112 protein-coding genes, 3 pseudogenes and 1 riboswitch (2 of these 116 running past the window's edge) are annotated in these 115,343 nt (G+C 33.8%); of the genes and pseudogenes, 28 read left to right on the top strand and 87 right to left on the bottom strand.

Translation table 11 applies throughout. From position 1 onward, the window contains the following. On the bottom strand, nt 1–1,857 hold the 5' portion of the coding sequence (gene pcrA, locus BHY08_RS04690) for a DNA helicase PcrA (RefSeq protein WP_071456773.1). 387 nt of this gene lie to the left of the window's left edge; 1,857 of the gene's 2,244 nt are visible here — the first part of the coding sequence; the start codon lies at nt 1,855–1,857; the stop codon falls past the left edge of the window. Between the two features lie 134 nt (nt 1,858–1,991). Here pcrA and BHY08_RS04685 point away from each other — a divergent pair, with 134 nt between their 5' ends. Continuing rightward, on the top strand, nt 1,992–2,318 hold the full coding sequence (locus tag BHY08_RS04685) for an inorganic diphosphatase (protein ID WP_071456772.1): 327 nt from the start codon (nt 1,992–1,994) through the stop codon (nt 2,316–2,318). Between the two features lie 45 nt (nt 2,319–2,363). Here the strand turns inward: BHY08_RS04685 and BHY08_RS04680 are convergent, their stop codons facing one another. The 3 genes from BHY08_RS04680 to BHY08_RS04670 form a co-directional block, all read right to left on the bottom strand. After that, on the bottom strand, nt 2,364–3,683 hold the full coding sequence (locus tag BHY08_RS04680; protein ID WP_071456771.1) for a DUF3329 domain-containing protein: 1,320 nt from the start codon (nt 3,681–3,683) through the stop codon (nt 2,364–2,366). After that, nucleotides 3,673–4,656, bottom strand: coding sequence for a glycosyltransferase family 2 protein (locus BHY08_RS04675; RefSeq protein ID WP_071456770.1), 984 nt, complete (start codon nt 4,654–4,656; stop codon nt 3,673–3,675). The genes BHY08_RS04680 and BHY08_RS04675 overlap by 11 nt, the downstream gene beginning before the upstream one ends. Nucleotides 4,657–4,875: 219 nt before the next feature. After that, nucleotides 4,876–7,206, bottom strand: a complete 2,331-nt coding sequence (locus BHY08_RS04670) for a DNA translocase FtsK (protein WP_071456769.1) — start codon at nt 7,204–7,206, stop codon at nt 4,876–4,878. A gap of 366 nt (nt 7,207–7,572) precedes the next feature. Between BHY08_RS04670 and sstT the strand changes: the two genes are divergently transcribed. After that, entirely contained in the window at nt 7,573–8,817 is a 1,245-nt protein-coding gene (sstT, locus tag BHY08_RS04665; RefSeq protein ID WP_071456768.1) for a serine/threonine transporter SstT, read from the top strand. A 404-nt stretch (nt 8,818–9,221) separates the two neighbouring features. Here sstT and BHY08_RS04660 read toward each other — a convergent pair whose 3' ends face one another. From BHY08_RS04660 to BHY08_RS04650, 3 genes are all read right to left on the bottom strand, one after another. Further along, complete coding sequence (locus BHY08_RS04660) at nt 9,222–9,671, bottom strand: GatB/YqeY domain-containing protein (protein WP_071457832.1); 450 nt, start codon at nt 9,669–9,671, stop codon at nt 9,222–9,224. A 23-nt stretch (nt 9,672–9,694) separates the two neighbouring features. Then, nucleotides 9,695–9,871 carry a 30S ribosomal protein S21 gene (rpsU, locus tag BHY08_RS04655; RefSeq protein ID WP_071456767.1) on the bottom strand — a complete coding sequence of 59 codons (177 nt, stop codon included), beginning with the start codon at nt 9,869–9,871 and terminating at the stop codon, nt 9,695–9,697. Nucleotides 9,872–9,986: 115 nt separating this feature from the next. Further along, on the bottom strand, nt 9,987–10,379 hold the full coding sequence (locus BHY08_RS04650; protein WP_118250190.1) for a Fur family transcriptional regulator: 393 nt from the start codon (nt 10,377–10,379) through the stop codon (nt 9,987–9,989). A gap of 126 nt (nt 10,380–10,505) precedes the next feature. Here BHY08_RS04650 and BHY08_RS04645 point away from each other — a divergent pair, with 126 nt between their 5' ends. Beyond that, nucleotides 10,506–11,339: a pyruvate, water dikinase regulatory protein gene (locus BHY08_RS04645; protein WP_071456765.1), complete on the top strand. Its 834-nt coding sequence runs from the start codon at nt 10,506–10,508 to the stop codon at nt 11,337–11,339. Between the two features lie 29 nt (nt 11,340–11,368). Here BHY08_RS04645 and BHY08_RS04640 read toward each other — a convergent pair whose 3' ends face one another. The 16 genes from BHY08_RS04640 to BHY08_RS04565 all read right to left on the bottom strand — a co-directional run bounded on the left by BHY08_RS04640 (nt 11,369) and on the right by BHY08_RS04565 (nt 26,946). Further along, nucleotides 11,369–12,241 carry an aldose 1-epimerase family protein gene (locus BHY08_RS04640; RefSeq protein ID WP_071456764.1) on the bottom strand — a complete coding sequence of 291 codons (873 nt, stop codon included), beginning with the start codon at nt 12,239–12,241 and terminating at the stop codon, nt 11,369–11,371. A 10-nt stretch (nt 12,242–12,251) separates the two neighbouring features. Continuing rightward, nucleotides 12,252–13,046: a GTP-sensing pleiotropic transcriptional regulator CodY gene (codY, locus tag BHY08_RS04635; RefSeq protein ID WP_071456763.1), complete on the bottom strand. Its 795-nt coding sequence runs from the start codon at nt 13,044–13,046 to the stop codon at nt 12,252–12,254. A 21-nt stretch (nt 13,047–13,067) separates the two neighbouring features. After that, entirely contained in the window at nt 13,068–14,465 is a 1,398-nt protein-coding gene (gene hslU / locus BHY08_RS04630) for an ATP-dependent protease ATPase subunit HslU (protein WP_071456762.1), read from the bottom strand. 12 nt (nt 14,466–14,477) lie between these two features. After that, a complete protein-coding gene (hslV, locus tag BHY08_RS04625; protein WP_071456761.1) occupies nt 14,478–15,026 on the bottom strand; it encodes an ATP-dependent protease subunit HslV in 549 nt (182 codons plus the stop codon). Nucleotides 15,027–15,047: 21 nt separating this feature from the next. Then, the gene (xerC, locus tag BHY08_RS04620) at nt 15,048–15,926 is read right to left on the bottom strand and encodes a tyrosine recombinase XerC (protein ID WP_245729996.1); all 879 of its coding nucleotides are present in this window, start codon (nt 15,924–15,926) and stop codon (nt 15,048–15,050) included. Nucleotides 15,927–16,077: 151 nt separating this feature from the next. Next, a complete protein-coding gene (trmFO, locus tag BHY08_RS04615) occupies nt 16,078–17,394 on the bottom strand; it encodes a methylenetetrahydrofolate--tRNA-(uracil(54)-C(5))-methyltransferase (FADH(2)-oxidizing) TrmFO (RefSeq protein WP_071456759.1) in 1,317 nt (438 codons plus the stop codon). A gap of 95 nt (nt 17,395–17,489) precedes the next feature. Beyond that, complete coding sequence (gene topA / locus BHY08_RS04610) at nt 17,490–19,571, bottom strand: type I DNA topoisomerase (RefSeq protein ID WP_071456758.1); 2,082 nt, start codon at nt 19,569–19,571, stop codon at nt 17,490–17,492. A gap of 100 nt (nt 19,572–19,671) precedes the next feature. Beyond that, the gene (gene dprA / locus BHY08_RS04605) at nt 19,672–20,529 is read right to left on the bottom strand and encodes a DNA-processing protein DprA (RefSeq protein WP_071456757.1); all 858 of its coding nucleotides are present in this window, start codon (nt 20,527–20,529) and stop codon (nt 19,672–19,674) included. A 53-nt stretch (nt 20,530–20,582) separates the two neighbouring features. Continuing rightward, nucleotides 20,583–21,350 (bottom strand): ribonuclease HII, encoded by a 768-nt coding sequence (locus BHY08_RS04600; protein ID WP_071456756.1) that lies wholly within the window; start codon nt 21,348–21,350, stop codon nt 20,583–20,585. After that, nucleotides 21,343–22,194: a ribosome biogenesis GTPase YlqF gene (gene ylqF / locus BHY08_RS04595; RefSeq protein ID WP_071456755.1), complete on the bottom strand. Its 852-nt coding sequence runs from the start codon at nt 22,192–22,194 to the stop codon at nt 21,343–21,345. Before ylqF ends, BHY08_RS04600 begins: the two co-directional genes overlap by 8 nt. A 12-nt stretch (nt 22,195–22,206) precedes the next feature. Further along, a complete protein-coding gene (lepB, locus tag BHY08_RS04590; protein WP_233541898.1) occupies nt 22,207–22,752 on the bottom strand; it encodes a signal peptidase I in 546 nt (181 codons plus the stop codon). Between the two features lie 92 nt (nt 22,753–22,844). Then, nucleotides 22,845–24,293 carry a S41 family peptidase gene (locus BHY08_RS04585; protein ID WP_071456754.1) on the bottom strand — a complete coding sequence of 483 codons (1,449 nt, stop codon included), beginning with the start codon at nt 24,291–24,293 and terminating at the stop codon, nt 22,845–22,847. A 12-nt stretch (nt 24,294–24,305) separates the two neighbouring features. Next, nucleotides 24,306–24,521, bottom strand: a complete 216-nt coding sequence (locus BHY08_RS04580; protein ID WP_071456753.1) for a YozE family protein — start codon at nt 24,519–24,521, stop codon at nt 24,306–24,308. Between the two features lie 11 nt (nt 24,522–24,532). After that, complete coding sequence (locus BHY08_RS04575; protein WP_169817663.1) at nt 24,533–25,168, bottom strand: YpmS family protein; 636 nt, start codon at nt 25,166–25,168, stop codon at nt 24,533–24,535. 14 nt (nt 25,169–25,182) lie between these two features. Further along, nucleotides 25,183–26,052 carry an SGNH/GDSL hydrolase family protein gene (locus tag BHY08_RS04570; RefSeq protein WP_071456751.1) on the bottom strand — a complete coding sequence of 290 codons (870 nt, stop codon included), beginning with the start codon at nt 26,050–26,052 and terminating at the stop codon, nt 25,183–25,185. 51 nt (nt 26,053–26,103) lie between these two features. Beyond that, nucleotides 26,104–26,946, bottom strand: coding sequence for a DegV family protein (locus BHY08_RS04565; RefSeq protein ID WP_071456750.1), 843 nt, complete (start codon nt 26,944–26,946; stop codon nt 26,104–26,106). Between the two features lie 118 nt (nt 26,947–27,064). Here BHY08_RS04565 and trhA point away from each other — a divergent pair, with 118 nt between their 5' ends. Beyond that, the gene (trhA, locus tag BHY08_RS04560; protein WP_071456749.1) at nt 27,065–27,709 is read left to right on the top strand and encodes a PAQR family membrane homeostasis protein TrhA; all 645 of its coding nucleotides are present in this window, start codon (nt 27,065–27,067) and stop codon (nt 27,707–27,709) included. A gap of 136 nt (nt 27,710–27,845) precedes the next feature. On the opposite strand, the gene ccpA is transcribed toward trhA, so the two are convergent. Both ccpA and trxB read right to left on the bottom strand, forming a co-directional pair. Further along, nucleotides 27,846–28,847, bottom strand: coding sequence for a catabolite control protein A (gene ccpA / locus BHY08_RS04555; RefSeq protein WP_071456748.1), 1,002 nt, complete (start codon nt 28,845–28,847; stop codon nt 27,846–27,848). A 199-nt stretch (nt 28,848–29,046) separates the two neighbouring features. Beyond that, nucleotides 29,047–29,964: a thioredoxin-disulfide reductase gene (trxB, locus tag BHY08_RS04550; RefSeq protein ID WP_071456747.1), complete on the bottom strand. Its 918-nt coding sequence runs from the start codon at nt 29,962–29,964 to the stop codon at nt 29,047–29,049. Nucleotides 29,965–30,211: 247 nt separating this feature from the next. On the opposite strand from trxB, the gene BHY08_RS04545 reads away from it, so the two are divergent. Continuing rightward, a complete protein-coding gene (locus tag BHY08_RS04545) occupies nt 30,212–31,363 on the top strand; it encodes an FtsW/RodA/SpoVE family cell cycle protein (protein ID WP_071456746.1) in 1,152 nt (383 codons plus the stop codon). A gap of 37 nt (nt 31,364–31,400) precedes the next feature. Here the strand turns inward: BHY08_RS04545 and BHY08_RS04540 are convergent, their stop codons facing one another. The 3 genes from BHY08_RS04540 to BHY08_RS11380 form a co-directional block, all read right to left on the bottom strand. Next, complete coding sequence (locus BHY08_RS04540) at nt 31,401–31,763, bottom strand: TIGR02328 family protein (protein WP_071456745.1); 363 nt, start codon at nt 31,761–31,763, stop codon at nt 31,401–31,403. Nucleotides 31,764–31,841: 78 nt separating this feature from the next. Next, nucleotides 31,842–32,900 carry a WxLIP family cell surface protein gene (locus tag BHY08_RS04535; RefSeq protein ID WP_071456744.1) on the bottom strand — a complete coding sequence of 353 codons (1,059 nt, stop codon included), beginning with the start codon at nt 32,898–32,900 and terminating at the stop codon, nt 31,842–31,844. A 72-nt stretch (nt 32,901–32,972) separates the two neighbouring features. After that, the gene (locus tag BHY08_RS11380; protein ID WP_071456743.1) at nt 32,973–35,297 is read right to left on the bottom strand and encodes a WxL domain-containing protein; all 2,325 of its coding nucleotides are present in this window, start codon (nt 35,295–35,297) and stop codon (nt 32,973–32,975) included. Nucleotides 35,298–35,617: 320 nt separating this feature from the next. Here BHY08_RS11380 and BHY08_RS04525 point away from each other — a divergent pair, with 320 nt between their 5' ends. Further along, nucleotides 35,618–36,169, top strand: a complete 552-nt coding sequence (locus BHY08_RS04525; protein ID WP_071456742.1) for a GNAT family N-acetyltransferase — start codon at nt 35,618–35,620, stop codon at nt 36,167–36,169. Between the two features lie 147 nt (nt 36,170–36,316). On the opposite strand, the gene BHY08_RS04520 is transcribed toward BHY08_RS04525, so the two are convergent. Then, nucleotides 36,317–37,258, bottom strand: a complete 942-nt coding sequence (locus tag BHY08_RS04520) for a 2-dehydropantoate 2-reductase (RefSeq protein WP_071456741.1) — start codon at nt 37,256–37,258, stop codon at nt 36,317–36,319. A 153-nt stretch (nt 37,259–37,411) separates the two neighbouring features. Here BHY08_RS04520 and BHY08_RS04515 point away from each other — a divergent pair, with 153 nt between their 5' ends. Further along, nucleotides 37,412–38,302: a LysR family transcriptional regulator gene (locus tag BHY08_RS04515; protein WP_071456740.1), complete on the top strand. Its 891-nt coding sequence runs from the start codon at nt 37,412–37,414 to the stop codon at nt 38,300–38,302. Here BHY08_RS04515 and BHY08_RS04510 read toward each other — a convergent pair. The 13 genes and pseudogenes from BHY08_RS04510 to BHY08_RS04455 all read right to left on the bottom strand — a co-directional run bounded on the left by BHY08_RS04510 (nt 38,299) and on the right by BHY08_RS04455 (nt 52,608). Further along, entirely contained in the window at nt 38,299–39,348 is a 1,050-nt protein-coding gene (locus tag BHY08_RS04510; protein WP_071456739.1) for a PTS sugar transporter subunit IIC, read from the bottom strand. The two genes, BHY08_RS04515 and BHY08_RS04510, sit on opposite strands and share 4 nt — an antisense overlap. A gap of 137 nt (nt 39,349–39,485) precedes the next feature. After that, a pseudogene (locus tag BHY08_RS04505) lies at nt 39,486–40,418 on the bottom strand (dihydrolipoamide acetyltransferase family protein); the annotation flags it as partial. Between the two features lie 180 nt (nt 40,419–40,598). Beyond that, nucleotides 40,599–40,748 (bottom strand): annotated as a pseudogene (locus BHY08_RS11440) (biotin/lipoyl-containing protein); the annotation flags it as partial. 42 nt (nt 40,749–40,790) lie between these two features. Continuing rightward, nucleotides 40,791–41,777: an alpha-ketoacid dehydrogenase subunit beta gene (locus BHY08_RS04500; RefSeq protein WP_071457830.1), complete on the bottom strand. Its 987-nt coding sequence runs from the start codon at nt 41,775–41,777 to the stop codon at nt 40,791–40,793. Nucleotides 41,778–41,806: 29 nt separating this feature from the next. Next, a complete protein-coding gene (locus BHY08_RS04495; RefSeq protein WP_071456737.1) occupies nt 41,807–42,793 on the bottom strand; it encodes a thiamine pyrophosphate-dependent dehydrogenase E1 component subunit alpha in 987 nt (328 codons plus the stop codon). Between the two features lie 18 nt (nt 42,794–42,811). Next, nucleotides 42,812–44,224 carry a dihydrolipoyl dehydrogenase gene (lpdA, locus tag BHY08_RS04490; RefSeq protein WP_071456736.1) on the bottom strand — a complete coding sequence of 471 codons (1,413 nt, stop codon included), beginning with the start codon at nt 44,222–44,224 and terminating at the stop codon, nt 42,812–42,814. A 21-nt stretch (nt 44,225–44,245) separates the two neighbouring features. Beyond that, entirely contained in the window at nt 44,246–45,316 is a 1,071-nt protein-coding gene (buk, locus tag BHY08_RS04485; protein ID WP_071456735.1) for a butyrate kinase, read from the bottom strand. Between the two features lie 15 nt (nt 45,317–45,331). Further along, nucleotides 45,332–46,156, bottom strand: a complete 825-nt coding sequence (locus BHY08_RS04480; RefSeq protein ID WP_071456734.1) for a phosphate acyltransferase — start codon at nt 46,154–46,156, stop codon at nt 45,332–45,334. A gap of 284 nt (nt 46,157–46,440) precedes the next feature. Next, nucleotides 46,441–47,982: an ABC-F family ATP-binding cassette domain-containing protein gene (locus BHY08_RS04475; protein WP_071456733.1), complete on the bottom strand. Its 1,542-nt coding sequence runs from the start codon at nt 47,980–47,982 to the stop codon at nt 46,441–46,443. Between the two features lie 140 nt (nt 47,983–48,122). After that, nucleotides 48,123–48,767: a trimeric intracellular cation channel family protein gene (locus BHY08_RS04470; RefSeq protein ID WP_071456732.1), complete on the bottom strand. Its 645-nt coding sequence runs from the start codon at nt 48,765–48,767 to the stop codon at nt 48,123–48,125. Nucleotides 48,768–48,888: 121 nt separating this feature from the next. After that, entirely contained in the window at nt 48,889–49,179 is a 291-nt protein-coding gene (locus BHY08_RS04465) for a SemiSWEET family transporter (RefSeq protein ID WP_071456731.1), read from the bottom strand. A 118-nt stretch (nt 49,180–49,297) separates the two neighbouring features. Further along, a complete protein-coding gene (gene bglA, locus BHY08_RS04460; RefSeq protein WP_071456730.1) occupies nt 49,298–50,728 on the bottom strand; it encodes a 6-phospho-beta-glucosidase BglA in 1,431 nt (476 codons plus the stop codon). An 11-nt stretch (nt 50,729–50,739) separates the two neighbouring features. Beyond that, the gene (locus BHY08_RS04455) at nt 50,740–52,608 is read right to left on the bottom strand and encodes a beta-glucoside-specific PTS transporter subunit IIABC (protein ID WP_071456729.1); all 1,869 of its coding nucleotides are present in this window, start codon (nt 52,606–52,608) and stop codon (nt 50,740–50,742) included. A gap of 143 nt (nt 52,609–52,751) precedes the next feature. Here BHY08_RS04455 and BHY08_RS04450 point away from each other — a divergent pair, with 143 nt between their 5' ends. Continuing rightward, a complete protein-coding gene (locus tag BHY08_RS04450; protein WP_245729995.1) occupies nt 52,752–53,465 on the top strand; it encodes a GntR family transcriptional regulator in 714 nt (237 codons plus the stop codon). Between the two features lie 22 nt (nt 53,466–53,487). Here the strand turns inward: BHY08_RS04450 and BHY08_RS04445 are convergent, their stop codons facing one another. From BHY08_RS04445 to BHY08_RS04435, 3 genes are all read right to left on the bottom strand, one after another. Next, a complete protein-coding gene (locus tag BHY08_RS04445) occupies nt 53,488–53,943 on the bottom strand; it encodes a YaiI/YqxD family protein (protein ID WP_071456728.1) in 456 nt (151 codons plus the stop codon). A 22-nt stretch (nt 53,944–53,965) separates the two neighbouring features. Then, on the bottom strand, nt 53,966–54,430 hold the full coding sequence (locus tag BHY08_RS04440; RefSeq protein ID WP_071456727.1) for a YehS family protein: 465 nt from the start codon (nt 54,428–54,430) through the stop codon (nt 53,966–53,968). A 78-nt stretch (nt 54,431–54,508) separates the two neighbouring features. Further along, nucleotides 54,509–55,222: a putative ABC transporter permease gene (locus tag BHY08_RS04435; RefSeq protein ID WP_071457828.1), complete on the bottom strand. Its 714-nt coding sequence runs from the start codon at nt 55,220–55,222 to the stop codon at nt 54,509–54,511. Between the two features lie 113 nt (nt 55,223–55,335). Between BHY08_RS04435 and BHY08_RS04430 the strand changes: the two genes are divergently transcribed. The 3 genes from BHY08_RS04430 (at nt 55,336) to BHY08_RS04420 (ending at nt 58,021) form a co-directional block, all read left to right on the top strand. Further along, the gene (locus tag BHY08_RS04430; protein ID WP_071457827.1) at nt 55,336–55,704 is read left to right on the top strand and encodes a YccF domain-containing protein; all 369 of its coding nucleotides are present in this window, start codon (nt 55,336–55,338) and stop codon (nt 55,702–55,704) included. 133 nt (nt 55,705–55,837) lie between these two features. After that, nucleotides 55,838–57,283, top strand: a complete 1,446-nt coding sequence (locus BHY08_RS04425; protein ID WP_071456726.1) for an amino acid ABC transporter substrate-binding protein/permease — start codon at nt 55,838–55,840, stop codon at nt 57,281–57,283. Continuing rightward, nucleotides 57,284–58,021, top strand: coding sequence for an amino acid ABC transporter ATP-binding protein (locus BHY08_RS04420; protein WP_071456725.1), 738 nt, complete (start codon nt 57,284–57,286; stop codon nt 58,019–58,021). It abuts the gene before it with no gap. A 50-nt stretch (nt 58,022–58,071) separates the two neighbouring features. On the opposite strand, the gene BHY08_RS04415 is transcribed toward BHY08_RS04420, so the two are convergent. From BHY08_RS04415 to BHY08_RS04350, 14 genes are all read right to left on the bottom strand, one after another. Further along, complete coding sequence (locus tag BHY08_RS04415; RefSeq protein ID WP_071456724.1) at nt 58,072–60,147, bottom strand: DNA topoisomerase 3; 2,076 nt, start codon at nt 60,145–60,147, stop codon at nt 58,072–58,074. Continuing rightward, nucleotides 60,068–60,454 carry a DUF1033 family protein gene (locus BHY08_RS04410; RefSeq protein WP_071456723.1) on the bottom strand — a complete coding sequence of 129 codons (387 nt, stop codon included), beginning with the start codon at nt 60,452–60,454 and terminating at the stop codon, nt 60,068–60,070. The genes BHY08_RS04415 and BHY08_RS04410 overlap by 80 nt, the downstream gene beginning before the upstream one ends. Nucleotides 60,455–60,591: 137 nt before the next feature. Then, on the bottom strand, nt 60,592–63,234 hold the full coding sequence (mgtA, locus tag BHY08_RS04405) for a magnesium-translocating P-type ATPase (RefSeq protein WP_071457826.1): 2,643 nt from the start codon (nt 63,232–63,234) through the stop codon (nt 60,592–60,594). Between the two features lie 383 nt (nt 63,235–63,617). Next, nucleotides 63,618–63,790: riboswitch (M-box (ykoK) riboswitch) on the bottom strand. A 55-nt stretch (nt 63,791–63,845) separates the two neighbouring features. Next, entirely contained in the window at nt 63,846–64,973 is a 1,128-nt protein-coding gene (gene mnmA / locus BHY08_RS04400) for a tRNA 2-thiouridine(34) synthase MnmA (RefSeq protein WP_071457825.1), read from the bottom strand. Between the two features lie 156 nt (nt 64,974–65,129). Then, nucleotides 65,130–65,471, bottom strand: a complete 342-nt coding sequence (locus tag BHY08_RS04395) for a cysteine desulfurase (protein ID WP_071456722.1) — start codon at nt 65,469–65,471, stop codon at nt 65,130–65,132. 58 nt (nt 65,472–65,529) lie between these two features. After that, complete coding sequence (locus tag BHY08_RS04390) at nt 65,530–66,678, bottom strand: cysteine desulfurase family protein (protein WP_071456721.1); 1,149 nt, start codon at nt 66,676–66,678, stop codon at nt 65,530–65,532. A 36-nt stretch (nt 66,679–66,714) separates the two neighbouring features. Continuing rightward, the gene (cls, locus tag BHY08_RS04385; protein WP_071456720.1) at nt 66,715–68,247 is read right to left on the bottom strand and encodes a cardiolipin synthase; all 1,533 of its coding nucleotides are present in this window, start codon (nt 68,245–68,247) and stop codon (nt 66,715–66,717) included. 65 nt (nt 68,248–68,312) lie between these two features. Next, the gene (locus tag BHY08_RS04380) at nt 68,313–69,161 is read right to left on the bottom strand and encodes an aldo/keto reductase (RefSeq protein ID WP_071456719.1); all 849 of its coding nucleotides are present in this window, start codon (nt 69,159–69,161) and stop codon (nt 68,313–68,315) included. A gap of 31 nt (nt 69,162–69,192) precedes the next feature. After that, nucleotides 69,193–70,593, bottom strand: a complete 1,401-nt coding sequence (locus tag BHY08_RS04375; protein ID WP_071456718.1) for a DUF1958 domain-containing protein — start codon at nt 70,591–70,593, stop codon at nt 69,193–69,195. Between the two features lie 119 nt (nt 70,594–70,712). Next, complete coding sequence (pheT, locus tag BHY08_RS04370; protein ID WP_071456717.1) at nt 70,713–73,139, bottom strand: phenylalanine--tRNA ligase subunit beta; 2,427 nt, start codon at nt 73,137–73,139, stop codon at nt 70,713–70,715. 6 nt (nt 73,140–73,145) lie between these two features. Further along, on the bottom strand, nt 73,146–74,192 hold the full coding sequence (pheS, locus tag BHY08_RS04365; RefSeq protein WP_071456716.1) for a phenylalanine--tRNA ligase subunit alpha: 1,047 nt from the start codon (nt 74,190–74,192) through the stop codon (nt 73,146–73,148). Nucleotides 74,193–74,493: 301 nt separating this feature from the next. Further along, nucleotides 74,494–74,820, bottom strand: coding sequence for a winged helix-turn-helix transcriptional regulator (locus tag BHY08_RS04360; protein WP_071456715.1), 327 nt, complete (start codon nt 74,818–74,820; stop codon nt 74,494–74,496). Between the two features lie 76 nt (nt 74,821–74,896). Continuing rightward, nucleotides 74,897–75,397 carry an HD domain-containing protein gene (locus BHY08_RS04355; RefSeq protein WP_071456714.1) on the bottom strand — a complete coding sequence of 167 codons (501 nt, stop codon included), beginning with the start codon at nt 75,395–75,397 and terminating at the stop codon, nt 74,897–74,899. Between the two features lie 113 nt (nt 75,398–75,510). After that, complete coding sequence (locus BHY08_RS04350; RefSeq protein ID WP_245729994.1) at nt 75,511–76,272, bottom strand: TrmH family RNA methyltransferase; 762 nt, start codon at nt 76,270–76,272, stop codon at nt 75,511–75,513. A gap of 115 nt (nt 76,273–76,387) precedes the next feature. Between BHY08_RS04350 and BHY08_RS04345 the strand changes: the two genes are divergently transcribed. The 5 genes from BHY08_RS04345 to BHY08_RS11375 all read left to right on the top strand — a co-directional run bounded on the left by BHY08_RS04345 (nt 76,388) and on the right by BHY08_RS11375 (nt 78,729). Continuing rightward, entirely contained in the window at nt 76,388–76,663 is a 276-nt protein-coding gene (locus BHY08_RS04345; RefSeq protein WP_071456713.1) for an acylphosphatase, read from the top strand. A 92-nt stretch (nt 76,664–76,755) separates the two neighbouring features. Continuing rightward, complete coding sequence (locus tag BHY08_RS04340) at nt 76,756–77,259, top strand: YidC/Oxa1 family membrane protein insertase (protein WP_071456712.1); 504 nt, start codon at nt 76,756–76,758, stop codon at nt 77,257–77,259. Nucleotide 77,260: 1 nt separating this feature from the next. Then, nucleotides 77,261–77,827 carry a membrane protein insertase YidC gene (gene yidC / locus BHY08_RS04335; RefSeq protein ID WP_071456711.1) on the top strand — a complete coding sequence of 189 codons (567 nt, stop codon included), beginning with the start codon at nt 77,261–77,263 and terminating at the stop codon, nt 77,825–77,827. 161 nt (nt 77,828–77,988) lie between these two features. After that, on the top strand, nt 77,989–78,138 hold the full coding sequence (locus tag BHY08_RS11110; protein ID WP_169817662.1) for a hypothetical protein: 150 nt from the start codon (nt 77,989–77,991) through the stop codon (nt 78,136–78,138). Between the two features lie 315 nt (nt 78,139–78,453). Further along, the gene (locus tag BHY08_RS11375) at nt 78,454–78,729 is read left to right on the top strand and encodes a transposase (RefSeq protein ID WP_211267926.1); all 276 of its coding nucleotides are present in this window, start codon (nt 78,454–78,456) and stop codon (nt 78,727–78,729) included. Between the two features lie 83 nt (nt 78,730–78,812). On the opposite strand, the gene BHY08_RS04330 is transcribed toward BHY08_RS11375, so the two are convergent. The 5 genes from BHY08_RS04330 to BHY08_RS04310 form a co-directional block, all read right to left on the bottom strand. Then, on the bottom strand, nt 78,813–79,880 hold the full coding sequence (locus tag BHY08_RS04330; protein ID WP_084657171.1) for a YdcF family protein: 1,068 nt from the start codon (nt 79,878–79,880) through the stop codon (nt 78,813–78,815). Nucleotides 79,881–79,914: 34 nt separating this feature from the next. Beyond that, nucleotides 79,915–81,315, bottom strand: coding sequence for an ABC transporter ATP-binding protein (locus BHY08_RS04325; RefSeq protein WP_071456709.1), 1,401 nt, complete (start codon nt 81,313–81,315; stop codon nt 79,915–79,917). Further along, nucleotides 81,312–82,013: an energy-coupling factor transporter transmembrane component T gene (locus BHY08_RS04320; RefSeq protein ID WP_071456708.1), complete on the bottom strand. Its 702-nt coding sequence runs from the start codon at nt 82,011–82,013 to the stop codon at nt 81,312–81,314. Before BHY08_RS04320 ends, BHY08_RS04325 begins: the two co-directional genes overlap by 4 nt. A 27-nt stretch (nt 82,014–82,040) precedes the next feature. Beyond that, nucleotides 82,041–82,619, bottom strand: coding sequence for an MptD family putative ECF transporter S component (locus BHY08_RS04315; RefSeq protein ID WP_071456707.1), 579 nt, complete (start codon nt 82,617–82,619; stop codon nt 82,041–82,043). A gap of 160 nt (nt 82,620–82,779) precedes the next feature. After that, on the bottom strand, nt 82,780–83,997 hold the full coding sequence (locus BHY08_RS04310) for a pyridoxal-phosphate-dependent aminotransferase family protein (RefSeq protein WP_071456706.1): 1,218 nt from the start codon (nt 83,995–83,997) through the stop codon (nt 82,780–82,782). Nucleotides 83,998–84,156: 159 nt separating this feature from the next. Between BHY08_RS04310 and BHY08_RS04305 the strand changes: the two genes are divergently transcribed. Both BHY08_RS04305 and BHY08_RS04300 read left to right on the top strand, forming a co-directional pair. Next, nucleotides 84,157–85,785, top strand: coding sequence for a PucR family transcriptional regulator (locus tag BHY08_RS04305; RefSeq protein ID WP_071456705.1), 1,629 nt, complete (start codon nt 84,157–84,159; stop codon nt 85,783–85,785). 90 nt (nt 85,786–85,875) lie between these two features. Then, nucleotides 85,876–86,721, top strand: coding sequence for an alpha/beta hydrolase (locus tag BHY08_RS04300; RefSeq protein ID WP_071456704.1), 846 nt, complete (start codon nt 85,876–85,878; stop codon nt 86,719–86,721). Between the two features lie 235 nt (nt 86,722–86,956). Here BHY08_RS04300 and BHY08_RS04295 read toward each other — a convergent pair whose 3' ends face one another. Next, nucleotides 86,957–87,511 carry an IS30 family transposase gene (locus BHY08_RS04295; protein WP_455344715.1) on the bottom strand — a complete coding sequence of 185 codons (555 nt, stop codon included), beginning with the start codon at nt 87,509–87,511 and terminating at the stop codon, nt 86,957–86,959. Between the two features lie 165 nt (nt 87,512–87,676). Here BHY08_RS04295 and BHY08_RS04290 point away from each other — a divergent pair, with 165 nt between their 5' ends. The 3 genes and pseudogenes from BHY08_RS04290 to BHY08_RS10695 all read left to right on the top strand — a co-directional run. After that, nucleotides 87,677–87,937: a hypothetical protein gene (locus BHY08_RS04290; protein WP_071456702.1), complete on the top strand. Its 261-nt coding sequence runs from the start codon at nt 87,677–87,679 to the stop codon at nt 87,935–87,937. A 3-nt stretch (nt 87,938–87,940) separates the two neighbouring features. Then, entirely contained in the window at nt 87,941–88,111 is a 171-nt protein-coding gene (locus BHY08_RS11435) for a transposase (RefSeq protein ID WP_084657168.1), read from the top strand. Nucleotides 88,112–88,182: 71 nt separating this feature from the next. After that, nucleotides 88,183–88,338, top strand: a pseudogene (locus BHY08_RS10695) (IS30 family transposase); the annotation flags it as partial. A 359-nt stretch (nt 88,339–88,697) separates the two neighbouring features. Here the strand turns inward: BHY08_RS10695 and BHY08_RS04280 are convergent. From BHY08_RS04280 to BHY08_RS04220, 13 genes are all read right to left on the bottom strand, one after another. Beyond that, the gene (locus tag BHY08_RS04280) at nt 88,698–89,117 is read right to left on the bottom strand and encodes a F0F1 ATP synthase subunit epsilon (protein ID WP_071456700.1); all 420 of its coding nucleotides are present in this window, start codon (nt 89,115–89,117) and stop codon (nt 88,698–88,700) included. A gap of 18 nt (nt 89,118–89,135) precedes the next feature. Further along, nucleotides 89,136–90,539, bottom strand: coding sequence for a F0F1 ATP synthase subunit beta (atpD, locus tag BHY08_RS04275; RefSeq protein WP_071456699.1), 1,404 nt, complete (start codon nt 90,537–90,539; stop codon nt 89,136–89,138). Between the two features lie 21 nt (nt 90,540–90,560). Next, nucleotides 90,561–91,475, bottom strand: a complete 915-nt coding sequence (locus tag BHY08_RS04270) for a F0F1 ATP synthase subunit gamma (protein WP_071456698.1) — start codon at nt 91,473–91,475, stop codon at nt 90,561–90,563. A 16-nt stretch (nt 91,476–91,491) separates the two neighbouring features. Next, nucleotides 91,492–93,030, bottom strand: a complete 1,539-nt coding sequence (gene atpA / locus BHY08_RS04265) for a F0F1 ATP synthase subunit alpha (protein WP_071456697.1) — start codon at nt 93,028–93,030, stop codon at nt 91,492–91,494. A gap of 36 nt (nt 93,031–93,066) precedes the next feature. After that, on the bottom strand, nt 93,067–93,606 hold the full coding sequence (atpH, locus tag BHY08_RS04260; RefSeq protein WP_169817661.1) for an ATP synthase F1 subunit delta: 540 nt from the start codon (nt 93,604–93,606) through the stop codon (nt 93,067–93,069). Continuing rightward, entirely contained in the window at nt 93,599–94,120 is a 522-nt protein-coding gene (gene atpF, locus BHY08_RS04255) for a F0F1 ATP synthase subunit B (RefSeq protein ID WP_071456695.1), read from the bottom strand. The genes atpH and atpF overlap by 8 nt, the downstream gene beginning before the upstream one ends. A 59-nt stretch (nt 94,121–94,179) precedes the next feature. Further along, on the bottom strand, nt 94,180–94,392 hold the full coding sequence (atpE, locus tag BHY08_RS04250; RefSeq protein WP_071456694.1) for an ATP synthase F0 subunit C: 213 nt from the start codon (nt 94,390–94,392) through the stop codon (nt 94,180–94,182). Between the two features lie 37 nt (nt 94,393–94,429). After that, nucleotides 94,430–95,152: a F0F1 ATP synthase subunit A gene (gene atpB, locus BHY08_RS04245; RefSeq protein ID WP_071457823.1), complete on the bottom strand. Its 723-nt coding sequence runs from the start codon at nt 95,150–95,152 to the stop codon at nt 94,430–94,432. Between the two features lie 459 nt (nt 95,153–95,611). Continuing rightward, complete coding sequence (gene smpB / locus BHY08_RS04240; RefSeq protein WP_071456693.1) at nt 95,612–96,076, bottom strand: SsrA-binding protein SmpB; 465 nt, start codon at nt 96,074–96,076, stop codon at nt 95,612–95,614. A 10-nt stretch (nt 96,077–96,086) separates the two neighbouring features. Continuing rightward, on the bottom strand, nt 96,087–98,435 hold the full coding sequence (rnr, locus tag BHY08_RS04235) for a ribonuclease R (RefSeq protein WP_071456692.1): 2,349 nt from the start codon (nt 98,433–98,435) through the stop codon (nt 96,087–96,089). An 8-nt stretch (nt 98,436–98,443) separates the two neighbouring features. Continuing rightward, nucleotides 98,444–99,187 (bottom strand): alpha/beta hydrolase, encoded by a 744-nt coding sequence (locus BHY08_RS04230; RefSeq protein ID WP_071456691.1) that lies wholly within the window; start codon nt 99,185–99,187, stop codon nt 98,444–98,446. Nucleotides 99,188–99,268: 81 nt separating this feature from the next. Next, nucleotides 99,269–99,505: a preprotein translocase subunit SecG gene (gene secG, locus BHY08_RS04225; RefSeq protein WP_071456690.1), complete on the bottom strand. Its 237-nt coding sequence runs from the start codon at nt 99,503–99,505 to the stop codon at nt 99,269–99,271. A 93-nt stretch (nt 99,506–99,598) separates the two neighbouring features. Beyond that, nucleotides 99,599–99,775: a 2-hydroxymuconate tautomerase gene (locus tag BHY08_RS04220; RefSeq protein WP_071456689.1), complete on the bottom strand. Its 177-nt coding sequence runs from the start codon at nt 99,773–99,775 to the stop codon at nt 99,599–99,601. Nucleotides 99,776–99,977: 202 nt separating this feature from the next. Here BHY08_RS04220 and BHY08_RS04215 point away from each other — a divergent pair, with 202 nt between their 5' ends. Continuing rightward, nucleotides 99,978–100,802 carry a transporter substrate-binding domain-containing protein gene (locus BHY08_RS04215; protein ID WP_071456688.1) on the top strand — a complete coding sequence of 275 codons (825 nt, stop codon included), beginning with the start codon at nt 99,978–99,980 and terminating at the stop codon, nt 100,800–100,802. Nucleotides 100,803–100,804: 2 nt separating this feature from the next. Then, the gene (locus tag BHY08_RS04210) at nt 100,805–101,452 is read left to right on the top strand and encodes an amino acid ABC transporter permease (protein ID WP_071456687.1); all 648 of its coding nucleotides are present in this window, start codon (nt 100,805–100,807) and stop codon (nt 101,450–101,452) included. A gap of 51 nt (nt 101,453–101,503) precedes the next feature. On the opposite strand, the gene BHY08_RS04205 is transcribed toward BHY08_RS04210, so the two are convergent. After that, on the bottom strand, nt 101,504–103,471 hold the full coding sequence (locus BHY08_RS04205; protein WP_071456686.1) for a sucrose-specific PTS transporter subunit IIBC: 1,968 nt from the start codon (nt 103,469–103,471) through the stop codon (nt 101,504–101,506). A 215-nt stretch (nt 103,472–103,686) separates the two neighbouring features. Here BHY08_RS04205 and BHY08_RS04200 point away from each other — a divergent pair, with 215 nt between their 5' ends. Together BHY08_RS04200 and BHY08_RS04195 are read left to right on the top strand one after the other, a co-directional pair. Then, complete coding sequence (locus BHY08_RS04200) at nt 103,687–105,165, top strand: sucrose-6-phosphate hydrolase (protein ID WP_071456685.1); 1,479 nt, start codon at nt 103,687–103,689, stop codon at nt 105,163–105,165. Between the two features lie 16 nt (nt 105,166–105,181). Then, nucleotides 105,182–106,165 (top strand): LacI family DNA-binding transcriptional regulator, encoded by a 984-nt coding sequence (locus BHY08_RS04195; protein WP_071456684.1) that lies wholly within the window; start codon nt 105,182–105,184, stop codon nt 106,163–106,165. Nucleotides 106,166–106,204: 39 nt separating this feature from the next. Here BHY08_RS04195 and BHY08_RS04190 read toward each other — a convergent pair whose 3' ends face one another. The 3 genes from BHY08_RS04190 to BHY08_RS04180 are packed head-to-tail and all read right to left on the bottom strand — an operon-like array spanning nt 106,205 to nt 109,138. Next, nucleotides 106,205–106,915 carry a LutC/YkgG family protein gene (locus BHY08_RS04190; protein ID WP_071456683.1) on the bottom strand — a complete coding sequence of 237 codons (711 nt, stop codon included), beginning with the start codon at nt 106,913–106,915 and terminating at the stop codon, nt 106,205–106,207. Continuing rightward, the gene (locus BHY08_RS04185) at nt 106,908–108,380 is read right to left on the bottom strand and encodes a LutB/LldF family L-lactate oxidation iron-sulfur protein (RefSeq protein WP_071456682.1); all 1,473 of its coding nucleotides are present in this window, start codon (nt 108,378–108,380) and stop codon (nt 106,908–106,910) included. The genes BHY08_RS04190 and BHY08_RS04185 overlap by 8 nt, the downstream gene beginning before the upstream one ends. Beyond that, on the bottom strand, nt 108,380–109,138 hold the full coding sequence (locus BHY08_RS04180; protein WP_071456681.1) for a (Fe-S)-binding protein: 759 nt from the start codon (nt 109,136–109,138) through the stop codon (nt 108,380–108,382). The genes BHY08_RS04185 and BHY08_RS04180 overlap by 1 nt, the downstream gene beginning before the upstream one ends. A 439-nt stretch (nt 109,139–109,577) precedes the next feature. On the opposite strand from BHY08_RS04180, the gene BHY08_RS04175 reads away from it, so the two are divergent. Next, nucleotides 109,578–110,762 (top strand): iron-containing alcohol dehydrogenase, encoded by a 1,185-nt coding sequence (locus tag BHY08_RS04175; RefSeq protein WP_071456680.1) that lies wholly within the window; start codon nt 109,578–109,580, stop codon nt 110,760–110,762. Between the two features lie 23 nt (nt 110,763–110,785). Here the strand turns inward: BHY08_RS04175 and BHY08_RS04170 are convergent, their stop codons facing one another. The 4 genes from BHY08_RS04170 to BHY08_RS04155 all read right to left on the bottom strand — a co-directional run bounded on the left by BHY08_RS04170 (nt 110,786) and on the right by BHY08_RS04155 (nt 113,432). Then, a complete protein-coding gene (locus tag BHY08_RS04170; protein WP_071456679.1) occupies nt 110,786–111,511 on the bottom strand; it encodes an epoxyqueuosine reductase QueH in 726 nt (241 codons plus the stop codon). Nucleotides 111,512–111,907: 396 nt separating this feature from the next. Then, complete coding sequence (locus BHY08_RS04165; protein WP_071456678.1) at nt 111,908–112,438, bottom strand: GrpB family protein; 531 nt, start codon at nt 112,436–112,438, stop codon at nt 111,908–111,910. A 296-nt stretch (nt 112,439–112,734) separates the two neighbouring features. Continuing rightward, complete coding sequence (locus BHY08_RS04160) at nt 112,735–113,082, bottom strand: GNAT family N-acetyltransferase (RefSeq protein ID WP_211267917.1); 348 nt, start codon at nt 113,080–113,082, stop codon at nt 112,735–112,737. Between the two features lie 146 nt (nt 113,083–113,228). Then, entirely contained in the window at nt 113,229–113,432 is a 204-nt protein-coding gene (locus BHY08_RS04155; protein ID WP_071456676.1) for a hypothetical protein, read from the bottom strand. A gap of 588 nt (nt 113,433–114,020) precedes the next feature. On the opposite strand from BHY08_RS04155, the gene BHY08_RS04150 reads away from it, so the two are divergent. Then, complete coding sequence (locus tag BHY08_RS04150) at nt 114,021–114,452, top strand: LytTR family DNA-binding domain-containing protein (RefSeq protein WP_071456675.1); 432 nt, start codon at nt 114,021–114,023, stop codon at nt 114,450–114,452. Then, the gene (locus tag BHY08_RS04145) at nt 114,449–114,898 is read left to right on the top strand and encodes a DUF3021 domain-containing protein (protein WP_071456674.1); all 450 of its coding nucleotides are present in this window, start codon (nt 114,449–114,451) and stop codon (nt 114,896–114,898) included. Before BHY08_RS04150 ends, BHY08_RS04145 begins: the two co-directional genes overlap by 4 nt. Before the next feature lie 59 nt (nt 114,899–114,957). Here BHY08_RS04145 and rbsU read toward each other — a convergent pair whose 3' ends face one another. After that, nucleotides 114,958–115,343: the 3' portion of a ribose/proton symporter RbsU gene (rbsU, locus tag BHY08_RS04140; RefSeq protein WP_157093628.1), read on the bottom strand. The gene runs 499 nt beyond the window's last position; the window shows 386 of its 885 coding nt (coding positions 500–885); the start codon falls outside the window, past its right edge — the gene reads right to left on this strand; its stop codon occupies nt 114,958–114,960.

The following is a 115,343-nucleotide window of genomic DNA, read 5'->3' as shown; positions in this document are numbered from 1 at the left end:
TTGTTTTTCAGCCCGGGTAATCCCCACATAAGCTAAACGACGTTCTTCCTCTAGTTCATCACTTTCTAAAACCGCACGAGATAGTGGGAATATACTTTCTTCCATCCCAACTAAAAAGACATAAGGAAACTCAAGTCCTTTCGCCGCATGAAGTGTCATAAAGGTAACTTGACCTTGGTCTTCTTCTAATGAATCAATATCAGAAACAAGTGCTAAATCATTTAAGAATAACGCAAGTTTATCCTCATCGTTTTCACTTTCGTCTTCATAATCTCCCGCTTCATAACGCTTGTCAAATTCTTTGGTTACAGTTAAAAACTCTTCCAAGTTTTCTAAACGTGAATGAGATTCAAGCGAGTTTTGTTTCACCAAATCTTCTTGGTAACCACTTTTATCTAAAACTTGTTCAACTAATTCCGTAATTGTTAAAAATGGAATCATCTTTCTTAATTGCATAATCATTTGCCCAAAATTACCAAGCTCTTTTTTAGCTTTTCCGGTAATTGGTGTCAAATCAATGTCAACTGTTGCTTGAAGTAATGACCAACCATGCATATCAGCAAACTCTCTAATTTTTTCAATGGTTCCAGGTCCAATACCACGTTTTGGACTATTCACCACACGCTCAAAACTTAATGAATCCATTTCATTTGAAATCACTTTTAAGTAGCCTAAAATGTCTTTGATTTCTTTACGGTCGTAGAACTTATGTCCACCTACCATTTTATAAGGAATATTTGCTTTTAAGAACGTATCCTCAATCACACGGGACATGGCATTCGTACGATATAACACACAAAAATCGCCATATGAGCGTTGTTCTTGTTGTTTTAATTGTTGAATGGTGGTCACAATGTATTGCACTTCTTCTCGTTCAGAGTTAGCACGATAATACACAATTTTTTCACCTGATTGATTATCTGTCCATAATTCTTTTTTCTTACGGTTTTGGTTATGGTTAATCACACTATTTGCCGCTTGCAAAATATGTTTAGTTGAACGATAATTTTGTTCTAGTAAAATTGTTTTAGCATCAGGATAATCTGATTCAAAATCTAAAATGTTTTGCATATCAGCTCCACGCCAACCATAAATACTTTGGTCAGCATCCCCCACAACGCATAAATTATTAAAACGTTTCGCTAGTAAATTAACCAGCGTATATTGAGCATGGTTTGTATCTTGATACTCATCAACGTGAATGTATTGGAATTTATTTTGATAATAAGACAACGTTTCAGGACTTTCCTTAAACAAACGAATCGTTAACATAATCAAATCATCAAAATCCATTGATTGATTGTTGCGAAGTTCTTTTTGGTATCGCTTATAGCACGTTGCCACAATCTGCTCGAAATAACCAGTGTAGCGTTCTTCATATAATTCAGGCGTTAATAACTCATTTTTCGCCTGACTAATTTGCGATAAAATACTGCGTGGATCATGTTTTTTTGGATCAATATTTTCTTCTTTTAAAATCCGTTTAATCAATGTCTGTTGGTCACTAGCATCAAGTATGGTAAATTGACGATTGTAACCAATCAAATCGGCATCACGTCGTAACATTCTGACGCACATTGAGTGAAACGTGGATACCCACACATCTTCACCGACCGAACCAAGAATCGAAACCACACGTTCCTTCATCTCTTTCGCCGCTTTATTTGTAAAAGTGATAGCTAAAATATTCCAAGGATTAACCCCTTTTTCATCTATTAAATAAGCCACACGATGTGTTAGTACTCTTGTTTTTCCACTACCTGCACCAGCCATGATTAATAACGGGCCCTGTGTCGTTTGAACGGCAGCTTGTTGTTTGTCATTTAGACCTGCCAATAAATTATGTTTTTGCGTCATTTGGTACGAACACCCTTTCTGATCAAATCCTTTTCTATTATAGCAAATTCTTAAGATAATTTCTTTCTATTTTTCTTTTTGAATTGCTTAATTCGTTAATATAGATTACAATTTATGAAAAAAGGAGAGTAATAATGAGTCGTTTAATAAACGTAACCATAGATAGACCCATTGGCTACAAGAATGAGCAAGGGACTGTTTATCCGATAAATTATGGCCATGTCAAAAATATTATTGCCGGAGATGGTGAAGAACAAGATGCTTATGTCATCTCAAACACAGTCAATGGACCGATTGAATCATTTGAAGGTGTCTTGATTGCAATCGTCAAACGACATGACGACAATGAAACCAAATGGATTATCTCCGCTCCTGGTGAAACATATACAACAGAAGAACTAAGTGACAAAGTCCATTTTATCGAACAATACTTTGATACATCCATCTATTTGGTGGATTAAATACAAAAACTCCCTTACTCGTTTAACCGAATAAGGGAGTTTTTGTTAGTTGATTTTGTTAATTTTATCTACGTCATAGTATTTCGACTTCGTCACGTTTTGCCAATGATTTGGATTTGGACTTAAATCAGGTGTCAAATAATATGGACTATGATCATTTGTACTATTAATCGCTTTTAAGTTCAATTCTTTTTCACCTTTTGACTTTAATTCTTCAATGTATGCTTCACGTTTTGTATATTCATTATGAGTTCGTCTAACATCAACATACGTTGCACGATAATTAATTAAAAACAGTGGTACAAGAATAATGACATAGGCTAAATTCATTTTTTGGAATGTAGATAGTTGATCTTCAAAAATATTTTTAATTAATATTCCCATAGCAATGACTATCAACGTTTCGATACCAAAGTATGTTCTTTCATTAATATTTTGAATCCCTGCCATAATTAATGTACAAGCAGCAAGAACAGCTGTCATAAAAAATAAAACAGCCAAGTAATTTAATTCTCTATTTCGGTTTAAAAATATTGAAATACTTATTAATAATATAAAGACAAATATTTCAATATAGTATCTAGTTCCCATCGTAACAATGAAATGATACATATTTTTTAAAATAGGAATTTCTCCTCCACTTACTCGGTCTAATCTTTGCATTTGACCTGGAGCGAAAGTCATCAAACAATATCCAGCAAAAGAAGTCAACATGGTAATAATATATGGAATGACATGTGGACGCTTTTTATACATCCAGTATAGAATAAACCAAAATTGGAAGAATACGATTCCTGCCGATGTCGTTTCACTACACCATCCGGCGATTAATCCAACAATGGGGAAAATAAATTGATTGACTTTATAATCAAACAACTTAGGGTTACGATACGGTAAAAAAACTAATAAACAAATGACAGTCGTCCAAAGATAATTAAATGAACCATCCATCCATAAAACAGTTGAACCAAAAGCCGGTAAATAAAACCACATTACTACAAACATTGTCATAAACGTTAACGGATTAACTTTCCAACTTTTCTTAATCATGTATAACACTAATAAGATAAAAAATATGTAAACTATTGTATTTACGACGTTAAAAACTGGTTTTCCATATATTGTGAAAAACTGCATTAAAAAATGAGCTGGTATGCGTCCATTCATAACTTTGTAGTGAGCTGCTTGAGATTTTACAACCTCCATAAAACTACTAATTCTTGTTCCATCTGCAAAGGAATAATGGTAATTAAAATCATCTGACCTAAATGTCGTAAGAACATTCAGTTTATACATTAAAAATACTGCTGCTGCAATCACCAATATGCTGATAATTGGACTAATTTTTTTATAGTTAATCTTCAATATTCGTTTCCTCATTTCTTGCTATATGTTTATGTGTTTCTTCTTTTGAAATAAATTCTTGAACTAAATATGGTGGACGTCTTTTTACTTCAATAAATATTTTCCCAATGTATTCTCCAATGATTCCAATAAAAAATAATTGAGTCCCACTTAAAAATAAAAGCAATATAGTTAGTGTAGGGAATCCCGGTGTAGTACTACCATATAATATCGTAGTAATTAACGTATATATCAAATATAAGAACGAAAACAATGCAATAATAATTCCTGAATATAAAGAAAGCTTTAATGGTACAACTGAATCCGATATAATACCATCGATAGCTAATTTAACTAGCGATTTGAATTGCCATTTTGTTTCGCCTGCAAATCGTTCATTAGCTTCAAATGTTACTTCTTTCTTTTTAAATCCAATCCACATATAAATACCTTTAGTATATCGTTGTGTTTCTCTTATTCTTTTGATACTATCAATACATTTCCTATCTAATAACCTAAAATCCCCAACTGCTGGAATCACTGGAACAGAAGAAAAATGTGTCAGTATTTTATAATAAAGCTTTGAAAATTCTTTTTTGAAAAAAGATTCGCCATGTCTTGTTACTCTCTTACCGTACACATCTTGATAACCTTTTTCCCATTCAGTGATCATTTTAGGTATAGTGCTTGGCGGATGTTGCAAATCTGCGTCCATAATGATAATTGCATCACCAGTTGCATGATCAAACCCTGCTAACATAGCTATTTCTTTTCCAAAGTTTCTTGATAAGTCAACACATTTAACTCGACTATCGCTATTAGAAAGAGTCTTTATAATTTCAATGGACTGATCAACACTCCCATCGTTAACGAATAAAAACTCAAATTCATAATTCCTTGTATATTGATTTGATAATGCATTTAATTGAGTATACAACTCATTTAAATTTGCTGCCTCATTATACATAGGAATGCATATCGTAATTCTCTTCACATGAACAACCTCTTCTATTAGTATTATACCTTTGATATCATATCTCAAACGATTTATAAAGTCTATTTCAACCAAATAACTATCAAGCTAAATTTATTTTAAAAAGACACCCAAAGTTCATGATACAATAAAACAACCTATTTTAACATAAATTATTTTCTTTTTTCATAGTCAATATAAAATCCCCTTACTCGTTTAGCCGAATAAAGGAGTTTTGTTTTATTCTTCTATTACCTCATCATCACTATATGTCATTAAGACTTTTCTTGGTTTACTACCTTCTGAAGCGCCGACAACACCATGTTCTTCTAGTTCGTCAATTAATCGTGCTGCTCGGTTATACCCAATTCTAAATCGTCTTTGAAGTAGCGAGATACTAGCTGTTTGCATTTCAATGATTAGTGCTTTTGCTTCATCAAAGTATTCGTCCAATTCTTCAGTTGATGCACTGCTTGTTGGACTTTCAGACGGCATCATGTGTTCTTGATAGTCTGCTCCTTGTTGATTTGTCACAAACTCCACAATATGTTCGACTTCATCATCTGAAATAAATGCACCTTGCACACGAATTGGTTTATTTTCTCCCATTGGAACAAACAACATGTCTCCACGTCCAAGCAATTTTTCCGCTCCGTTGCTATCAATAATCGTACGTGAATCAATCCCACTTGATACAGCAAATGCAATACGTGACGGAACATTCGCTTTAATAATCCCTGTAATAACGTCCACACTAGGTCGTTGAGTAGCAAGTATCATATGAATTCCTGCTGCCCTTGCCATTTGCGCTAGACGAATAATCGCATCTTCGACTTCATTACTTGCGACCATCATCAAGTCAGCTAACTCGTCAACGATTACCACAATATAAGGTAAACTAGATTTATTTTCTCCGGTTGTTTGATTATGCTTTTTGACCATATCATTGTAGCCATTCATGTTTCGTACACCAAAACCAGCAAACAGTTCATAACGTCTTTCCATCTCTTCCACAACTTTTTGCAAAGCTTGCGCGGCTTTTCTAGGATTTGTCACAACAGGTGTCAACAAATGAGGCACACCATTATAGACATTTAATTCCACCATCTTTGGATCAATCATCATCATTTTAACTTGATGTGGTTTAGCTTTCATTAAAATACTGGAAATAATCGTGTTAATACACACCGATTTTCCACTACCTGTTGAACCAGCTATCAATAGATGGGGCATCTTCGTTAAATCTGCCGTCATCACTTCACCGGAAATACTTCGACCAAGTGGCACTTCAAGTAATAAATCATCATGATTGTTTTCAGATTCGACCACGTCACGAAATGATACCATACTAGTTGTTTGGTTTGGCACTTCAATCCCAATCAATGATTTTCCGGGAATTGGTGCTTCCATTCGGATATCTTTAGCAGCAAGTGCCAATGCTAAGTCATCTGTTAACCCCACAATTTTACTTACTTTAACCCCCACAGCCGGTTGGATTTCGAACTTCGTCACAGATGGTCCAAGACTTGCACGAACCACTTTTGCATCCACGCCAAAACTATCGAAAGTTTGTTCTAACACTTTGACGTTTTTTTCAACTAATTTGTATTCAGCACTCTGATCAGTTAATGGAATATCATTTAATAACTCAACTGGTGGTAATTCATAATCCTCATTTTCTTCCCCTTCAGGCAAGTCAAAAAACAAGGGTTGATCTTTTTCCACGTCATCAGTTTTTTGTTTTGGTTCTTTCTTAGGTCTTTCAACAGTTTGTTGATCGCGTTTTTTATAATGATCTTGATAACTATCAATCTCAAGTGTTAACTGTTCTTTCTCCACTTCGTCGTCTTCATTGACAACGAGTTCTTGTTCTTTTTTCTCATGCTCTGTTGATTCTCGGACACGATTTTCAGAAACTTTTGATCGATTTTTCTCATTCAGTTTTTTTTTTTCATCTCGCTCTACCTTTTTTTCTTTAAGCGAATGAAAAAAGTTTGTACCAAACTCAACCACCTTATCAGCAACTTGAGAAATACCAATATTTGATACCAACAATCCTCCAACAATCATTGCTAAAACAACGACGACGTATGAACCTGCTTTTGAAACTAAAAAATAAGTCACTGTGTAAAGTAAGGCGCCAATCATCCCTCCACCAACTGATTGCGTCACACTACTTGCTTTTATGTCTGAAGATATTTTTTGCCACGTCATCCCTAAAATATTCGTGTCACGACTGATTTGTTTGAACAAACCAATCTCTAAGAATAAGAGTAACCCTAAGAAAAATACCAGTAATCCCACTACTAGACTTTTTCGTTTAAACTTTGGGTCTTTACCCATCAACATCAATAGGGCACCATATACTATTAAATAAAGAGCCATTACTAAGTGCATGTTCCCAACAAAAAAACGAAACACATTAGTCATCAGCATCCCTAAAAATCCTAATCTTAATCCTCCTAAAATACCAAATACGATAAATGACAGACCGATTAAGAAATAGGTTGTTCGCTCTTGTTGTGCTTGCTGCTTTTTAGTAGGAGCTCTTTTTGTTTTCTTTTTTGCCATAATCTCTCTCCTTTAATTCATCATTCACATTATACTATATTTGTCTCAGTTTTTCTTGTCCTTTTAAAATTTCAAACAAACATACGTTCATCTCTTCCCTTTTGGTTCTTTTTGACCAAATCACAATCTTTTTTCTGAAAATCGAAAAAATTTTTTTAAAATTAAATCACTAATCTAATTGAACAAAGTCCTCTCTTTACTCTGATAAACTTTAATAAATCAAGCTGATTAAGATAGATTGGTACTGATAACATGACACATCAAAAAATCACCTTTAAAAAAATTTAAATTATTTTAAAAAGGGGTATTTCTTTTTGTGAATTTTTAAAGTATATTATATTAATATTACAAAAAGGAGAGAACGCTATGAAAAAGATTAGAGAATTATCATTAATCCAGAAAATCTGTATCGGTATTGTCGTCGGAGCAATTTTAGGGATGTTGGTACCTTCCTGGACTTGGATTAAAATATTAGGTGATCTCTTTATCGGAGCATTGAAAGCAATTGCGCCATTATTGGTATTTTTCCTAATCATCGAATCATTATCTAAGCATCAAAAAGGCATCAAAACGCATATGAAAACCGTCATTATTTTATATTTAAGTGCCACTTTTATTGCGGCTTTAATCGCTGTATTTGCTTCTGAGTTATTCCCAGTTAAACTAGTATTACCTGATGTGGTCGTTGATCAACAAGCGCCTGATGATTTATGGAAGATTTTGTCTGACATTATTATTGGGGCAGTAATGAATCCTGTTCAAGCAATTATTGAAGGAAATTATTTATCATTACTATTCTGGGGAGCGGTCATTGGAGCATGTATGAGAAGTGCTTCTGAAACAACTAAAAATGTGATCGCGGATATTTCTGGAACGATTTCTAAAGTGATTCAAATCATTATTCAATTTGCTCCACTTGGGATTGTTGGGTTGGTATTTAACTCTATTTCAGAAATCGGAATCAAAGGTTTAGCTGAGTACGGTAAGTTAATTTTATTATTAGTTGGAACGATGTTGTTTGTGTCATTCATCGTGTACCCACTGATGGTATTCTTACTATTAAAACAAAATCCGTATCCTTTAACGATGTTCTGTATGAAGGAAAGTGGTATCCCTGCCTTCTTCACGCGTAGTTCAGTGGTAAATATTCCAATCAATATGGAATTGTGTGAGAAATTAGGATTAGATAAAGAGTCATACTCTATCTCTATTCCTCTTGGAGCAACTGCTAACAGTGGGGGTGCTGCCATTACCATTTCAATTATGACACTAGCCACTGCTTATACAATGGGGATGGATGTTCCGTTTCCTCTTGCTTTTCTACTTTGTTTATTAGCAGCCATTTCATCAACTGGTGTATCTGGTATTGCAGGCGGAAGTTTATTACTTATCCCTCTAGCATGTAGTTTGTTTAATATCTCAAATGATATTGCCATGCAAGTTGTTGGGATTGGGTTCATCATTGGTGTGGTGCAAGATTCTGTTGAAACAGCTCTTAACTCTGCAGCCGATCTTTTATTTGCAGCCACAGCTGAATTTTATGATAAGAAAAAAGCTGGCGAAACCATTGATTTAAATGAACGCGTAAGAGAAGCTCAAAAATTAGTTTAACAAATAGACTCTATCATTTTTAAACACTGATTCCAAAAACCGTACAATAAGAAAATTCCATGACATTAGTTTATTAAAAACTGACTTCATGGGATTTCTATATTGCTAGTTTAGTGATTTTCATTTAATAATTACTTTTAAGTTAGCCTCTTTTTTAGGATACTATCTGTTTAATGAAATATTTCTTCTAATCTTTGATACAAACTTTAAAACCATCAATTCTTACAAACAGTAGTTGTCAAAGAGCCAAAAAAATCGAAAAAAGATGATAAATTTGAATTTACGTTCAAATTTATCATCTTTTAGTCTTGACTCATCCATCTAATTTTCTAGATTCCGAATTTTAACATTTTAATTTTTCAAAAATAAGTAACGAAAAATTAAAATGACCAATAAAGACATGTTTACAGACTAGCTAAACTTTCTTTTACTAAAGAATTAACTTTTTGTCCATCAGCTTTCCCCTTAGTTTTTGGCATGACAATCCCCATAACCTTACCAAAGTCCTTCATTGATGACGCGTCCGTTTCATCTATTGCAGACTCAATAATTGAACGCAATTCATCTTCTGAAAATTGTTCAGGCATATATCTATCTACAATTTTAATTTCGGCAGAAACTTTTTCAACCAAATCATCACGCTTGGCATCTTTAAATTCCTGAAGAGAATCTTTACGTTGTTTCATCTCTCTAGATAATACAGTTAATTCTTCATCTGATGATAAAGACTCACCTTTTTTAATCTCCTCATTTTGAATAGAAGATTTCATCATTCTTAAAACGGATAAGGTTTCTTTATCTTTTGCTTTCATCGCTACTTTGATATCATTATTTAACCTATCGAGTAGAGTCATAATATCAGATCCATTCATTAAAACTAGTATTTTTTACGTTTTCTTGCAGCTTCAGACTTTTTCTTACGTTTAACACTTGGTTTTTCGTAATATTCACGCTTGCGGTACTCTTGTAAAGTACCAGTTTTTGAAACGGAACGTTTGAAGCGACGAAGAGCGTCATCTAATGATTCGTTTTTACGAACAACAGTTTTTGACATATAAATCCCTCCCTCCAAACTTTTGGTAACCGTTTTTTATATAAAGTAATATTAAACAAAAAACTGTTCACAATATATTATATCTAATTGAGTTTTTCTCGTCAACTACCTAATGTTAATTTTTCAAACAATTCTCGCATTTACCTAGTATTTCAAACCGATGCCCTTCAATTGAGCATCCTGGTAATTGCTCTTTAAACATATCCATCGGGCACATATGAATTTCACGCGTCGCTCCACACGAGGTGCAAATAAAATGATGATGGTGTTCGCCGTGAACATCACAATGGAATCGGTATCTCTTCTCACCTTGTAAATCTGTTTCTTCTAAAATATTCAAATCTGCAAAGTCTCTTAAATTTCTGTAAATAGTATCATAGCTGACTCCTTTGTATTTATCGTTCATAAAATTAAACACATCAAGAGCTGCTACATAACGATTTTCATTAATAAGAAAAGAAAGTATATCCGAACGTTTTTTTGTATATTTCAGTCCATTGTCTTTCATTATTGCGATTGCGTGATCTAATTCTTTTGTCAAAATCTTTTCCCTCTCTTCATAATAATCATCGTTTGAGTTATATTATATGCTATAATTTAAGTAAAGTAAAAAAATTAAGGATGTGAATCATTTATGACAGATCAACGTATTAGTATATTTATTATTTCTGATTCTGCCGGTGAAACTGCGTCAAAGTTAGCACAAGCATCAATGGCGCAATATGAGGATGCTCAAATAAAAATCCAAATTGTCAAAAGAGCTTTCATCTATCATGAAGATGAACTAATACAAGCACTCGAAGAAGCAAAAGCAGTGAATGCTATTGTCTTACATACACTTGTTTCAAAAGATTTAGTTAACATAGCCAACAACTACGGAAAAGAGCATAATTTATTTACCATTGATGTATTATCTGGACTAGTTGATGAGTTATCAAATAGAACGGGATTAGAACCAAGTCGTTTGCCTGGTGCAATGCATTTTTTAAGTAAAAATTACTTCGAACGAATTAGTGCGATGGAATTTGCCGTTAAATATGACGATGGTAAAAATCCTAAAGGTTTTTTAGAAGCAGATATTCTTCTTTTAGGGGTGTCACGTACGTCAAAAACACCACTAAGTTTATTTTTAGCAAATAAAAACTTGAAAGTGGCTAATTTGCCACTCATTCCAGAAGCTCACATTCCACCACAACTTTGGGAAGTTGACCCAAAAAAAATTGTTGGTCTAACAAATAATCCAAAAGTCTTAAATCGTATTCGACGTGAACGAATGAAATCATATGGATTAAATCCCGACACGGCCTATTCTGATATTGATAAAATTAAACGTGAGTTAGAATTTGCTAATGATTTATATAAAAAACTCGGATGCGTCGTTATCAATGTGGCACAATTGTCTATTGAAGAAACAGCATCTATTATACTAAGCGAATTAAATATTGAAGACACCAGTTATTTTGGGTAAAAAAACAAGACGGCTTCTCGTCTTGTTTTTTATATAATTTCAATTGTATAACTTCGATTAAATATGTCACCTTTTGATAATTTATTTATCCCTATTTTTTCTTCAATGGCACCTGAAGCTGAAACATCATCTGCAATACCACACCAAGGTTCTATACAAATAAATGGTGCGTCAACTGTATTCGGGCTCCAAAAGCCAACAAATGGAAATTTTTCGTAACTAACTCTTACCCCATGAGGATGCTTCTCTGATAAAATTGAAAAAGTGTTTTTTCCTTTTGTTTCTAAAATCTGTGCATCTTCTTTAAACAATCCGTGATTTAGCTGGATCGATGTGTTTGTCTGTGCTAACGTTTTACTCTCACTATTAATATAAGCACCTTTTAGCGGAATTTTAATTCTTGATTTCAACGGATAAAAATGCAAATAATAATCTTCAATGGTTGTTCCTTCAATTAACGGAACATTAAATGCTGGATGGGCCCCAATTGAAAAATACATCTCATCAGAAAGTGTAGATACTTCATAACTTGTTGCCAGCTCATTATCTATAAGTTTATAACCAATCAACAACCGAAACTCAAATGGGTATTTTTCAAGTGTTTCTTGATTACTTGTTAATTCAAAAACAACAGAACACGCATCTTGTTCAATGACATCAAACATCATATCTCGAGCAAATCCATGTTGATTCATACGATATGGTTGATCTTTATATGTGTACGTATTTTTTTTCAATCTGCCAACAATCGGAAACAATACTGGTGCATGACGTCCCCAATAATTTGGATTAGCTTGCCAAATATACTCAACACCTGTTTCTTTTAAAATAAAACTTGATAATTCGGCTCCAAATTCATTTATACTGACTTTAGCCGTATCTGATTCTAAATATATCGTCATGAAAAACCTCCTAAATGACCGTTTCTTTATCAAGTAGGTCAATTAACTGTTGATTTGTTATTTTGATAAACGTACCCTTCATTCCAAGAGAACGTGTCTCAATAACCCCACCAGATTCAAGTTTTCTTAGTGCATTTACAATCACAGAACGTGTAATACCGATTCTATCAGCAACACTTGATGTCGTTAAAATGCCTTCATCACCATCTAGTTCTTCAAAAATAGCTTTAATGGCTTTTAGTTCACTGAATGACAATGATTTAAGCGCCATTTGAACCATACTTGTTTCACGCACTTGTTTTTCGATATCACCAGATTTTTGATAAAGCATCTGCATTCCAACTACTGTTGCACTATACTCACAAAGAATAAAATCTTCAGTATTAAATTTTTTATTAATACGCCCTAAAAGAATTGTGCCAAGCCTAGCACCTGCCCCAAAAATTGGAACAAGTGTTGTATAGGCATTGGTCAACTCCGCTTTTAATTCAAACGGAAACGTGGTTAACTCTTCTTCAATCGGAATATTTTCCACCGTTTGCTGAATATCTTTTAACAATGTCGTATAAGAATGTGGAAATTGATGATTTGAAATCATCTTATTTATGCGTTCATTATTAAAATCATGTACCACAGAATATCCTAATAATTCACCATCTTTTGACAAAATATAGGTATTACATTCCATAATGTCCGATAATACTTGTGCCATTTGTAAATAAGGTAGTTCTTTTTCTTCTTGAATGGTATTTTCTTTTTGTAGCAATTCATTTATCATACGTGTTTTTTGCAATAAATCATTCATACCATCACTCCTAAACGATTCTTATAAAATATAACGACTTAAATCCTCATCTTCAGATATTTCTTCAAGTTTTTCATTTACATATTGTTCAGTAATTGTAATTTCACCCATCGACATATCAGGAGATTCAAATAATAAATCTTCTAACAGTTTTTCTAAAATAGTGTGTAAACGTCGTGCTCCAATATTATCTGTCTCACTATTCACATTATACGCTATATTAGATAAGCGTTCGATTGCTTCTTTGGTGAATGTTACATCAATATTTTCTGTTTTAAGTAACGCAATATATTGTTTGATTAACGCGTTATTTGGTTCAGTTAAAATGCGAACAAAATCTTCCGCTGTTAAATCATCTAATTCAACACGAATTGGGAAACGTCCTTGTAATTCAGGAATTAAATCACTTGGTTTACTTAAATGGAATGCTCCTGAAGCGATAAATAGAATATGATCTGTTGCAATTGTACCATATTTAGTATTCACAATTGAGCCTTCAACGATTGGTAAAATATCACGTTGGACACCTTCTCGAGAAACTTGACCATTACTTTCAGATTTAGATGTAATTTTATCAAACTCATCAATAAAAATAATCCCATGATTTTGAGCAAGTTTAATTGCTTCACTATGAATGTCAGCACTATTGACTAATTTTTCAGATTCTTCATTAATTAAGATTTCACGTGCTTCCTTCACAGTCACTGTGCGTTTAATTTTTTTCTTAGGTGTTAATGAATTTAGGGCGTCTCCTAAATCAATTCCCATTTGTTCTAATCCATTATTCATGGTTGGTGTTTGTTTTTTCTCTTCGACTTCAATCGTAATTTCTCTATCTTCAAGTTGACCTTTTTCAAGTTGAGATTGAACTGTTTCACGGCTTACTCTGATAGAATCAGTCACTTCTTCTTTTTCTTCGTCATTGTTTTGTTGGAAACCATTCATCATTTGCATCATCATATCAAATTGGTTCGTTGATTGACGTTTTTCTTTTTTGATACCAGGTACTAATAATTTAACCAATCTATCTTCCGCAGCTTTTTTAGCTTGTGAATATACTTGGCTGTATTGGTCTTTTTTCACAATGGTAATACTTGCTTCAACTAAATCACGAACCATTGACTCAACATCACGACCAACGTACCCAACTTCTGTAAATTTCGTTGCCTCAACTTTTACAAATGGTGCATTAACAATTTTAGCAAGTCGTCTTGCGATTTCTGTTTTACCTACACCAGTTGGTCCAATCATTAGCAAGTTTTTAGGCGTGATATCTTGTTGCATAACTTCGTCTAATTGCATACGGCGATAACGATTACGTAATGCCACCGCTACAGATTTTTTTGCTTTATTTTGTCCAATAATATATTGGTCTAATTCTTCTACAATTTGTCTTGGTGTTTTTGTTACTGTACTCATTAAAGTCATCTCCTATATTTCTTCTACAATAATGTTGTGGTTTGTGTAAACACAAATATCTCCTGCGACATTTAGCGCAGCTTTTGCGATGTCACCAGCCGTTAAATCTTCACGGCCATCTCGTTTAAGTGCTCTTGCAGCAGCTAATGCATAGTTACCACCAGAACCTATCGCTAAAATACCGTCATCTGGTGCGATTACTTCACCTGTACCTGACACTACTAGCATCTCTTTATCATTCATTACGATTAGCATCGCTTCTAATTTTTGCATCGCACGATCACTTCTCCATTGCATCGCAAGTTCCACAGCCGCACGCATTAAATTCCCTTTATATTGATTTAATTTTTCTTCAAATTTTCCTTCAAGGTTAAACGCATCTGCCACACTACCGGCAAATCCTACGACCACTTCATCGTTATAGATACGTCTAACTTTTCTGGCAGTCCCTTTCATCACGACTGATTCGCCCATTGTTACTTGGCCATCACCAGCCATTGCGAATTTTCCGTCTTTTTCTACTGCACAAATTGTTGTTGAATGAAATGTTGTATATTCCATAATTTTTTCTCCTATTCTAAATTAAGCTCTCGGATGAAAATTCCGATAATTCTTTTGTAACGCACTGGTTGTCACATGCGTATATATCTGTGTGGAGGATAAACTTGAATGGCCCAATAACTCTTGGACCGTTCTCATATCAGCTCCATTATCTAATAAATGCGTGGCAAATGTATGCCTAAAAATATGCGGATGAATATTCGTTGTTAAGCTACTTTTTTTAATTAAATTATCTAAAATATATTGAACGCCTTTTGCTGTTAGTGGCTGTCCTCGATGATTAATAAATAAAATATCATGTTCTTCGTGATATTTTTCCATCAAGTCTTTACGTGTAGTTGATAGGTAATCAGAAATAGCATCGTGACAAAACGAACCAAACGGCACATAACGTTGCTTGCCACCTTTACCATTTATTAACACAATTGAATTTTCCATATCTATATCACGTAATTCAATCGACACACACTCGGACACCCTAATTCCTGTAGCATAAAGTAACTCTAAAATCGCTCGATTACGTTTATCTAATGGTGATTCACCAGAAACCGATTCAAATAAGATAGCCAATTCTTTTTCATATAAAAAGCTTGGTAACTTACTTTGCTTTTTTTTCATCTGTATGTAGCTAAAAGGATTGTCTGTCATCCACTCATTTTTTATTAAGAAATGATAATATGACCGAAGACTCGAAATTTTCCGACTAATTGTATTACGACTATATTCTTTATCATGAAGATAAGCTAGATACACTCGAGCATCTTGAAACGTGATGTTTAAATAGTCAGAATTTCCTGTTTCTTCCAAAAACTCAAAAAAATGTGTGACATCATCCTCATAGGCGTGTTCTGTTTGTAATGAATAATGTCGCTCATCTACTAAATATCTTAAAAATAACACTAAGTGATCAATCGAAATCAACCCCTTTCATTACAAATTATAAAATTAATGTAACATACAAATTTTTTTTTTACCAATATATTTATATGTTTTAAGTAATTTATACAAATTTTTAAACAAACCATAAAAAAATAGCATGTCAAATGACATACTATTTCTCAAATAATGTTAACGACTCTTTCGTCGCTTCAAGTGCTCTATTAGCAATTTGTGTGTAACGTTCTTTTTTATCACGAATTCTCTCTGGTAACTCTGGGAATAAACCAAAGTTTACATTCATCGGTTGGAAATGTTTACCAGATGTATGTGTGATATAGTGTGCCATACCACCAATCGCTGTTTCTTGTGGTAGTACAATTGGTTCTTTACCTTGGGCAAGTCTTGCAGCATTTCGTCCTGCTAAGATACCACTTGCTGCACTTTCAACATAACCTTCTACACCAGTCATTTGACCAGCAAAGAATAACGTTGGTTTCTTACGTGATTGGTAAGTTGGATCAAGTAATTCAGGTGAATTCATAAATGTATTTCGATGCATCACACCATATCTTACGATTTCTGCATTTTCTAATCCTGGAATCATTTGAATAATACGTTTTTGTTCGCCCCATTTTAAATGCGTTTGGAATCCAACAATATTATACAGTGATGCTGCTGCGTTATCTTGACGAAGTTGAACAACTGCATACGGACGTTTACCTGTTTTTGGATCTTCTAATCCAACTGGTTTCAACGGACCAAATGTCATTGTTTTTTCACCACGATTTGCCATAACCTCAATTGGCATACATCCTTCAAAGAATTTTTCTTTTTCGAATGATTTTAAAGGCGCTACTTCTGCATTAACCAACGCTTCTCTAAACGCATAGAACTCATCCTTTGTCATAGGACAATTAAGGTAAGCTGCTTCACCTTTATCATAACGAGATTTTAAATACACTTTATCCATATTTATAGACGATTTTTCTATGATTGGTGCTGCTGCATCATAAAAATATAATCCTTCTGACTCAGTAAATTCTTTGATACTTTCCGCTAAAGGCTCACTTGTTAAAGGACCAGTCGCAATCACTGTAATGCCTTCAGTTGGAATTTCAGTAATTTCTTCATGATGAACAGTAATATTTGGATGATTTGATACTTGTTTTGTTACTTCTTCAGAAAAACTTTCTCTGTCAACAGCTAAGGCACCACCAGCAGGAACTTGAGTTTTATCCGCAGCAGCGATAATAACTGAACCAAATTGTCTCATCTCTTCTTTTAATAAACCAGCAGCATTTGTAATACCATTTGCTCTTAATGAATTCGTACAAACTAATTCAGCAAATTGATCTGTGTGGTGTGCTGGTGTTTTTTTTATTTTTCTCATTTCATATAAATCAACTTGGGCTCCTGACTCTGCTGCTTGCCATGCCGCTTCACTTCCAGCTAGTCCTGCCCCAATAACCGTTACTCTATTCTCTGTCATTTAGTTACCTCTTTCTCAGTAATTAAGTAGAGGACAAGAGTGAGTTCTCTTGTCCTCCTAAGCATTATACACAATTTATAAAAAGAAACCTATCTTTATTTTTGCACGTCTTCTTGATAGTCGCAGTTACTACAAATAATTTGCATACCACCACGAACTTTTTTCTGTACAAGATAGTGATTACACTTAGGACAGTCGCGTCCGATTGGTTTATCCCATGATGTAAATTCACAATCAGGGTATCGGTCACATCCATAAAAAATACGATTCTTTTTCGTTTTCTTCTCGATGACATCACCTTTTTTACAAGTTGGACATGTCACGCCGATTTTTTTAACAATGGCTTTTGTGTTTCGACAATCAGGGAAATTACTACATGCATAAAACTTCCCATATTTACCTAATTTTATAACCATTGGTGAGCCACATTCTTCACAGTCAAAACCGGCCGGCTCATCTTTAATTTGGATTTTCTCCATTTTTTCTTCTGCTGTAGCCAATTCTTTTTCAAATGGATGATAGAAACGACTGATAACATCGACCCATTTTTCTTTATGTTCAGCTATCGCATCGAGTTCTTTTTCCATCTCAGCGGTGAAGGTTGTATCAACAATTTGTGGGAAGTACTCACACATAATCGTATTCACAATTTCACCAAGTTCAGTCGGCTCAAAACGTCTAGCATTTAATTTTACATAGTAACGACGTTGAATCGTTTCAAGCGTTGGTGCGTATGTTGATGGACGTCCCACACCTTGCTCTTCCAATGTTTTAACCAGTGTTGCTTCACTGTATCGTGCTGGCGGTTGAGTAAAATGTTGTTTTGGTTCGATATCAACAGATTTAACAACATCACCGACTTCTAACTCAGGAAGAATATTATCTTTTTCTTCTTTGCCCTCATCTTTTCCCTCAACATAAACTTTCATAAATCCAGGGAATTTAACTTTCGATCCATTTGCAACAAACATCACACCATTTTGTGTTAAATCAACGCGCATTGTATCCATAACTGCTGGTGACATTAAACTTGCTACCATACGTGACCAGATTAATGAATACAATTTAAACTGGTCTTTATCCAAGTATTCTTTAATTGATTCAGGTGTACGCATCACACTTGATGGACGAATTGCCTCATGTGCGTCTTGCGCGCCTTCTGCTTTTTTAGCAGGTTTTTTCTTTGAATCAAAGAACTCTTGACCATATTTTTCTACGATAAAATCATATGCTTCACTTTTTGCTGTGTCTGATAGTCGAGTTGAGTCCGTTCTCATATAAGTAATCAAACCGACTGTTCCTTGCCCTTTACCTAGTTTAATTCCTTCGTAAAGTTGTTGTGCTACCATCATTGTTTTTCTAGTTCTAAAATTTAATTTACGAGCAGCTTCTTGTTGCAAACTACTTGTTGTAAAGGGATTCGCCGGATTTCTTTTACGTTCCTTTTTGGTTACTTTCACGACGTCATAATCTCTTCCAGTTAGCTTTGAAGTGACTTCTTTAACATCTTTTTCAGTAGACAGTTTTACTTTTTTACCGTCTACACCATAAAAGTTAGCAGAGAATTTTGCCTTATTCTTTAAAAATGTTCCTGGAATACTCCAGTACTCTTCAGGTTTAAAGTTTCTAATTTCTTCTTCACGGTCAATTATCATTTTTAGCGCAACAGATTGCACACGACCTGCACTCAATCCTTTTTTAACTTTCTTCCATAGTAAAGGACTAATTGAGTAACCAACTAAACGGTCTAATATACGTCTAGCTTGTTGTGCATCGACCAAATCAATATTTATTTTTCGTGGTTCTTTAAACGCTTGTTTTACCGCTTCTTTGGTAATCTCGTTAAACACCACTCGATTATTATCTTCTAAATCTAACTCTAATATATGAGCCAAATGCCATGCAATCGCTTCCCCCTCGCGGTCCGGATCGGCTGCGAGATAAACTTTTTGAGCTTTTTTTGCATATTTTTTTAAATCCTTAATAACAGGACCTTTTCCTCGAATGTTTATGTAGTGAGGTTCAAAATTATTTTCTATATCAATACCCATTTTACTTTTAGGCAAATCTCTAATATGCCCAACGCTTGCTACGACTTTATAGTTTTTACCGAGATATTTCTCGATCGTTTTAGCTTTAGCAGGGGATTCCACAATCACTAAATATTTGTAACTCATGCCCCTCTTCCTCTCTTTTTTTACAATTTATACTTCTATATATACCATTTCGGCAATCGTTTATCATATTATCTATTGATATAGTATTTGTCAAGGATTTCTACATTTCTTCTAAAATATCTTTCACATGACTAATGCATTTTGCCCCATCTTGAATCAACGACAAGCACCCTTCAGATTCTTTTACTAATGGACTATTTGGAATAGCAAAAACATTTCGCCCTTCCTCTAGTGCAAGGTGTGCAGTAATAAAAGTTCCACTCTTTTTCTTCGACTCAACAACAAGTGTCGCAGAAGACAGTCCTGCGATAATTCGATTCCTTTCAGGAAAATGATAAGCTAGTGGTGCATCATGAGGTAAATATTCCGTCACGACAAGTTGATGGTCATACATGTATTCTTGTAAGCGAAAGTTTTCTTTAGGGTAAACTCTATCAAGACCAAATCCTAAAACTCCAATGGTATTTCCTTGTCTTCTAATAGCCAATTTTTGTGCACAAGTGTCATTGCCTTTTGCCAAACCGCTCACTATAGTAATCCCTTCATCGACAATAGGTGGAACCATGGTTTCAATGATACTTTTTCCAAAATCTGTTTGTTCTCTTGACCCAATAATTGAAATCATTTTAGTTTTTAATAATTCTTTTCTTCCTTTATAAAATAGCGCAATTGGCGGATTGTATATTTCTGATAATAGCTTTGGATAATCCTCATCTAAATAAGTTAACAATCCATATTGTTCCAAAAAATAGTCTAAATCTTGAGATGATATCTTTTGACTTTCTTTAAAACTTTCAATAAAAATTGACTGATGTGTTGGTTTTACTTTAGCTAAATGAATCATAGTATGAAAACAAACATCTTCGCTATTTTCTAGTAAATAATTTAACAACCTTAATCTTCCAATATTGCCAATCCCTTTGACGTGTTTTAAACGAAATATAATTAATTGATGCATAAAAAACTCCTTTGCTATATGTTTTTAATTAACATACGCAAAAGAGCTTTTATTTATTTTATCATGCTTTTAATTGGTTCAAATGATTTTCGATGAATTCGCGTGATTCCATTGGTTTTCAATTGGTCTAAATGCTCTTTCGTTCCATATCCAGCATTATTAGCAAAGCCATAACCAGGAAATTCTTTATCGTATTCTACCATCATTCTATCACGTGTCACTTTCGCGATAATACTCGCACTAGCAATTGAGATGCTATTAGCATCTCCTTTTATGATGCTTTCTTGTGCAATATCAACTGGTAAAGTCATCGCATCAATTAATAAATAATCAGGTGACACATCCAATTGATTGATTGCAGCAACCATAGCTAGTTTTGTGGCTTCATAGATATTAACGCGGTCTATCGTTTCCTCATCTATAATACCAATTCCGACAGACAAAGCATCTGCCATAATTTTATCAAAAAATTCTTCACGTTTTTTCAGGGACAATTGTTTTGAATCATTGATTCCAACACCATCAAAATCAGTTGGTAAGACTACTGCTGCTGCGACTACAGGTCCTGCTAAAGGCCCTCGACCAACTTCATCAATTCCAACAATTGTTTGATACCCGTTATTTCGAGCTCGTTTTTCATAAGACGTCATCTCTTCAAATTTTATTCTAAAAGACTCTTCTTTTTCTAATCGTTTTTTTGTTTGTTCAATAATCTTTTGTACACCTTTTCGTTCGTCTGACGAATACTCTTCGAATAAGTTATCTGAAAAATTAATAACATGAGAAAATTTTTCTTTAATAGATTGAATCGTTTCACTCATGAGTCATGTCCTCAACTCTGTCTAGTGTGTATTTGCCAAGTCTACCATCACGTACTTCTTGAACTATCATCACGCTTCCACGTTCATAATCTTCTTGGAAACCTCGTTTTTTTGTGATTAACATCAACATATCTACGTTATTTAATGTCATGTCTTCATCTGTTAGTTTATAACGCTCGGCTAATTGCTCTGGGTAATACTCTTTAAAAAACTCGATACCATATAAAGCCAAGTCGTCCATGTGTAGCAATGCATCTTTTATAGCTCCTGTTAAAGCTAATTTTTTACCAATTTCTTTGTCTTCAAATTTTGGCCATAAAATTCCTGGCGTATCTAAGAGTTCTAAATCTTTTCCAGTTTTAAGCCATTGTTGCCCTTTTGTCACACCAGGTGTATTACCAGTTTTTGCCATATTTTTGTTAGCCAAGCGATTTAATAACGTTGATTTACCAACATTGGGAATCCCAATACACATTGCACGAACTGGCCTATGTTTCATTCCACGAGCAGCTTGTCTTTCGATTTTTTCAGCTAGTATTTCTTTCACTTTTGGTGTGATTTTATTAATCCCTTTTCCTTGATTCGCATTAATTGCTAAACAATGAATTCCTTGAGAGGCAAAATAGTCATGCCATCTTTGTGTTTCTTTGACGTCTGCTAAATCAGACTTATTTAATAGCATCAAGCGTGGTTTTTGCTGAATTAACGAATCCAACATAGGATTTCTACTTGAAATAGGAAGTCTCGCGTCAACAATCTCCAATACTATATCAACTAATTTTAACTTTTCCGCCACTTCACGTCTGGCTTTGGCCATATGACCTGGAAACCATTGAATTGTCATACTATTACTCCTTTAATGTTTAATAATTTTCATATCCTGAATTGGATAATAGACTAATCTCGCTTTACCAATGATAGAGTAAGATGATATGGTGCCAAATGAGCGACTATCTTTACTCACCCGTCTATTATCTCCCATCACAAAGTACTGATCTTTTGGAATCGTCTTAACACCTAATAACTCGCTTGTGTCAAAATCAGCAGTTAAAACATATTCATTTTTCTTTTTTTTAATGTCTTTTAGAAAGGGCTCATCTATCAATTGGTTGTTTATATAAAGACTATCTTTTTTATAAGAAATACGATCTCCTGGAAGTCCGATGACTCTCTTAACATATGTATTCCCATCAGGTGCGTGAAACACAATAATATCAAATCGCTTGACTCTTGAAATATTTTCAACGACCACAAAATCATGCTCTTTTAAAGTAGGGGACATCGAGTTTCCTGTTACTTCTAGCGGCACAAAAATAAATGCTTGCATAATAAATATCACAACAGTACATAAAACAAACATCTTTAGCCAATGCCAAATGGTCTCAACTATCTTTTTCTCCAAAGTCCCACCTACCTTTCCAAAGTCTATGATATAAAAATTTTACCTAAAATACCATAACAATTTATGATTTTTCTCGTTTGCCTGAAAAAAGACTAGTTTTCACTAGTCCTTTCTTTTACTAACGTTTCAACAGCTTTTTCATATTGATTATCATGTAGTTTCCAATATTCTACAATTTGTTTTTCTAATACATTAATTGTTTTTTCATCAGCTTTTCCTGTTACTTCTAGCTTATTCTTTTGTTGGAAAGCTTTAATTGCTGCTTCTGTTTTCTCACTGTAAGTGTCCGTCACATCAACATCGTAACCTAAAACTTTTAAGTACTCATTAATGACTTTGACATTTTCGTTCACTGCACCAAGTTTATAATCTAATGTGGCATCAATCAATTTGTGTTGAATGTAGTCTGGTTTGTCTACCTTAATAGTTGGGTCGACCCCTTTTTTATGGATCCACTTACCTTTTGGTGTTAGCCATTTTTTAATGGTTAATTTAATTTCTCCACCGTCGTTCATCGGAATGACAGTTTGAACCGTTCCTTTACCAAATGTTTTAGTCCCTATTACCTCAATATTAGCTGAATCAATAAATGCTCCAGCCATAATTTCAGAAGCACTAGCACTATTTTCATCCACTAGTAACACAGTTGGTTCAGTGATTTTTTCGCCACTATCTAATTTTTTACTGGCTACGTGTTCTTCATCATCTTCAAGTTTGCTCTCAAATTTAACAATTGGTTTACCATCTTTTAAGAATCGACTTGTTATTTTTTCTACCTGATCTAACATCCCACCAGGATTGCCTCTAACATCAATGACAAACGATTTTGCACCATCTTTTCTTAATTTTGTTACCATCTTGTCAAATTCTTCAGACGTTGTTGAATTAAAACTGCTGATATTTATATACCCAATATCTTTGTTCTTCTCATCAATATTACCTGTTACAGAATCAACTGGAATAACATCACGAGTAATCGTTACAGGAAATGTTTCAGATCCACGTTTAATATCTAACTTAACGCTGCTTCCTTTTTCACCTCTTACTTTTTTAACAACGTCACTTAAACTTTGTCCTTCAATACTTTTTCCATCAACTTTTAAAATAACATCACCAACTTGAAGCTTTGCCTTTTCAGCTGGAGAATCTTTAATGGGTGGTTCTGCTACAGTTGGTAAGTCATTCGTCATGGTCATGACAGCACCAATTCCTTCAAAATTACCATTGATATCTTCTTCAAATCCTTTTGCCTCTTCGGCAGTAAAATAAGTTGAATAAGGGTCATCAATAGCTGCGACCATTCCCTTCATTGCACCTTCATATAATTTTTTCGAATCGGTATCTTTGATATAACCTTGCTCAATTAGTGTTGCCAAATCAGCTAAGTTATCTAACTGATCTTGCTGTGATGAAGAAGAGATACCATTTTTTGATTCATATATAAATACCGTTCCACCAACTGCTAAAAGAGCGACAATAATGTTTGTCACGATATATTTTGTGATAGATATTGTTCCTTTTTTTTGTTTATTTCCTGTCATTTACACACATCCTTATCTAGTTGCTTCCACATACATTTCCCAGAGTTCATCAAACACATCCATATTTGTAACATAATAAGCATTTGTTTCTAGGTAATCAGATAATTTATGATACGTGGTTTCTTGCTTTGGAAACTGTAAATCTTCAAATATATTTTCCGCCAGCATTGAAATATCTGATGGTTCTAATTTACCTCGATGAATTTGGACATAATGATAAAAATTCATAAAAGGCTCCTTTATTTCTTATTATTCTCAGATAGATAGAGATTAAAGCGAATTTGATCATTTATTAGATTAATTTGTTCAGCTTTTACACGCATTCCATTTGCTAATTTTAGTTGCTGTAAATGTAACACTACATTCTTTTCATCAGCATTTATTTCTATCCATTTAGGAAAATCAACTGAATGAGAGATATAGCTTATCATAGCAGATATTGGGACATTTAAAGTGCCAACAGTTAAATCTTTTGCTTTAAGTTGAATATCGCCATTTGCTAGAACAAATGGCTCAAAATATAAATAAAAGTGAGTATCATGTCCAAGCAATGAAAAAGTTCCATCAATCAAGGCATCTTTATCAAGGTGAAAAACGTAATCAACACCTGAATCATCAAATAAATCTTTGATATAAAAATTGATAGCTCGACTCACTTGATCCTTAGTCATAGATACTTCCAAAATCGGATCCTTAAAATTAGTTTTTATTTCAGTTTTAGAATCATAGGTCATTCTAGGTGTACTAACACGGTACCCAATAACTAACACAAAAGCCAACACGATGGATAAAAGAACTAAAAAAGCTATCTTCCAAGGATTATGAAAAAAATTATTTATTTTTACCTTTTTTTTATCTGTTTGTTTATTTATCACTGAACACACATCTCCTACTTTAACCATTTATTCTTCGTTGCTGACATTTTTAATTCGAATGCATTGGCAATAATTTGATAACCTAAATTATTTGGATGAAATGTATCTTCGGAGGAGATCAAATCATTAAGAGATGAACTATCACTTGACTTTAATTCTTTCTTTTTATCATCACTTTTTTCAATTTCTGGAATTCCCTGATAAATATCATCATTTATAGGCACAAAATAAGCATTTTCTTGCTCGTTTACAAAATTTTGTGAGCTTTTATTCCAAAAATCAACCATTTCCTGAAGTTCTGTAATATCTGAAAAATTTAAGTAAAATGGATTGTAAATACCTAATTGATAAATCGGAGCATCAGGATTAAGTTTCCTAAGTTCAGCATACAATTTTTCTAGTCTACCATAATATGTTTCTTTTTCACTTTCCAAACGTTTCGTTGTCATTTTACTAAATATTTTAGGTTGTATAGCTTGCAGTAAATCATTACCTCCAACAGTCAAGAGAATAGCATTAGCTTGTTGAACAGACTGTTGCATTTCTTCATTCTTTTTTAGACGCTTCAGTATTTGGTCACTTCGATCACCAGATTTTCCGAAGTTTTCAATTTGAAACACATCAACGGGATACATATCTGCTAAATTTTTTTGAAGTAAAGGTAGGTATCCTCCTGACTTTGTTGTATCGCCAATCCCTTCTGTTAAAGAATCCCCTACTGCACTTAAGCGAATCATTTCAATACGCTTTTCCGTTTCTTTCGTTTCATTATTTAGATGGATATTATCGGCTCTTGGAACTAAGACTAATCCAAGTATGCTAAAAATAATAACCATTACCACAAAAAACATTACATATTTCAATCGATGCGTAAAATGCTTCATCCTAATCCCTCATTCAAAAAAGCAGACCATTGTTGATCTGCTATCGTTATCTTAATCTGTGTAAAACATAACCGCAAATGCGCCTTTACCAGTATGTGTCGCAACAAGTGGTGTAGTATGTACAATTGGAAGGGTTAAATTTGGTAACGCTTGTTTAAAAATTGTTTTCATTTCCTCACATATTTCAACTCCTGATGCCTCTGACATACCTAAGTACTCAACAGACATGCTAGAAAGTTTCTTTTCTAGTTCTTTTGCCCACTTAATAAACGTCTTATTTCCTCGTCCTTTACTGACAACTTCTAACTCACCATTTTTTAATTGCATTAAAAGTTTCATATTAAGAAAACCTGATACTGCTCCAACTAGTTTTCCAATACGTCCACCTTTTACAAGGTTTTCAAGTGTGGCAACACCAATATACAACTGTGTATTATCCTTCACATGTTCAACAGCTTTTACAATCTCATCAACGTTGTATGTGCCTTCTTTTGCCATTTTAGCTGCTTGATAGACTTGGAAGCCCAGTCCTTGATCAATATAATCACTATCAATCACTGTAACATTTGATTTAGATAATTGAGCTGCTTGTCTTGCAGTATTGACTGTACCACTCAATTTCTCAGTCAAATGGATGGAAATAATATCACTGCCGTCTTCTCCTAATTTGTCGTATAATTCAACAAATTCACCAATAGGCGGTTGACTTGTTTTTGGCAATGTTTTCGAATTAGACATCATCGTCATAAACTCAAAAGGATCTAGTTCATTTTGATTTGCATAAATGACACCATCAATCATGATTGATAAACTAATGGTGTGGATATCAATTTGTTTTAGTCTCTCTTCTGGAATAATACAAGATGAGTCTGTCACTATTTTAATTTTTGTCATCATCAAACCTCTTTCAAAACCAACAATATTCATGTACAATTAATTTAATGTTTTATGTTTATTTAGTATAACAGAAAAAAAAATATTTTTCACTAAAAAACGAAAGGACGTATACAGTATGCACAATCCATCTTTTTCAAAAAAATATCTAATTGTAAACGAGGTATTCAATGCTATCACTCACGGTATTGGGACTGGCCTTAGTATTGCTGGCCTTGTTTTACTTATTATAAAGGGTGTTCAAATGAATTCACCAATTCGTATTGTTTCTTACTCTATCTTTGGTGCATCTATGATCCTTCTATTTTTATTTTCAACTTTATTTCATAGTTTAATTTTTACTAAAGCTAAAAAAGTTTTTCAAGTGTTTGATCACAGTTCAATTTATTTACTAATTGCAGGAAGTTATACTCCCTATAGTTTAGTTACGATTGGTGGAACGCTTGGCTGGACGATGTTTATCATTATATGGGTACTTGCCATATCAGGAATTGTTTATAAATCTATCTTCCTACAAAAGCGAGGAAAAGCAGATTATTTTCTTTATATATTGATGGGTTGGTTATGTGTCATTGCCATCAAACCACTATATGAAGGACTTGGATTTAACGGCCTCCTATTATTGGTACTAGGCGGGGTATCTTATACTGCTGGAACTTTTTTCTATAGCAAACAACATTTAAAATTTATGCACGTTATCTGGCACTTATTCGTGTTAGCAGGTGCTATATTCATTTTCTTTTCTGTCTATCTTTATACTTAGAAAACAGATGACCTAAAAGATACTCACTTAAAGGAAAATCACTGCTTTAATGAAACAGAAATCCCATGCAATCAATGTTTTAATAACCTTATTGCATGGGATTTTTCTATTTTAAGACATTTTAGTCAGTGCTTTTTTATTTAGTTGAACCTTTTTGAATTAATCCATAAGGTAAAACAATATTTTTTTCATCAATATCTTCTTTGTTCATTAATTTTGTTAATAGACGCATAGATACCGCACCAATATCATATAACGGTTGAGAAATACTTGTCACGCTTGGACGAGCGATATCTGTAAATAGTGAGTTATTACTTGTAATGATTTCAAATTCTTCAGGTACTTTTACACCATTATCAGTTAAACTATTTAATAAACCAACTGCTAATTCATCATCAGCTACAACAGCTGCAGTTGCTCCACTATTCACAACACGTTCATACAACGCAAGGCCTGCTTTATAGTTGTATTCAGCTTCAAATACTAACCCTTCATTAAAGTCTACGTTATTTTCTTTCAACGCCTCTTTATATCCTTTTAAGCGTTGGATACCATTAATTGGATCTAATAAAGAACCAGAAATAAAGGCTACTTTTTTATTTCCTGATTGAATGAGTTGAGTTGTGGCATCTTTTGTTGCTGCTTCATAATCAATGTTAACTGAGCCAACTTGATTATCCGGATCAATTGAGCCAGCTAACACAACTGGTGTTTTCGAGCGAGAAAATTCTCCTCTAATTTGTTCAGTTAAATGATGTCCCATGAAGATAATACCATCTACTTGTTTAGCTAGTAATGTATTCAATACGTTTACTTCTTTTACATCATTGCCATCAGAGTTAGCTAAGATAATATTGTATTTATACATTGTTGCCACGTCATCAATACCTCGAGCTAATGAGGCAAAATAAGCATTACTTACATCAGGGATAATAACACCTACTGTTGTTGTTTTCTTACTTGCTAATCCTCTTGCTACAGCGTTTGGTCTGTAGTCAAGTCTCTCAATTACTTCAAGAACTTTTTTTCTAGTTGCTGGTTTTACATTTGGGTTTCCATTAACGACACGAGATACCGTCGCCATAGAAACAGCTGCTTCTCTTGCCACATCATAAATTGTGATGGTTTGTTTTTCCATGTCTATGTTCTCCTTTAATAGAATACTGTCACTTTATAAGTCACACATAGATTATCAGAAAACTATTCACTTTGCAAGCGGTTTATAGTTGTTTTCATGAAAAGTTTTGAAAATTACAAAAAACTAGTGAAATATATACGATAAAAAATCCCTTTGATACTTTTACTTCTATCAAAGGGAATCTTATTTATTCTATTACTTAATCATCTAGACTACTTAAATAGTTATAAACTTCTTGACCAGCGATACTTCCATCACCAACAGCTGTAGCTATTTGTCTTAGAACTGTATCACGAACATCTCCAATAGCATAGATACCAGGGATATCTGTAGACATATGGGCATCTGTTTTAATCCATCCATGTTCAGTAGTAATACCTAAATCATTAACAAAGTCCGTTAATGGATCAAGACCAATATAGATAAACACACCATCTGCTAGCAAGTCTTCTACTTCACCTGTTTTAGTGTCTTCTAATTTGATTGATTGAACACTTGTATCATTTCCATTAATTTCAATCGGTACTTTATTCCACATAAACTCAATTTTTTCATTTTTAAATGCGCGGTCTTGTAATATTTTCTGTGCTCTTAATTTATCTCTTCTATGCACAATTGTTACTTTACTGGCAAATTGTGTTAAATACATTCCTTCTTCAATTGCAGAATCTCCTCCGCCAATTACCACTAAATGACGATTTCTAAAGAATGCCCCATCACAAACCGCACAATAAGAAACACCACGACCTGAATACTCTTCTTCTCCTGGAATATTGATTTTACGATGTTCACTACCTGAGGCGATAATCACTGTTTTACCTTCATAAGTTGCACCATCACACACAACTTTTTTTATATCACCATTGTTTTCAATATTTACCACATTACCATAAACATGTTCTGCACCAAAATTTGACGAGTTTTCAAACATTTTTAATGCTAAATCTGGGCCTGATATCAAGTTGAATCCCGGATAGTTTTCAACCTCATCAGTATTCATTAATTGTCCTCCAGGAGCTCCGCGTTCTATGACTAAAACAGACAATCCAGAACGTGACGCATACAAAGCAGAAGTCATCCCTCCTGGTCCAGCCCCAATAATAATTACATCATACATAATTAATACCCCCTATCGTTTTCTATTCATACTTTAACCTTTTCTTTTTTTGTTGTCTATTTATTCGTCTTAACTATTAAAATAACAAGAACTTTTATCAACAACTTCGACCAAATAACAATGAAAAAGTTAAAAATTCATTTAATTTCACTTTTACTATATACTAATCAAATCAAAAGTGGTAGCTTATTACAAGTATGAATCATTTCATAAATTAATATAACTTAATAAAGGACAAGATGATGGCATGAAGCGACGAGAATATCAACAAAAAAATAATTTTAATTACGCCTTATTACTGCCAATTTTTTTAATGCTTATTTTAAGTATTTGGGTTCAGTATTGGGTAGCCTACTATGATCAAAATAATCCGGTAAAACAAGCACTTAAACAGCTCACCTTTGTTGGATTAGGGACTGTTTTAATGTTTAGCGTTAAATACATTAAGAGAGACTTTATTTGGAAGGCCGTTCCTTGGTTTTATGTTTTTTCTCTTCTATTGATGGGGTCACTGTATTTTTTCTATGATCCACATATGTATGAGTTAACAAACACCAAACGTTGGTTGGATATTTTCGGATTTCAATTCCAACCATCAGAAATTGCTAAAACAGCCTATATCCTGTTTATGTCAAAAGAGTTGGTAAAATATAATAAAAATGTTCCTGTTAAAGACTTGCATAGCGATATTAATATGGTAAAAAAACTCTTTTTATATTCGTTACCTCTTTTCTTTTTAATGTTTGTCCAAAAAGATTTTGGTACAAGTCTTGTGTTTATTTGCGTTCTGGGTGCACTAATAATAGCATCTGGAATTAATTGGCGTATTGTCGCCGTATTAGGTGGGATTTCTGCTTTACTAGGTGGAACACTTATCTTTTTAGTATTCACTGAGTTCGGACAATCGATTCTATCTTCACTGCATTTCAAAGAATACCAATTAAACCGTATTAGAGCGTGGGTAGATCCTTTTGAGTATGCAACGTCTATTGCGTATCAACAAGTACAAGGATTACTTGCTATTGGCTCAGGTGGGATGTTTGGAACTGGAACGACAGGGGTACAAGTTTATGTTCCCGTTAGAGAATCTGATATGATCTTTACCTTTATCGGAGAGGCATACGGATTTGTCGGTGCAACCGCAGTAATACTATTGTACTTCTATCTATTTTTCCAAATTTTCTATACAGGTATTCGAAGTAACTCAACCTTTAATATTTACATATGCGTCGGCATAGTATTCATGTTAGTTTTCCAAACTGTTGAGAATATTGGAGCATCAATTGGATTACTTCCATTAACAGGTATTCCTCTACCGTTTTTAAGTCAAGGTGGAACTGCTCTTGTATCAACCATGTTAGCTTTAGGTCTGATATTTGGAATGGACTCAAAACAATAAAAAGAATCAACTAAGAAAAATCTTAGTCGATTCTTTTTTATAGATAAATATCTTTTTGTGCCAAATTATCAAGACATTCTTTCAAATAGTCTTCGTTGTGTTGCGGGTAAATAGGCGTTTCAAGCTCTACTTCTGGTAGAAAAGTATATGCTTCTATTGATTTACCGCGATAAAGTGGGCTTTCCCAACTTTCATCAGGTTTGTATCCTCGATGTTTCATTTCTTCCATGATTAACCAATGATATTGAAACAATTTATAAGGTGAATAATCAAAAACATAGTTAACAGTCGAATGAGGTTTTCCCCATCCTTTTCCTCTTAACGCACAACACTCTCTATGTTGCCCTAATAATTGTTGTCTTGGCAATTTGGGAATGATTCGTTCATGCCATAATCTCATTTCTTTTCTCCTCTTAAACTTTATATCATCTTTAACGTATCCTACCACATTAAAAGGAAAAATAAGAACGATTTTATGCTAATTTGACGATTTTTTCTTTTTAAAGAAAACATAACTAACAAAAGAAGTAATTAAAACGATATTTAGAACAATTGCTAACATTAACCATTTTGTTGATGTCCCTTTAGTTGTTTCAACTTGATAATCATGGTCGTTTAATTCTTTCGCTCGCTTTTTCTCAACATGAAACACGTCTTCTAATTCCCATGTCAATTTTTCTCTTTCTTCTTTGTTTAATTCTGCCGTCATACCTGAAATCACTGCTTTATACGTATACTCACCGCTTTCTAGTTTTTTACCATTCAAAAATGTTGGAAATTCAAAAACTGAGTTTGGTGAAAGTTGCATATTTTCTTTTTTATACTGATAAAAAGGTTTATCCTCACCTTTTTTTGTTAGAGTACTTTCAATTTTTACTTGATTCAAATATGCAGGAGCAACGTTTCTAATATAGGCTGAAATACTTGTTTTGGTATTTATATCCTTTGCCATCACTTTACCAAGATTAAGTTCAGGTTGAACATCCAAACTTGCTTCTTGTTGCATTAATAACGCTAAGACATACGAAAATTTATTATTCACCGTTGTTTGGTTTGTCAATGATTTTTGATTGGTTGAATTAATCTCTTCAAATGAAATCCCACTAGCAATCACGCCTGGAACAAATTCATTGGTCATTGAAACAAACACAGGTACTTGTTTTGTTTCATTAGCTGCTAATACAATCTCTTTATCAATTTTTATTAACTTTGATAAATCAACTGGTAAACTATTGTCCGTTTTGTTAGTAGTTGGTGTATAGTCAACCACTCCATTTACATTAGTAGTGGCACTTGCAACTGTTGTTTTTAAAGTAATTTCTTTGTCAGTGTAATTTTTTAATTCGATACTTAATTGCTGTTTATTCCCTGGTTTTAACTGAATATGAAAATACCCACTATCTTTATCTAATTGATTGGAAGGAAACTTTGGATCAACGGAGAACCCCACCTGATTTGCCTCTGTTGTGTCATAAAAAGACAACGTAATCATAAAAAATAATAGCAAGACAAAGATTTTTTTTAGTACGTGTTTCATTAAAACTCTCCTTACAATAAACTTAAATTCGATGGAATAAGAATAATCTTACTCCATCGAACTATAGTATCATTATGGTGTTGGCACCATTGATAATTTATAAGTAATACTTGATTCATACAACGCTTCTTTAGGATTAGCTGTACTTGGCACACTTAAGATAACAGATGATTTATGTGGTTTGTTATCGTTTAACAACCCAATATTTCCATCTTTCGACTGTCCGTAAGAAAGTACCCATGTTCCCATACCTTGACCTTTATCAGCTTTTAAGACGATATGACTTTGCCCTGGAATTAATTCAAGCCCACCTGTTAAGCTGGAGTCAGTTGCTTTTAGAGATGAGGCAGTATGTACTGGCATTGTTTTTACATCAAAACCTTCTTGTAACATGTTTGGAGATTGGATATTTCCATTACCAAGTACTAATTTTGCACCCGTTAATTCATCATTGTTAGATGATTTAAATTGATTATTCTGTACAATTTGTAACACCCATCCAGCTTGTGTACCACGTTTATCACTGACTTGTACGTAATTACCTCTTAATACATCACTATCTTTAAAGCGTTGTGCAAATGCACCGTAATTTTTTAATGTTGTTTCAATCATTGGCTGACCGAAAGAAAAATTAGATGCATAATCAATTGATAATAATCCACCTGTTCCTGGTTTAGTATCTGTTCCATCAGGATTGACTGGTGTTAAGGTGTCATTAGGATTTTCAGGGTCAACTGGTTTCACTACACCATCAGATTTATTGAACTTAATTTGTCCAATAATACTATAATCAAGTGATGGTTTATCTTCTGGTGTTGGTGGCGTGTCCGACTCTTTTTCTATTCTGATACTTTGAGTTAGAACATTGTTTTTACCAAGTTTTACTCGGAAATTATACTCTCCGTCAAATTCAACAAAATAAGAAACCTCAACACTTGCTGTTCCTTTAATATCAGCTTTCACTGAGAACTTATCAGAATAACCAATTTTTTCACTTAGTTGCCCATCAGCAATTTTTGTTTTGGCTACTTGACTTCCAAGTTCGAACCCATTCTGAGCTGTTGGTATATAGACACCAAACTGATAATCTTTCACTTCTGAATTAGGTGTTAGACCTTCCATTGTGATTGTTGCTTTATTTAATTGATTGGCTACAGGTTTATCAGTAAAGACAACGGTTGTTCTTGGTTGTGGTTGTGCTGGTGCTTTATTAGCCGAACCAAAACTTCCAGGTGCAAACGTCGAAGAATCAAACCATTTATATCCGGCTTGTGGAGCCGCCCATGGTTCATCTTGGGGTTCCGTCGTTTTTTCTGGTTGTTCATAGTCATGTATCTTAGTCATTTCTGATAAAACAATATCACTTTGAGTAAAGTTTTTATATGTTTCTTTTTCAGCTAACCAATCAACCAACTGCATTAAAATTTTGGCATCATCTGCTTCTTTAAACCCATCATATGTTTTTTTCGATTTACCGTTTTCTTCTCTTAAATATTTTGGAGAAGCATCTTCAACTAATGATGTATCGCCTAAAAAGGCCGCTTTACCATTATCACGTTTACTAATCGCAATATATGGACCTTCTTCAATACCACCACCATTATAAACACCATCGTCAACTGCGTGTCCCCATTTATGAGCACTTGTTAAGCCTTTTGGTGGGTAGACTAAACCTTTTGCTCTTGTATTATCTGTAATGGCTAGCGTACTTCCAGCATGTAAACCAACCTTTTTCACATCTTTTGTAATACCAAATGCCTCTTCAATGATCCACTCTTGTTTGTTGTTATCTATATTATCTAAAGCATTATATCTAAAACGAATACCAAACGTATCACTTAACCAATCACTACTTTTAACATCTTTCATTGCATCAGAATTTTTTTCTTCTGCACTCATGTCTTTTGTCATATCATAATATGCTCCTCGACGATAACCATTAAAAACCTCACTTGAATCAATACGATTTTTATTTCGATCGGCGTTATAGTGATCGGCTATATAAAATACTGCCCCGCCTTGGCTCACGTAATCTGCGATAGCTTGTTGTTCACCAACTTTATAAGGAATATTAGCTTCAGGTAAAACAAAGACATCATATTCTTTTAAGTCATCTAAAGTAATAGGGGTTGTTTTTCTTAATTCTTTCACAAAATAGCCTTTATTTTCTAAAGCGTTTGCAAAATCAGAAAAAGCACCATCAATTACCCAATCTGCCGCTCCTGCTGTTTGACCATGTGTGTTATCAAACAACACTTTCTTATGATTGATTGCCACACTTGAAGCGTTTATCTCCGGTGCTTTATCAAGTGATGTTTCAGCTCCAACTGAAACAGAAACAAACATTGCGCTTGCTAGAACTAGTAACAAACGCGAAGTGAACCTAGACTTTCTCATTTCTTTCTCTCCTTTTCTTTGTCAGTTATCTTACTGACTAATCAAAGTATAAATTTCATTTGTAAAGTTTATGTAAAATATATGTAAAGTTTAACGAAATGGATTTTTATACCTAAAAACGTTCGGTTATAAAACGAACTATCTGTTGATAAGCGTTTTACAAGGATAAACCATTCGTTAATTATGGTTTTTTTACTATTAATATATTAGTTTGTTAATAAAATAATAAAGAATTTACTCTCTATAAATCATCAGCTAGTTATTTATTTGTCAAATAAAACTTATGGTATAATGACAAAAAAGAAAAGGACGTGGTGCCTATGCTATATTTCAAGTTACCTGTTAACCATAAAGTTAGTTTAGTCAAACCAGAAATCAATATGTCTAACGAATTTTTCAATTTAGTTCAAAAAAATAGTGAACATTTAGCTGAATTTTTAGATTTTATTAGTCTTACTAAAGAAGTAAAAGATAGCGAGAATTTTATAAAACGATCTATTTCCCAGGAAGCACAAGGAAAAGAAAATGTCTTTTTTATAACTGATAATGATAAAATAATCGGTTGTATTGATTTACATAATATTGATATGACACATAAAAAAGCTGAAATTGGCTATTGGTTGGATAAAGATTACACGAGAAATAACATTACCAGTGACTGCGTAAATAAAATTTGCCAACTAGCATTCGATAAATTAAAACTTAACAAATTGATTATTCTTGCTGAGGAAACAAATATGGCAAGTAACTTAGTTGCAAAAAAGGTAGGATTTTACTTAGATGGTATTGAGCGAGAAGATCTATTTAGACAAAACAAATTTGTGACGATGAATAAATACAGTCTGTTAAAATCAGACTTTAAAACAAAATAGTATATTGTTAATAAAGCTAAAATAAACACGCATCAAGATATAATCTGAATTATTTATATGGCTCTATAAGATGATAAAGGACTGATGAATCAAAATCTGATTTATCAGTCCTTTATATTATACTAAAAGTTTAGGATGCATTATATTTTATTTTGCTTCTACGATTTCTTCTTTCGAGTGAATTAATTGCGTTAAAAACTCACAGTAAGGGGTTGGAACACCGTATTCTTTACCTTTACGTACAATCGCACCATTGATGTAATCAATTTCAGTTAAACGATTATTAATAATCAAATCTTGATACATTGATGGGTGATGCAATCCAATTGTTTCTCTGTTAAAACAACCATTGATTTGTTCGATCACTGCTTCTTCATCTAAAAAGACATTTTCTGCTCTTGCTACAGCTAAGAATTCAGATACAATTTTTTGTACAATTGGTTTAGCAACTGACGTATCACCAAAGTCTGCCATATTTGAGTCAAGGATTGTACATAAACCATTCATCGTACCATTCACACAAGCTTTACGATAAATTGACGTTAGAATATCTGAAGATACGCGTGCATTTAAATCAGCATTCGTTAACACATCAGCTACTTTTTGTGCCACATCTTCTTTGCCTTCACCTAAGTTTTGTAAGTCAACACTTCCATTACCAAAGAGAGTCACTTTACCAGGACCTTCCATTCCAGCTGTCCACATTGTATTACCTAGTAGAATATTGTCATAATCAACATATTTTTTAATCACATCTTCATGACCGATACCATTTAATAAGCATAGTACAATTGTATCTTTGCCTAACATGTTATCAAGTGATTGAAGCATGTTATCTAGTTGCATTGCTTTTGTAAATAAAATAACTAAATCTGCTGAGAAATCAACATCTGATAAATCATTTTGATTATATGCAGAAATGAATTCTGTTACATCTTGACCATTAAAATTAGCTTTTAATCCATTTTGGTTAATCTCGTCAATGTGTTGTTGCCAACCGTCAACTAAGATCACATTTTCTCCTGCCTGTTTTAACATAATACCAAAACGACTTCCCATTGCTCCAGCACCTGCAATAACTATATTCATCTATAATTCCTCCAATTATTCTTATTAATATTTTTCAATCTTTATGTTATTATAAGTATAAATCGTTTACAAATGTATTGTTTTGTATTATTTATTTAATATAATAAACGTATACTTAATAATATGAACACTATTTTGAAAAGAGGTCCAACTATGAATATTCAACAATTAAAGTATTTTATTGAGATTACACAAACCCGTAACTTATCAAGTGCGGCAAGAAACTTATTTGTCACACAACCAACTTTGTCACTTTCTATAAAAAAACTTGAAAGCGAATTAAATACATCATTATTTGTTCATACTGATGAACCCTTCCAATTAACAACTTCTGGGGCTTACTTATATGAAAAAGGGGTTGATATCGTTGAACAGTTCGACCAATTAATTGAAGACCTTCATCAAATGAATGATCGAACTGAAAAAAAACGAATCAAGATTGGTTTAACGACCCTATTCTCTGTACAGTTTATGAAAGAAATTTCAATATTTTTGCAAACGCATCCATACATAGATTTAAATATCATTCAAGATGGATCACCTGAATTACAAACTAAACTTAAAAATAAGGAAATTGATATTGGTTTAATCTCTTTTCCAAATAATCATCCAGAACAAATAAATATAGAGCCATTAGAAACAACAACAAAAGGTTATAACGTTTATGTCGTTGTTCCTGAAAATAATCCATTATCTAAAAAACATGAATTGACGTTCAATGACTTAAAAGGCCAACGTTTTTCATCTCTATCAACGAAGTATATGATTGGCCGTTTACTACTAGAAAGAAGTCGTTTCTTTGGATACGAACCTAACATTATTTTGCAAAATGATGATCTGCAAGTTTTAATCCATAGTTTGCAAAAAAACGACTCCATCTGCTTGTTACCGATTGAATATGAAATTGTTGGAAAAAGTGACAATGTTAAGTGGATTCCTCTTAAAGATAGATATGCTCATTTTCCAATTGGTATTGCTTTAAGAAAAGACTTTAATATCACTTCTGATATAGAAGACTTCATACAAGCAATTAAGCAAAACTAACCTTGGTAAGCAAAGACTACTTTGCTATCATAAAGTTTTAAAACTTTTTCAAAGATAAATTTAGATAACAATCCAGCAGCAATTGGAACTAAGAACCAGCAAATAATTAATAGGAATATATTTAATCCTGAATCAAGTGATGCTAGTGGTCCAACAAGACCAACTAAACCAAAACCAGCTGATTGTGGTGTACCAGATACATTTAATAATGCAACTGGGATTGCTGAAATCACCGCTGTAAATAACACTGGCACTAATATGATTGGGTATTTAAATAGGTTAGGCATCATCATTTTCATTCCACCTAATGCAATAGCTAATGTCACACCTGACTCATTAATCTTCCATGAGTTGATAACTAATACAATCGTTGTAGCTGCTATTCCCATAGCGGCTGCACCGGCTGATACACCGTTTAATCCAATGGCTAAACCAATTCCGACTGTTGTGATTGGTGAAATAATTAGTGCCGCAAAAGAACACGCAATTAAAATACTCATCACGATTGGTTGGAAATCAGTAAAGTTATTAATTAATTTTCCAATTGCTACAGTGATTTGTGTCACGAATGGATAAGTTAACATACCAATTAAACCAGCACCAATCCCTACAACAATAGGCATCGCAATAATTTCAACAGAACCAAATTTACTTCCAATATATAGCATCATTAAAACAGCAACAGAAGCTGTAATCATAATATTAATGATGTCACCTGTTCCAGCTCCAACATACGAACTCACTTCAGTATTAAATTTAATCACACCTGATCCAGCAAATGCTGCACCACCTGCTATCATCATTTTTGCCGGACTAAGACCAAATTGATGAGCAATTAACGCCCCAATAATTAGTGGTGTCGCTAATTGGAAAATAAGTCCTGCATGGATAATCATTTGTATAATGTCATATTGTGAGAAATATTTTAAAATTGCTCCTAATACCGCGTTTGGAATCAAGGCAATAATCGTACCTTGAGCTGTACCTGCTAAAACCTTATTAAGAAATAGGCGTGGGGTTAATTTTGTTTCTTCTGTTTTTGTCATATCAAAAACTCCTATTAGTATTATTTTTAAATTAGTTTGAGAAGGATTGCACTTACTTAAAGAAAGAAGGAGATTTCCCAAAGTAAATTGAGAAATCTAATTCTTTACATGACAGTTTAATAGATAATGATAGTTTTTTAGTAGATATCAGATGCAGATGAGAAGTTAGCTAGGTTTTCTTTCACATCTCTTAAGAATTGACCTGCTTGTTGTCCATCTAAAATTCTGTGGTCGATTGACAAACATAGGTTAACCATATCTGCTGTTTTGAATCCACCATCTTTAGTTGGAACAATACGTTTATTAATTGATTCAACTTGTAAGATAGCTGCTTGTGGGTGATTGATGATTCCCATTGATTGAACTGATCCTAAAGTACCAGTATTGTTCAATGTAAATGTGCCACCTTGCATATCTTTTCCTTGCAATTTGCCATCTCTTACATCAGTTGCTAGACGGTTAATTTCTTTGGCAATACCAGCTAGAGATAAATTATCAGCATTGTGAATTACTGGAACATATAAATGCTCGTCAGTTGTCACAGCAATTGATAAGTTAATGTCTTTATGGTAAACAATGTTTCCATTATCCCAAGATGTGTTGATTTTTGGATTTTTCTTCATTGCTTGTACAACAGCTTTAGCAAAGAATGGGAAGAAGCTTAAAGACATCCCTTCATTTTTCTTGAACTCATCTTTTGTTTTGTTACGTAAATTAACAATATTTGTTACATCAGCTTCGACCATGATCCAAGCATGAGGAATTTCATTAACACTTTGTACCATTTTCTTAGCGATTGCTTTTCTTACGCCATCAGCCGGTACAACGTCTTGAGAAGCAGTTGATGTTGCAACTGGTGCTGCTGTTTCTGCTGATTTTGGTGCTGTTGTTGTTTCTTCAACTTTAATAACTGTTTCTTCAACAACTGGCTCTGATTTAACTACTTTAGCTGGATCAAAGTTCATAATATCTTTACGAGTGATACGTCCATCTTTTCCAGTACCTTCAACGTCATTTAAATCAATGCCTTTTTCTTGCGCTAAACGAACCACTGCTGGAGAGAAACGTCCTACTGCTTTATTAACAGATTTTTTCGCTTTTGGAGCAGGTGAAGATGCGATTACTTCTTCTTTTACTTCCTCTTTCACTTCTTCAACTTCTTGTGTTGAATCATCTTCGCCTTCAACTTCAAGCGTCATTAAAGAGGTACCTATTGGAACATCTACATCTAGTTCAACTAATGTTTCTTTCACAACACCAGCAAAGTCTGAAGGAATTTCCGTCGTTACTTTGTCTGATACAACTTCCATTAATGGGTCATATCTTTTTACTGTGTCACCTGGATTAACAATCCATGAAACAACACTTGCTTCTGTAACACTTTCCCCTAAATTGGGCATTTTAATTTCTTTAATAGCCATAACTAACTTCCTCCTAAATTTTTAATACTCTGCCAATTCTATCATTGCTTCGATTACTTGGTCTTCATTTACCAAGAATTCACGTTCTAATGTTAAAGAGTATCCCATACTTGGTGCATCAGGACCAGCTAAACGTTTGATTGGTGCATCTAAATCAAATAACGCATCTTCAGAAATCATTGCTGCGATTTCACTCATGATACTTCCTTCTTTGTTGTCTTCTGTTACTAATAAAATTTTTCCAGTTTTCTTAGCTGCATTAACTAGTGTTTCTCTATCTAACGGATACAATGAGCGAACATCAACAACTTCTGCATCAATGCCTTCTTTGGCAAGTTTTTCAGCTGCAGAAATAGCGTATTGTAACATCATTCCATAACTAATTACTGTGATGTCGCTACCTTCACGAACAACGTTTGCTTTGTCAATTGGTACAATATAATCATCAGTTGGAACTTCCGCTTTTAACAAACGATATAGACGCTTGTGTTCGTAGAAGATAACTGGATCGTCTGAACGAATTGCAGCCTTAATCATTCCTTTTGCATCATATGGATTTGATGGTGTTACCACTCGTAATCCTGGTTGACCTGCAAAGATTTTTTCAGTTGACTGAGAGTGATATAATCCACCACGAACTCCCCCACCATAAGGCGTACGGTAAACAATTGGCGCTGTCCAATCACCTTTAGTACGGTAACGCATTGTTCTTGCTTCAGATAAAATTTGGTTTGTCGCTGGTAAAATGTAGTCAGCAAATTGGAATTCTCCAATTGCACGGTATCCCATAACACCTAAACCAACAGCTAATCCACCAATCAAGCCTTCAGTTAATGGTGTGTTAAAACAGCGGTTATCTCCATATTTGGCTGCTAAACCTTTTGTTACACCAAACACGCCACCTTTATCTCCACCTACGTCTTCACCAAAGATTACAACTTTTTCGTCACGAGCCATTTCTTCAGATATTCCTAAATTAATTGCCTCTAAATATGTCATTTCAGCCATTGTCATTCATTCCTCTCTTTTTCCTAAAATTATTTCGCGTATACTTCGTCTAATAATGATTCTGGAGCTGAATCTGGCATTGCTTCTGCTTCGTCAGTTGCTTTGTCGATTTCAGCGCGAATTTCTTCATCCATTTTGTCCATATCTGCTTGAGTTAAGTAACCTTCGTCGATTAACTGTTTTTCAAATACATCAATTGGGTCACTTTCTTTCATTTTTTCGATGTCTTCTTTAGAACGGTAAATCGTTTGATCATCATCTGCAGAGTGAGAAGTTAAACGGTATACTTTCAATTCGATTAATTTTGGACCTTTACCACTACGAGCATCTTTAACTGCTTTTTTAAATGTTAAGTAAACTTCTGTAAAGTCATTTCCATCAACAGTGATTCCTTCAAATCCATAGCCATGAGCACGATCAGACATGTTCTCGTTAGCATATTGTTCTTCAATCGGAACACTAATCGCATAGTTATTATTTTCTACCACGAAGATAACTGGTAATTTCTTAACTCCAGCAAAGTTCATTGCTTCTTGTACTTCACCTTGGTTAGCTGACCCTTCCCCTGTTGTTGTTAAAGCAATATAGTCTTTTCCTTCTAATTGTGCTGCATATGCTACACCAGTTGCTAAAGGCATTTGTGTACTTACAGTAGAAGCAAATGACACGATATTATGTTCTTTTGAACCATAGTGGTTAGGCATTTGACGACCATGTGAAGAAGGGTCTGCATCTTTACCAAATGAACCTAAGATAATGTCTTTAGAAGTCATCCCCCATACTAAACAAGCAGTCATATCACGGTAATATGGTAAGAAAATATCTTTATCATGTTCAAAAGCCATAGCCATTGCAACTTGAGCAACTTCTGCTCCTTGTCCTGAAATGTTAAATGACGTTTTACCAATACGAGTTAATTGCCATAAACGTTCATCTAAACGACGACCTCTTTTAACCTCGTAATAAGCTTGTATCATTTCTTCTTTACTTAAACCTGATTTTTTTAACGTTTTCATTTTTCATCAACCTTTCCTTTATTTATGAATTGCTTTTTTATATGTATCGAGTGCTGCTTCTTGAATTGCTTCTGACAATGTTGGATGTGGATGAATCGCCTCCCCTAATTCAATTGGTGTTGCATCTAAATAGATAGAAGTGCTTGCTTCAGAAATTAAATCTGTTGCATGTGGACCGATAATGGATACACCTAATAAATCATCCGTTTCTTCATCTCTTATAACTTCAACAAATCCACCTTCACCGCCATAAACAAGTGCTTTTCCGTTTCCAGCAAAACTAAATGTTCCAACTTTTGCTTTCACACCTTCTGGGACATTATCTTTTGAGTACCCAACACTTGCGATTTCTGGATTTGTATAAACACAACGTGGAACATTTGTGTAGTTGATTGTGTCAACGTCTTCTTCTAGTAGGTGACTAACTGCAATTTCTCCTTCTTTCATCGCAACGTGTGCTAATTGGAGCGTATCAATACAATCTCCTACTGCGTATATATGATCTTCAGTTGTTTGGTAGAACTCATTCACTTGAATGCCTTTATCATCAAACTTAACTGATGTGTTTTGTAACCCAATACCATTTACATTCGGCTTGCGTCCGATAGCAACCATAACTTTATCAACTGTTAAACTATCTTGGCCTTCTATATCGACCACGACTTCTTTACCTTTGATGTCTGCTTTAGATACTTTGCTACTTAGAAGTACTTTAATGCCACGTTTTTCTAGGCTTTTCTTCAATTCTTTTGAAATGGTTGGGCTCTCATTAATTAACAAGCGATCTAAGAATTCAATAATGGTTACTTCAACGCCTAAACTATTTAATAGAGACGCCCATTCAACACCAATTACTCCACCACCAACAATCACAATTGATTTAGGCAATGTTTCAATTTCTAACATTCCGTCTGATGAAAGAATGAATTCTTCATCTAATGGCAAATTAGGTAAAGTTTTCGGTGATGAACCTGTCGCGATAATCACATTTTTAGGAACGATGATTTCTTCTTCTTTTGATTTATCATTAAATGTCACAGCAACCGCTCCGGAAACTGGTGAGAAGATAGATGGCCCTAAAATTGCCCCTTCACCTTCAAGAACTCGGATTTTATTTTTTTTCATTAATCCTTCGACACCTTGATGAAGTTGATTAATGATTCCTTGTTTTCTTTCTTGTACTTTTTTAAAGTCGACAGAAAAGTCTTTTACATTCTCAATACCAAACTCCTGTGCATCTTTGATTATATCAAATACTTCTGCACTTCTTAATAATGCTTTTGTTGGGATACATCCTTTATGTAGACATGTTCCACCTAATTTACTTTTTTCAACAATCGTGACATCCAACCCTTTTTGCGCTGCTCTAATTGCTGCAACGTAACCACCAGTTCCGCCACCTAAAATTAGTAAGTCTGTTTGTTCTGCCATCTTTTTCACTCCTTCTATTTGTTACACTAAAGCGTAATCTTTTGCTTCTTCTTTTCCTTTTAGTACGCGCCATGCTCCTTCATATAGAGCTTGCATTTCCATCTCACCTGGGAAAGCTTTAACTCGTGCAATCCATTCAACACGAGAAGTAATTTGCTTACGAATTGATTCAGAATAAACGGCACCGCCTGTTAAGATGATGCTATCTACTTCACCTTTTAGTACAACAGACATTTCCGCAATACTTTTAGCTACTTGATAAGACATGGCTTCTTCGTAAAATGCTGCTTCAGTATCGCCAGCTTTAATACGTTTTTCGACTTCTCTTAAATCAGTTTCCCCAAGATATGATTTCAACCCACTGTTACCTGCTATCATTTTTTTCACATCAGCTAATGTTAGATTTTCTTCAATAATCAGATTGGCAAAATCAACTAGTGGTAATTCCCCACTTCTTTCTGGTGAAAAAGGACCTTCACCATCTAAGCCGTTTACAGCATCAATCATCTTCCCATTTTTATGAGCACCAACACTAATCCCACCGCCTAAATGAGCGACAATCATAGATGAAGTTTCATATTCTTTACCTAATTCTTCTGCTGTCACACGAGCAACAGCTTTTTGATTTAGGGCATGTGTAACACTTCTACGATTAATTCCTTTTAGCCCAGATACTTTTGCGATTGGTTCCATTTCGTCGACTACTACTGGGTCTACGATAAATGCTGGAATGTCGTATTCTTTTGCAAACTCATTGGCTAAGATAGCCCCTAAGTTAGACGCATGTGTGTTATATTTTTCAGCTATCAAGTCACTTAATAGAGCCTCGTTTACTTTATACGTGCCACCTGGTATTGGTTTTAATAACCCACCACGACCAACGACAGCTACTAAACTGTCTTCTACTTGTTGTTTTGTGATAAATTCTTTTATTAATTCTGCTCTAAAATCCGTTTGACTAATCACATTTTCAAACTGCGAAATTTCTTCTACTGTATGGCGAATCGTTTCTTCTGCAATTTGTTCATGATTTGAAAAAATAGCTAACTTAGTCGATGTCGAACCAGGATTAATAACTAATATATGTTCCATCAAAAAACCTCTTTTCTAAATTTGTTTCATGGCAAACTCTAAAGAATCAAGTTTACTTGCCGTTGTATCACTTCTTGAAGTCAATACCACTGGAACTTTTGTCCCGACGATTGTTCCACCGACTGTCGCGTCAGCAAATAGTGTGAGTGATTTATACAAACTATTTCCTGTATCTATTTGTGGCACAACCAATACATCTGCATCCCCCATAATTGGTCCAACGAATCGTTTGTGTTCAACTGCTTCTTTAGATATGGCTAAGTCAAATGAAATTGGTCCAAATATTGTGGCACTTTCTTCGTCTTTAAATGCTTCAGTTACTTCAGTCGCTAATACCGATGATGGCATTTTTGGATTGTAATTTTCCGCCGCACTTAGTAACGCGATTTTCGGATGATCTAATCCAATTTTGTGCGCAACAGATTTAACATTTTCAACAATTTCAATCATTGTTTGAGTGTCTGGCGTGATATTCATCGCACAATCAGTTAACAGAAATGTTTTATCTTTGGAAGGAACTGTTACCATGGCAACGTGTGATAAAACAGATTGCGTTTTTAAGCCATACTCTTTTTTTAGTAATTCTTTTAATAATGTATGTGTTTGAATAATACCTTTGAGGAGAATTTGAGCATGTCCATCAGCTACATATTGCACTGCCTTTTGAACTATTTCAGCCTCGTCTTTACAGTGGACATATTCCCACGTATCTGAATTTCCTATATCTTCTGTTTGGTCAAACACAACAAAATTCAGACTTTCTTTAAAACGATTTTTCGCTTCGTTTACCAACGTTAAAATCTCTGGTTGGGAACCACCGGCGATTGATACTGTTATCATTTTTATTCACCTCATTTATTTCTTTGTGACTACACTCATACTGTACCAACTAATGTAAACGCATACAATTTGTTGTTTTTTATCTTACTATTGGTTTTATTTATAGGTTCTATAAACTATGTTAATACAACGTTTGTAAACTCGTAATTCCGAACACTAATTGTATTTTAATGTATTGTTAATTAATTATTTCATTTGTATAACACAAAAATCGTATATATATTAGTGAAAAATACAATTTTGTGCATAAAAAAAAGACTTCGATTTCTCGAAGCCTAACTTTTTTATATCATTTTTCCTAACGCAACATCATAAACTTGATCTACTAAATCTTCTAAAAAGTCCATTTCGTGAGAAACAAGTAACACAGTTCCTTCAAATTGATTCAGTGTTTCTTTTAATGCATCTTTGCTTTGTTGATCCAAATGGTTTGTTGGTTCGTCAAGTACTAATAAGTTACTCTTATTTAAAGTCAAATGACACAATTTCACTTTACACTGCTCTCCTCCACTAAGTTGGGATAACGGTTTACTCATGTTATCATCATTAATCCCACTTTTAGAAAGAACTCTACGCACTTCTTTATTAGATAGTTTTGGATGAACAACTTGTAACCAATCAATTGCTGACTGATTTGGGTGTTCCCAATTTAAATCTTGTGAAAAGTAATTAATCTTCACATCATTACTTATTTCAATCGTTCCTGATAGCTTATCTATCTCACCGATTAACGTTTTTAATAAGGTTGATTTACCAATCCCATTAAATCCTTTAATCGCAATTTTCTCACCCTTATGGAGTCTGAAATTAATGTCTTCTAGTAAAGGAAACTCATAGCCTACTGATAAATCATTTGTTTCAAGAACTAAATGACTATGACTCATTTCATACGGAAATTCAAATTTACCTGGTTTACCACTTGGTGGCGCAGCCAGTCTATCAATTTTATTTAATTGTTTCTCACGACTTTTGGCCATATTCGAACGACTTCCGGCTTTGTACTTTCTTACATAAGCTTCCAATTTATCAATTTCTTTTTGTTGTTTTTCATAATCTCTTTGATGTTGTTCTGCTTTTGCTTGTTTTTGTTTCATTGCAGCTTCTAGATTACCATTGTATTTTGTCAACGTATGGTAATCAATATCACAAATACATGTCGTTACTTTATTTAAAAAGTCTCTATCATGAGAAATCACGATATAGGTACTATCTAATTGATTTAAATAATCTGATAGCCAGTCAATATGTGAAACATCTAGGTAGTTTGTCGGCTCATCTAGTAAAAAGACGTCTGCTTTTTCTAGTAATAATTTTGCCAAACTGACTTTCGAACGTTGCCCACCACTTAACTTAGCCACTTCTTTATCTAAACCAATTGCAGTCAATCCTAGTCCATTTGCAACTTGTTCGATTTGTGTTTCTATTGAATAAAAGTCACTGGCTTCAAGTTTTTCTTGTTTTTTCCCAATTATTTCAAGTAACTCATCATCATACGTTGTGGCATACTCTTCATACATCTGTTGGATTTCATCACTCATTTTATATAAATGACTAAATGCTTGCTTTAAATAATCAAACATTGTGTCACCTTCACTATAGGTTAATTGTTGCTCCAAATAGGAAATCGTCATATTATTTTGCCAAACAATTCGACCTTCATCAGGCATAATCTCACCTTGAATTATTTTTAATAAAGTTGATTTTCCTGCCCCATTTTTTCCTGTTAAACCAAGATGTTCACCCTTATTTAAACGAAGTGATCCATTTTCATAAAGCATCTTATCTGGTAATTCATACTTTAAGTCATCAATCTCTAAAATACTCACTTTTGACTCTCCTTTTTACTAAAATCATCATAAAAAAAGAAAACAATTGAAAAATCAATCAATTGTTTTCAACTTAACACTTTATGATTCTATATAACGTCTTTAGTCTATATTATCTGTAAAATATATCACGCAACGTTTTATAAGTCAATTTTTAGAGTTGGGTGGCTATTGTCATCATCATGTTTATTAAATTTAGACTTCGGTAAATTCCAATCATATGTTAACCCAACAACTCTTAGTAACACTGTTAACACAATGATAAAAAGATATACTAATGAGTGCGTTGGACGATAAACATAAAGAGCGATTGCTATTAAAATCGACCAGCTACCATATATTTCAGCACATAAGACACTTGGTTTTTTTCCCGCAAGAAGATCTCGTATTAATCCTCCTCCTGTACCTGTCAATAACGCCGCCATAATAACAGGACCTATATGACCATTAATTCCTAATCCATACAAAGCCCCTTGAGTACTAAATGCCGCTAGCCCGATTGCATCAGAAATAAGTTCTAACATTTTCATTGATGATAGCCTTTTCGGAAATAAATAAACAATGCCAATTGTTGCAAATGACACATAAAAAAGTGTTGTCTGACTCCAAAAAATATCCATTGATAATCCTAAAATCAAATTTCTTAAAGCACCGCCACCAAATGCCGTGACAAATCCTAATACTGCAATCCCTAATAAATCATATTTTTCTTCTATGGCAACAAGTGCTCCAGAAAACGAAAAAGCAATCGTCCCAATGATACTTGTAATCTCTAAAATATCCATTGATCCAACCCCCTGAAACAATATAATACTACTTAAGTCATAGACTCTTTCATATTATAACTATTTCAAGGCAAATTTACGTCAATTTTCAAATTTTTTGGTTTAATAATCGTTTTTTTTACTACAAAGCGGTTAAAAAAGTAATTATCCCAAAAATGACTCCCGGAAAATTTGCTAGTACAATCGGCCAATCTCGTGGCGTTTTTTTAAATCCGTAAATCGCCCAAAGTGAGCAGTTAATTGCTGCAACTAAGGGTTGAACAGGACTACCTTTATCTCCAGCTAAATTATTACTTATTTGTGGGATGTACGATACATACATTAGAATTGCTGTAATGGTTGCAATCCAACTGATATACTTAATAAATGTGGTTTCAGACTGATTTGTTTTGGCAGATTTATTGTCTCCCATGTTTTTTCCTCCTATACGAAGCTCTTCTTATATAGTAGGATAACACACTTTAAAAAATAGGTTAATTAATAGCTATTAAAAAAACTATTAGCCAGTACAGACTAATAGTTTTATATATTTAAAGCTCTTCTCCATTTGTTTCAATCACTTTTTTATACCAATCAAACGAATCTTTTTTATAACGATTCATCGAACCATTTCCTTCATTATCACGGTCAACATAAATCATTCCGTAGCGTTTTTTCATCTCACCAGTTGTGAAGGATACTAAATCAATAATCCCCCAAGGTGTATAACCCATGATTTCTACGCCATCATAATCAATCGCTGTTTTAATAGCTTCAATATGTTTCACTAAGTAATCAATTCTATTTTGATCGTGAACTTCATTTGTTTCAGTTAGTTCATCAATTGCGCCAAACCCATTCTCTACGATAAATAATGGGATTTGGTAGCGATCATACAAGCGATTCAAACCATAACGCAAGCCTTCAGGATCAATTGCCCATCCCCAATCACTTGTTTCGATATATGGATTTTCTACACTATTTGGTAATCCACCATTCACCACATTACCTAAATTATCGTTATTCACATCAGCTTTAACAACTGTTGACATATAATAACTTAAACCAACATAATCAACTGTTCCCTTAGCTAATATTTCTAAATCTTCTGGGCGAATATCCAGATTATATCCTTCACGTTCAAATTCTTTCATGGCATAACTTGGATAGTAGCCACGTACATGAACATCAGCAAAAAAGAATCGTTGACGCATCGCTTCTTCAGCTGCCATAATATCAGCTGGATTACATGAATAGGGATAGATTGGAACATGAGAGACCATGCAACCTATTTCAAAATTAGGATTTATTTTTTTACCAGCAATAACTGCTTTAGCACTAGCAACTAATTCGTTATGAGCAACTTGATACATGACTTCTTTTGCATTTTCACCCTCTGCCACACTTACACCAGAGTTAGTCCATAAAAAGATAGGATTATTAGTATCCATTTGGTTATTGATTTCATTAAAAGTCATCCAGTATTTTACTTTATTCTTATAACGCTCAAAACATGTAATCGCAAATTTTTCAAAAAAGTCGATCACTTTACGATTTCTAAATCCACCATATTCTTTAGCTAAATGCAATGGCATTTCAAAATGGGACAATGTAATAACTGGCTCGATACCATTTTTTAATAACTCGTCAAATAAATCATCATAAAATTGTAACCCAGCTTCATTTGGTGTGTCTTCATCTCCATTTGGAAAGATACGTGACCACGCAATGGATGTTCTTAAACACTTTAATCCCATTTCAGCAAACAATGCTACGTCTTCTTTATACCTATTGTAAAAATCAATTGCTTCATGGTTTGGATAGAATTTATCTACCTCAATTGTTTCTGTAATTTCTCTTGGTACACCATGTGCGCCTGCTGTCATAACATCAATAACACTTGGTCCTTTTCCATCTTGATTCCATCCGCCTTCGAATTGATGAGCAGCTAATGCGCCACCCCATAAAAAGTTTTTGTCCATTTTTATCACCTCTAATTAAATTTTAAAAGACTATCGTTTACATTGACTATATCATTTTCCTCTGTTTGAATGGATTTAAATTCAAAAGAATTCGTAATAATAACTGGCGTAATTAATGAATAACCCGCTTCTTCGATTTCTTCTGCATTAAATTCTAATAACAGGTCACCTTTTTTAACAGATTGACCTTGAACAACATGACATTTAAATGGTTTTCCTTCCAATTTAACTGTATCCAATCCAACATGAACCAATAATTCGATTCCAGTATCGCTCGTTAAACCAATGGCATGTTTTGAATCAATTACCATCGTTACAACACCATCAAATGGGGCATAAACTTTATTATCAGTTGGCTTAACGGCAACTCCAGATCCCATCGCACCACTTGCAAATACTTCGTCTGGTACATCAGTTAATGCTATGACTTCTCCAATAATTGGTGTTGGCATATCATAATTAACTAATGGCGCTTTTTTTACTTTTCCTTCAATGTCTTCACTTAACTCTTTATCTGTTTCATTTGTTTCACCAAATCCGAAAATCATTACTAAAGCTGCTGAACCAACAAGTGCAATCAGACATCCAATTACGATGCCAATGAATGAAGTTGGAAACTCACTATTAATTCCATTAACAACCGTTAATAAACTTGGTAACCCAGCGTAAGCAAAATAGTATGGATTGAAGAAACTAGCAACTATCGCACCGATTGCCCCGGATATACACCCAAAAATAAATGGTTTTTTAAATCGAAGTGTTACCCCGTAAATGGCTGGCTCTGTTATACCGAACAATCCTGTAATAAAGGCTGATAAAGAAACTCCTTTAAGTTCTTTGTTTCTAGTTTTCAAGAATACACCTAAAACTGCTCCTACTTGTGCTACGACTGCAATGGTTTGAAACGCTTGGAATGAATCTCTTCCATACATATCAAAGTTTGCCATAACAACTGGTGTAATACCCCAATGAACCCCAAAAATAACAACTACTTGCCAGAATCCACCAATTAATGCACCTGCTAGAGGTGGTGCAACTTGTACTAGACTGTTGTAACCATTTGCGATACCGTTTGCAAGGAAAGCTGATGCCGGACCAAATACTAAAATAGTCACAGGAACCATGATAACCATACAAATCAATGGAGTAAGTAATGGCTTAACCACTCCAGGCAATCTTTTTTCTACAAATTTTTCTAAATAAGACAACAACCAAACCATAATAAGTGGCGGTAAAACTGATGATGTATAGACTGTTTCACTTAATGGAATGTTAAAAAATGTTAAATGCTTTCCTGAAGCAATTTCTGATGCCATTGTTGTCCAATCAGGTGACACAAGTGCCATTGATATCGCGACAGCAATATATGTATTTACTTTAAAATGCTTGGATGCCGTAATTGCGATAAAAATTGGTAAGAATGTAAACGGTGCCCAAGAAATGAAACTAAAAATACGATAAGTATCAGTTGACGCAAAGGCAGGATAAGCTAAATTAATCAAGATAAGTACTCCTTGCAAAATACCTGCGGCTGCAAGAATATAAACAAATGGTGCAAATACAGCAGACATTGTAGCAATAATACGATTTAGAATACTTCCTTTTGGTTCTTCCTCAGTTATATCAACATTTACTAATTCAGTAAACGCATCATACACTTCCCCTACGTGTGGACCAATCACTATTTGAAATTGTCCATTATTTATGACGACCGATATAACACCAGGTAATGTTGAAATTTTTTCTTTTGCATCAGTTGGAATATCTTTTAACACCAATCTTAATCTTGTTGCACAACGTGTAGCATTTAAAATATTATCTTTACCAAGTATTTCAACAATATCTTGTGCCAACTTTGAATAGTCTCTCACTTTACTCATGATTCGCCTTCCTCTCTAAACTTTATATATAAATAATAATTGTGCATGCACAATTTGTCAATACCTATCTTTTTTATTTTTTTGTGATAAAATAAAGAAAACTATCGTAACAAAACTTAAGAGATATAAATGAGGGGATTATTATGATGTTAAAATACGAAAAAATTGCATTATTAATTGAGGAATCAATTGTTGAAAATAACTTAAACCATGGTAGTAGGTTACCAAACTTTAAAGAATTGATAGAGACTTATCACGTCAGTAAAAGTACTATTGTTAAAGCATTGGATTTATTAGAAAAACGAGGAATTATCTACCAAATACAAGGTAGTGGTGTATTTGTTAGGAGAAAAAAAAGAAAAGGTTATATTAATTTCAGTGAAAACCAAGGATTTACAGCTGATTTAGGTGAATTTGATATTACATCAAAAGTATTAGAACTTAGTGAAGTAATTCCGCCATTGGAAGTTAGAGAGCATTTAAGTTTAGATGATAAAGAGAGTGTTTATTATGTTAAAAGAATACGATATATTAATTCTCAAGTTCTCTGTATAGAAGAATCCTATTACAATAAAACAATCATCCCTTACTTAAATGTTGAAATAGCAGAGCATTCTATTTTTGATTACTGTAAAACAGCTTTGAAATTGAATATTAGCTTCTCTGATAAATATATCCATGTCATAAAATTAAATAAAGATGAAAGTGACTTATTAGAATTAAAGGAGGGGGATCCAGGATTATTAATTGATGAGTTATTTTACTTATCGTCAGGGGAAGCATTTGATTTTTCTAAAACAATCTATCATTATGTTAATTCTCAATTCTTTTTACAAAGTACAAAAATATATTCATAAAATAAAAAATAACCTTAACTTTTTAGCCAAGGTTATTTTTGCTCTTTATAATATCCAACATTTTCCCAATAAATATCTCTTTATCTTTTTGGGTAAATGCTTTAGGACCTTTTGTTTTCTTTCCTGCTTTACGCATTTGACTACCTATAAAACGTTGATTAAGTAACGTATCAATCGTGCGTGTTGTATACTCTTGTCCGCTATGATGAAATACTCGCACTGGTTTTGTTAGTAAAAGAGAAGCCAAACCATAATCTTGAGTAATAATAATATCATGATCCTCTACTTCTTTTACGATACGATAATCAGCACTGTCACTTCCTTTATCTACGTAAATAAACTCAATAAAGTCTGGATAAATTTTATTTGTGTAGTGATCAATACTTGTCACGATAACAACAGGAATTTGATACGTTTCTCCTAATTGGATCACTTCATTTTTTACCGGAGACCCATCCCCATCAATGACAAAACGCATAAGCCACCTCCTAAAATAATCATTATCTATAATCAGTCATTAAGCCTTTTAAAAAATGTCTCGTGTAGTTGTCTCCACATACTTTGTAATTTCGATGTCCTTCTTTTCTTAAAAAAGCACTTAATTCACTTTTAGAAACACTTACCCCTGCCTCATCTAAATAATGAAGCATATCATCAGTTGTAAGAGATAATGCAATTTTTATTTTCTTTAAAAAGACATTATTTGCGTTTCCTTCATGCAATTCATAGACTACCTTGTCATCATCTTTTTTCCCACGCTGTGAAATAATCATGCCATTTAAAAATCTCTCAAACATTTCATCTTCTAACATATTTTCATACAAGTCGTCATCTATTTTATTTAACATTGATAAATACTCTTCTTTTGTAACAGTCACGCCACCTAAAGAAAAAAGCTCGACCATATCATTATCTTTAATATCAAGTGCGTATCTTAAACGCGTTAACCGATCATTGTTATTCATACCATACCTCTTTTTATGTAATAGAACCATTATAACATAGCCACTTCATTTATGAGCAACAAAAAAATAGGCCTAACCCTATTTTTTTAATTTTAAATTTGGATAGTTTTTAAGCAAACGATTTAAATTGTGATGTTTTAATTTCAATGATTTGTTTTTCAAGTCTTGTAAAACTATCAATCTATTATGGTCTGATTCTTTGTTTTCAAATAAGTGTTTTAAACGATATTCTTTAATACCAGCATTTTCCTTATCACTCGTATCAATTGATGAAGCAACTTCTTTTTTGGTAGTCGCTGTAAAAATTAATGTTGAGATAACATCTACCGTAAATAAAACAAATAAAATAATGGGTCCAATATTGTTAGTTGCATTTATAAAGCTTGTAATGCCATATTGTATGACTGGATTAATCACTTTAATTAGGAACAAACAGCCCACTCCCCAGAACATTGAAACTGGGACAGCTACTCGTCCTTCAATATTAAAGGGAACATTTTTATAATCCCACAATGACATATTAAATAATTTTTCTAGTAACCAACTTGTTATAAATTCAATAATAGTCACAATCACAACAGAATTAAAATAAAGATTTAAAAGTGTACCTGATTTGTCTGGGACAAGTAATAAAACAGCTGTCACACCAAACCCATAAACAGGACAATATGGGCCTAATAAGAAGCCTCTATATACAAAATGTCGCGCTTTTAACGAACAATAAACACTTTCCCACAGCCATCCTATAATGGAATAGGTTATAAATGTCATAAAGATATTTTCCACTATCATTTCCCCTTTTGTATACATTATATGTCTATGTTATAATCAATTAACTACATTCTATCAGAATGATGAATGAAATGCTTTTATTAATCTATCATATTTTAGAAAGAAGAATGACAATGACTTTTTTAGGAAACATTATTTGGATAATTTTTGGAGGATTTGCTGGTGGAATTTCTTGGTTTATCGCTGGGTGCGCGTGGTGTATTACTATTATTGGGATTCCAATAGGACTTCAATGCTTTAAAATTGCTGGTCTTTCATTTTGGCCTTTTGGAAAAGACATTGTTTACAATAGAAGTGGTATCTCATTTGTTGTTGACATACTTTGGCTTATCATATCAGGACTTCCATTAGCCATTGTCCACGTTACTAGCGGTATACTTTTATGCATCACCATTATTGGGATTCCTTTTGGAAAACAATCTTTTAAATTGGCAAAATTAGCACTAATGCCATTTGGTGCAGAAGTTGTATATAGGTATTAGTGTAAAAATTAAACCGTTTTTTGGTATTTTTTTGTAAAAACACAAATTTCATGTAAGATAATCTGACATAAAATTTGTGTTTTTCTGTTTTTTTAAATTATAATGAAAAAAATAGAAAAAAAGGAGAAACTTTATGAAAAATAAATATTCTTTATTTTCATTCATAGCTTTACTTGCCTCTTTAGTTGTTTTAGTTTTTGGAGTCAATGTCAAAGCAGAAGAAAAAACATACACAATTGGGACTGATTTAACCTTCGCTCCTTTTGAATACCAAAATTCAAGCGGAACATATATTGGGATTGATGTTGATTTAATCAATGCTATCGCGAAAGATCAAGGATTCAAAGTGGATTTAAAACCTTTAGGATTTGATAGTGCGGTACAAGCTGTCCAATCAAATCAAGCGGATGGTATGGTTGCTGGTATGAGCATTACCGAGGAACGAAAAAAATCATTTGATTTTTCTGATCCTTATTTTGATAGCGGTATTTCAATGGCTGTTAAAGAAGGAAATAACTCAATCAAAAGTTATGACGATTTAAAAGGAAAAACAGTCGCTGCAAAAGTTGGAACTGAAAGTGCGACTTTCTTAGAAAAGAATCAAAAAAAATATGGTTATACAATCAAAAACTTTGATGACGCCACTGGACTGTATAAATCATTAGAAAATGGCGAAGCTGTTGCAATATTTGATGATTACCCTGTTTTAGGATATGCCATTACAAATGGGCAAGCTCTTCAATTAGTTGGTGAAAAAGAGACTGGTAGTGCCTATGGATTTGCCGTTAAAAAAGGGCAGAATCAAGAATTATTGGAAAAATTCAACGCTGGTCTTAAGAATTTAAAAGCGTCTGGCGAGTACGACAAAATTATCAATAAATATATTTCAACTGGTAAAGATACAAGTACAGAAGAAACCGTTGTTGACGAAACAAGTTTTGCTGGTTTCTTAAAAAACAACTGGAAAAGTTTACTCGATGGACTATGGATGACAATTAAGTTAACTCTAGTATCATTTGTTTTAGCACTTATTATCGGTATCTTAATTGGATTATTTAGTGTTTCACCATCAAAAGTGCTACGTCTTATCGCAACAATCTATGTGGATATTATTCGTGGTATTCCACTTATGGTGCTAGCTTTCTTCATTTACTTTGGTATGCCAGGGATTTTAGGTTTTAATATTCCTGTCTTCTTAGCTGGTATCATCACACTAACATTAAACTCAAGTGCCTATCTATCAGAAATCGTACGTGGTGGGATAAATGCTGTTCCTAAGGGTCAAATGGAAGCCTCTAGAAGTTTAGGTCTTTCGTATCATCGTGCAATGCAAAAGATTATCTTACCTCAAGCCATTAAAATCATGATTCCATCATTTGTTAATCAATTTGTTATATCTCTAAAAGATACAACCATTCTATCATCAATTGGTTTAATTGAATTACTTCAATCAGGTAAAATTATTGTGGCACGAAACTTACAAAGTACGATGGTTTACTTTACTATCGCATTGATTTATTTGATTTTGATTACAGCATTAACAAAATTAGCAAAAGTTTTAGAAAAGAAGGTGAACTAATTGGCTGAAAAAATATTAGTTGAGCACTTAGTAAAAAAATATGATGAACACACTGTATTAAACGATATTAATGTTTCTATCAAAAAAGGCGATGTGGTCTGTATCATTGGCCCATCAGGTTCTGGTAAAAGCACGTTTCTTCGTTGCTTAAATCAATTAGAAGAAATTACGAGTGGAAATATTATCGTGGATGGAACTAATTTGACTGACAAAAATACTAACATCAATAAAGTTCGTCAACATATTGGAATGGTCTTCCAACATTTCAATCTATTTCCTCATTTAACCATTTTAGAAAATGTGACCCTCGCTCCTGTTGACTTGGGTAAATTATCTAAAGCTGAAGCAAATGAAAAAGCAATTAGTTTACTTGAATCAGTTGGCTTAGCTGATAAAAAAGATAGCTACCCAGACTCTTTATCAGGAGGACAAAAACAGCGTGTTGCCATTGCCAGAGCATTAGCCATGAATCCTGATATTATGCTCTTTGATGAGCCAACCTCCGCACTTGACCCAGAAATGGTAGGAGACGTACTAAACGTTATGAAAGATTTAGCTGAGCAAGGAATGACAATGGTGATTGTCACTCATGAAATGGGATTTGCTAAAGAAGTGGCAAATCGTGTGATGTTTATTGATGGGGGTAATTTCTTAGAGGATGGTTCACCTGAACAAGTCTTTGAAAATCCTCAACATGACCGTACAAAAGACTTCTTAAATAAAGTATTAAACATATAATAAAAAGGAATGACAGTAAGGTGATAAACCTTGTGTCATTCCTTTTTTTACTAGTCTTCTTTCATTGCTGCTTTTAAAGCTGCCGCAAGTGGGCTTTCCATCTCTTCTGCTTGGTTGTATTTTTTAATCAATTTTCGCTCTTCATGTTTCGAGATTTTTTTCTTACCTTTTGAGCCACTTTGCATTTTTTCTGTGTATTGACAGCCACCGCACTTGAAATATGATCCATTTTTATTTTCTAATATCATCATTTTCTTTTTACATTGCGGGCAACGCTTATTGGATACTTTTGGATCTTTACGTCGTTTGTAATGACAAGTCTCACTGCTACATACATAGATTTTGCCATCTCTTGTATTTTTTTCTTTTAATTGGCTACCACAATCAGGACAGGTTTTATTGGTTAATGAATGATCGACATACTTTTCTTCACTCATTTTAATTTCTTTAACTAATCGAGTGGTTTCTTTTTCAATGTCTTTTATAAATACTTGATGTTTAAGATCACCATTCGCAATTTTTTCTAAAGAAAGCTCCCATTGTTGTGTCAGCTCTGGTGTGACAAGTGATGGATTCACTAATTGTAATAGTTGTTTTCCTTTTGCTGTAACCACTAAACAATTGGTTTGACGTTCAATTAAATCTGAACTGATTAATTTTTCAATAATTTCGGCACGTGTTGCGGGTGTTCCTAAATTATGTTTTTCCATTTTTCCAAGTAACGTTCCCTCTGATAATGGATTTGGTGGAGTTGTCAGTTGTTTATTAATCTTATAAACTACTTTGATTGCTGTTCCTTTTTTAAAGACAACAGATTGTTTAGCTGCTTCTTCAACTTGTTTCCATCCAGTTTCAAGGACACGTTGTTGCTTAAAAACAAAGGTTGATTGGTCTACTTTAGCTGTAATTGTTTCAATAGATACTTTATACGGCGGTAAAAATAAACCTAAGAAACGTTCTACAATCATGCGATAGATTTTCACCTCATCGTTGTCTAATTTTTCTAGGCGAGCCGATTGTTCTGTTGGAATCAATCCATGATGATCAGTTACCTTTGCATTTTGGAACACTTTTTGCTGTTTTACTACTGCACCATCTTTAACAAGTCGTTTCACTAATTCTGGTGACATTTGAGTAACAGCAGTCAAACGTTCTTTCATCGTTGATTTCATGTCGGTCGTCAAATGTTTCGAATCAGTTCGTGGATACGTGACAATTTTATGCGTTTCATATAAACGTTGAATAATTGACAGTGTTTTTTTAGCAGAATATTGATAACGTTGGTTTGCTTCACGCTGAATTTCTGTTAAATCATAAGGAAGTGGTGCGTACTCTGTTTTTTCCTTCACTTGAATCTCTTCAACTATTAACGATTTTCCATCAAATGATGCGACTAAATCTTCTAATGCTTGTCTCTCTTTATACTGTCTAGGATTTTTTAATTGCAAATGTCCTATGACACCATCATATTCAGCGTCTAGCGTAAAATAGGTTTCCGGTCTAAATTTCTCAATGACTTCTTCTTGTTGTCTAACCATCGCAAGAGTCGGTGTTTGAACACGTCCTGCTGATAAACTGTCTTTGTATTTTACAGTTAACGATCGTGTCACATTTAACCCAACCAACCAATCAGCCTCGGCACGAGCCACAGCTGAATAATATAAATTATCATACTCTTTACTTGGTCTTAATTGTTTAAATCCTTGTTTAATGGCTTTATCTGTTTGAGAAGAAATCCATAAACGTTTCACTGGCTTTTTGAACTTGACATATTGTAAAATCCAGCGTGCAACTAGCTCTCCTTCACGTCCTGCATCCGTTGCGATAATGGCTCCTGATACGTCTTTACGATTAGCTAATTGACTAATTGCTTTTAATTGCGGACGTGTTTTAGGTAGTGGTTTTATCCCTACTCGTTCAGGAATCATTGGTAAGGTATTCATGTTCCACTCTGCCCAATCTTTGTTATAATCTTCAGGCATCTTTAAGCCAAGCAAATGACCTAAAGCCCAAGTCACGATATATTTATCGCCCTCGATATAATTTTTAGTTTTCTTGGTTGCCCCTAGCACTTTGGCTAAATCTCTGGCAACACTTGGTTTTTCTGCTATTACCAGTTGCTTCATCTGAGTTATTATCTCCTAAATCTAATTTTTTGTACTCACTTACCAGCATTAATCCTCTGTATGCTTGTAAATCTTCATCACAGTCTTCACAATATACGTATTCTTCATCGTTCCAAAAAGCGACTAAATAAGGATCTTTGCATTTTACTTCTTCGTAGTCTTGTTTTAATTGATCATATTGTTTCATAAATGCTTTTTCTGCATCATGAAATTTATCAAAAACCTCTTCTGATTTTATATTTTTTTCCCATTCTTCAAAAAACCACCAAGGCTCATCTTCACTATAAGTCTGAATAACTTGATACATCTATTTGTCCGCCCTTCTTTTACAGTTTACTTATAGACTATGTGAAAATATCTAAATTGACAAATCTTACGACTTATCTATTTTATCTTGTTAAAAAAAAAGAAACAAGTTCTCACTCGTTTCTTTTTAAATTTCTATTATAATAACTCACCAAAACGGTTTACATAGATTTTTTTAACAACCATTACAAGCATTAGATATGCAACGATAGTCAGTGCTAAATAAATCCAGTATTGCCCTGGTAATGGCATCAATCCTAAATCTTGACCAAACGCTGTAAATGGTAAGAATGAACCAATTGCAATACCGATAGACGTAATCGTTGTTAAAATAAATGATGCTCTACTTTGAATAAATGGTAATTTTGGTGTTCTTAATGTATGAATAACTAATGTTTGAGACCATAATGACTCAACAAACCAACCAGCATGGAATACTGCGATAAACAATGCTTGTTGTTCAGCTCCTAATGTGTGATATGAGCCACCCACCACTGCTGGACAAATGACAAAATACATTAAAGCATACGTAGTAATATCAAACACTGAACTTGTAGGTCCAAGCCACTTCATAAATGACCCAATACGGCTTGCATCCCATTTTTTAGGTTCTTCTAAATAATCGGCATCCATATTATCCCATGGAATTGACATACAAGAAATATCGTAAATTAAATTCAAGAATAGCAGTTGAATTGGCAACATTGGTAAAAATGGTAAGAAAATACTTGCCACAACAACTGAGAACATATTACCGAAGTTTGAACTTGCTGTCATTTTGACATATTTCATAATGTTACCAAACGTTGTACGTCCTGCTAAAATACCTCGTTCTAACACCATTAAGTCTTTTTCTAATAGAATAACATCTGCACTTTCTTTAGCAATATCAACGGCTGTATCTACTGAAATACCCACGTCAGCTTCTTTCATAGCAGGTGCATCATTGATACCATCACCCATAAAGCCAACAGTGTGACCTGCATCACGTAATACTTTTACTAAACGTGTTTTTTGAGACGGTGTTAATTTAACAAAAATATTGTATTTTTCTGCAATGACTTTTAATTCCACATCATTCATGTGAGAAATCTCAGAGCCTGTAATTAACTCCTCATCTTCTAATCCGACTTGTTTACACACAGATTTAGTGACTAAAGCATTGTCCCCTGTTAATACTTTAACACCGACACCATGTTCTTTTAATGCTTTTAAAGCGTCTTTCGTTGTTTCTTTTGGTGGATCGAGGAATGCAAGGTACCCAATTAATACCATGTCGCTTTCGTCTTTGACAGAAAACTCACCAACTACACTTGGATTTGTTTTTTGAGCAACCGCAATCACACGTAATCCATCTTCATTTAACTCATCAACTGTTTTTAAAATAGTTGATTTGATTTCTTCTGTTAAAGGAACCACACTACCACGGTAGTCAACATAACTTGATACGTCAAGCATTTCTTCAACGGCACCTTTTGTAATCATTTGAGTTTTTCCAAACGCATCTTCAATCACCACACTCATACGACGACGTTGGAAATCAAATGGAATTTCATCAACTTTTTTATACGCATTGACATTCATATTTAACTCTTCTTCAGCTGATTCTATAATTGCTTTATCCATTAAGTTTTTTAAACCTGTTTGATAATAACTGTTAAAGAATGCATGTCTTAATACTCTGTCGTCTTCTTTTCCATCAACATCTAAATGATACTCTAAAATGATCTTGTCTTGTGTCAAGGTTCCTGTTTTATCCGTACACAATACATCAATTGCACCAAAGTTTTGAATAGAGTTTAAATTTTTAATGATAGTGCCTTTTTTCGCCATTGTTGACGCACCTTTTACAAGGTTCGTTGTCACAATCATCGGTAGCATTTCAGGTGTTAATCCTACTGCAACAGATAGACCAAAAAGAAATGCTTCTAACCAATCACCTTTTGTTAAACCATTAATCAGGAATACAGTTGGTGCCATGACCAACATGAAACGAATTAATAACCAAGATGTTTTTGAAATCCCCACATCAAAACTAGTAATCGTGTGTTTTTCGGACACATCTTTCGCGATTTGACCAAATAATGTGCCATTTCCAACAGCAATAACTAAACCTATTGCACTACCACTTACTACGTTACTTCCCATAAATGCAATATTTTCATAATCTGTTTCTGTGTCTTTGTTTCTCATAGTAAATGTGTCTTTTTTTTCAACAGGATAACTTTCACCAGTCATAGCAGCTTGTGAGACGAACAAGTCTTTTGTACGAATCAATCTAACGTCTGCTGGTAACATATCTCCTGCTGATAATTTAATAATGTCGCCACACACAATTTCTTCAATAGGTAACTCAACTTCCTCACCTTTTCTAAGAACCGTCGCTGTGACTTTTACCATATTACTTAATTTTTCAGCCGCATTATTTGACTTAACTGACTGAACAAGTGTCATTGTGCCACTTAACAACACCATTGCTACAATAATCAATACGCCAGTTAAATCTTTTTCATCAGCTGGAACAATCACATAATCTGTAATAAACGAAATAATAGCTAAAGCTAATAATACGGTAGTAAACGGTGTAAAATATGCTTTTAACACTTCAATAATAAAGGGTGTTTTCTTTTTATGTGAAATAACATTTTCACCGTACTCATCTCTTAATACTTCTGCCTCATTGTTATTTATACCACTAAGACTTGTTTTAAATGTTGAAAATAATTTATCAATACTAGTTTGTGCAAAAAATTTGTAGTTTGCTACTTCTTTTTTTTCCATTGTTGTAACCTTCTTTCCCACGTGTTGTGTCCATAAGAAACACCCGATCATAAAAAAGAGTATGCCACTCATATTTGTATGAATCATGTGTATTCCCCCTTTTTATTGGGTCCTATTGAGAAGTGGTTACAAGCTATCAACTTATCTCTCTGAGGTAGAAACAGATAGATAATAATAAACTTTTTTTATTTCCCACTCTTCATGACCCTTGTAACTTCGACCGTGACTACTATCTTCCATGTGTTTCCATCTCCTTTGTTTGTTATTTTTTATAAGAATAATAGTTTTAAAAAAACAGTTACCCCTCCTTTGATTGATTAGAAAACGCAAAAAACCTTCCGTCCAAAACTCGACGAAAGGCATAAAGACACATTTAATAAACTTGTGAGATCCAATCGTTGAGTTTTAGCACTATACAACGTAAAAGTTACAAAGAACTTTAGCTACGTTAAAGAAAACCTTATATCGATCATCTCTGTTATACCCATTGGCGTCTCTCGACATTTTTGGGCAGTAGCCTATGTTTGTATAGGAGCCTCACCTAACTAATCTATTTTTCTTACACACAGAACTATATCGTATTAAAAACGTTCTGTCAACACCTTTTTTAATTAAATGTACTGACGTTGTTTATCTTCATAAAACGCCACATCGATTAATCCGCCACCTAAACATTCCATCTCATCATAAAAAACAACGGCTTGTCCAGGTGTAATTGCTCTCACTGGTTCATCAAAATAAACGGTTGCTTGCGTTTGATCATCTGACAATACAACACGTACACCAATATCTTGTTGTCTGTATCTAAACTTAGCTGTACATCTAAATTCTTTTGGTTTTGGTGTATCAACAGTAAAATGTACTTCACTTGCTTCAAGGTGTGTTGAATACAAATTTTCATGATGAAATCCTTGTCCTACATATAAAGTATTTGTTGATAAATCTTTCCCCACAACAAACCACGGTTCACTCGATTCACCTTGACCTCCACCGATTCCTAATCCTTGTCTTTGACCAATGGTATAGTACATTAATCCAGCATGATCACCTTTAATATCACCATCTAACGTGATCATTTTTCCAGGTTGTGCTGGTAAATATTTCCCAAGAAATTCTTTGAAATTCTTTTCACCAATAAAACAAACACCTGTTGAATCCTTCTTTTTAGCAGTTGCAAGTCCAGCTTTTTCGGCAATCTCACGAACTTCTTTTTTCTCCATATGTCCAAGTGGAAACATTGTTTTAGATAATTGTTCTTGAGAAAGTTGACTTAAAAAGTACGTTTGATCTTTATTTTGGTCTACCCCACGTAACATGTGAGATGTTCCTGTATCATCACGAACCACTTGAGCATAGTGACCTGTCGCCACGTAATCAGCACCAAGTTGCATGGCATAATCTAGAAAGGCTTTAAATTTAATTTCTTTGTTACACATGACATCAGGATTTGGTGTTCTACCACGTTTATATTCAGCTAAAAAGTATTCAAATACACGGTCCCAATATTCTTTTTCAAAATTCACAGAATAATACGGGATACCTATTTGATTCGCTACTTTCGCCACGTCTTTGTAATCTTCAGTTGCCGTACAGACACCATTTTCATCCGTATCGTCCCAATTTTTCATAAAGACTCCAACTACATCATACCCTTGTTCTTTTAGTATTAGGGCAGTTACAGATGAATCCACGCCACCACTCATACCGACTACTACTTTAATTTGACTGTTATCTGTCAAACTCATCACCATCATTTCTTTTTATAGATTCTGAAAATCTACTACGATTTGAAGGTCGTATTTTTTTCAGTTATTACATTATAGCGTTTTTGCTTAATAAAATCATCTCTTTGACACAAAAAAAGAACTGCCATAAGACAATTCTTTTCTTTGGGTTTAAGCTTTTTCGATACAATCAAATGACATTAAATCATCCATGATATAATAAAATTGCTCTTGTTTATCTTTTTGATCATCTGATTTAAAAATATTAATCGATTTTAATCCATTTGGCGTTGTCAAAGACATTTTTAATGTTTTCAAGTCTTTTGCCACTGTTATTTTTAACTTTGGACTTTGTTTTGCTTGAGGTGTGATATCTAATGGTCTCACCAATTGTAAATTTCCTGAAGGTGTTGCTTGGAAACCATAATCTTTAAACGTATAGGCTCTTGCCTTTGGATTTATTTTGTACAACTGTGGGCATCCTTCCACTGTTGCTTTTTCTAAGAATGACATACTTATCCCCCTATAAACTTGATACCCTCATTATAATGAATCTGTTTACAAATACCAACTATTTTTTTAAAATTGATTGAACCGTTGATACTAAGGTTTGTGCAAATTCAATAATTTGCATTTCTGTCACCCCATAGCCAAAACTAATTCTGACTGATTCTTTAGTTGCTTTACTGTCGTTTGAATAAATGGCTTGAATAATGCGTGATGGTTTTACATCTCCTGCACTACAAGCAGATCCAATTGATATGGCAAAACCAGCTAAGTCTAAACGAGATAACAAAATGTTATTAGGAACATTTTTAAACCAAATATTTAAAATATGAGGTAATTTATTTTCTCTGTCTCCATTTATCTGATACTCTATCTGTTGCTCATCTAACGCTTCTAAAATAAGACGTTCGAATTGATTATATCGTTCTTTATTTTCAGCTTTTTTCTCAGCTGTAAGAAGTGATACAGCCCTTTTTAAACCGACTATTCCCGCTAAATTTTCAGTCCCAGCACGTCTTTTTTCTTCTTGATCGCCACCTTGTATCAATACAGGAGTTGGTTGACCTGAACGAATATAAGTAAATCCAACACCTTTAGGCCCATTAATTTTGTGAGCTGAAATAGTTAAGTAATCAACCTTTAAATCATCGACATTGATTATTTCTGTTCCAAATGCTTGAACCGCATCTGTATGAAATAAAATATCTTGATCAAAAAGTAATTGACCTATTTCTTTTATCGGATTAAGCGTTCCAATTTCATTATTACCATACATCACTGAAACGAGGATGGTTTCAGGTTTAATAGCTGATGCTAATTGTGTCACACTAATATGTCCTGTTGAATCAACTGGTAAATAAGTAATCTCAAATCCCATGTTTTCTAATGTTTCAAGTGGTTTGATTACTGCTGAATGTTCCACATTTGTTGTGATAATATGATTTCCCTTGTGTTTCATTTGTCTAGAAATATCCAACAACACTGTATTATCACCTTCAGAACCACCACCATTAAAAACGATTTCGCGTGATTGTGCACCAATCGAAGCGGCAACGACATCTCTTGCCATATCTAATTCAAACTCAGCTTGGCGACCAAATTGGTGCACACTTGAAGGATTACCATATATAGTTGACATCACTCGTGTCATCTCTTCTATGACTTCTGGAGCCATTGGTGTTGTTGCGGCATGATCTAAATAAACTGCTTGCATTTTTTTCACTCTTTCATTTTTTATCTCTCTAATTTCTTACAATAGTGGGGCAAAAACAGATAAACATGCTCGCACTACTTTTTTTGGAAACGACACATTTTTTGCTTGCTCCAATGAAATTTGTTGACTTAGTTTTTCAATCTCCATATGATCCTGTAACACAGCATCAACGCCATTTGTTTTATACATCCACACACCACATTCAAAATGCAAGAACAAACTACGGTAATCTAAATTCACCGTTCCAACTGTTGCATAAAGTCCATCTACAACACACGTTTTCGAATGAATAAAACCTGGTGTGTATTCATATATTTTGACACCTGCTTCGATTAATTGTGCATAGTTGGATTTCGTCACAGCATGAACATACCATTTATCCGGTATATGAGGGGTTATAATTCTAACATCAACGCCACCCTTAGCAGCATTACATAACGCTTCCATTAATAAATTATCAATCACCAAGTAAGGTGTTGTAAAATAAACATATTCAGTCGCACGATTAATCAAATTTAAATACACGTTCATCCCGACTGTTTCTCTATCAAAAGGTGAATCCACATATGGTTGATAATAACCATCATTCTCTGGTAATTCTCCAGGAGCATATTCTGGAATAAACTCTTCAATGTTGCTTTCGGTTGAATTCACAAAATCCCACATTGATAAGAATAAAAGAGAAAAGCCCCAAGCTGCTTCACCTTCAACTTTAATCGAATTATCTTTCCAATGACCAAATCTTTCTATCCTATTGATATATTCATCTGCTAAGTTAATGCCACCTGTATAAGCAACTTTTCCATCAATCACGGTAATTTTTCGGTGATTGCGATTGTTAAAAATTGGCGACAATACTGGAATAAATTGATTAAACACACAACATTTAATGCCTTGATCGCGTAACTTTTTATCATAACCATGAGGTAGAGTAAACAAGCAACCAAAATCATCATAAATGAAACGCACATCTACGCCTTCTTTTGCTTTTCTAACCATAATTTCAAGTATTGTATCCCACATCTCACCTTCATGAACAATAAAATACTCCATAAAAATATACTTCTCAGCCTTTTCAAGGTCTTCAATCATCGCTTTGAAAGCTTCCTCCCCCAACGGATAATACTCACTTGTCGTATGCTCAAATAAAGAAGCCTCACCATGTTTGCTAAGATAATTAGACTGAATAATAGCATTTGGGTTCCCATCATCTATCGTCGTTTTAGCAACAGTACTCTCGTTAGCCATTCGCTCTCGTTCTTGAACCATTGCCATCTTCATTTTTTCTTTATTACTGAAACGAACACGACCAAACACTAAATAAATGACTGTCCCAAAAATTGGTATTAACATGATAGGAATAATCCAAGCAATTTTATAGGCTGGATTACTTCGACTATTGATTATTTTTATGATAACCGCACTAGAAATAAGCAAATAGAATGTATAAAAATAGACAAAGTAATTCTGAAATCTAAACACAATAGCAAATAATACACCCAATTGTATCAAGATTAATAAGACTATTAGGACTGCCCTATTCGATATGATTTTTATTAATTTTTCCATCAATCTCTCCCAATCTTTTTGTTTTCTTACTAAATGAAGAAAAAGGCTCTTCACTAGAGAGCCTTTTAAAAGGTAACTTCATCCGGATTTCTTGCAGAACCAGCTTTTCCTTGTAGTGCATCAATTAATCCCATATCAAATTCTGATAACTCAAAGTCAAACAACTCAATATTCTCTTTAATGCGACTTGGTGTTACTGATTTTGGTAATGGTAAAAATCCCTTTTGTAACGACCAACGCAACACAACTTGAGCGACAGTCTTATTATGTGTGTCTGCAATTCTTTCTAACTCTTTTAATTTAAAAATATCTCCTGTACCAAGAGGGCTATAAGCTTCTAAAATAATCCCATTGTTTCTACAATAATCCACGATTTCATGTTGTTGATCACTTGGATTTAAATAGATTTGATTAATCACTGGTTGAATTACAGCCGTTTCTTCTAGTGCTTTCAAATGATGAATTAAAAAGTTAGATACGCCAATACTTTTAATCTTCCCTTCATCCACTGCCTCTTCCATGGCTTTCCATGAACCCGCATTTGCTTCTTTCCAGTTGTCACGATAATCAATTGGATTTGGCCAATGAATCAAATATAAATCTAAATAATCTAATCCTAATCTTTCAAGAGACTCATTAATCGCTTGTTTGGCTTTATCATATGAATGATCATGATTCCATAGTTTCGTGGTAACAAATAACTCGTCACGTGGGATGCCACTTTCTTTAATCGCTTCACCAACACTGGTTTCATTACCATATATCATGGCTGTATCAATATGGCGATACCCTGATTCTAGTGCCGACTTAACTGCTTGTTTAGCAATATCCCCATTTTCTGCTTGCCATGTTCCAAAACCTATTACTGGTATTTTATTACCGTCTTTTAGAGTATAGTAAGTCTGTTCTGTCATCATTACATCCTCCCTCATTTTTACCGACAACTTATCTTCTTCGGCGATATCTATTTCTCGCTTCTAATCTTTTTCGTCGGTTTCTTTTTCTAATATACCATATTATTAAAAATAGTAAAAAAATTAAACCACCAATTAAGCCTGCGATTAATTTCCAGTGTTTTAACATTTTTTTAACAAAACTTGATGAGGTAATTTCGTTTACTGATGAATTAGTTAACACTTTTTTCACGGGATTTTGTTCTTCTTTTTCTTTGTATGTCACTGCAATTTGTGGAATGGTATCTGAAACTCTTTCTAGGCCATTTTCTACCACAATTTTTCCATCATCATTAAGTTTAAGTGTGTAGGCTTCTTCTTTTTTGACTGTATCGAGTAACGGTGATTCTATTGTAATCGTTTTGTCATCAATTTCATGCTCGCCACTTGTTAATAATTCTTTGTATTCATAATGGTTGAAACCGTAATTTAGCATTGCATTAGCAAAGGGATGGCGTTTGTATTCTCCCGTTTGATCTGCCCAATCTCCCACACCTAAAACAATCGCGATAAGGCGTAAATCCCCTTTTTTGGCTGTCATATCTATATTAAATCCACCTGTCGGGCTTGACCCTGTTTTCAAACCATCCACCCCTTCATAGGAATACTCTAAACCAGGTAGGGAATAATTATAGGTATCAAATGTTTCTTCATAAGGTGTTTCACTCATCGTCGTTACTTTTGGCGTATTTGTTATCGTTAATATATCTGGGTATTTCCTCAATAAAAAGTAAGTAAATGTCGCAAGGTCTCTAGCAGTTGTCACATTAGACGCCGTTGTTTGAAGAGTTGATGTATCTACCCCTTCTGCTGCATACATCCCTTGAAATGCACTAATTTCCGCTCCAGTAATATTTACTATTTTAGTGTTTGTCATACCCAATTCTTTAGCAGTGTCATTCATTTTTTGTAACATTAATACGGCATTTGGTTCAACCAAGTCTGCTAACATCACCGTTGCAACATTAGAAGATGGTACTACTGCCATTTTTAATAATTCTTTAACAGGATATGATACACCTAACTGTATTTTATTGTTACTTAGTTGGTAAATTTGTGAAATCGCAACATAACGCTCAGTTGCTTCTACCTCTGTATCAAGTGAGAGTCTTCCTTCTTCTATCGCTTGATACACTAAATAGACAACCATTAGCTTCATGATACTGGCCGGATTGTGTGGTGCATCCGGGTTTTCTCCCCACAAAAATTGACCCGTATTCGCATCTATCAAAACGGCTCCTTTAGGTTTATCGAGTTCATTTACCGTAAAGCCTGACTCTTTGATTAAATCCATCATATTTGGCATCTCTTCAGCTGAAGATTTTGTTGCAAATACAAAACTAAAAAAGACTACTCCCACAAATAATCTTCTCAAATACTTTTTTAATCCCATCCTAATCTCCTTTAATATATTCTCCTGTCTATAATACCAAACTTTCATTCATTTTTCTTTCCTTTTAAATAAAAAAACAATTAGCACATGATTATTATCACATACTAATTGTTTTCATATTATCTTACTTCAATGTTTAACTCTTTAACTAACGCTTTTTCTATTTTGTTCATAACAGAAACTACTTCATCTTCAACTAAGGTTGAGTCATCATTTTGGAATACAAGAGAATACGCAAGAGATTTTTTCCCTTTACCCAATTTTTCTCCTTTGAATAAATCAAATAGATGAATAGATCTTAAGTTTTTACCACCATTTGCTTCAATAACATCAACAATTTGTTGATGTGACACTGTTTCATCAACTAACAATGCAATATCACGTTTGATTGATGGGTATTTACCAACTTCTTTGTATTCATTATCTTCTGGTACAAAATCAAATAGTTTATCTAAGTCAATTTCAACAACATATGTTTCTTTTAAATCCATATCTTTAGAAAGTTTAGGATGGATTTGTCCAACAAATCCAACGCGAGTTTCACCTACTAAAATATCTGCTGTGCGTCCTGGATGCATCTCTTTTAGTGTTTGATTTGGTTGATAAACCACTTCGTTTTCAAGTCCTAAGAAACTAATTAACGATTCGACAATACCTTTTATTGTATAAAAATCAACCACTTCTTGTGATTCTTTCCAGTCTTTCTTACGAGAAACACCTGTCATAGCCATACCCAAATGAGTTGTTTCTTTTGGTAAATCTGATTTGTCATACCAATTAAAGACATGACCAACTTCGTAAAATGCTACACCACTTGCTTTTCTCGCGACATTATAAGAGACATCTTTTAACAATCCATTAACTAAACTTTGACGTAAGACTGAATGCTCTTCACTCATCGGAAAATTAAGTTCAACAATGTCTTCTGAGTTATCTGTATCTAATTTGAATTGGGTAGCAGACTCTGGAGAAGTCAATGCATAACTAACCGCTTCAGTTAGTCCTTTTCCTTCAAGTAATGATCTGATATGACGAATCATTTGTTGTTTAAATGATAATTTACCTGGTAAAGAGGCACCACTTGGCAAAGTAGATGGTAAGTTGTCATAGCCGTAAATACGAGCAACTTCTTCAATCAAATCTGCTGGAATCTTAATGTCCCAACGTCTTAATGGGATTGTGACATCAAATATTTCACCACTTAATGACACATCAAATCCTAATTGTAAGAAGATTTTTTCTACATCCATTGCTGATAACTCAGTTCCTAGTGAATGGTTAATTTTGTCTAAGGTGATTGAAACAGTTGGTTCTGTTGGAACACTTGATTCGACAAGAGCTTCTCCTGTCACAATCGACCCGCCACCAAGTTCAGCCATTAAGCTGGCAGAAAATTCACTAGCTTGACGAATCACTGACCAGTTAATTCCACGCTCAAAACGACGGCTCGATTCACTTGATAAAGCTAGTCTTCTTGCTGTACGACGAACGCGAGTTGGATTAAAAACAGCTGTTTCTAACGCAATCGTTGTGGTATTATTTGTGATTTCGGTATTTTCTCCACCCATTACACCAGCTAAAGCGATGGCTTTTTTACCATTTGTAATCACTAAATCTTCAGTAGTTAATTCTCTTTCAACTCCGTCTAAGGTTGTCAACTCTTCCTTGTCTGTTGCACGGCGAACATAGATTTCTTTTGAATCAAGCTTATCGTAATCAAACGCATGTTGTGGTTGACCAAATAATAATAAAGTATAGTTTGTTACATCGACAATATTATTAATCGGACGAATCCCTTCATTCATCAAACGAGTTTGTAACCACATTGGGCTTTCTTTAATTGTGACATCTTTAATGATTTTCATACCATAAGATGGCACATCTTCTTCATCTTCCAATCTGATTGATACATAACTTTCAACTGGTTCATCTGGATTTTCATTGATTGTCACAGTTGGTAACGTGATATCTTTATCATAAATCGCGGCTACTTCATAAGCCACCCCTAGCATGCTTAAAGCATCGGCTCTGTTTGGTGTGACAGATAATTCAATAATCGCATCATCCATTTCCAAATATGGGAATACTGGTTGACCTGGTACTGCATCTTCTGGTAAGAAATAAATTCCTTCAGCATATTCTTTAGGAACCACACTGTCTGAGTAACCTAATTCTTGTAATGAACAAATCATACCTAAAGACACTTCACCACGCATTTTACCTTTTTTAATTTTGACATTTCCAGTAATACGTGAGTTTGGTAAAGCCACAATCACTTTTTTGCCTGCCGTTATATTTGGCGCACCACAAACAATTTGATACAACTCTTCTTCACCAACATCTACTTGGCAAATTGATAAGTGATCACTATCTGGATGAGGAACACATTCTTTAACGTCTCCAACAACAATTTTTTTCAGTCCTTCTTCAGGAATCACGACATCTTCTACTTCAATACCTGAACGAGACATTTTATCTGCTAATTGATTTACATCAATATCTTTTATATCAACTAATTCTTGTAACCATTTATATGATACTAACATTTATCTCTACCCCTTTACCTTAAATTGTTCTAAGAATCTGACATCATTTTGATAGAAATAACGGATATCATTGACACCATATTTCAACATTGCGACTCTATCAGGTCCTAATCCAAAAGCAAATCCACTGTACTCGTTTGAATCAACACCTGACATTTCAAGGACGCTTGGATGTACAACACCTGCACCTAAAATTTCAATCCAGCCAGTGTGTTTACATACGTTACAGCCTTTACCGCCACATTTGAAACAGCTAATATCCACCTCAACTGAAGGCTCCGTAAATGGGAAGTAACTTGGTCTTAGACGAATATTACGATCTTCCCCGAATAATTTTTTAAGCAACACTTCAAGCGTTCCTTTTAAGTCTGCCATTGTGATGTGTTTATCAACAACCAATCCCTCAATCTGATGGAATTGATGACTATGTGTCGCATCATCACTATCACGTCGGTAAACTTTCCCCGGACTAATCATACGAAGTGGTGCTTTTGAAAAATCATGTTTTTCCATCGTACGTGCTTGAATAGGTGAGGTATGCGTGCGTAATAACATATCATCTGTAATATAAAAAGAATCTTGCATATCACGAGCTGGGTGATCTTTAGGTAAGTTCATTCGCTCAAAGTTATAGTAATCTTTTTCAACTTCATATCCTTCAATAATTTCATAACCTAGACCTAAAAAGACATCTTCAATTTCTTGCATCACTTGCGTTAAAATATGCGGCGTACCAGTACTTGACACTTTACCTGGTAATGTGACATCAATTGTTTCATTTAATAATGCTTGATTAAGTGCTTCTTCTTCAAGTTCTTGTTTTTTCTCATCAATTTGTGTTGATAATACATCTCTAATTTCATTAGCCAAACTTCCCACAACTGGTCGCTCTTCATTTGATAAATCTTTCATTCCACGAAGTATTTCAGTCATACTTCCCTTTTTACCCATTACCTCAACCCGTATATTATTTAAATGGTCTAATGTTTCCACTTGCGCAATTTTTTCGATAAAATCTTTACGTAGTGATTCCAATCTTTCTTTGATTTCCATTTTTTTCATCCTTTCTTAATCCAACAAAAAAAGACACCATCCCTTATAAAAGGAACGATGTCTCGTGGTACCATCCAATTTTTATGCTTAAAGCATCTTTATTTGTTAACGATGATAATAATCACCGGTTTGATAACCAAACAACTAAGGAAGTGAACTTCGTCTAGCTTTTTCACAGTTTGCTTTCAGTCTTTGGCAAACCTCCCTGAGCGAGAAAAATACTAAATTACTCGTTTCCATAAACGTTTTTTACTATATAGCTAAAGTGTACAAGAAATAAAATGCCTCGTCAAGATGATTCTTACATCCACTTTTCTCCCCAATTTTGTACTTCCACCATCACTGGGCGAAGGGACTCACCTTTTTCTGTTAAAGAATAGTCAATGCGTTTTTTTTCAACAGGATGCTCTCGTCTCATCACGATACCTTTTTCTTCTAACTCTTTTAATCGTTCAACTAAAACACGATCACTGACTTCTGGTATTTTATTAGCGAGCTCAACAAAACGTTGCGTACCATCTTCCAATAACACGTCGATAATTAACCCATTCCACTTTTTCCCCAGCATATCAAATGTCTTCTCGAATTTTGGACATAACTCAAATTGTCTCTTTTTACAGGAATTCATACACTGCCCCCTTATAATAACATTTCGTCCATAATTATAGTATAAAACAATAAGCTGACAAATACTATCTGTCAGCTCAAAAATGTACTACTTTTGAATATTCAACTGCTTTTACTTTAACTTTTTTAAACAATGGTTTAATGACTTCTTCACACGCACAGTACTTATCTACTAATGTCACAATATAACTTTCTTTATACTTAGGTGGCGCAATCGTCGCTCCAAACATGTGTTTAACAATAATATCTTCTTCTAATGGAGAAATATCTGTTAATTTCTTGGCATTCTCTAAAGCAATTCTTGGATGAACGTAAGCATGCGAACCTTCCCCCATTTTTGTTTGACGCCAATCATAAAAAAATAAATCATGAAGTAACCCTGCCCTAGCAGTGGCTCTGACATTTCCACCCCATTTTTTGGCTAAACGATAGCTTTTATATGATACTTGAATCGAGTGTTCCAAACGATTTGAGTAATGGTGTTGTGTGTATTCTTTTAAACTTTGAACGTCATCTGTATAGATAAGATCTTTTACAAGCTCTAAATAATCATGATCTTCTTGCCAATTTAATGACATATTTCATCACTTTCTTTCTTAACATTAACTTTTTATGTATTAATGATAACAATATATCAGTAAATTTTCAAAAATTATATCAAAAATCGTCACTTTAATAAATTTATAACAATTTATATTTCAAACATCACAATTCCAGCAGCTACAGCCACATTTAAAGATTCGGCTTTTCCTTTCATAGGTATATAAACTTTTTTATCGACAAGTGTTAATATATTTTGTGACACGCCTTGTCCCTCATTCCCCATCACAATAGCAACGGAGGATTGCTCGCCAATTTCTGTATATGACATTGCCGTTTCATCTAGCGCAGTAGCGATTGTCACAATATTTTTCTCTTTGACTTCGTTTATCCACTGAATTAAGTTCACATTAGTCAAAATAGATACATGAAATTGGCTTCCTTGTAATGCTCGCTGAACTTTTGATTGATAAACATCGGCACACCCTTCTCCAAGTATCACTTGATCATATCCTGCGGCGTCAGCTGTTCTAATCATCGTTCCAACGTTACCTGGATCTTGAACAGTATCAAGTACTAACATTTTTCGTCCTAAACTTTGTGACTCTTCTTGTTTATTCATTACTGCTATAATTTTTTGTGGTGTTGGCAATTCTGAAAGTTGTTTTAAAATAGCATCTGGTACAATCACCAGATTATCTTCATTGATGTCATCCAATAGTGATTGATATGTTTCTATCCCCTCATCAGTCGTCACAATCACATCAATATCAGCATGACTTTCAATCGCTTCTTGGACAGAGTGTTCCCCTTCTATAATAAACTTATTGGTTAAATCTCGGTATTTTTTTTTATGTAATTTTTTCGTGTCTTTTACCCATTGATTAGTCAATGATTCAATTCGTTTCATCATGATTAGTTCATTCCTCTCAATACTTGCTTTATTATATCAGATTTTTTATTTCATTCACTCATTTCCATGTAAAAACTGTATAATAAAGTTAAGAAAACATTAAGGATGTGATGTTATGAAAATATCGATGACAGTTTATGGTCGAGTACAAGGAGTGGCTTTTCGGTATATGACTAAAATAGTCGCCGATGAACTAGGCGTACATGGTATTGTTAAAAACCTCGATGATGGTGGTGTGTATATTGAAGCAAATGGTGATAAACTAGCCGTTCAACAGTTTATTGAAGAAGTAAAAAAATCTCCTGCACCAATGGGAAACGTTACAAATTACTCAATCGACTTTAATCCAACGTTTACAGAGCATAAACGATTTAACGTGGTTTATTCTTAATTTCTTTCCATAAATTAATTGAATTATGTCCCAAAATTCGTTATAGTATTGCTTGTGTAGATAAACGTAGATCATAGTAAAGGAAGAAATAAATGAAAAATTTAAAACGTTGGATGATCGGTTCTGGTCTTTTCGGAATGCTAATTTTTTTATCCGGATGTGTCAAAACTGATTCTACCGGTACTCCCACTGGTGAAGGGATCATCTATAATTTATTAGTAAAACCAATGAGTCACTTAATTACTTTTTTTGCCGAAAACTGGGGATTAGGTTTTGGTTGGTCAATCATTTTACTAACCATGATTGTTCGATTGATTATTTTACCACTTGGTTTAAACCAAATGAAAAAATCTATGATTCAACAGGAAAAGATGGCAGCAATCAAACCTCATATGGATGTAATCAATGAGAAAATGAAAACTGCCACAACTCCTGAAGATAAAATGGCAGCTCAACAAGAACTTCAACAATTTTATAAAGATAAACACGATCCGACCACGCATTCGCACACACCCAGACCACCCGCGCGCGCCGCACGCCGGCCAGAACCCCGCGCGCGACAACTCGAAAAAACACGCAAGGCGCCGGGAGCGTAAAATGGCAGCTCAACAAGAACTTCAACAATTTTATAAAGATAATGATATTAACATTATGGGAGGAATTGGTTGTTTACCATTACTCATTCAGATGCCTATCTTTACGGCATTATTTTTCGCAGCCAAAGTAACTCCTGGAATCTCAGAATCGATTTTCTTTGGTATCAATCTTGGAAAACCAAATTTAATACTAGTCGCTTTAGCGGGTATTAGTTATTTCTTACAGAGTTATATCAGCATGATTGGGATGAGTGATGAACAGAGAAAACAAATGCGAATGATGACGTATCTGTCTCCTCTTATGATTATTTTCTTCTCATTCAAAGCTCCTGCTGGTGTGACATTGTATTGGGTTATTGGTGGTATTTTTAGTTGTATACAATCTCTTATTACCAATCTCTATCACAAGCCAAAAGTCAAACGTGAAATTGCCGAACATTTTGAACAAAATCCAGTAAAAATCGTTAAGCCGACTGTTAAGAACACAACAGTTAAACAAAATGCTCCTAAAAATAAGCTAAACAATCGTAATACTGGACGTAACCAAGGAAAACAAAATAAAAAATAATAGGAAGCACTGATGAGTCATTTCATTAGTGCTTCTATTATTTTACTAACCAAATGAGATTTCATTTGCATATATATTTTTTAAATGTTATAATTAACAATGGAATTTCGTTATGAACGTTTTAGTTGCCTTTCGTTACACAAAAGAAAGGAGAATGCTATATGACATTCAATAACACAACAATAGAGTACCGTGTAACACTAGATACTGACTTAAACTTATTTATCGTTTTTCTTAAAGATGATGAATCAAAAGTTGCAACAGGTACTACTATTCAAAATGCAGTACATGAATTACAAAAAATTGCATAAGGAGTAACGACCTAATGGATGAAGCCAGTTCGTACTGAAAGAGCATTTACCTTTTAACTTTAGATTAATGGTAGATGCTTATTTTTTTATGCATTTTCATCACGATTATCTTCTACTATATCTAGTTTTATATATAGAGGTTTCATCCTCCACATCAAGACCGTGTTTCGCGAGCGTTTCAATCAGTACTAAATGGGTTTCATCAAACTCATCTCGTATTAATACTGTGTGCTTTAAAATCAACTCTACCGTTCTTGCTACCTTTTTATGGTGGACAGTTGAGCTTTCAATCGTTGAACCTATAGAAACTAATATATTAGACAAATAAAATCATTCCCTTCTATACTAACTAGTATACCACACTTCATAAAACGATATTTTTTAATAAAAAATAGTATCATTATACCTATTTATGAAATAATACTTAGCACTTATTATAAATTAAAACCCAATATCAAAAAAAAACGTAGCAATAGAATAACTCCAGAAGAATCAATTAATAAAATCAAGCTAATTAAACGAATAGTGTATGGATACAGAAATTTCCAAAACTATAAATATAGAATACTACTCAGTTTCAAAAACAAATAAATAAGCAACAAAAGCTAATCGGCTTTCGTTGCTTAAGTACACTTAATTTTATTCATCCACATCATTTGACGTAGAGCCTTTAATTATCCAAAAATAACGTGAATAAATAATATAATCAATACACTTATAAAAAATAATCCAATAAAGAAAAAATGTTTTTTCTTTGTCATCACAAGATAACCTACGTATTCACGAATAAAGGCTGTCGGTAAATAATATAATTTCGTTTTAGAACCAACACCTCTCGCATGGATACCTAAATGTGACGCTATTTTACCAGCTCTTAAGAGATGATAATTATTGGTCGAAATCACAATATTTTTATCTTTAAAATCATTTATACCATCCACAGCACTCGCCAATTTTTCCGAAAATAGAATATTTTCTTTGGTATTTGTTGATTGTTCTTCAAGATATACTTTTTCAATAACGACAGGTAAAGAATCTAAATAATGACTCATCGCTTGTGCTTCCGATATTTTTTCGTCTTTTCCTTGACCACCTGATAAAATAATCGTAGGTTTATGGCCATAATTTCTTTTTTGCTGTAAATATAAGCTAACACCTCTGTCAATCCGACTCGCTAACAATGGTGTTACTCGTTCACCATCAATCAATCCAGCTCCTAAAATAATAATATAATCTACTTTTTTCCAAATAGGAAAATGATTATATAAAACAGTTGTTGTTGCATACATAATAAATAAAAAGATTAAATACGATAAAGTAACTGTAGTAAAACTTAATAAAGTTGTCAAAAATATATTTTGCGAATAAAATGTGACAATAATTATTAGAACTTGAATCCCTAATAAACATAACGCAACAATCAGCGGAACCAAATTACTTAATGATTTCCCTTCTCTTTTTAAAAGAATTTTTTCATTCCAAAATAATCCTACTATACTAGTACTCAAACCTAGTACACTTATAAATATTATAACCAAAATAGCTGGAATTAAAAAAACTAAAGCAAGGTTTTGACTTATATTTTCTATTAATAAAATAAATAGAAAATATAAGGTCGCCGTAGATACAAGAAAGAAAAAACCATTCCATAAACTTGTTGGGCGAAAATAATTTAAATAAAAAAAACATATCAAAGGGACGATCAAAAAAATGACATAGAAAAAAACTGTTATATTTAACAATGAGTACACTCCTTTCAAAAAAACGACTATTAAATCAGCTCATAACCCCACCGTTGTCCATTTTCAAAATACATGATGCTGTTTGTGAGAGAAATTCATTATCATGACTGATTACAAGGACAAATATACCAAGTGATTGAACCTTTTTTAGTAACTTACTAACTGCTAACATATTTTGATAATCCAAACCACTTGTTGGTTCATCTAAAATCAACCACTCTTTTCCAGATAGTATGGCACTAGCAATGGCTACTCGTTGTTTTTCTCCACCAGAAAGATTTTGTGGATGACTACTTAATAACCTTCTTAAATTAAGAGCATCCACTACATCATCAAATAATTCTGTTCTTTTCGATTGAACTAGTAATTCTTTTTCGACTGTTTCAAAAAATAATTGGAGATTAACATCTTGCATCACTATAAAACTCCGCTTAATACGCTCTTTAGCAGATAAGTTGGCTCCCATAATAGAAAAACTGTAACTTTTATCTATAAGCAAACCTGATAACAATTGTACAAAGGTTGTTTTTCCAGAACCATTTTGTCCAACTAATCCAACTATGCTATCTATACAAATATCAAGAGAAGGAATATTAAGAACTAATTTTCGGTTACTGTACTGGTAAGTTAAATCTTTAATTTGAAGTACTCGACTAGCGTCATCTTGCTCTATCTTTTTAATAAATGATTTAAATAATTTTGGTTCTTGTAAACTCCTTAATCCCATCTCTTCTTGAATTATCGGAAATTGCGCCTTAAATTGAGCAGCAGATAAATCATATGTTATTTTACCTTTTTTTAAAATAACATATCTATCTGCCAGTTCAGATAGGTAAAATAACCTGTGTTCAGATATAATCAACGTACAGCCACGCTGTTTTAATAACTTAATATAAGCTGATAATTGTTTGATTGTTACATAATCCAGATTACTTGATGGTTCATCCAATAAAAAAAAACGATGCGGTAACATACAGGCAGCTGCAAATGCAATACGTTGTTTTTGTCCACCAGATAACTCTGTTACTTTTTTACCAATTAAGTCTTCTAAATGGAACAATTCGATAACATCGTTCATTCTTGTATTTATATCTTCTGCAGAAAATCCGTAATTTTCCATGGAGAAAGCTAACTCACTTAATACTGACGTCGTAAAAAATTGCGTTTTAGGATTTTGAAATACGACACCTATGTCTTTAACGTACTTATTAAAGTCAATAGGCGGCAGTCGAGTATCCAACACTGTTAACTGACCAAATATCTCTCCATCATACAATTCAGGGATCAAGCCATTTAATACACTAATTAAAGAACTTTTCCCGCTGCCACTTTCACCTGTCAGTATAACTAACTCTCCAGATGTTACGGTTAAATGGATATTATCCAATACTTTTTTTTTATCTCTTATAAGAGTTACCTGATTGAGTTGAATCAAAAAACACCACCACCCTCACCTAATAACAATACCAACAAACTAGCAAGTAGTAAATAGTCTTGTATTTTTAATTTAATAGGAATTACACTTGTATGTTTCCCTTCAAAACCTAACCCCCTCACAAGTGCGGCTGCAGATAAGTCTTGAGCGGTATACTCAACTTGCTTTAAAATGGGGACTAAAAAATACTCCATCGCTTGAATAGGATGATGTATTACTTCTGGAAAAGATAAGTCAATCCCTCTAAACTTCATAGCTTGGCGAATCGACTTCACATCAGAACGAAGTATCGGAAAAAAACGACAAATAACAATAAATGGTATAACAATAAAGTTTGGAATGTGCCATTTTTTCATCGCCGAAACCCATTCGCCCACAGAAGTATGTTGTGTCGCAAATATCCCTGCTGCTATAGATGGGAGTAAACTTTTATATACCACTAAGACAAATGACACAATCGCTGTGATAATACCATTAATCTCATGAAACACTGTCATTGTTAAAAAGTTTAGGAACATATAACTAATTAATATTATAAAGCCTTTTTTAAATGAGCCACTAATACTTAACAAAAATGTAATAAATACTATAAAAACAAACTCCATGGATGGATTGGCACGAGAAATTAGTAACACACTAGCAAAAAGGACTGTAACTAGTTTACTCCTTGGATCAAACGTGACATATCTATTTTCCAAAGCCAACTCACCCCTCTCGTTTATTTTTTACTTAGCAAAGTGTTTCGTATAAATAATTTTCCCGATTTTCAAACCTATTATACTAGTAATAATAACTAAAAGCATTGAGACAAAGAAACTTGCAGTACTTACACCTTCAAATACACTATTCACATAACTCATGTCTTTTCCTTTATTTAATAAAGACTCGCTATAAGCATCTTTCATAAACCATAATGGCAAAATTGGACCTGTTAAGCCAAAACTAAAAATTATATAACTAATCATTAATTTTAAACTATCTAAAATCTTTGTTTTAGTTTGCACAAAATCAGCCAATAATGGAAAAATAAAGCTTGGTAAAAAAGCCAGCGGAAAATACCCAAAAGCAAAGAAAAAGACCGCCATGACCGATCCAACTAATGTAATAGCTCCAAATTTGGGAACTTTATTTACAACTATAATATATAGAGTACCAGATATCAATGCTGACATACTAGGAATTAATAGACTATGAAACACAGGCACAGTAAACCTCATTAACATAGTGGCAATAAAGACCGTAAAAAAATAAACTGTCGCATATATCCCTATTAATATTAAATCTTGTACTTTTAACTTTTTCATAATTAAAACTCCTTAAAATTTTTTTAACCTAGTCATTATAACATAGTTAAAAATCAACAGACATTGTTTTTACCTAAAATATTTACCAAAACATCATGTTAATCATACTTTCTATATAAAAAACTCTTTACCACATTTTTTGTGATAAAGAGTCACACTGTTAAATTCCTAATTCATGATAAATATTTAATGCTTTTTGAGCTGCTGCACCCTGATTAATTGATACATTATGATGAATTAATGCTGCTTCTAATGCTGTTAAAACTTGTAAGACATTTTCTTTACGGCTGCTAAATCCCATGTTTCCAATTCGCCATACTTTACCAGCTAATGGACCAAATGAAGAGGCAATTTCAACCCCAAAATCATCTAACATCATTTGTCTCACAGACTCACCATCTACTCCTTCTGGAATGATGACAGGTGTTACCGTTGGCATTTTAGTTGTTTCATCACCATATAACTCAAGCCCCATTGCTTTAATACCTTCAACGATTGCTCTATCATGAATTTCATGACGTCTAGCGCGTTCTCTTAATCCCTCATTACAATATAGACGTAATCCTTCATGCAATGCATAAATCATGCTAGTAGCTTCCGTATGATGATTGATGCGGTCCTTATTCCAATACCTTTGAAGCTGAGTTAAATCCAGATAGTTGCTTGAGATTGGATTATCATTTCTGTAATCATCTCCTAGCCCAAGCTCTTTTTGATAGCGTTTATTAATTTCCTTTTTCACTCGATCACTATAGGTGATAAGTGATAAACCAGATGGCACACTTAGACATTTTTGTGTCCCAGCAATAGCCATATCAATACCCCAGTCATCAACTTTTATCTCCACACCACTATAAGTCGCTACAACGTCTACTACAAAAAAGACATTATTGTTCTGACAGTACTCGCCAACTTTACTTAAAGGTTGCATTTGACCGTTAGCTGTTTCTCCATGAATCATAGCTAAAATTTTGGGTTGATGTTTTTTTACTGCTTCAATTATTTCTTCTTCTGAAAAAACGCCGTCCCATGATTTTTCCAGAATCACAACGTCTGCTTGTGCTCTTTCACAGATTTCGATTAATAAATAAGCAAAACGCCCATATGCTGGTACCAATACCTTATCACCTGGGCTAATTAGCGATATCAATGCTGCTTCTATGCCAGAGCGACTTGTCCCATCCACCACAAAGGCCTCTTCATTTGTGGTTTGAAATGTCTCTCTAATCATATCTTTGACTTCATTCATAATTGCTACAAAAGCAGGATCAAATTGACCTAAAATTGGCGTTGCCATTGTTCTTAAAACAGATGGATAAGCCTCTACAGGTCCTGGTGTCATAATGGTTCTCATTGGATGATTTAATGGTTGTCTCATAATTATCTCTCCTTTATTTTATTATGAACTATTGCTATTATAATGCCATTATACATTATGCACAAAATAAAATATACGTTATACGAAATGCACAAAAATAGACTTTTTCTTTTTTTTTCATATAAAACTCTCTATAATAGCTATTGGGAGGTACAGTTTATGAAAACGCTAGAACAAGTTCTATCTGTTCCACGGTTTAATGATTTAATTTTATTAACTAAAAAAACCAATTTAAAAAAAGGGATTAATAATGTTGAAATAACAGAAACACCTGATATAGCAAACTATATTTCTAGTCAAACATTAATTTTAACTACTGGTATGTATTATAAAGATAAAGAAAATGAATTGTATCAATTAATAGATTCTCTTTCCATTATACAATGTGCGGGCTTATGTATTAAAGTAGGGCGATTTTTAGATAGCATACCTCAAGATATCATCGATTATGCTAATACACGAGACGTTCCAATATTACAATGTCCCTCAACAAAGCCTTTAGGAACGATATTGAAAGAAATAATGAGTTATCTAAGTGAAACAAAAGAAGCCGAAATTGCATATGCTCTTGATATACAACGTAAATTTTCTACCTTATTTCTAAATGACGCGACATTACAACGCATTATAAAAGAATTTGGTGAATTAACAAATACGCCGATTATGCTATTAAATCCTTTTAAAGAAAACATTGCCATTTCTGATAATTGGAATAAATTACAGGATTCTCCTGGAGACATCATTAATATCCTATCAGAAAAAGATGCATTTCAAAGCGATAAAAATGCGACGATTATTATTAATACTCCAAATGTTAATCAACTTGATATCGCGGTGTATCCAATAAAAAGTCACACTTATTTTCCATATTATTTAGTTATTTTATTTCCGAAAAATATTTTATACCCTGTAACAGAATTTGCCATTGACCAAGGTCTAATGGTATTAAGTTTTACTATTTTAAAAAATGATAAGCTATATGAAGTCAACAAACTTAGAAAAAGTGACTATCTCTCAACACTCATTGATAGACAAGAAAGAAGCTTATTTAACGAAAAAGAATGGTTCAAATATGAATCCAATTTTGGTATAAAATTATCTCCTTTCTACCAAGTGGTTTACGTTCGCGTCCAAGAAACATCTAACATGGTCTATACATCTAGACGATATGAAGAAAAACTAAAATTAACTTATGAGTGGTTAGATACTCATATGGTCAAAGAACTGCCAGGTTCCGTAGTATTTCTAGATAAAATAATCAATAACAGTATTATCTTATTGCAAAAAGAAATCAGTCCATCTGCTTTAAAAGAAAAATTAGAAACGCTTAATCATTTAATTCAAAAAAAACTACCTATCAACGTATTATTCAATTGTGGACAACCGTATTCACACCTTGATTACCTAGCAAAATCACTAAATGAAGCAAAAATCATTGACAAAGAGCGAACCGAATTTAATAATAAAGAAATTGTTTCCGTATACAAACCCAAAGGAATCACACGTTTACTAGAAAATATAGAAAAAGAAGAAGCAAAATATTTCAGTCAAGATTGTTTAAAAATACTGAGTTATCCGCAAAGTGAAATGGATATCGAATTAAGAAAAACACTAAAGGCATTCCTTGATAATCAATGTGAAATTACGAAAACTGCCAACGAGTTATTTATCCATAGAAACACAGTAAAATATCGTATTGACAATATTGAAGAACTTCTTGATTGTAAAATTGATACTCCTGAAAATAGCTTTAAGTTACGTTTAGCTTTGAAGCTAACTGAACCTTAATTCGTGCACAAAAAGAAAGTAACCTTTGGACTTTTCGACCAAAGATTATTTTCTTTTTTTAATATAATCTTATATAAAGGAGTTGAAAATATGACAGTTTATTCTTATTCTGACAGAGAAAACAATCAAATAGATGCCACATTTCATAAAAGTACAAAACAAAATAAAGACAATCCACTTATTATTTATATTCATGGTGGCGGACTAATCTATGGTTCAAAAGATGATTTGCCATTAGTTCATATTGAAAAATTTACACAATTAGGATTTAATATACTAGCTCTTGACTATCCATTAATCCCTGAAAGCTCGCTAGAAACATTGATTAATAGTTTACTAGATGGCATTAATTGGGGAATATCAAAGTTTACAACTAATGATGATTTTATTTTATTTGGTCGTTCAGCTGGTGCGTATCTGTCATTAATTTTGAGTGCTAAGTTTTTAGATATTAAACCCAAAGCAATTATTTCTTTTTATGGATACTATTCACTAATGGATAAAGAACTTAAAAAACCAAGTGATTTTTATGCACAATATCCTTTATTAGATGATGTCATGATTGCCCCTCTTATCCAAAAACAGCCTTTATTTAATGCACCCATCGAGCAAAGATTTCCTATTTACCTATCTTATCGCCAACGTGGTATTTGGGTTAGCAAAATGCTTGCTCATGTATCAAATATAGAAAACTATTCGTTAGCGGACGATGACATCCGTACTTTACCACCTTTATTTATTGCTGTAAGTAAAGACGATCAAGATGTTCCTTATACACAATCTATCTATCTACATGACTTAGCCACTAAATCTGATATATATACTCTTAACGGTTTACCTCATGATTTTGATCGATTAGTGGATGATGTACAAACAAAAAAAGCCTACCATCAATTAATGAATTGGCTTATCTGTTTACAAAAACGCCGGTTGTAAAATTAAGCTAAACAACTAAAAAATCATTTGTGATACACTCAATTGTATTTCGGCTGTATAAATTTTGGCTCTTTGTCAAATAGGACTGATGAGTTAAATTGGTAAGATGATGATTGTGAGAGTAATCTCACATTTATCATCTTTTTAGTTATTTTATTTTCCTAAATTGCAATATTAAGTTAGCCACCTAGGCAAAAACATCGAAATTTCTATGTTATTCTATTAAAATCCATTTTTACCAACATGTTTTGATTTTAAGCTTTTGAATTTCTTCTAAAAATAATGTTGCTGGTTGTCTATAATTTAAAATTTTACGTGGTAAAAGATTAATCTTTTCAGTAGCTAGTTGAATGAACTGTTTTGAGTAGTGACAAATTGTAGTTCCTTTCGGAATAAATTGTCTTAATAAACCATTATGTCTTTCATTTGTACCTCGTTCCCAGGAAGAATAAGGATGAGCAAAATAGACATCAGTTATTTGTTGGAGAGCATCATGTAGCGAGCTAAATTCACTACCATTACCAGCAGTAATTGATTGAAATATCTTGCTAAAACTAGCTTGTCCTGTTTCAGCAAAATAGAGTTGTCTAGGTTTGTTATTTTCTTTGATTTGTGTTGTTGTACCACGTTTCAGCTCATTATTTATTGTTTGATGGAGCCAACCTAATCGTTTACCTATTTCTCTATTAGAAGCACCTTTATTATGCCAAACTTCAATAAGTTGTCTTCCCTCAAAGGAAAGATGTTTATAAGGCAGTTTTTGTGTGGTATTCTGAGTTTGTTCCATGATAAAAATTCCTTTCGTTGTTGGGTGGATACTTCAATGATACATGAATTTTTACCATGGTGTTTTTTTATTATTTTAGGGTGGCTAACTTGATTCTACAATTAACCGACTCAATTAAAATATAAAGATAATGGCATTATCTATAGGCGAATTAAAAAATATTGGAAGATGCTTCAAAAAAGTTATAACAAAATAGAGTATATCGAGCAATATTGGCATCCTTCATTTAAAACGTATCTTTCTGAAAAAGAATTACTTGAACGCTTGCTAGCCTGTGATTCTAAATGGGCAGAAACTTACAAAACCTATGAACAAATTTTAAGAGCGATTCAAACAAAAGATTATTCTTTATTTATAGAATTAATTGATCAAGCTACACAATTTAAAGAGTTTGTTACTGTTTTCAAAACATTTAAAAAGTATCGATAAGAAATAAAAAACACCTTTGAAACATCTTATTCAAATGGTCCTTTAAAATGTATGAATAACCATATTAAAGTCATAAAGCGTAATGCCTATGACATGAAAAGTTTTTATAATTTTAAGCTACGACTATCAATTTGTTTAAAGAAGTCTGCTTTCAAATCACCAAAAAAGATCTAGAAAACTAAAAAGCTTTCTAGATCCTAAATTCTAACGTTTGAACTTTTACCAACACTAGTTGACAAAGAGCCCCTAAAAAAATGAATTTCAACAAAGTTGAAGAATCTTTTATCCAATCTATCGCATCTAAAAGAAATAATATTCCTAGAAAATCATTAAACTATAAAACACCATTGGAAGTATTTTTTAGTTATGTAGACAATGATATTTTGTCTAGCTTAATTTGACAAATAAAATATTTAAAAACATGTCGTCTATCTAGTGAAATTTAAGTACCAAACAAAAATATTAGGTAGAAAGGGCAACATGTCATGAGCAATCATACCCAAAAAATACTAAGAATAACAGATAATCATTTGGATTTAACGAGTACAGAAGAAGCTAACATTAATGGAAGGAAACCTTTAATTAATAAAAGGACTTATTCCCCTATGCCTTTGGCTTATAACCACAATTGGACTGCTCAATGCTCAATCGTTGGAAAAATGTGAGATTACTTTCACAATCATCATCTTACCAATTTAACTCATCAGTCCTATTTGACAAAGAGTCTAAAAGAGAAAAAGGTAAAGAAACAATCGTTTCCTTACCTTCTTTTATTCGCCACATTAAGCCGATTTAACGCTCGATACAGCGCGACTTCAGCTCTAGCCATATCAATTGATTGATTTTGCTCATTTTTTGCAGCTTCAATTTTTTGTTCTGCACGTTTCCTAGCTTGTTCAGCACGTGAAATATCGATATTTTCTTCTGTTTCAGCACTGTTGGCAATAATTGATACCACGTTATCACGTACTTCAATAACACCACCATTAACAGCAATCCAGTCGTTAATATCTCCTTCTCTATCAATACGCACAGCATCAATTTTTAAAGGGGCAATCAAAGGGCAGTGCTTAGGTAAAATCCCAAGCGAACCTGCCTCTGTGTTAGCCACTAAAAAGTTAGCTTCATGCTCATAAATCAATCCATCTGGCGTTACAATGTTAACCATAAAGGTACTCATAATCACTTTCCCTCCTTGTTAGTAGCCCATTTTTTCTGCTTTTTCGATAGCTTCTTCAATGCGGCCTACACTTCTGAACGCTTCTTCAGGTAAGTGGTCATATTCGCCATCTAAGATTGCTCTAAATCCTTTAATTGTTTCGTTTAATGGAACATAACTACCTGGTTGACCAGTAAACTGTTCAGCTACGTGGAAGTTTTGTGATAAGAAGAATTGGACACGTCTAGCACGGCCTACAATCACTTTTTCTTCATCACTTAACTCATCCATACCAAGAATTGCAATAATATCTTGTAATTCTTTGTAGCGTTGTAACAAACGTTGAACTTCAGTAGCTACTTTGTAGTGCTCTTCTCCAACAATATCAGGTTCTAAGGCACTTGATGATGATGCTAATGGATCTACCGCTGGATAAATCCCTTGTTCAGTCAAACGACGTTCCAAGTTAGTTGTTGCATCCAAATGCGCAAAGGCTGTTGCTGGAGCCGGGTCAGTATAGTCATCGGCAGGAACATAAATCGCTTGAATTGATGTAATTGATCCATCTTTTGTCGAAGTAATACGTTCTTGTAGTTGTCCCATTTCCGTTGCTAATGTTGGTTGGTAACCAACGGCTGAAGGCATACGTCCTAAAAGGGCTGATACTTCAGAACCCGCTTGAGTAAAACGGAAAATGTTATCAATAAAGAGTAACACATCTTGTTTTTCTTCATCACGGAAATATTCTGCCATAGTAAGACCTGTTAAGGCTACACGCATTCTGGCACCAGGTGGCTCGTTCATTTGTCCGAACACCATGGCTGTTTTCTTGATAACGCCAGATTCTTTCATTTCGAAGTAAAGGTCATTCCCCTCACGAGTACGTTCACCTACACCGGCAAACACTGATAACCCACCTAATTCTTGAGCGATATTGTTGATCAACTCTTGAATCAACACTGTTTTACCTACTCCGGCACCACCGAATAATCCGATTTTACCACCTTTTAAGTAAGGAGCAAGTAAATCAATTACTTTGATACCTGTTTCTAAAATTTCAGAGTTAGTACTTAATTCATCAAAAGAAGGTGCTTTTGCATGAATGCTATCTCTTTCTACTTCTTCACCAATTGGTTCACCTAAGTCAATGGTTTCACCAAGTACGTTAAAGACTCTACCTAATGTTTCAGGACCAACTGGAACACTGATAGGACCTCCTGTATGAAGAACTTCCATTCCTCTTTGTAGTCCGTCTGTAGATTCCATTGCAATTGTTCGAACGATTCCATCGCCAATTTCAAGAGTTGTTTCTAATACAACTTTTTCTTTACTTCCAGCTTTATAAACGATTAATGCATCATTTATATCAGGTAATGCTTGGTCTAATGGAAAAGCCACGTCAACAACGGGACCAATGACTTGGGCTATTTTTCCTACTTTCATCTCAACAATTCCTCCCCGTCATTATTCTAAGGCAGCTGCTCCACCAACAATTTCTGTGATTTCTTCTGTAATGGCCGCTTGACGTGCTCTATTATAAGAAATGGTCAAATCATCAATAATGTTTGTCGCATTTTCTGTGGCACTCTTCATGGCGGTCATCCGTGCAGCATGCTCAGCAGTTTTAGAGTCTAAAACTGCTCCATATATTAAACTTTCAGCGTAAAGGGGCAGTAACGTATTTAAAATAGCGTCTGCTGAAGGCTCAAGAGTATACTCTTGTTCGTACGTTTCAGCTTCTTTAGCATCTAAGTCAACGATTGGTAAGATTTTTTCAGCTCTAAATGATGATGATAGTGTGTTGACATGATGGTTATAACATACATATAACTCATCAAACATTTCACTATTATACATTTGTAAAGCAGAGTTTACGATACGTCTTACTTCACTATAACTTGGGTAGTCGCTTAATCCTCTTAATTCATAAGCAACTGGAAAATCACGATGCTTGAAGAAATCTGAACCAGTTCCTCCAATAGCCATTAACACCACATTCATGCCATCTTCTTCGTCTTTTTTGATGATTTCTAACATATTTTTTAAAATCGAACTGTTATAACCACCCGCTAGACCTTTGTCAGACGTCACAACGATATACCCGATTGTTTTAACTGGTCTTGCAATAAGCATTTGTTGATACATTTCCATATCTTGCTCAAAACCAGAAAAATCAGAGTTATCAATTGCAGCTAACTGTGTCGATGCCAAATGAGTTGTCATACTTCTTACTTTAGAAGCATACTCTTGAAAGCGTCTTGATGATTGTTCAGATTTCGTCAATTTAGAAGCTGCTACCATTTGCATAGCGCTAGTAATTTGACTGGTCTTTTTTGTTGAAGCTATTCTCTTCTTAATATCAATAAGTGAGCCGCCCATGTTCAATCACCACTTTCTAAGATTGTTTTACTTCGTCTGCAACAGAGAATTCACTTGAACTAAAAATCCCTTTAAATTCATCAATTGCTTTATCCATATCTTCAGGATTTGGTAATCCCTTTGTATTACGGATTGTATCAAAGATTGCTGGATAGTTATTATCCACGTATTCAAATAATTCGCGTTCAAAACGTAAAATATCTACTACTGGAATGGTATCTAGGAATCCATGAGTCAATGCATAAAGAATTAAGACCTGTTTTTCAACAGCTAATGGTTCATGCACATTTTGTTTCAAAACTTCTACAGTTCGTTTACCACGGTTTAATTTAGATTGAGTTGCCTCATCTAAGTCAGAACCAAATTGGGTAAATGCTTCTAATTCACGGTAACTTGCTAAATCTAGACGAAGTGTACCTGCAACTTTTTTCATTGCCTTGATTTGAGCAGATCCCCCAACACGTGATACTGATAACCCAGCATCAATCGCAGGACGAACACCTGAGTAGAACAAATCACTTTCTAAGAAGATTTGTCCATCAGTAATAGAGATAACGTTCGTTGGAATATAAGCAGAGATATCTCCGGCTTGTGTTTCAACAAATGGTAAGGCAGTCATCGATCCGCCACCTAATTCATCACTCAATTTCGCTGCTCTTTCAAGTAAACGAGAATGTAAGTAGAATACATCCCCAGGGAACGCTTCACGACCTGGTGGACGACGTAATAGTAATGAAATTTCACGATAAGCTGCTGCTTGTTTTGATAAATCATCATATACGACTAATACGTGTTTTCCATTATACATAAATTCTTCACCCATACTTGCTCCAGCATAAGGTGCTAAATAAAGTAAAGGGGCTGGTTGTGATGCACTGGCAGACACAACAATCGTGTAGTCCATTGCACCATATCTTTTCAAGATTTCAACTTGGTTACGTACAGTTGATTCTTTTTGACCAATTGCAACGTAAATACAAATCATGTCTTGATCTTTTTGATTTAAGATTGTGTCAATCGCAATGGTGGTTTTACCAGTTTTACGGTCACCAATGATTAACTCACGTTGTCCACGTCCAATTGGTACCAATGCATCAATTGCTTTCCATCCTGTTTGTAGTGGTTCTGATACTGATTTACGAGCCATAACACCAGGAGCTGCTGCTTCAATTGGTCGTGTTTTGGTTGTAGCGATTTCGCCCATACCATCAATAGGTTGACCTAAAGGATTAACCACGCGTCCAATTAATGCTTCACCAACAGGTACTTCCATAATACGTCGTGTACGTTTTACTTTGTCGCCTTCACGTATTTGTTCAAAATCCCCTAAAATGATAATACCGACACTATCATTTTCTAAGTTTTGAGCCATACCATAAACACCATTATCAAACTCCAATAATTCTCCCGACATGGCATTTTCTAATCCGTAAGCACGAGCAATACCGTCACCAACATAGGAAACTGTTCCAACTTCATCTACTGTTAATGATTCTTCGTATTTAGCAAGTTGTTGTTTAATATGCGAACTAATTTCTTCCGCTTTTATACTCATGTATCTCACCTCTCACCTTGTCGTTAAACATAAACATCAAGCCAATAATTTAGCATGAATGTTATTTAATTCTGTTCTCACACTTTGATCAATGATTCGATGTTCTGATTCGACAATCATTCCACCCATTATGCTTGGGTCTAATTTTGGTCTTAAAACAACTTTATTTGCATGAAATTGTTTTGCCAAGCGTTTTTCTAAATCATGTCTTTGTTCTAGTGATAGTGCAACGGCTGTTGTCACTGTCACGACAATAATACCAAATTGGTCATAATATAGATGCTCGTATTCATAAATGATATCAAGCATTTCATTCATACGACCATAGTCATAAACAGTATGGATGAATTTTGCCATCGTATCACTAAAACTATTTTCCAAGTCTTTTACGATGTTTACTTTTTCAAAAATTGATAAACGATCATCTGATAAAATGTCACCTAAATCCGGCACTTCATGGTAAACTTCTCTAAGTTGTAACAACTCTTGATAAATTTCATTAACCATGTTTAATTGTGTTGCTTCAGTAAATAGAGCCTTACCGTAAGTTTTTGCGACACTAAATTTCTTATTCATTGTCATCAACTCCTAGCTTATCAATACTTGATTGAACCAACTCTTGATGAGCACTAGCCGACAATTCCTTTTTAAGTATTTTAGAGGCAATTTCCACAGACAAGTCTGCCACTTCTTTTTTAGCATCTGCCAATAAGCGTTCTCTTTCAAGACGCAAATCTTCTTGAGCTTGCTTTTTCATTCTTGTTGCATGTTCTTGAGCTTCTACGATAATTGCATGAGCATTATTTTCAGCAACATCTTTTGCTTGAGCAATAATACTTTGAGCTTCAGTACGAGCTTCTTTTAATTCCACTTCTCTTTGTTTGGCTAAATTAGCAGCGTCTATTTTTGATTGTTCTGCACTATCAATATCGCCAGCTATTTTGTTTTCTCGTTCGTCTAACATAGTCGTTAGAGGTCCCCAAGCAAATTTCTTTAACGCTAATAACAATACAAGAAATGAAACAGAGACAAATAAAATGGTACTAAACGTAGTTTGTCCAGAACTAGCAATCACTAATTGATTCATCATGTGATTACGACACATCCTTCCCTGAATTTCATCTAATTAACTTTTAAATCTTGTATATGTTATTTGAATAATAATAACAAGGCAATTACGACACCGATGATAGGAATCGCTTCAATTAAGGCAACCCCGATAAACATTGTACTTCTTAATTGACCTGATAATTCTGGTTGACGTGCCATTGATTCTAATGTTTTAGAGATAACTTTACCATTACCATAACCTGCTCCGATAGAAGCTCCTAAAACTGCGATAGCTGCTGCAATATATTGCATAACAATTCTCCTCCTAAAAATGTTTTTATACGTTTACTTATACTTCTTCAATTTCTACTTTATGTGAGATATAGACCATCAATAAAGTAGCAAAAATAAATGCTTGGATTCCACCAATGAAAAGCGAAAAGGCTTGCCATATCACTTCAAGTGGCAGAGCCAAAATAAATTTCGTTGGACTACTTGCTCCTAATCCGGCAATTAACGATAGTAATACCTCACCTGCAAAAATATTACCATAAAGACGTAAACCAAGTGTTAATACATTGGTAAATTCCTCAATTAACTTAATTGGTAATAAAAAACCCACTGGTTTCATATAACTGTTAACAAAATAACTTTTAACACCCTGCTTCTTAATTCCATAATAGTTAGCTAAAATAATGGCTATAAATGCCAATGTTAGTGTCACTGTTGGATCTGCAGTCGGGCTCTTCCAGAAGGAGACATCACTTGGAAACAAAGTTACTTTTGTAATGAGTCCTAAAGTGTTAGATACTAGTACGAACATGAAAAAAGTAAATGCCAATAAATGATATTGTTTGATTTCGTTTTTTTCAACGTTATCACCTACGATACCGCGAACAAAATCAACAAGAGCTTCCATGACATTTTGTTTACCAGTAGGTTTAAGCTTTAAATTTCGTGTACAATAATACACTAATCCAAAGACAACCAAACAAGTCAATATCGTCATTGTTACGACCGTTCCATCAAATGTTAAACCTCCAATGGTAAACAACCAGGATTTTTCTTCCACCACATTTCACCCCTTTTCTTCTCAATATTAAAACAAATTCAGAAGTTTTCTAGCTTCTGTAACAGTGTATGAAAAAATGTTTGTAGATACATTCATTTTTCCACATAATGGTCCATTGATAGACTGTCACTATCGAGACTATAATACCACCAAATGATAAATAACACAAAGTAATTCGGTATAATTCTCACAAGTTTCATACAAAAAAAAAGACAAATGAAAACTCGGTTAAAACATACTCAGAATAATAAAAGTTATTGCATTTTTTTAACTAACTATTTAAAAAAAATTGATTTTTGTCTCCTTATTAATCACCTCCATAAAAAGCATAATAACACTTACCAAAAATATTACCTTTACACACAGAATTAGTCTTTGATTGTTTGATAATTCACTATATTAAGTGCCAACTACTAAAAGACTCCGAACATTTATAAAAAAAGACAAACAACTGATAAACTATCGTTGTTTGTCTCTAAGCGCCCGATTAATCTCTCGGTTCATGTCTTTTCGTTTTAAGTCTTCACGTTTATCATATTGCTTTTTACCTTTAGCTAAACCTAAAAGTACTTTTGCAAACCCATCTTTGATATAAATCTTTAATGGTATCAGCGTCACACCAGGATTTTTCATCTCTGTGCCGATTTTAATGATTTGCTTTTTGTGTAGTAATAGTTTTCTTGTTCTAAGCGGGTCATGGTTAAAAATGTTCCCTTGATCATACGGGCTGATGTGGACATTCATTAGGTATGCTTCTCCATCACGTACACGTGCAAACCCATCTTTCAAGTTAACACGACGTTGTCTAATTGATTTAATCTCTGTTCCTTTTAACACGATACCTGCTTCAAACGTTTCAAAGACCGAATAGTCATGACGAGCTTTACGATTTTGAGCAATTAAATTTCCTTCACCTTTAGGCATGGTTAACCCCTCACTTTTTCTTTTTCTTCGGTTTTTTCTTCACTGATTTATAGAAAGGTTTCTTCCCTTTCTTGCCCTTTTGACCTTTTTTACCAAAGTCAGGCTTATCTGCCCCTTTTTTTCTACTGTCATTACGGCGACTGGTTTGTTTGTTCTTTTTGTTATGCTTTGGTATATCGATCGTTTCAGTTAAGGGCTCAGCTGATAACAATTCAAAATCAATCTCTCTTGTGTCAACATCTGCTTTTGTTAATTTGATATGGACTTTTTGACCGATTTTATAAACCTTACCAGTTCTTTCACCAACTAAAGCCATGTGACTTTCAATAAAGTGATAGTAATCATCTTTAAGTTGATTAACGTGAACCAAACCTTCAATCGTATTTGGCAACTCGATAAACAAACCAAATTTAGTGATTGAAGTAATAATACCGTCAAACTCTTCATCTACTTTGTCTTGCATAAACTCAGTTTTCTTCAGTTTATCTGTTTCACGTTCAGCCTCAACTGCTCGTCTCTCCATTTTAGAACTGTGGTCTGCAATATCAGGAATGGCTTCTTCCCATTTTTGTTTGACTTTATCTGTAATTTTACCTTTTTCATAATCTTTAATCAATCGGTGAACCAATAAGTCAGGATATCGTCTGATTGGCGACGTAAAATGAGTGTAATCATCTGCGGCTAATCCATAATGTCCCACTGGATCTTCAGAATATTTTGCTTGTTGCATACTGCGAAGTAGCATCATACTCACAACCGGTTCTTCTGGTCGGTCACTAACTTGATCTAATACTCGTTGCAATTCTTTTGGAGACACAGCATCTTTTTTTCCTTTAACCATGATACCAAAGTTTGTCATAAACTCTAAAAAGCGTTGCACTTTCTCTTCTTTTGGATGTTCATGGATTCGGTAAATAAATGGTAGCTGTCTGTCTGTATAAGTTTTTGCCACAGTTTCATTCGCAGCTAGCATAAATGACTCGATTAAACGCTCGGCAGCTTTTCGCTTACGAAGTTTAATATCAATTGGGTGTCCGTCACTATCCACTACGATATATGCTTCTCTATCTTCAAAAGAAATCGCGCCACGATTAGCACGTTTACTCTCAAGAATCTCATGTAACTCATTCATCAGATGAAACATCGGAACAAGTTCACTGTATTGTTTGATTGTCTCATCGTTTGTTCCTTCAATGATATCATTGACTTCATCATACGTCATACGTGCATTCGAATGAATCACCGTTTCAAAAATATCATGTGATACCACATCTCCATCTGGTGTGATTTCCATCTCGCAAGCCATTGCCAAGCGGTCTACATCAGGATTCAACGAACAAATACCATTTGATAGTTTTCTTGGTAACATTGGAATCACGCGGTCTGTTAAATACACACTCGTTGCTCGATCACTTGCTTCTGCATCAAGTGGACTATTTTCTGTCACATAATGAGACACATCTGCAATGTAAACACCCAAGAAGAAATTGCCATTACCTAATTTTTCTACTCGAACGGCATCATCTAAGTCTTTTGCCTCTACCCCATCGATCGTCACCACCACTTCATCTCTTAAATCAACACGATGAAGTAAGTCACTTTCAAGAACCTCATCAGGTAATTCTTCTGCTTGTTTTAACGTTGCTTCGTCAAACTCTGTAGGGATACCTAATTGCAATACAATCGATAAAATATCCATCCCCGGATCATTTTTATGTCCAATGACTTGTTTAACTAATCCTTCAAAACTATTTGTATAACCAGCTTCGGGATAATGTGTCACTTCAACAGCCACGACACTTCCTTCTTCAGGTTTAATACCTTCTGCCGCGACAAAGACTTTATAGCGACTTAATTTCTTATCTTTTGGTGTTACGACACCATACAGGCCTGTTTCTTGTTGCTCACTTTCTGTAAACAACGTAAAAATACCGACAATTTGGCTCATACCTCGCTCGATAATTTTAACTACTTTTCCTTCTGGTGCTTGGTCTTCCAATGGATTACCTGCTTTTAATATCTCGATTTCAACTTTATCTCCTTCAAGAGCATAACCAGTCTCATCTCGACTAATAAAGACATCAGTGTCCTCACCCTCAACCGTCACAAAGCCAAATCCTCGTTCATTCGAACGAAACACGCCTTCAAGAACCGTTTCTTTTGCGACTAATTTTATTTTTCCTTTTTGATTAAAGGTAACAAGTTGTTCTCTTTCCATTTGTGCAATAGCTTGAACTAACTCTTTAAAGTCATTACTTTTTTGTAACCCTAGCATCTCTGCTAATTGTTCAACTGAAAATGACTTTTTTTTACTAGACGTCATCGCATCTATAATGGTTTCTTTTAATGTTTTTCTCATACTTCCTCCTATTCCCACGATAATTTGTGGATAAACTGCACCACATCTTTTTCAAACTGAATCTTATCATGGCTCACTGTGATGACATGTGTACTGTTTGGGTACCAATGAACATCGACAAATGCTTTCTCCATAATTACTGCAGCATCATAAACACCTTTTGCTCTGACCATCTCATCTTTAGCCGATTGAGCAAGAAAAATGTTTTTCTCTATTCTAGATAATCCCTCATATACTGATTGTACGGTTAGACTGATATCTTTAAGTTGGATATCAAGAGGGTCTTTTATACTATCCAATTTTTTTGTCTTTTCTTCTAAAGAAAGATTTAATTTATCATAACGATACTCACAATACTTAAAAAAATTCAGGTAAATATTGGTTGCATCACTAGGGTCTAGCGGAGAAGAAAACGTTCCCCCTCCAACAAACGTGTCAGGATAGGTCTCGATTAATTTCATCGCAAACAAACCTCCCATAGACAGACCAAAAACGGCGATTTTTTCATGCTCTTCTTCTTTTAGAAACTCAACAGCTCGTTTAGCATCTTCCCACCACACATCTGATGTTTGCTTTAATATATCCATTGGCTCCATTGTGCCATGTCCTGTAAACATGGGACAATATACTGAAAACCCTTCTCTTTCAATTCTTCTAGCTAATGCTCTCACGTCATTTGAACTTCCTGTATAAGCATGAAATAACAACACAGCCTTATGACTTACCTTTGAATAAAATGGTTCTACTTTCATTGTTTAACTCCTCCCAAACACATCTACCAAATCATTATAACAATAAAAAAATCTCCTGTCATAACAGGAGATACACTGACATTATTTTGATGACAAATACGCAAGTGCAATAGCCACTGCCACCCATGCGAATCCTAATACTGTTGTCGCACGTTTCATAAACGCTTCGAACCCACGTGCTTTTGTTTTTCCAAATAATTCACTAGCACCACCTGAAAACGCACTAGCAGCACTATTTTGCTTACTTGGTTGCATCATCACAGCGATAATAATTAAAATGGATAACACTAACATTAGGGTTAATAAGAATTGATACATATTAACTCTCCTTCTCTTGAACTATAATCATCTGTTCAATTTTATCATACCTTTTTCAATATTACTAGTCTGAATAAAGTACATTGTCTAGTGTTATTTCATTTTACCGCCGACTGCATAGTCACCTTTTTTCATATCAGAAATCACGATATGAACGTTTTCCGTCTTCGCTCCTGTGTTTTTCACAATTGCTTCGGTCACGTCTTTCACTAACGATTCTTTTTGTTCTGCTGTTCTACCTTCAAGTAATTCAATATGAACTAATGGCATATCTCAACACTCCTTGTTTTTTCTTTTATTATACCAAAGATCATGTTAAACATCTAAGATTCCATAAAAAAAACAATATTGTTTCACAAAACCTTGATAAAGGAACTATTCTCTGAATAAATTCACTAAATAGGTCAATCTAATAGATTTTCATCAGTCATCTGTTTATACTCAACCTGATCAATTTTGAAGGAGAGACAAAATGAAAAAAACGTTATTATATTTATCAGTAGCATGTTTGGTTATATTAGGTGGGTGTAAAAATGACACAAAAGAAAATCCAACTAAAAAAGTAGCATCAGACGAATTAGTTGTTGCGACATCAGGTACACTATTTCCAAGTTCATACTACAATGACAAAAATGAGTTAACCGGTTATGACGTGGAAGTAACAAAAGAAATCGGTAAAAGACTAAACAAAAAAGTGACCTTTAAAGAATTTAACGTCGATGGCATGTTATCGGCTGTTCAAACACATAAAGCAGACATCGCCGCAAATGACTTTTCAATCAATAAAAAACGTGAAGAGAAATTTAGTTTATCTGAACCAATCAAATATTCTTTTGGTAGTATGGTCGTTAGAAAAGAAGATAATTCAGGTATTTCCTCTTTAGATGATGTAAAAGGTAAAAAAGCAGCAGGCGAAGCTTCTACTACCTATATGAAAGTAGCCGAATCATTAGGTGCCACCCTAGTAAATTATGACAACGCAACAAATGATCAATACATGACTGACTTAGTCAAGGGACGCACAGATGTTATCTTAAATGACTATTACTTACAAAAAATGGCTGTTGCTGCTCTACCAGATATGCCTGTTAAAATATTAGAAGATGTCTATTTCAACCCATCATCTTCAGGTCTTGTCATTAATAAAGATAACCAAGAATTAAAAAAAGAAATTGATTCATCTATCACAGACATGAAAAAAGATGGAACCTTAACAAAAATTGCTACTTCTTTTTATGGAGAAGATATTTCTAAAAAGCCAACTGTTAAGATATCAAAAACAATTGAGGTTGAGTAAACATGATAATTGATACAACGTTAATGATTGAGTCAATTCCTTTTGTATTAAAAGGATTGCCCTATACTTTGTTGATTAGTGTCGCATCATTTTTACTAGGTTCTGTTTTAGCCAGTTTGATTTACCTGTTAAGATTGTTAAACAATGGTCTCATCAACGCTATTTTAATCGTCTACTCTTCATTTTTTAGAGGAATTCCGGCGATTGTCTTGCTCTTTGCTCTTTATTTTGGTTTACCTATGCAAATTAATCCCGTCCTAGCGAGTATTCTCTGCTTTGGACTCACAAGTAGTGCTTTTTTATCTGAAATATTTAAAAGTTCGATGCATAGTGTGAATCATGGACAATGGGAAGCCTCACGAGCACTCGGTATGAAAAACACGTTAATCGTCAAAGACATCATCATGCCACAAGCTATTCGAATTGCCATTGCTCCTATGAGTAACGTTGCCATAGATTTAGTTAAAGGCTCATCTCTTGCAGCCATGATTACCGTAACAGATATTTTCCAACAAGCTAAAATTATTGGTGGGAGAGAATTTAACTTCCTATCCATGTACTTTTTAGTTGCTTGTATCTACTGGATTTTATGTATTTTGATTGAAAAAATCCAATACAGTCTAGAAAAAAGATTTCCAATACTATCATAAAAAAAGAAACACGTTTATTCTGATTATCTATCAAAATAAACGTGTTTTCTATTAATTTTCTGTTGGCTGAGTCACTACTAAAATATCTTCTTTAGCAGACACTTCTTTTTTATCTAAAGCTTCAACACTACTGAAGGCATTTGTGTTTGTCACAATCATCATGACTGTTGAGTCATAACCTTTTTCTTTCAATACTTCTAAATCAACCGTTCCTAGTAAATCACCTTTTTTGACGATGTCACCAGTTGTTTTTTCAGTCGTAAATCCTTCACCATTTAATTGAACTGTATCAATTCCAATGTGGATTAGAACTTCTGCGTGTTTGTCCGACATAATACCATAAGCATGTTTAGAGTCGTACACAACCGTTAGTTCACCATCAACAGGCGAGTAGACTTTACCATCTGTTGGTAAAATCGCAATTCCTTTACCCATCAATTCTTGTGAGAATACTGGGTCATTCACATCTTTCAATTGAACCACTTCACCAGTGATAGGTGCTTCTATTACATCATCTTGTACTGATTCAACTACTTCTTCAGGGTCTTCGTTGATTTCAACTGCTACATTATCAGATGTTTGTGTCGGTGTTGCTTCTGCAAGTAAATGACTATTTTTCTTACCATATAGATAAGTCGTGATAAATGCTACTACAACACTGATGACAATCCCAATCAAGTAATAAGGAATTGATTTTGGTGCGATCGAGATAAACCCAATCACACTAGCTGGCCCCATAGCCACTGCTAATACGTGGAAAAATCCAATAAAAGTGGTTGCCACACCTGAAGCAATCATCGCACAGATAAACGGAAATTTAAGTTTTAAGTTAACCCCAAAAATAGCCGGCTCTGTGATACCTAATAGAGCTGAAATACTTGCTGATGTTGCTAAACTTTTTTGTTTTTCATTTTTTGTTAAGAACATAATCGCTAATGCTGCCCCACCTTGAGCAACGTTCGCCATAGAAGCAACTGGGAAAATAAAAGATCCGCCCGTTTTCGCTACATCAGCTAACAGAGTTGTCTCGATAGCTGGGAAACTTTGATGCAACCCAGTGATAACAATTGGAGAGTAAAATAGTCCGAAAACACCTAATCCAATAGCTCCAGTTGTGTCATACAACCAAACTAAAGAATCTGTTAGTCCATCAGAAAATCCTCTCATAACAGGTCCAACAAAAGTAAATGTCAAAAATCCTGTGATAATCAATGCTAACATCGGTGTAAATGTAAAGTCAAAGGCATTTGAGATATGTTTATGGAAGAATTTCTCTAACGTCGCTAAAATCCATGAAACTGCTAAAACTGGTAATACAGAACCTTGATATCCGGCTTGAGCCACATCCATACCAAAAATATGCCAATAGTTCATCGTGCCATCTGCAATCGCATTTGCCACACCATAACCATTTACCAAGTCTGGCATAACCATTGCCATACCTATTGCTGCCCCTAGATAAGGGTTCCCACCAAATCGTTTTGTGGCAGAAAAACCAACAAGGATTGGTAAGAATGCAAATGGTGCTGACGCTAATAAATTAATAATTCCAGCATAATCTTCTAAAACAGGATACATTTGGACAACAGATTGTGCACCAAATAAGTTTTCCGCTGTTAAGACATTGTTTAAAGCCATTAACAAACCGCCCGCAACTAACGCTGGAACGATTGGCACAAAAATGTCAGATAAAACTTTGATAAACGTCATAACAGGATTCTGTTTTTTATCTGATACAGCTTCTTCCTTCACATCAGACGTTGACACTTCTTTCACATTTGTGATTGCAACAAGTTCTTTGTAAACCTTGTCTACATCTCCTGCGCCAATAATAATTTGAAACTGGCCATTAACCTCAAATGTCCCTTTGACTGCGTCAATATTATCAAGAGCCACCTGATTAACTTTCCCAGAATCTTTTAACACTAACCTCAAACGTGTGGCACAATGAGCTGCAGCTTGTAAATTACCTTTTCCTAAGGCATCACTAATCTCTTGTGCGACTTTTTTGTAATCCATCGTTTCTCCTCCTACAAAAATGTTTATGATTGAAATCGCTTTTCTTGATAAAATTATGGCATCTTTCCTTATAAATGTCAAACGTTTATCAAAATATTTTTATTATCATTTAAAACCTTCTATGTAACAGGATCCATAAAATTGTTATACGTTTGACAATACTTAACAAATACCTTACTATTTATGTATCGAACACGCTTACCGGGAGGATAATTATGGCATTAAAAAAAGAATGGACAACACCTGAAAGATATCGTCATTACAATGATTGGGAGACAGAATACATCGATGAACTAGTTGATACAGTCACAAACTCTCCCTGGAGATTAGGGTTTCATGTACAACCAAAAACCGGACTATTAAATGATCCAAACGGCTTTTCTTATTTCAATGGAAAATGGCAACTATTTTATCAAGCTTACCCAATTGGCCCTGTTCACGGGGTAAAATCTTGGGCTCACTTAACATCAACAAACTTACTTGATTGGGAATATCAAGGGTTAGCCTTACAACCTGATATGGCTTTTGATAGTCATGGTGTCTACTCAGGCTCAGCTCTTCCTGTTAATGACAAACTTTTACTTGCTTATACAGGAAATGTTAGAGATGAAAATTGGGGCCGTCATTCTTATCAATTAGGTGCCTATCTTTCAAAAGATAACTCTATCGAAAAATTTGATAGACCTTTAATTTCTGAACCACCAAAAGGCTACACTCACGAGTTTAGAGACCCACAAATCATTCCGTTTCATGATGAATACTTATTAGTTATTGGTGGTCAAACAAAAGACAAAGAAGGAAAAGCTCTGACTTATTCAAGTCATGATTTAAAACACTGGACACTAAATGGTGAGTTACACTTTACTGAGAAATCAATGGGATTCATGGTGGAATGCCCAAATCTTGTTTTTTCAAATGACAAAGCGCTCTTAATTTTTTGTCCGCAAGGGTTAGATAAATCAGTTTGTCATTACGACAATATCTACCCAAATATGTATGTCATTGGTGATGAGTACAATCTTGAGAATAATGTCATCACAAACCCTTCTGCTTTAAAAAATCTGGATGAAGGTTTTGATGTGTATGCCACACAAGCATTCAACGCACCAGATGGACGTGCTTTGGCTATTAGTTGGGTTGGCTTACCTGAAATTGAGTATCCGACTGATGATTTTGGTTGGGCTCATTGTCTCAGTTTAGTCAAAGAATTAACGATAAGAGAAAATGTTCTTTATCAACAACCTGCACAAGAATACAAAGAACTTAGAACCACTCAAACTGACTTTACAGAAATCAAATCAATAAATTACGAGGCAAAATCAGCTCGTTACGAATTAGTGATTGATTTTAATGAATCAACGAAAGGGTTAGTCACACTAATGTCTGATAAAGATGGCGCTACTGGATTGACTATTTCCTTTGATACAACTTGTGGTAAAATGATTATCGACCGAAGTAGCGTAGGGGAATCATTTGCAAGTGAATACGGCTTTAAAAGAGAGTTTTCGATTAGTAAAAAACCGCTAACATTACAAGTTTTTGTAGACGAATCTCTTGTCGAAGTCTTTGTAAATGATGGCGAACAGGTAGCTACAGCTCGTGTGTTTCCTAAAGCAGACAACACTTATATTCATGTGGACTCTGATAGCCAAATTGACGCTACTTGCTATAACCTACGTCAAACAAATCAATAAAGGAAGATAACATGACATGGCAATCAAATTAACTGATGTGGCAGAAAAAGCTGGTGTTTCACCAACCACTGTATCACGTGTAATCAATAATTATGGTTCACTGAGCCAAAAAACAATTGATAAAGTCAATCAAGCGATGAAAGAGTTAAACTATCAACCAAACAGCTTAGCTAGATCACTCCAAGGAAAAAGCACTCAACTAATTGGGTTAATTTTTCCAACGGTATCCAATCCGTTTTACGGTGAATTGATTGATAAAGTCGAGTCAAAATTATTTGAACGAGGATATAAATGCATCATTTGTGATAGTGCCAACAATAAAGAAAAAGAACGAAACTATATCAATATGTTATCGGCAAATAAAGTTGATGGTATTATTGCCGGAGCACATAATTTAGGAATTGCTGAATATGAAAATATCGAGTTACCTATCGTGTCTTTTGACCGACATTTGGCTGACGGGATTCCAATTGTTGGGAGTGATAATTTTCAAGGTGGCTATCTTGCAACAGAGACTCTATTTCTAAAAGGGGCAAGAAATATTGCTATTTTAACGGGATCTCAACGCTCAAACTCACCAACTAATAGACGACTGAATGGGTATCTTTCGTTCATGGAAGAACATCAATTAACACCTAAAGTATTTAAGTTTGACCAAAGCTATCAGTCAGCTGCCTTAAAAAACATCGAAATCAAACGAATTTTAGAAAACGAAGACATTGATGGGTTGTTTTGCACGGATGATTTAACAGCGATCTTAGTTTACAACCAGTGTCAACAACTAGGTATTTCGATTCCTGAAGATATGAAATTGATTGGCTATGATGGAACAAAGTTTATCAGAACTTACTTCCCTCAACTAACCACTCTCGCGCAACCACTGACTGATTATGCCGATATCTTAATTGACTTGTTAATGCAACGAATTGATGACGTGGAGAAAAAATTAGAAGACCATTATTTTTTACCAGTTACTTTTGTACAAGGACAAACAGTTTAAAAAAGCATGTAGAAAAATCTCTACATGCTTTTTGCTTGTTTATAAATCATTTAATACAACATAATACATTTTTAATGGGCCATGAAGGCCTACAACTAATTGCATCTCAATATCACCAGAGTTTGATGGACCAGAAATAAAATGAATGGCAGAACCAACAGATTCACCTTTTTCAATTTTTTCAGCAAAATAATTAGCTGCTTGTGTAGAGCGAGCCACAATACTGCTCTTTTTAATCAACGAGATATAATGTGTTGGTAAAAAGTGTAGCGAACGTCCTTGACCTGGTGTTGTTTCTACCACAATCGAGCCAGATTCCGCTAGCATAAAATCAGCATTAGCAATCACGACATTGGCTTCTTCTGCTTTTTTTATGTTACTATCACGAAACTCTTCTCCCTCATCCCAATAAGAAATATCAGAGCTATATTCTGTTTCTAGAAAATCTAATAACTCTTTAGAAAAACGATCATCTTTAGGTAATAAAATATTTCCATTTCCTGATTGTTCAATCAATTTTTTCAATGTATTATGTAACTCACTTGATGGAATATCTAACAACTCAGTATGAATATCTTTGACTTTTTCTTTACAAATGCCAAGTAGTTCGTCTACATTCTTATCTGCTAAGTGTGTTTGTGGCAAATCATTTATTGGAATGTATGGATGATCTGCAACATTTAAAGGTGTTGTGCCGAGTTTTTCATGTAGGTTAGCTAAAAATTTTTCACGATTATGAATATTAGTCATTGTCTGCACCTGCCTTATGATCTTTAAACCATTTTCTAAAGCTATCTTTGTATTTTGGTGGCCTTGGTAAATCTCTGACATCTGTCCAGCCTTTTACTAATCCAGGCCCTTTATTAATAAAGCCTCCAAACTGGTACATATTTGTAACAGAAGTTGGCGATTTTTTACTTAATACACCCATTCCACCATGTGCCATATGAATCGCTGAATTAAATAAGAATGGTGAGGTAGTTCCACTACCAATGACTTTCATTTGGAAATCTTCAAATCCGTGTTTCATTTTCAAATCATCTGTCATCACTTTACGATGCTCGATTAATAATTCATGTAGTGGAATCTTAACAGGACATGTTTCTGTACAAGCACCACACAAACTTGATGCGTAAGGCAACTCTCCAAACTGTTTGTATCCACCCAGCACTGGAGATAAGACAGCACCAATTGGTCCTGGATAAATAGACCCATAACCATGCCCACCAATATGACGATATACAGGACACACGTTCAAACATGAACCACAACGAATGCATTGTAGGACTGGTTGGAAAGCTGTTCCTAAAGCGTTGGAACGACCATTATCCACGATAATCACGTGGAAGTCTTCAGGTCCATCTGATTCATCTGCTCGTTTTTGTCCAGCAAACGTCACATAAGTTGTTAAACTTTGACCAACCGCACTTCTAGCCAGTAAGTTATCCAAAACTTCGGCTTCTTTCATCGTTGGGACAATCCGTTCCATTCCCATTAAGACAATTTGTGTTTTTGGAATACTAATCGTCAAATCAGCATTTCCTTCATTTGTGTCTAAGTTAATCATACCACTATCGGCAATCGCAAAGTTACAACCCGTAATTCCCACTTCTGCTTCAAGGAAAAATTTTCTCATGACTTCACGGGCACATCTAGCTAGATTAACCGGATCATTATCTCCTTTGTAGCCAAGTTTTTTCTCAAAAACCGCACGAATTTGTTCTCTATTTTTATGAATACTTGGAAACACAATATGTGATGGTTCATCCCAATCATCCATTTGCAAAATAAATTCTGCTAAGTCAGTTTCCATCACACTTACACCATCAAGTGTTAGAAGCATAGGATCAACATCGACTTCTGTTGTAACCATTGATTTTGATTTAACAATTTTTTTTGCTTTTTTCTCTAAGACGATTTGTTTGACATACTCATTCGCTTCTTCTGCTGTTTGAGCAAAATAAACATATCCACCTTGTTTGGCGACATTGTCACTAAATTGTTCTAGGTAATCGGGTAAGTATGCAATGGTATGTTGTCTGATACTCTCACCTAACTCACGCCACTCTTGCCAATTACCTAACTTATCACGAGCACCTTCACGTTTTACCCATTGCTCGTCTTGCGCTTTAGCCACAGCTTGTTGCATAAACACATCTTTTTTACTATCTTCCAATCGCTCTTTAAATGGTTTTGTACTTGTTGTTAATCCCATTAGTTTGCCACCTCGCTAGATAATTGAATTCGACTAGTATCGACATTTGAATTTAATACTTCTGCGATGTGCATGATTTTAATCGGATTACCATCTCGGTTAAACTTACCACCGATATTCATTAAGCAACCCATATCGGCACTGATTAAAGTATCTGCTCCCGTATTAATAACGTCATTCATTTTTTCTGTAACCATCTGCTCAGAAATCTCTGGCATTTTCACTGAGAATGTTCCACCAAAACCACAACAATTTTCAATATGGCCTAATGGAATCATTTCTAACCCTGCCACATTATCCAATAATACAAACGGTGCTTCTCTTTCTCCTAACAGACGTGTCATGTGACAAGAACGATGATAGGTTGCTTTTCCTTCATAACAAGCACCTACATCTGTTAGTCCTAATACTCGGTAAATAAATTGACTAAATTCGTATGTTTTCTCTGCTAGTTCAACTGCCTTAGGATAATACACCTCATCATCCTTCAACAACTCAGGATACTCACGTAACATACCCACGCAAGATCCTGCTCCACCTACTACGTAATCTGAGTTTTCAAATGCTTCTAATTGATTAATGAGTGTTGCTTTACTCTTCTTTTCATAACCACTATTAAACGTTGGTTGACCACAGCAAATTTGTTTTTCTGGAAAATCTACCTCACATCCTAATCGTTCTAGTACCTCTACCATGGCTATTCCAACATTTGGAAACATTAAATCGACGACACAGCTAGTAAATATGCTTACTCTCATTCTGATTCCTCCAAGCAACAACTTGTTTTTTAATACAACCTTATTTTACCACTTTCAAACAAATTCAAACAATTTTTTACTGTTTTTATAAATAATTTATTAATTTAACTACTCCTAATTGTATTTAATAAACAAAAATATAGATTAAACTAAATATAAACATCATAAAAAAATCTAAATAAACACATTTTTTCTATATAAATAAATTAATAAATACAATATATACTTTAAAACTTATATAAGTAAAATAAATATGGGATTTTATGTTTTATGCATAAAAAGCAATAATGAAAATTAAATAACATATATCACACAATATAGAACATTGATGACAAATCGCAAAACAATTCATTTAACCAAAACATAACCAATAAAGTTATATTATTGACAAAACAAATAAAACATAAGACAATAAAATCATAGAAATGGGGAATAGATGATGAAAAACTTTGATTTTCATGCACCAACAAACACATTATTTGGAAAAGATCAAATTCAGCAATTACCGAAAGTATTAAACCAATATGGAAAAACTGTTCTACTAGCTTACGGTGGGGGAAGTATCAAACGTAGTGGGTTATACGATAAAATTTACGAATTAATCGGTGAAGAGACAACAATAGTCGAACTTAGCGGTATTGAGCCAAATCCAAGACTAGACACTGTCATAAAAGGAGTTAAACTATGTAAAGAGCATCAAGTTGATGTAATTTTAGCAGTTGGTGGTGGATCAACTATTGATTGTTCTAAAGCTGTTGCAGCGGGTGTCTTTCATGAAGGAAACCCTTGGGATTTTATCACAGACAAGGCTGTTACCATTGAAAAAGCTTTGCCTATAGTGACAATATTAACGATTGCCGCGACAGGTTCAGAAATGAACGGAGGAGCAGTTATCACAAATGAAGAAACCAAAGAAAAATTAGGCTTCCATAGTCGTTTAGTGATTCCAAAGGTGTCTATTTTAGACCCAACTTATACATTCTCAGTGCCTACTTATCAAACAATGGCTGGCTCAGCAGATATTTTTTCTCATTTAATTGAAAATTATTTTAATCAAACGCCAGATACAATGGTTCAAGATGGCATTGCAGAAGGGTTAATGAGAACTGTATTATACTACACGCCTACCGCTCTTAAAGAACCAACAAATTATGAAGCTCGTGCTAACTTAATGTGGGCAAGCTCTCTTGCTCTTAATGGTTTGACAGGAAACGGAAAATTCGGAGTATGGTCATGTCATCCAATGGAACATGAGTTAAGTGCTTACTATGACATCACTCATGGTATTGGATTAGCTATCTTAACACCAAGATGGATGGAACATGTCCTAAATGATGATACTGTTGAACGATTTGCTTTATATGGGCATCGTGTCTTTGATTTAGAGGTAAATGATGACTTATACATCACAGCCAAAGAGGCTATTAAACTTACGTATGACACTTTTGTTGATTGGGGTGTGCCAATGACATTGCCAGAAGTGGGGATTGATGAGTCTCTCTTAGAAGAAATGGCTGAACAAGCAGTGCATCACTCTAACATTAGCACGAAAGCATACGTTCCTTTGAGTGTAGAGGATGTCCTAAAAATATATACAAACTCCCTTGTGCCAATGATTTTTTAAGCAATAAAACGCCATTCTCGCTTTTAGGAGAGTGGCGTTTTGTTATTAATATAGTCTTTTGCTTCTTTATTAATTGCTTTTAAATCAATACCTTGTTTCGTAGCGGCAAACACACACCCACAATAGCATTGGCGATAAATGTCGTAATCTTTACACATGGTTATTGAACGTTGGTACCCACCTCTTTTTTTGAAATCACTCGGCAGATAAGATACATCATATATTTTTTGTATATCGAGTCCAATAGAATTAATCAACTGAGCATCTTTTTTAGGTGAAATCGTCAAGGCACTCCCAAAATAATCAAAACCTCTATTATGTGCCTCTTCGGCCACTAAGTCTAATCTCATTTGAAAACAACTTTCACAACGTGCGCCACCCTCAGGTTCATTGGCTAATCCTTTTTTAGTCATCGTCTGAATAAAAACATTTGGTTCATACTTAGCTTCAATAAACTCAACATGTTTATCGTTCTTTCTATTGAATTGCTCAACAAATTCTTTTTGAACAATGGCTCGTCTCTCATACTCACTTTTAGGATATATATTTGAATTAGCAAAATAAATAGTGACATCAGCATAATCCGTTAAAAATTCTAATGTATAGGTACTACAAGGTGCACAACAACTATGAAGTAAAATCTTTGGTCGAAACGATTCATCTTCCCACTTTTTTATTAGTTTAAGCAAAACACTATCATAATTAATCGTTTGATTTTTTAAGTTGTTGATAATATTCAATGAGTCCATTGTTAATACTCCTTTATTTGCATCTATTTTATTTTATTATAACAAAAGGACACGTGCTGTTGCTAGATTAGTTATGTTTTTAAGGTCATATCAATGCTTTTTACAAGAAAGAACTCATTATTAGATATTTGGTAACTAAACTTTCATTAATTTTTATCAAATAAGAATATTTTGCTCAAAAACCTTATATACACGAATTGACTAAATAACGTTTTCCACCAACATCAGATTCAATATTTCACTATTTCGAAAAAAAGAATCGCCATTTTATGGGATTCCTTTTTAATATTGAGGCAGACCAGTTGAGATACACGAAGTAGATGTCTAAATCCCAAATAGTTGATAATTTGTGTTACATCGTTAAATAGTAATTATATCTTCCTATGAGTTAAATAACTATTCTCTATAATTTTTCAGTGTATCTTTTACAAAATTTTCTTTATAATCTGTATATGCTGTTATCTCATTAAGATTATTTTCTAAAAAAGTTTGTTTTATATTTTCATATTGCTTTTTTATATTGTCATGAGTTCTAAGAATATCACGAAATAGAATTAAATCATTCCATTTTTTTTGATTAAAATTTACTAAATGAATAATATGAGTTTTAATTTCAAATGTGTTATCTATGAATTTAGCACACACGATTTCGTCATGTTTTTGTATCCTTAACCTATAAAAACCTAATTTTTTTAATTGATTAAAAAAAGAATCATCTAATTTAGAAATATCGTCCACTCCTATTAAAATATCTATAATCGGTTTGGCCTTAATTCCTTTTATTGCAGTACTTCCTACGTGTTCTATACAATTACAATTTAAATTTATATTTTTTAATATTTCTTGTCTAACTCCGTTAAACTCTATTTCCCACTCTTGATTATAAGGAACAATGACTACTTCATTATTTTTTAAACCTAATTTCATATTTATCACTCCTTTTTCATAAAGAATACCATGATTAATTAACTAGGTTTAACGTGATTTATGTTAACTTATCTGTAAAATTATTAGATTTTAAACTTCTTTCAAAGAATTAGAAAATACTTTCAACTCTTCTTTTACTTCTACAGGAAGATTGCTATATTCTTTTAGATTTATCGCTCCATGTAAATAATACAAATGGACTAATCATACATTAGGATATTGTTATTTTAGTTTTAAATAAGCTGAGTTACTACCTTCCTATTTTAATTGTTCTACAATTGTACTTAACTACATAGTTACTCATTTATTACCAAATGAGCAATAGGGTATGCCTTGCCAAAACCATCTAGTTCGTCTTCTGATTCAATTTTAAATCCATGATTAAGATAAAACATTTTTCCACACTCATTTTGAGTATTTACGTCCACTCTTTTTATACCTTCTGTTTCAATTAATTCGGATAGTATTCTACTGCCGTATCGTTTTCCGATAAAATCTGGATCAAGAAAAAGCATAACTAATTCATCTTGACTAGTCCCACTAAAACCAATGATTTGATGACCATCTCTCCATAAATATAAATTAACGTGATTTAAATATTCTGGAATAATCTCCTTATAATAGTTAAAGTCTTCTTCAGACAAAAAATGATGTGTTTTCTTTGCTGACTTTTCCCAAATCTGTCATACTAATCCATAATCCTTTTTATCTGCTTTTATTTTAGTTAACAAAGTATTCTCCCCTATTAGCGTATCATTATATGTTTGGCTTCTTAAAATGACAAAATTAATTAAAAAGAATTCTTCAATCCTTTGATAAATCCATGAAAGAAATCAATAAAATTAAATACATTGGCAATAAGTATTGTAGTTAACAATAATAAGCACAACCATTTAACTGTTTTAGGTGTATGAGAGTTCTTCTGAGAGTTAATCAATAAAATAAAACTTAAAACTACTGATGCAAATGCTGAAATGTCAACTATAAGTTCCATATAGTCCTCCTTTATGTTATTATATCTACTATTATTATACATTTATATTTTAACTAAGTATACTTGCATATTTTGTCTACCAAATGATTAAATAACTATTGAAAAAATATTTTTGCCATTCTTTTTCTCTAATAATTCCTTCAATATCTAACTTTCTATTGTACTCTATGAAAATCTTCTCTATAGCTAGTCCCGTCGAATTTCTAGCAAGAATTTTTAATTATTTCAATGACACCACTGCTGCCCAAAATATCTTGAATAGTTTTTCAATTAGTCTTCGCATGTTTTAAACTACATTTTTTTTAATCTTTCTTTGATTTTATCAGCTGAAAAACAAGAAAATAAGAATCACTAAACACTTCACTCAAATTATTTTCATTATATCACGTTTAAATTAAGTAGATATATTTTTTTATTTCCTATTTATACAGATTTAGAGATGAAATCACTTAGCAATAAACTTTAACTCTTTTGTGGATTAAATCCTAGACAACCATGCATCTTTAATTTTATACCATGTATCGCAATGTTATATGAAAGGTGAGTATTTTATTCTATAATCAACATTGTAGAAGAAAGGAGGTTTTTATGAGAGTCAAATTTGAAAAACAAAAGCATTTAGAAGAGAACTTAATTATAATCCAAGCAAAAGAAAAAAATGGGGAGATTGATTCAATAATAAGAGGAATAGAGAACCACAAAACTGTTTTAAGCTGTTCTCATAACGAAAAAAATATACTTGTTCCTTGCAAATCATTCATAAGATTTTATTCATATGATAAAAAAATATATGGTTCTACGCCTGATCAGGAGTATCTTGTTAAGTATCGGCTATACGAATTAGAAAATATTTTAGATAAAAATTTTTTGAGAATTTCTAACAATGAAATTATTAACATTAATTATATTTCTAAATTAGAATTAACAAATGCGGGAATTATTATTATTTATTTCAAAAATGGGGAACAAACAAGTTCTTCAAGAAGATATTTAAAAAACATAAAGGAGCATTTATTATGAACAAACATATTGTTTTCCAAATATTTAGTGGCTTTAAAACAGGGGTTTTTATAGGGCTAATGTTTTCAATCTTTTTCTCATTTATATATTCAGGTGACTTTTTTTCTCCGATGCCTCCAGCATTCGTTGATAAATTTTCTTCTGAATTAATAGCCTTCATTGTTTCAGTGTTTTTATGGGGGGTTATTGGAGTCATTTTTACATTGACAAATTTTATCTTTACGAGTACTGATTGGAGTATTACTAGAATGACTGTTAGTCATGCGATTATCTCGTATTGCTTGTTTTTACCTATAGCAATATTTTTAAACTGGATAAATTTATCAGTAACGAATATAGTCACCTTTACAATGATTTACCTATTCATATACGCCATACTTTGGCTTATTTCTATAATTAGAGTAAAAAAAGAAATCAACAGTATTAATAAACATATCAAAGAGTAAAATAATTATCCCAGAGTAATGAATTAAAAAGACCTCCAAATTGAAGGTCTTTCTCTTATTTAGACTATAACTGTTAATGTTGCTGCTAATAATATCAACACTAAACCAATAATCGTAATTTTCATCTCTTTTGATGTCTTCTTTTGGCCTAAAACCCAAATACCTGTCAATGTCGCTAGCACAACTGATGTTTGAGATAAAATAAATCCGGTCGCCAAACCATTCATATTAGTTTGAGCTGAAATTAAATAAGTTAGTGCTGCAAAGGCAAAGAAAAATCCTGAAATAATTTGTTTGTATGATACCATTTGAGTCAATGCATTTTCTTTTTCTTTCACAGCGATAACCAAACTATAAACAACCGCCACAATCACCATTCCAATTGCTTGTGGTAGGAAAGCATTCATTCCTGTAATACTTGTTTCTTGTGGTGCTGCTGAATACA

Source organism: Vagococcus teuberi (assembly GCF_001870205.1).
Lineage (GTDB): Bacteria > Bacillota > Bacilli > Lactobacillales > Vagococcaceae > Vagococcus > Vagococcus teuberi.
This window is presented reverse-complemented; position numbering and strand designations above follow the sequence as displayed.

What these genes read in the sequence shown, in the direction of transcription:
- BHY08_RS04685 (WP_071456772.1), top strand. Translation starts at nt 1,992, where the DNA reads ATGAGTCGTTTAATAAACGTAACCATAGATAGACCCATTGGCTACAAG.
- BHY08_RS04670 (WP_071456769.1), bottom strand. Translation starts at nt 7,206, where the DNA reads ATGGCAAAAAAGAAAACAAAAAGAGCTCCTACTAAAAAGCAGCAAGCA.
- sstT (WP_071456768.1), top strand. Translation starts at nt 7,573, where the DNA reads ATGAAAAAGATTAGAGAATTATCATTAATCCAGAAAATCTGTATCGGT.
- BHY08_RS04660 (WP_071457832.1), bottom strand. Translation starts at nt 9,671, where the DNA reads ATGACTCTACTCGATAGGTTAAATAATGATATCAAAGTAGCGATGAAA.
- rpsU (WP_071456767.1), bottom strand. Translation starts at nt 9,871, where the DNA reads ATGTCAAAAACTGTTGTTCGTAAAAACGAATCATTAGATGACGCTCTT.
- BHY08_RS04650 (WP_118250190.1), bottom strand. Translation starts at nt 10,379, where the DNA reads ATGAAAGACAATGGACTGAAATATACAAAAAAACGTTCGGATATACTT.
- BHY08_RS04645 (WP_071456765.1), top strand. Translation starts at nt 10,506, where the DNA reads ATGACAGATCAACGTATTAGTATATTTATTATTTCTGATTCTGCCGGT.
- BHY08_RS04640 (WP_071456764.1), bottom strand. Translation starts at nt 12,241, where the DNA reads ATGACGATATATTTAGAATCAGATACGGCTAAAGTCAGTATAAATGAA.
- codY (WP_071456763.1), bottom strand. Translation starts at nt 13,046, where the DNA reads ATGAATGATTTATTGCAAAAAACACGTATGATAAATGAATTGCTACAA.
- hslU (WP_071456762.1), bottom strand. Translation starts at nt 14,465, where the DNA reads ATGAGTACAGTAACAAAAACACCAAGACAAATTGTAGAAGAATTAGAC.
- hslV (WP_071456761.1), bottom strand. Translation starts at nt 15,026, where the DNA reads ATGGAATATACAACATTTCATTCAACAACAATTTGTGCAGTAGAAAAA.
- trmFO (WP_071456759.1), bottom strand. Translation starts at nt 17,394, where the DNA reads ATGACAGAGAATAGAGTAACGGTTATTGGGGCAGGACTAGCTGGAAGT.
- topA (WP_071456758.1), bottom strand. Translation starts at nt 19,571, where the DNA reads ATGAGTTACAAATATTTAGTGATTGTGGAATCCCCTGCTAAAGCTAAA.
- dprA (WP_071456757.1), bottom strand. Translation starts at nt 20,529, where the DNA reads ATGCATCAATTAATTATATTTCGTTTAAAACACGTCAAAGGGATTGGC.
- BHY08_RS04600 (WP_071456756.1), bottom strand. Translation starts at nt 21,350, where the DNA reads ATGAGTGAAACGATTCAATCTATTAAAGAAAAATTTTCTCATGTTATT.
- ylqF (WP_071456755.1), bottom strand. Translation starts at nt 22,194, where the DNA reads ATGACAATTCAATGGTTTCCAGGTCATATGGCCAAAGCCAGACGTGAA.
- BHY08_RS04585 (WP_071456754.1), bottom strand. Translation starts at nt 24,293, where the DNA reads ATGACAGGAAATAAACAAAAAAAAGGAACAATATCTATCACAAAATAT.
- BHY08_RS04580 (WP_071456753.1), bottom strand. Translation starts at nt 24,521, where the DNA reads ATGAATTTTTATCATTATGTCCAAATTCATCGAGGTAAATTAGAACCA.
- BHY08_RS04570 (WP_071456751.1), bottom strand. Translation starts at nt 26,052, where the DNA reads ATGAAGCATTTTACGCATCGATTGAAATATGTAATGTTTTTTGTGGTA.
- BHY08_RS04565 (WP_071456750.1), bottom strand. Translation starts at nt 26,946, where the DNA reads ATGACAAAAATTAAAATAGTGACAGACTCATCTTGTATTATTCCAGAA.
- trhA (WP_071456749.1), top strand. Translation starts at nt 27,065, where the DNA reads ATGCACAATCCATCTTTTTCAAAAAAATATCTAATTGTAAACGAGGTA.
- ccpA (WP_071456748.1), bottom strand. Translation starts at nt 28,847, where the DNA reads ATGGAAAAACAAACCATCACAATTTATGATGTGGCAAGAGAAGCAGCT.
- trxB (WP_071456747.1), bottom strand. Translation starts at nt 29,964, where the DNA reads ATGTATGATGTAATTATTATTGGGGCTGGACCAGGAGGGATGACTTCT.
- BHY08_RS04545 (WP_071456746.1), top strand. Translation starts at nt 30,212, where the DNA reads ATGAAGCGACGAGAATATCAACAAAAAAATAATTTTAATTACGCCTTA.
- BHY08_RS04540 (WP_071456745.1), bottom strand. Translation starts at nt 31,763, where the DNA reads ATGAGATTATGGCATGAACGAATCATTCCCAAATTGCCAAGACAACAA.
- BHY08_RS04535 (WP_071456744.1), bottom strand. Translation starts at nt 32,900, where the DNA reads ATGAAACACGTACTAAAAAAAATCTTTGTCTTGCTATTATTTTTTATG.
- BHY08_RS11380 (WP_071456743.1), bottom strand. Translation starts at nt 35,297, where the DNA reads ATGAGAAAGTCTAGGTTCACTTCGCGTTTGTTACTAGTTCTAGCAAGC.
- BHY08_RS04525 (WP_071456742.1), top strand. Translation starts at nt 35,618, where the DNA reads ATGCTATATTTCAAGTTACCTGTTAACCATAAAGTTAGTTTAGTCAAA.
- BHY08_RS04520 (WP_071456741.1), bottom strand. Translation starts at nt 37,258, where the DNA reads ATGAATATAGTTATTGCAGGTGCTGGAGCAATGGGAAGTCGTTTTGGT.
- BHY08_RS04515 (WP_071456740.1), top strand. Translation starts at nt 37,412, where the DNA reads ATGAATATTCAACAATTAAAGTATTTTATTGAGATTACACAAACCCGT.
- BHY08_RS04510 (WP_071456739.1), bottom strand. Translation starts at nt 39,348, where the DNA reads ATGACAAAAACAGAAGAAACAAAATTAACCCCACGCCTATTTCTTAAT.
- BHY08_RS04500 (WP_071457830.1), bottom strand. Translation starts at nt 41,777, where the DNA reads ATGGCTGAAATGACATATTTAGAGGCAATTAATTTAGGAATATCTGAA.
- BHY08_RS04495 (WP_071456737.1), bottom strand. Translation starts at nt 42,793, where the DNA reads ATGAAAACGTTAAAAAAATCAGGTTTAAGTAAAGAAGAAATGATACAA.
- lpdA (WP_071456736.1), bottom strand. Translation starts at nt 44,224, where the DNA reads ATGGCAGAACAAACAGACTTACTAATTTTAGGTGGCGGAACTGGTGGT.
- buk (WP_071456735.1), bottom strand. Translation starts at nt 45,316, where the DNA reads ATGGAACATATATTAGTTATTAATCCTGGTTCGACATCGACTAAGTTA.
- BHY08_RS04480 (WP_071456734.1), bottom strand. Translation starts at nt 46,156, where the DNA reads ATGATAACAGTATCAATCGCCGGTGGTTCCCAACCAGAGATTTTAACG.
- BHY08_RS04470 (WP_071456732.1), bottom strand. Translation starts at nt 48,767, where the DNA reads ATGGATATTTTAGAGATTACAAGTATCATTGGGACGATTGCTTTTTCG.
- BHY08_RS04465 (WP_071456731.1), bottom strand. Translation starts at nt 49,179, where the DNA reads ATGGGAGACAATAAATCTGCCAAAACAAATCAGTCTGAAACCACATTT.
- bglA (WP_071456730.1), bottom strand. Translation starts at nt 50,728, where the DNA reads ATGGACAAAAACTTTTTATGGGGTGGCGCATTAGCTGCTCATCAATTC.
- BHY08_RS04455 (WP_071456729.1), bottom strand. Translation starts at nt 52,608, where the DNA reads ATGAGTAAAGTGAGAGACTATTCAAAGTTGGCACAAGATATTGTTGAA.
- BHY08_RS04450 (WP_245729995.1), top strand. Translation starts at nt 52,752, where the DNA reads ATGATGTTAAAATACGAAAAAATTGCATTATTAATTGAGGAATCAATT.
- BHY08_RS04445 (WP_071456728.1), bottom strand. Translation starts at nt 53,943, where the DNA reads ATGCGTTTTGTCATTGATGGGGATGGGTCTCCGGTAAAAAATGAAGTG.
- BHY08_RS04440 (WP_071456727.1), bottom strand. Translation starts at nt 54,430, where the DNA reads ATGAATAACAATGATCGGTTAACGCGTTTAAGATACGCACTTGATATT.
- BHY08_RS04435 (WP_071457828.1), bottom strand. Translation starts at nt 55,222, where the DNA reads ATGATAGTGGAAAATATCTTTATGACATTTATAACCTATTCCATTATA.
- BHY08_RS04430 (WP_071457827.1), top strand. Translation starts at nt 55,336, where the DNA reads ATGACTTTTTTAGGAAACATTATTTGGATAATTTTTGGAGGATTTGCT.
- BHY08_RS04425 (WP_071456726.1), top strand. Translation starts at nt 55,838, where the DNA reads ATGAAAAATAAATATTCTTTATTTTCATTCATAGCTTTACTTGCCTCT.
- BHY08_RS04415 (WP_071456724.1), bottom strand. Translation starts at nt 60,147, where the DNA reads ATGAAGCAACTGGTAATAGCAGAAAAACCAAGTGTTGCCAGAGATTTA.
- BHY08_RS04410 (WP_071456723.1), bottom strand. Translation starts at nt 60,454, where the DNA reads ATGTATCAAGTTATTCAGACTTATAGTGAAGATGAGCCTTGGTGGTTT.
- mgtA (WP_071457826.1), bottom strand. Translation starts at nt 63,234, where the DNA reads ATGGAAAAAAAAGAAGTAGCAAACTACAAATTTTTTGCACAAACTAGT.
- BHY08_RS04395 (WP_071456722.1), bottom strand. Translation starts at nt 65,471, where the DNA reads ATGTCATTCTTAGAAAAAGCAACAGTGGAAGGATGCCCACAGTTGTAC.
- BHY08_RS04390 (WP_071456721.1), bottom strand. Translation starts at nt 66,678, where the DNA reads ATGCAAGCAGTTTATTTAGATCATGCCGCAACAACACCAATGGCTCCA.
- cls (WP_071456720.1), bottom strand. Translation starts at nt 68,247, where the DNA reads ATGGAAAAATTAATAAAAATCATATCGAATAGGGCAGTCCTAATAGTC.
- BHY08_RS04380 (WP_071456719.1), bottom strand. Translation starts at nt 69,161, where the DNA reads ATGACAGAACAGACTTACTATACTCTAAAAGACGGTAATAAAATACCA.
- BHY08_RS04375 (WP_071456718.1), bottom strand. Translation starts at nt 70,593, where the DNA reads ATGGGATTAAAAAAGTATTTGAGAAGATTATTTGTGGGAGTAGTCTTT.
- pheT (WP_071456717.1), bottom strand. Translation starts at nt 73,139, where the DNA reads ATGTTAGTATCATATAAATGGTTACAAGAATTAGTTGATATAAAAGAT.
- pheS (WP_071456716.1), bottom strand. Translation starts at nt 74,192, where the DNA reads ATGGAAATCAAAGAAAGATTGGAATCACTACGTAAAGATTTTATCGAA.
- BHY08_RS04360 (WP_071456715.1), bottom strand. Translation starts at nt 74,820, where the DNA reads ATGAATTCCTGTAAAAAGAGACAATTTGAGTTATGTCCAAAATTCGAG.
- BHY08_RS04355 (WP_071456714.1), bottom strand. Translation starts at nt 75,397, where the DNA reads ATGTCATTAAATTGGCAAGAAGATCATGATTATTTAGAGCTTGTAAAA.
- BHY08_RS04350 (WP_245729994.1), bottom strand. Translation starts at nt 76,272, where the DNA reads ATGATGAAACGAATTGAATCATTGACTAATCAATGGGTAAAAGACACG.
- BHY08_RS04345 (WP_071456713.1), top strand. Translation starts at nt 76,388, where the DNA reads ATGAAAATATCGATGACAGTTTATGGTCGAGTACAAGGAGTGGCTTTT.
- BHY08_RS04340 (WP_071456712.1), top strand. Translation starts at nt 76,756, where the DNA reads ATGAAAAATTTAAAACGTTGGATGATCGGTTCTGGTCTTTTCGGAATG.
- yidC (WP_071456711.1), top strand. Translation starts at nt 77,261, where the DNA reads ATGGCAGCTCAACAAGAACTTCAACAATTTTATAAAGATAATGATATT.
- BHY08_RS11110 (WP_169817662.1), top strand. Translation starts at nt 77,989, where the DNA reads ATGACATTCAATAACACAACAATAGAGTACCGTGTAACACTAGATACT.
- BHY08_RS04315 (WP_071456707.1), bottom strand. Translation starts at nt 82,619, where the DNA reads ATGAAAAAGTTAAAAGTACAAGATTTAATATTAATAGGGATATATGCG.
- BHY08_RS04310 (WP_071456706.1), bottom strand. Translation starts at nt 83,997, where the DNA reads ATGAGACAACCATTAAATCATCCAATGAGAACCATTATGACACCAGGA.
- BHY08_RS04305 (WP_071456705.1), top strand. Translation starts at nt 84,157, where the DNA reads ATGAAAACGCTAGAACAAGTTCTATCTGTTCCACGGTTTAATGATTTA.
- BHY08_RS04300 (WP_071456704.1), top strand. Translation starts at nt 85,876, where the DNA reads ATGACAGTTTATTCTTATTCTGACAGAGAAAACAATCAAATAGATGCC.
- BHY08_RS04290 (WP_071456702.1), top strand. Translation starts at nt 87,677, where the DNA reads ATGCTTCAAAAAAGTTATAACAAAATAGAGTATATCGAGCAATATTGG.
- BHY08_RS04280 (WP_071456700.1), bottom strand. Translation starts at nt 89,117, where the DNA reads ATGAGTACCTTTATGGTTAACATTGTAACGCCAGATGGATTGATTTAT.
- atpD (WP_071456699.1), bottom strand. Translation starts at nt 90,539, where the DNA reads ATGAAAGTAGGAAAAATAGCCCAAGTCATTGGTCCCGTTGTTGACGTG.
- BHY08_RS04270 (WP_071456698.1), bottom strand. Translation starts at nt 91,475, where the DNA reads ATGGGCGGCTCACTTATTGATATTAAGAAGAGAATAGCTTCAACAAAA.
- atpA (WP_071456697.1), bottom strand. Translation starts at nt 93,030, where the DNA reads ATGAGTATAAAAGCGGAAGAAATTAGTTCGCATATTAAACAACAACTT.
- atpH (WP_169817661.1), bottom strand. Translation starts at nt 93,606, where the DNA reads ATGAATAAGAAATTTAGTGTCGCAAAAACTTACGGTAAGGCTCTATTT.
- atpF (WP_071456695.1), bottom strand. Translation starts at nt 94,120, where the DNA reads ATGATGAATCAATTAGTGATTGCTAGTTCTGGACAAACTACGTTTAGT.
- atpE (WP_071456694.1), bottom strand. Translation starts at nt 94,392, where the DNA reads ATGCAATATATTGCAGCAGCTATCGCAGTTTTAGGAGCTTCTATCGGA.
- smpB (WP_071456693.1), bottom strand. Translation starts at nt 96,076, where the DNA reads ATGCCTAAAGGTGAAGGAAATTTAATTGCTCAAAATCGTAAAGCTCGT.
- rnr (WP_071456692.1), bottom strand. Translation starts at nt 98,435, where the DNA reads ATGAGAAAAACATTAAAAGAAACCATTATAGATGCGATGACGTCTAGT.
- BHY08_RS04230 (WP_071456691.1), bottom strand. Translation starts at nt 99,187, where the DNA reads ATGAAAGTAGAACCATTTTATTCAAAGGTAAGTCATAAGGCTGTGTTG.
- secG (WP_071456690.1), bottom strand. Translation starts at nt 99,505, where the DNA reads ATGTATCAATTCTTATTAACCCTAATGTTAGTGTTATCCATTTTAATT.
- BHY08_RS04220 (WP_071456689.1), bottom strand. Translation starts at nt 99,775, where the DNA reads ATGCCATTAGTTCATATTGAATTACTTGAAGGTAGAACAGCAGAACAA.
- BHY08_RS04215 (WP_071456688.1), top strand. Translation starts at nt 99,978, where the DNA reads ATGAAAAAAACGTTATTATATTTATCAGTAGCATGTTTGGTTATATTA.
- BHY08_RS04210 (WP_071456687.1), top strand. Translation starts at nt 100,805, where the DNA reads ATGATAATTGATACAACGTTAATGATTGAGTCAATTCCTTTTGTATTA.
- BHY08_RS04205 (WP_071456686.1), bottom strand. Translation starts at nt 103,471, where the DNA reads ATGGATTACAAAAAAGTCGCACAAGAGATTAGTGATGCCTTAGGAAAA.
- BHY08_RS04200 (WP_071456685.1), top strand. Translation starts at nt 103,687, where the DNA reads ATGGCATTAAAAAAAGAATGGACAACACCTGAAAGATATCGTCATTAC.
- BHY08_RS04195 (WP_071456684.1), top strand. Translation starts at nt 105,182, where the DNA reads ATGGCAATCAAATTAACTGATGTGGCAGAAAAAGCTGGTGTTTCACCA.
- BHY08_RS04190 (WP_071456683.1), bottom strand. Translation starts at nt 106,915, where the DNA reads ATGACTAATATTCATAATCGTGAAAAATTTTTAGCTAACCTACATGAA.
- BHY08_RS04185 (WP_071456682.1), bottom strand. Translation starts at nt 108,380, where the DNA reads ATGGGATTAACAACAAGTACAAAACCATTTAAAGAGCGATTGGAAGAT.
- BHY08_RS04180 (WP_071456681.1), bottom strand. Translation starts at nt 109,138, where the DNA reads ATGAGAGTAAGCATATTTACTAGCTGTGTCGTCGATTTAATGTTTCCA.
- BHY08_RS04175 (WP_071456680.1), top strand. Translation starts at nt 109,578, where the DNA reads ATGAAAAACTTTGATTTTCATGCACCAACAAACACATTATTTGGAAAA.
- BHY08_RS04170 (WP_071456679.1), bottom strand. Translation starts at nt 111,511, where the DNA reads ATGGACTCATTGAATATTATCAACAACTTAAAAAATCAAACGATTAAT.
- BHY08_RS04165 (WP_071456678.1), bottom strand. Translation starts at nt 112,438, where the DNA reads ATGAAATTAGGTTTAAAAAATAATGAAGTAGTCATTGTTCCTTATAAT.
- BHY08_RS04155 (WP_071456676.1), bottom strand. Translation starts at nt 113,432, where the DNA reads ATGGAACTTATAGTTGACATTTCAGCATTTGCATCAGTAGTTTTAAGT.
- BHY08_RS04150 (WP_071456675.1), top strand. Translation starts at nt 114,021, where the DNA reads ATGAGAGTCAAATTTGAAAAACAAAAGCATTTAGAAGAGAACTTAATT.
- BHY08_RS04145 (WP_071456674.1), top strand. Translation starts at nt 114,449, where the DNA reads ATGAACAAACATATTGTTTTCCAAATATTTAGTGGCTTTAAAACAGGG.